The sequence below is a fragment of the Peribacillus sp. NPDC076916 genome (assembly GCF_050269675.1).
Taxonomy (GTDB): domain Bacteria; phylum Bacillota; class Bacilli; order Bacillales; family DSM-1321; genus Peribacillus; species Peribacillus aracenensis.
In genome coordinates, this window is the sequence record NZ_JBNNIU010000010.1 from 14,060 (window position 1) to 129,402 (window position 115,343).

The window sequence follows — 115,343 nt, forward strand, 5'->3', positions numbered from 1 at the left end:
CATGATCGCATCGTTTTTTCTTCATGCAACCATCATCATGCTGGTCATGATCGCATCGTTTTTTCTTCATGCAACCATCATCATGCTGGTCATGATCGCATCGTTTTTTCTTCATGCAACCATCATCATGCTGGTCATGATCGCATCGTTTTTTCTTCATGCAACCATCATCATGCTGGTCATGATTGCATCGTTTTTTCTTCATACAACAATCATCGTGATTAGACATAAAAATATCACTCCTTTTTTGCTATACTTTAAGTTACTTTTCAAGGTCGCCTTTTTTTGGACAAGTATCCCTGTATTCCTATTATATGAACAATTTCAAAAAATGAATGAGCACTCTCCCTATTAAAAATTAATGTAGAGTGAAATTCAGAAATTATACTTAAGGATGGTTTGCTCCGCATTCCGTCTTTTATTGAATATATATCCTAAGCGACTACCCCGTTGGGTAGGCGTTTTTTAATACTTTTTTTCGGGGTGCCTTTTTGCAGGAAATCATCTTCTTTTGTCGAATTTGTAGGGAAAAAAGGGTGTTGAAAGTGGATATCATATCATCATTATTAAAAAATAAGAACGTGTCTATTTTTTTATAATGACATTTAAAATTTGTTAGAAAAAATATAGCTAACGCCCGAAAAACGACCGATAAATGCCCGATTAATCATGATATATTACTCTTGTTCGTCTCATTGGACGGCTTTTTTTTATGAATATATCCTAGGCATACATTTTTGCGATAAATAAAAATTAATTGAAGGAATACATTTTCAATAACCCTCGGAATAAAACCATCGATCCCTTTTTATCGAGATGGTTTTTTTATTTATAGCTCTGTTAAGAGTACATTTACTCAACAAGTGCATAAGATAATTTTAAAAACTGAAGGATTGAGAAAAATGTATTATGTTCCTTATATCCATCCCTATGAATATCAAAATCTTTATTATGTTAATGTACCTATGTATAACCATTTAAGAAATCCTGATTATTGGCTTGTTAATAATGCTAATCAATTGGGTTTTTTACAAACATCAAACGGAAGAAATCATAATGAGGCAAAAGATTATGGACCAAAACCATTTGTAGTAAATATCAACGAGGCTTCGAAACAAAACACTACCTATCGTACTGCTATTTGGACAGGAAAACATTTGCAAGTTACACTGATGAGTCTTAAAGTTGGTGAAGATATTGGTTTAGAAATTCACCCTAATGTTGACCAATTTTTGCGTATTGAGCAAGGTCAAGGGGTTGTTCAAATGGGGAATAGACAGGATAATTTAAACTTTGTACGAAACGTCCATGATGATTTTGCAATAATGATACCTGCTGGCACATGGCATAATGTAACCAATACAGGTAACATTCCTCTAAAACTATATTCGATATATGCTCCTCCTAACCATCCATTTGGCACTGTTCATGTTACCAAAGCAGATGCATTGGCTTCGGAAGAAGGGCATCGGATATGGCAATAGATCAAACCTTTAAAAAATCCCCATCTCCATAACTTTGAGTATATTCTTCAGTGATATCATTAGTGTAATCGTTATGGATTAATAAAAGCCCTTTTTGAATCGAGTGGGGCTCCATTTTTTATAAAAAAAAGTAAATGAAGTAAATACACTTTTAATAATCCTTTTGTATTCATCACTGTCCCATTCTCCTCAATCATGGGGGAATTTAGGTTAATTAGAAAATGAATGGAGATAAGTATTATTGACTATCCCCAATAATACGCCATACAAAAATGCCCGTCTCTTATCGAGAGGGGCATTTTTGTATTATTCGATTGAATGTTATTTCATTAATGATATACGTTAACCCCTTTGGATGCCCAGTCACCATAATTCGTGATATGCATATTAACTTGTAAACTAAGGAGTCTTTCTCTGTCTTTATAATGCCAGTATACCGGCTGTATCAAAGACTGCTAAGTGTTTTAATATCATGTCAAAAATCCTTATTTCATCACTATTAGTAAAAAAAATCAGACCTTTTATTTTTTGATTATAATCTTTTCAAATGAACCTTTTTATTTCCTTTTACATACATTATCTAAGCAAACAGCCCAAAGTTTTTCGGTAAATCCAGGAGGTATTCGTATGAGAAAAAATTTCAAGCAATACGGTCAAACTCTCCATTTAGTTGGAGGGAACTTAGTATATATTTCTAATATGATTTATCCTATTTATTCAAATGGAACTATTTCTAATTATCAACAATACTGTTTGGATATAAAAAATGCAATAAGTGTTAGTCAAAGCAGTATACAATCTCTTGAGACAATTTCTCCTCCGTATATTTTAGAAGCGGAACATGGATTATTGATCAAAGCATTTAAAGATATATTAATTTGTCTAAACAGCTTAATACTAAGAATTAAAAGTGTAACACCCGCAGAAATAAAAGAAGCTGATATTATGAATGAAATTTCTATATTAAAAGTTATTCAACAGGAATTAACTGAAACTACACTGGGTTTGATTGAAAAGCTAAATTCACAAACAAGAAGGTGAGATGTTTTGAACCTAGGACCTGATGAAAATAATATATTGTATTCCTTACCTACTAATACTGCGGATAAGATTGATTTTTTTGGTGAAATGATTGTAAACATAGGGAATATCATCACTGTTATCGGGATTGCTGTAGAGGCCCAAGAAGAGGCCCAAGAATTTGAAGAGATTGAAGAAGTTGAAGAGGGAGAAGGAGCTACTAAGAATCCAAATACCGCCAATGCAGGATCAGAGCATAATGCAGGCTTTATATTAGCATTGATTGGAAGCCTATTGGTGACTATTGGAGACATGGTATCTACAGGGGCTACTGCACTCGCAATTGAACAAACAGCTTTATTAGAGAAAAAAGCAGAACAAGAAGCAAAGGAACAAAGTAGAAAAATTAAAAAAATGGAAAAACAAATAAATACATTAACTCAGGATATGAAATCTTTACATTTGATTACCGAATCTCTAAAAAGAGAAGTGATCTTCTTACAAAATTTTATTTATCCCCATTTTTATCAACAGTGAATTTTGCAGTTATTAATATTAAATTCAGTAGGTCGGAGGCAATTATATATGAATAACGATATTTCCTAGATTGAAGAGGCGAAAAACACCTTAATAGGAAGGGTGTTTACACTCGGAGGCACTGTTTTATTTCTTATTGGTTCATTTATTGCAGTGGTATTAGCCTTTCAAGCATTAATAAACTTATCCATAATTAAATAAATGTTTATGATGTATAACTTCACAATTAACTAGTTAGAATTGGCGTGTTGCTAATCTTTATGCAAACAAAAATCCCGGCTTTTAAATAAGAATATCTTTACATTTACATTCGTTTTGATCTTAGTCACTAACTTTTTTCTCAATAAGTGTAGTATGAATAAAAATCTGGATATGGAGCATATCCAGGGTATCCATATTCACCAATTCCACCATAAAAGGGCTCTGTAAGAATTGCTCCACCAGCAAGTCCCCCTACGAAAGGAAATCCATAGCTAATACCAATACCAACATAATCTCCAGTGGGACCAGCATATCCAATACTACCAACCGGACCAACATGCCCAATACTACCAACATGTCCAACACCACCAATGTGCCCAACACCACCAATGTGTCCAACCCCTCCAATGGGACCAATACCACCTACAGTAATCCTCCTTAAATCAACTATATTTACACCTCCATTTAATTCACACATTCCAAGTAATCTCTCCCCTATTTTTCAATTTGATTTAGAGTATGCAAAGGTAAGGAAGAAGTTTAGATTATTACTTAGGAATATCAACATTATTTATGTTTTATATTTCCTGTTACGAACCACATTTAACACATTTACAATAACCCCTCTCAATGTGAGAAGGGCTTTTAAAGTAGATTATCTTTACAAATCCATTCGTTCTTGTAATTAGTCGCTTACTTTTTTTCTCAATAAGGGTAATATAAATATGGGTCAGGATATGGTGCATAGCCTGGATATGCATATCCATCATATCCATATCCATCATATCCATAATACCCACCATAGCCGCCATAAAAAGGTCCTGAAAGCAAAGCTCCAGCAGCAAGACCACCTAAAAAAGGAAATCCAAACCCAAAAGGTCTCCCAAATCCAAAAGGTCTTCCAAACCCAAAAGGCCGTCTCCCGAACCCAAAAGGCCTTCCAAAACCTCCAAAGTGACCTCCAAAACCAATACGTCTTCTTAAATCATTTAAATTTATATCTTCATCTGTGTATATATAATCCATTTTTTGCGATTCCTCCTCTATTCTTTATTTGATTTAGAGTATGCAAAGAAAAGGAGGATGATTAGGTTCATACCTAGGAATATGTACTGGGAAACTTCTACTCTGTAAAAAGTCTCGTTCCTTTTGAATGTAAGTAAACCTTGATGTTATGTTCATTGTTTTTCCTCACAATAATAACGAATTGCTTTAATTTCTGCGTGATCTATTTCCTTAATCATATTACCCGGGAGTGAAGGAACCCCTAGGTCAATGTTGCTCTTATTGCCAGATTGAACAGTAGTGGAGTCGTCAGAGATGCGTATTAATGCACCTAAACATTTATTATCATCTTCTGCAACCTGAATATCTGTCGCATCCGTATCACCTTTGTTGAGAATAAATCCGGTTACATTAACGCCTCCATCCCAAAAAGTAAATCATAGTGATGAAGAATTATAATGTAATACTTGAAAATCGAACGATTTAAAATTTTTATAAAAAGAGGAACATATGGATAAAGGAGGAATTTGTGTGTGTCGTAATATAATGATTTTCTTTTCCCTGTATTTTATAACTTCCTTTTTCTCTAATTCACAATCGTAAAAACCCCTTTTTTATTACCGGCAGTCTTTTAGGGAGCAATAGCAACTTTAGTTATATTAATTAGTTATCCTATATATTTTTAACTATAAAAAGATAAAATAACTAAAATATTCCTTTTTTTATATGAAAAGGAATATTTTTTGCGTGTTTAATATATAATTAGTTTTTGTTAATAAAAACCATTGAAGCTATTCTAGTTGAAAAGATCATCAATGGTAATAGCTTTAGGTTCAGCAATTTTAGTTTCTGCTACGGGGGCATATGCAGCAGAAACTGAAGGTCTGGTAAATTCACAAGAAAAATCATTTACTCAAGAACCAGACATTCTAGCGAAGAATAAAGTTAAAGGAAGGTTAGATGTACATTCCCCACCCTTGATGAGCACCTATGCAGTCGCTAAATCATCTGCGAACAGGTTGCAGGGTTATATTTACGCACAAGCTAAAACCTATAATGGTGATGTTCTTTAATCAAATCAAAATCTGCAAGTGCTACCAATGCGGACTATATTGAGTTAAAACAATGAACGGAACATTCTACTTCTTGAATGATTTCGCTTTGGGACTCATATTTTTAAACTTAAAGGTTATAAAACTATTGCTGGTCAAACAAAGGCATATTGTTAATTGGTGATAGAAAAATAATGAAGAGATATAGCTCATTGCGTATCTCTTTTAATTAGGAGGAGATTGGTTTATGAAAAAATACTACATAGCAGCGTTATCTATTTTGCTATTGCTTGGAGTTTCTTACTGGTTTTTTTCTTCATCGCCACCTAAAGAAGTAAGCACTTCAGATATGGGGGAGGTTGAAGAAGAACGTGAAGTAATGAATGGGGCTGAGTATGGTTCGATTGGGTATGGGTTGGAAAATTTGAGTGGTAAAATTATTGATGAAGGAAGTACGCTTACTAGCACAGACAATGAAGTGTCAGTTATTGCCTCAGTAGACAACAATATTGATGAGGACAGAAGGTATGCTTTACTTATTTTTGAAGATTATAAACAAGTAAAGTTTAAAGTTGAAAATAAGGGGCAGGACGTAAATAAGTATTTCTTTGATATGAAACCTAACAGCTCCTTAAACTTTAAAGTTTCTGTTCCCATTCGTTCGGATTCCAGTGAATTGACTTTTGTAGTCGTGCAAAAGCCGGAGTATAAATTGAAGGAGCTCGATCTAGTTAGGGCAGGAATTTTAGAACAAGTTTTAAGTATGCGGTTTTCCATCAACCAAGCTGACAGCGGGAAAGACGTAAAAAAATTTAAGGAAGTAAAACCTGATGCGATTGTGAAAGATGGATTAAATGAAAATATATCCATCACAAATAGTCAGGAAAAGTTGCAATCAATTATGACCGAAAAAGAAGGCAAAAAGCTTAAGCTCTCTGCCGGAAATGAGACGAATGATCAAATCAGCTATGCAATCATAGCTTTAAAAGATTGGGAGCAAGTTCCGATAATAGATAACACAGAAGTCTTACATACCACTGTTCCTCCAGAAACTAGATATCTTTTTGATTTTAAACTACCCGAAGTCGAAAGAGAGAATAATTTCCAACTCATCGCCTTCCCGTTTCCTTATGAAGTAAATGCTGATAGTTATGAGAGTCAACAAACTTTTGGTTCCTTTAGAGTTGTTATTCAAGATAAAAAATAAGTGTGCATGCAATTCAGCTAAGACAGATATGAAAGAGGTTTATAATCTATTAAAATAAAGAAGATAAACTAATATGATGATATATTTACAAGGTGTTTTTATAAGTGCAATGATTGTGTATTGTTTATATCAAATTATAGAAAAAAAAACAAAAAGACAAAAAAACTAGGCATTCTTATTACTGGGTACTTTTCTTATTTATCTTATTATTATACTTTTTTAATGGTATAAATTAATGAATTATAAGAAAAAAGGAAAGTCTCCCTCAAGATAAGAAAATTACTAACCCTGACAAGAACTTAGATAGTTTTTGTCAGGTTTTTTTATTTGGTGGGCAAATTTAAGGTAAATAAATGAAATAGATATTTGCCCACCAAATTCAGCAAAAAATTTAATCGATTATTCGTGAATGCTCGGAGTATGGCTAAAAGAGGAACTGACAGCCCGCCCTTATTTTATATATTTTACCTATTGAAAAACATCTATTATTTGGGGTGCTTTTCTTTGCAGGGAATTTGTCCCTTTTGTCAAATTAGTTAAACAAAGGGGATGAAAAAATGAATGATGATTATGAGAAAATCGGTATTTTATTATCCAATATGACAAACGAATTAGTGTCGAGTAGAGTAAGGGTTAGAGCTATAGTAGAATTACTGGGTGAAAAAGGACTAATAACCCGCGAAGAGTACGAAGATAGGTTTAAAAAAGTTTTTGAACGAGATGCAATTTCATATAGAAATGATCTATTGAAAGAATTTAAATTTGATGAATAAAAGGAGAAGGCATCCATTAATTTGGGTGCTTTTTCGGTGTGAGAACGATGATCCATGATGAGAAAAAGAAACCGGGTAAGAAGCCAGTGAAGCTAAGAAGTAGAGATCTGGGATATAATGATTCAAATTGAACTTATTTGTTCAATAAAACCTACTTGAACGTAGTACACGTGACTCTCTCTACAAAACATAGTTTCCATGTTATCTCCCCATTTTATTAACCAAATATCTCGTAATAAATATTAGGTAATAATAATCAATAAAAATTTTATAGAACATGGGTATCGTAATTAATTAGGAATAATGAATTTCATTCATTGAACGAAGAAAGGTAAGAATCACCAACTCGGTAAGAAAATTTCAAGATTACTTGGTTGTCCATTTCGATTATTCTAAGTCTCTTCATATTCAGAAAAATATTGTGTTTCTACTAATATCGGATAACTTGCGTCTATATTAATTTCAATCAAAAAAACGCCCCACTGACATAAATTTAGAGCGTCTTCTCCATAGTTATAGATTCTAAATAGAAATTAACCGAAATACGCTTTTATATGTTCATACTTTACTCAACTGCTTTCTTGAGTGTAGACAATCCCTTTTTTTTCTCGCCAACCATAAAACATTTTCATCAAAGGTATAATTAAAACAAAGATGAACAGTAGCCTGAACATTTGGAACATCGAAACAAGCGAGACCTCTGCATTAACTGCATCAGCTAATAATACCATTTGATCTATGCCACCTGGGGCTGTGCTTAGGAAACTTGTAGCCAATGTTGTGTCCAATGCAAACGACATTAGGAAGCTTGAGCCAAATGCTAGGGCAATCAGTGCGAATGCGCTGAAAATGCCGCCTATAAGTACTCGTCCTGGCAGCTTAATCATAGATGGCTTGAGCATGAGGCCGATATGGGCGCCGATTAGTAACTGTGCCACGTCCATGACAATGCCTGGTACTTTTGGCATTGTCATGGGTGTTGTGAGTTGCAACGTAATTAACAAAATAATTGGTGTGATGAAAAATGCGACTGGTAAATGGATGCGTTCCGTTAAATGTGAGCATACCCATGCAAGTGCAATTAATAATACTAAACTAATCGTTAGCTTCGCGTCAGTTGGCTGCTTGCTCATTACTTGGCCAGCGACGATAAACGGTACGAATACAACGACTAGTAATAGACGAATTACTTGAAAATAAGAAATAACGCCGATTTCTTTAACTTTTTCTTCCTCGGCAAAGACGATGATTTGACCTAAACCGCCTGGGATAGCGCCTAGTATAGCAGTTTTCATCGGGATTTTTGCCCATTTGCCTGTTAAGTAGGCGATGCCGATTGAGCCGCCGATTAAAATGATGTTTAGCGTTATCATGTAAAATAAAATTGAGCTCATCATGCCTAATAAATCGATGTTAAATTGTACACCTATTACGGTACCGGCCATGACGACACCTAAATCACGCATTTGACCGGACCATTTGAGAGGCCCTTTATAAATAAATTGGGCTAACATGACAATAACAATTGGGCCGAGCATCCATGGAATAGGGATGTGCAGAAGGCTAAAAATATAACCGCCAATTAAAGATAAGACTAACACTTTTAACATTGCCTTCAACAGTAACACCCCTTCCTATAATAATATACTTAAGAACCACCAGCGTTCATCATCATGAATACTGGTGGTTTAGTTATTATGAATTTGCTAGTTCTTTTATTTGTGCTTCACGATCTACGTCATCGCGGCGACGGTCCCCCCAGTATGCAGAGCCGTTCTTCAAATATTCTTCATAAGTCCATTTCACTGGCTCCCAGTCTGGCTCGAAGATTAAGTAGCCGTTTGTAAAGATTTCAAGACGTAAGCCGCTTCCTGGGTCTTTTACGTAAATGTACATTGCTTGAGAAATTCCGTGTTTACCAGGACCCACGAATTGTACATCAGCTTCGCATAAAATGTCAGCAGCACGTAGTAAGTCTTGTGCGTTGTCTAACCAGTAAGCGATATGGTGCATTTCGTTTGGCTCTTTTGAACGTGATGTAGACAAGATTGCTACGTCATGTACTAAGTTTGTTACTGATAACCAGCTTGCTACTTGTACATCGTCTGGATTTACGAAATATTCTCGTAGCTTGAAGCCTAATGCCTCTTGTAAATATTTTACGATTTCTACGTTGTCGTGAGAAGTTTGTAAGTTTACATGGTCGATACGGCGTGGAGATACACCCTTTGCCCAAGATTTATAAGTTTGGTTTTTAAGCACTGATTTACGGGATTCATCAGCAGGTGTTTTTTCCATATCGTAATAAAGTTCGAAGTGGTGACCACTTGGTAATTCGAAGCGGATTGCTTCACCTTGCGCTACTTCTTCGCCTGCTGCTATCCTACGTACTTCTGTACCAGCATCTTTTAATAATTTTGCGAAAGTGGCTATGTCCTCGCGACGTTTTGTACGCCAGCCGATGTGATCGATGTAAGAAGTCTCACCAGCTGTAATTGATAATGTATGGTGTTCGAAGTCTCCCCAAGCTCGTAAGTAGTGTACGCCATCTACAACTTCTGTTTCTTCTAAGCCAATTGTGTCGCGGAAGAACCATAAAGATTTTTCAAGGTCTGCGGACACTAAAGCTACGTGTCCTAATTTTGCAATTTCCGGTGCGTAAAGAAATTTTTCCATTTATATTCACCTCATAGTTAGTTACTTATATATATAAGAGGACATGTGAAATATGAATCTTTATAAATCATATTTTCGAATGCTAATATTACCCTTGAATGTTTGTATTAACGCCGAATAAATGTCTACCGTAACCTAAAATGCCGTCTTCATATAAAGAAGTAATGTGTGTTGCGATTGCCATTAAGTCACGAGTGAATAGCTCTACTGGGTGACCTTTTAATAATGCGTGTCCACCTAAAGTAAGTAGTGATTTTACGCCGATTTGTGTACACATATCGATAATTTTTGCACGGATTGCTTTATATTTTGCACCTACGTATGGGCTACCTTTATCTGTTTCCATCATTTTGATGTATTCATTTAATAAACTTTTAGCAGAAAGCATTTCAAGCTTTAACTCCGAAAGCACGCGTTGGCTCGTAGGAGAATCTTTTTCGTTTATGCCAGAGAAGCGTACGCGACCTGCTGTATGCTTTTCGAATTCGTCAAGTACACGCTCTGCACCACCAATTGCCATCGCTGCGAATCCTACATAGAAGCCAGGGTAGAATGGTGTATTGTAGTATAAGTAGTCTTGATCGAAATCTTCATACGGTGGTTGGCTCTTTTCGCTAATTTTGCTAAAGCGTAAAATTGCATCAGGCTTAACGAAAACTTTATCGACGATTAATGTATTACTACCTGATCCACGAAGACCAAGCGAATCCCAAGTTTTCATAACTTCTAAGTCAGAAACTTTTAATAAAATACCTACACGCTCAGGCTTATCGCTGTCTTCGAATTTCATAATTGCGCCAACGCCAACCCAATCGCAGTAATTAATACCGCTTACAAAATTGTACTTACCCGAAACGATATAGCCGTTTTCAACTGGTTCTACTTTGCCGATTGGTGCAAATACGTCAGCTACGAAGCCACCTTGGTTAATGACTTCATCACGAATGTACTTTGGATAGTAGCAAACCCAAGAGTTGTGCACTGAGAAGAAGTATGTTAACCATGAAGCAGATAAGTTGTGGTAACCAACTGTGCTTACCATATCAACGAACGTGCGCCAATCAAGTTGTGGATAGCCAAACTCTTTCGGTAAAATTAAACGGTGAATTCCCTCCTCGCGGATAATATCCGTTAGGCGTGGAGAAATTGTCGAGTTTAGATCTGCTTCGATTGATTCTAACTCTGCAGCTTCACCGATACGCTTTGCTTTTTGCATAATTTCTTCATAAAGCACTTTACTTTCAACTTCTGTTACCATTTGATCATTCCTTTCAAAAATAGTTTATTGTACTGTAACTGCTTGATCTTTTTCCACTGATAAAAAACCGATGACAAGCTTGTTCACGATTTCTGGTTGGTCAGTTTGTGCTTGGTGACCGCAGTTTTTGATATATTCGAATTTAATGTTCGGTAATAATTTCTCAAGCTTATAGCCTGTCTCAACTGGTGCAACAGTATCTTGGTTACCCCAAATGAATAAGCCGGGAATTTTTAATTTTGGTAATGCATCTTTAATGCAGTAACGATCCCAAAGCTTTGGTTCTTCATTCATTCTTGCTAAGTAAGCATCGAATGCTTGATTTGATTCTTTTACGCCTGGGCGAGTTGCTGCGTGATGACGTAGTTGAATTAGTTCTTCAGGAATGACTGTGTCTTCACTTGAATTACGGTACATAAATTTACGTAACGATTTTTCTGTATAGTCATAACCAATCACTTCTAAGAATGAACGTAGCTTTCTTTCGGGTACTTCATGCATAGCTTGATAAATTGTATTACTGCCGATGTAAACAACTTTATTTACTTTTTCAGGGTGGTCAATTGCATATTTAGCTGCAACATAAGCACCTTGTGAGTTGCCGACAAGTGATACTTCATCTAGGCATAGTGCTTCAATAAAATCATGTACATGATCCACTAAGCTTTGATGACCATTTACTGGCCAAGCGTGAGGGCGTGCATCGGTGAAGCCCATTGATAGTTGGTCTACTGCGTATGCACGGAAGCCAGCTTTTGCTAATGCAGGTAACATAAAACGCCAACCCGCTGCGCCGCAAGCTCCAGGTCCTGCACCATGTAGTAAAATTACAGCTGGTCCTTCTGTTCCGGCCCAAGAATAATGTGTACGTACACCGTTTGCTAATATGTAACTATTATGAATTTCTTCAAAAATTGTCATCGTTTTTCCTCCTTGAACTGATTAGCTATTATTTTCTGTTTTGAGTATAACTGTTCAAAATTTTAAACGTCATAGCGATTTTTATTGAATTAATAGTCATAATCTTTAAAATTTATTGAAAAATAAATTTTGTTTTTGTAATATGGGGAATAGATAATCAAAGGGGATGTGATTTTAATGAGTGAAATTGCATTTGATTCTAGCGAAACGAAAAATATTTTAATGTCGGCAAATGCCTTCCACACATTAAAAAACAATTTAATTAACAACATTGGCTCTCATAAAACGAAAGGCTTTTTATTCCGATTTGGTAAAGAGTTTGGGATGGAATCAGCAAAAAATAATCTCCAAAATAAAAACTCGATGAATCCTGTCGGTAAAAGACATTCGCGCTTAGGTCACGTAAAAGATGTTATTTTCATGGGGGAAATTGTGCGCCATCCGGACGGCAAGATTGAATGTGTCGATACGTGGGGACAATGGGTAGAATCATTCGAGGCAGCATTACACCTTAAAAATTACGGTTTAGCAGATGAATGTGTTTGCCATATGTTATGCGGCTTTGCGAGTGGTGCATTGACATATGAGTTTGGCGAGTCAATTATTGCCGTTGAGTACAAGTGCGTCGCAAAAGGTGATCCGTGCTGCGAGTTTAAAGTGCGTTTGGAGCGCGATTGGCTCGAGGAGGAGGAGGAGCTTATTCACCTTTATCAAAACGATAACATTTTATCTGAACTTGAAATGACATATGATGCACTTTTGCACCATAAGCAAATGCTCGAAAAAGTTTCGATGTTTCATGGTCAGCTCACGCAAAAAGTAACAGATAAGCATTCAATGGATGAAATTGTTCAGGCTGCGTATGAGCTGTTAAACATCCCGATTTTGATTGAGGATATTCACGGCAATCCGTTTAGTCAGATTGGTTTAACGGAAGAGCAGCAACTAGTAATAAAAAAAGATAAGGCGAAATTATCGCATTTTGACGATAAGCACAACGTTTCGCATTACAAAGGCGATAAATATTGGAAGTTGACGGCACCTGTACTTATTAATAAAAAAAATTATGCCACTTGTTCACTTTTTTACTTTGATGAAAAGCGTATGGATGAAAACGACCACTTATTTTTAGAGCGTATTTCGACGGTCGTGGCGTTATGTATTTTATACGAGGAGACGCAGTTTGAAGAACAACAACGTATGCGTAGCTCGCTCTTAGAGCGCTTAATTCATAATCGAAAAATTAAAGATATCGAATCTTACTATAAATTTTTACCGTTTAAATTTCAGCCACCGTTTTCTACAGGTATTATTAGTGTGAAAAAGAAAAAGAAAAATAACGAAATTATTGACATTCATGACCAGCTAACACAGCTGTCAAAGTTGGCAAAAGAGTGGGATTTACCTTGTATTTTTGCAGTACTCGGGGAGGAAGTAGCGCTCCTTAACTCGCAATATAGCGATAAGCAAGGTTGGAAAAAGAAAATCACGAAAATTTTTCAAAAGATGGAGAAGCAAAATAACAGTTATAAATATTTGATCGGGCTTAGCGGAACGTTTAGCAACTTTAAAGATTTCGAACGTTCGCTACAAGAGGCGCGTGTCGCACAGCGCTTCCCAAACCAAAAGCTACTAACAGATTACGAAGATTTAGGAATGCTTGGCGATATCGTAATGAACATGAGTATTGAGAAACTGCATGAAATGGCGAAAAAGACGTTAAAAGACTTATACAATTTCGATGATCCACGTAAAAAAGAATTGTTGCACACGCTTTATGTCTATTTATTAAATAGTCAGCGCTTGAAAGAAACGATGGATGAGTTGACGTTATCAATCGGCGGTGTCCAATATCGTATAAAGCAAATTGAAGAGCAGCTACAAATTTCACTAAAAAACGCATCAACAGCAGCGTATACTTTATTAGTTATTCAGGCGCTAATATTGTCGGATAGCTTAAGTTTTGAGGAATTTGCAAGATAAAAAGCGGAGTATATTAACGAGATTTAAAGAATGAAATACTTAAATGTTTTATCAATCGTTTAAAGCGTACGTCGGAAAACAGTTGAATGATAAAAAGTAAAAACACATCATATTGACGACAAAAGGTATCGAGAGTTAACCTCTTGTTTGCCTTTTGTCATTCGATTTGGACATAAAGCACTCAAAATTGGTAGAGCGTAGCGACGAGGAAACTCAGGACACTTCTGCGGAAAGCGTACACCGAAATGGAAAGATACAGTTACTTAGTAAATACCATTATTAAACAAAAAAGCCTGTAAACAAACTCATTTTTTTGAGTTTGTCTACAGGCTGATACATAGGATAAACCCATGTTGAATTTTTATTTCTCTGCAGCAACTTCTAAGTTCATTTGCTCTTCTTCAGTAGCACGACGTGCATCTTCTTTTTCAGTTGCTGTAATTTTTAATTTACGTGTAGCTAATAACACTATTGCAGTTACAACGTATAAACTAACAATAACTAACACCCCTAAGTTGAAGCCAGAGCGAACGTCATCGCCTGCATGTGTAATTAAGTAACCAGTAATCCATGGACCGATTACTCCGGCCATACTTGAAATAGATAATGAAACACCTGTTACACTACCTACTAAATTTTTCGGTATAATCAACGTTTTAATCGCAGTATTTAACGGTAATAAGCATGTGTTTATTATTAAGCCCATCCCTAAGAAAATACATGCTAAAACCGGTGAAGCTACAATTGTTGTCATTGCGTAAGAAGCCGCACCAACCAGTAATACTGTAACTAATACACGGTCATAAGATTTGATAAGGCTTTTATTTTTCTTGAATAAGAAGTCTGTATATTTACCTACACAAATCGCGAATACTGTACCAGTAATACCCATTGCAGCGAATATTAAGCTCATACGTTGCGGCTCAAGACCAACGATTTGTGTTAAGTAGGTTGGTGCCCATGTAAGAACCCAAGTTGTAATCCACATTGATACGAAACCTACAACTAAAATTGATAATACATAAGGGTTGATGAATACTTTTAAAATATACTTGAACGGTACTTCCCTGTTAGAAGCTAAAGATTTAACGTCTTCGATCAGTGGTTGCTTTGGCTCGTCTCTCATAAAGAAGAATAAGATTGCCCATGCAAAGCTTGCTACCCCTAGCAATGCGAAGGTATGTTGCCAACCAAAATTTGTAATACCCATAACTAAAAGTGGTGCAGCTAAATACGTACCAACTGTTGTACCAGAAGTCATGATAGCTGCAGCGACACCGCGTTGTGAACTAGTGAACCATCGTGCAAGGTGCACTATGCACAGACCGAGCGTACCACCCTCGAAGAAACCTAAGACAACACGCAGTAAAATTAAGTGTGTTAACGTTTCTACAAAATAAGCGCTTACTAATGAAACTGTCCATCCAGTAGCAATTATCATTAATAAATATTTTGTGTTGAAGCGATACGTTAATGTACCTAAAATAATACTTCCGACAGCGTATGCAGCGAAGAAGCTACTTCCTACTAAACCAAACTGATCGTAAGATAAATCTAGTTCAAACATGATTGATTCTGCGGCTAATCCTAAAACTGATTTATCCGTATAGTTTAAAACAGATAGTAAGAATAGAAATCCTAATACAACCCAATGCATATAAAATGCCCCCTGTATTACCGTATTTTCCCCAACCACATTGTTTCGTAATTCAATTATTAGATTTTTCTAAAAACTCTTGAGGTAATTTCACGTTCCTATTTTTCTCTATGTCAAGTGTTAGCGCTTTCAAAAAATGTTAGGGTAATTTCACACCTCCATTTGTTTTGCAAGAAACGCATTCATTTTACTTTCTTTTAAAGAATAATATTATCTACTAGGAAAATTTGGAATGCGAATCTTCCATGAAAAGAATTCTATTTGAAAAAAAAGAGATTTACAAGAAAAAAAAGAATGATACTGATTTGTGTTTGAAAGAGAACAAACAAGAAAAACCTAAATTCCCATTCCAAAAGTGAAATTTTTAACATTAGGATATATTGATAAATCTGATTTTTTCTAAAAAAGCATTCACAAAAAATCCAAATTTGGTTTTATGTAATTTTTATTGTTTTTATCCGCAATTTCAATAAAAAACACAATGATAATTTTAAATAGACTCATTTATGATTAAATCATTCGGTTAAGAATGGAGGAAATGGGATGGATAATCGTTTATTTAGAGATTCAATGGGAAAGTTTGCTACAGGCGTTACAGTTCTTTTAACAGAAAACGAGGGAGAAACACATGGAATGACAGCAAACGGTTTCATGTCAGTATCATTGGATCCGAAGCTTGTCTTAATTTCTATTGGACATAAAGCAAAATTTTTAGAGAAAGTTTCACAATCTAAAAAATATACAGTAAATATTTTAGCGGAAGATCAAGAGCATTATTCACGTCATTTCGCTGGGAACCCTGGTGAAGCAGTAGAATTTGAAACGTTAGCTGAGCTACCAGTATTAAAAGGGGCTATCGCTCAAATCGCATGTGAGGTCGTATCAGAACATGTAGAAGGTGACCATACATTATTCATTGGTAAAGTAGTAGATTTCCGTCTTGAGGATAAAAATCCGTTATTGTTCTTCAGTGGTAAATATCGTCAATTGACTAAGGTAGAAACAGTTAAGTCATAAAAGGAGGATTGTCTATGAATATTCAAATAATGGCTGAAGCAGTGCTTGAAGCAGAACGTACGAAGCAGCCAATTGCACCATTAACTGAAACCTATAAAAATATTACAGTTGCTGATGCTTATGCAGTGCAATTAGCGCAAATTCGTCAAAAGATTGACACAGGGGCGACAGTAAAAGGGCTAAAAATTGGTTTAACAAGTAAAGCGATGCAAGAAATGTTGAATGTATTTACTCCAGATTACGGCTTTATTTTAGATACGATGGTATATGACGAGTCAGATGGTTTAATTGTTGGGTCCTTTATTCAACCAAAGGTAGAGTTTGAAATCGCATTTGTTTTCAATAAAGAGTTAAAAGGGCCAAAAGTGACGGTGCGGGATGTAATCGATGCAACGGCTTATGTTGTACCAGCAGTAGAAGTAATCGATAGCCGTATCGCGAATTGGAAAATAAAATTCGAGGATACAGTGGCGGACAATGGTTCTTCAGCAGGTGCAATTTTAGGTGAAAAGCGTACACTGCTTAAAGATATTGAAGACATTACAAATATTCCAATGATTGTGAAGAAAAATGGTGAATTTTTAGACGAAGCAACGAGCGCGGCCGTGTTAGGTAACCCACTCAATGCGGTTGTTTGGTTAGCAAATGAAGTGAGTGCATATGGTATTTCTATCGAGCCAGGCATGTTTGTTTTATCAGGAGCACTATCAAAAGCTGTTACCTTTGAAACAGGCGATGAATTCGAAGTTGACTTCGGTATACTCGGAAAGGTAAGCGTTAACATTTTGAAGGAAGTGGTGAAAAAATGACAAAGCTTAAAGTGGGGATTATTGGATCAGGAAATATAGGGACGGACTTAATGTATAAAATTGAGAGCAGCCCAGTATTAGAAATGAGTGTTATGGTAGGGATTGACCCGAAATCCGATGGTTTAAAACGTGCGAAAAATCGCGGTTATGAAATTATTTCAAACGGGATTGACGGCTTAATGGAGCGCCTTGATTTAGTTGATATCGTATATGACGCGACAAGTGCGTATGCACATAAGCATAATAGTGATCTATTAACAGCTGCTAATAAAAAAGTAATTGATTTAACACCAGCTGCAATTGGACCATTTACTGTTCCACTAGTAAATTTAAAAGAGCATATCGGAAAATCAAATGTGAATATGGTTACGTGCGGTGGTCAGGCAACGATTCCAATCATTCATGCAATAAATCGTATTGTGCCTGTAGAATATGCTGAGATTGTCGCAACAATTGCAAGTGTTTCTGCAGGTCCTGGTACACGCGCAAATATCGATGAATTCACAAGTACAACATCTAAAGCAATCGAAGTGGTTGGCGGTGCAAAAAAAGGGAAAGCCATTATCATTTTAAATCCTGCGGAGCCGCCAATTATTATGCGTGATGCAATCCATGCTTTAGTGGAAGAAAAAGGACACGAAGAAGCAATTAACAAGTCGATTCAGGATATGGTAGCAGAAGTACAAGCTTACGTACCAGGTTATACATTAAAAGTATCACCAATTTTTGAGGGTAAGAAAGTATCTGTATTTGTCGAAGTTAATGGTGCAGCAGACTATTTACCGACATACGCTGGTAACTTAGATATTATGACGGCAGCTGCAGTGCAAGTTGGCAATGAAATGGCGCGTCATTTAAAGCGCGAGAAGGAGGTCATCTAATGACATTAAATATTTTAGATGTATCGTTACGAGATGGAAGTCACTCTGTACGTCATATGTTTACAGAGGAACAAGTACGTGCAGCAGCACAAGGTTTAAATGCAGCGGGTGTTCGCTATTTTGAAGTATCACATGGAGATGGCTTAGGTGGCTCTTCATTACAATACGGCTTGTCAGCAACTGATGAATTAAAGCTTATTGAAGTTGCTGTATCAGAATGTACAAATTCAGAAGTGGCTGTGTTATTAATCCCTGGAATCGGTACAAAACAGGATTTAGAAAATGCAGCGAAATTAGGAGTGAAAATGGTTCGTGTAGCAACTCACGTAACAGAAGCCGATGTAGCTGCACAACATATTGAATTAGCTCGTAAACTTGGCTTGAAAACAGCTGGATTTTTAATGATGAGCCATATGGCGCCTGTTAAAAAAGTAATAGAGCAAGCAAAATTATTTGAAAGTTACGGAGCAGAAATCGTTTATGTAACAGATTCTGCTGGAGCAATGTTACCAAAAGATGTAACAGATCGAATTACAGCACTTAAACAAACTTTACTATGCGAAATTGGCTTCCATGCCCATAACAATTTATCGATGGCAATGGCAAATACAGTTGCAGCAGTAGAGGCTGGAGCGACTTATATTGATGGCAGTATGCGCGCGTTAGGTGCCGGAGCTGGTAATACACAAACAGAAGTAATGGTTGCTGTTTTAGAACGACTAGGTTATGAAACAGGTATCAATTTATATAAATTAATGGACACAGCAAATGATGTGATTGCACCAATAATGCAACAATCACAAGAAATAACTAGTAGTAGCTTAACTTTAGGTTATTCTGGCGTGTACTCAAGCTTCTTGTTACATGCACAAAAAGCTGCAAAACAATTTGGTGTCGATGAACGTGACCTTTTAATAAAAATCGGACAAATGAAGGCTGTTGGTGGACAAGAAGATTTAATTTATGAAGTAGCACAAAATTTAGCAAGATAAAAGAAAAAGGAGAGAATCGCAATGAAGGTAATCTATGTGAATTCCAATAACTTACAAGAGATAAAACAATCAGCTTCCAATGTAGCGATGGCACTTGGTTATTTTGATGGCGTGCATTTAGGGCATCAAAAAGTAATTCAATCAGCAAAAGAAAAAGCAAAAGCACAAAATTTATCATTAGCGGTTCTCTCTTTTTTTCCGCATCCAAAAAGTGTGTTATTTTCGGACATAGAAATCTCATATCTAGAGCCACTAGAACAAAAAGTTGAAAAACTAGAAGGGCTTGAAGTAGATATTTTTTATATCGTAGAATTTACAAAGGAATTAGCTAAAGTAGAAGCGAACGATTTCTTAGATGATTATATTATAGGTTTGAATGCTAAGGAAATTATTTGCGGTTTCGACTACACATATGGGGCAAAAGCAAGTGGTACTGTTAAAACACTGGCAGTTTATGCGGCTACACAGCAAGTAGGCTTAACTGTTGTCGAGGAGCTAAAGTGGAATAATCAAAAAATCAGTTCGACTTTGATTCGGAAGTATTTAACAGAACGAAAGCTTAGTGAATTACCGAGTCTATTGGGACGTTTTTATAGAACTAAGTATTGTCAAAAGAATGGTTTACTACCAAATTATTCGTTACCGAATGTAGGTAGTTATAAAGTATTGATTGAAGATCGACATTCCTTTATTGAGTGTATTGCGACTGTAAAGTGTAAAAAATATATTCAGATTCATCATGAAGTGTCCACACTACCGAATTTAATAACGATACAATGGATTGATCGATTCGAAACTATATCAAGCTGATTATTTAGCCTTTGATTTTACGTTGATAGTATGTCCATTTCCCCAATCATTATCTCGCAGATAAATTTGACAGAACCATTAATAAAATTGTTTCGTTAATAAATATAAAATAGATTGGATTTAAAAAATAGAAACGCTAAAAAAAAAGTATTAGTGGCAAATCGTGGAGAAATTGCTATTCGAGTATTGCGTACATTAACAGGATTAAATATTAAAACAGTAGCGATTTATTCACGTGAAGACAGTGGTTCATATCATCGATGTAAAGCAGATGAATCGTATTTAGTTGGTGCTGGTAAAAAGCCAATAGATACTTAGATATTGAGGGAATCATTGCAATTGCGGGGTGGATTACATCTGCTTCACAACTTTTCATGGTAACGGGTATTGATATTGTGCAAACGCAAATTCATATAGCAGATAGAAAAGTGAAGAAGTAGGGGATCCAAAACAACAAGGTTTTCCGTTATTCGATTTTGCCAATCAAACACGCGTGACAACAGAAGATCCATTAAATAATCTAGGAGTCTGTATAAACGTTTGAATAAACTACTTGCAAGGTGTGGAAATATCTTTTATTAAATCTGGACAATTTTTCATATCTTCAATCATTAACCATTCGAAATGGATCGTTTAAGAGTGCGCCATTCAATTGAATCTAAGATTAGCAAAAACTACTCTGAATATGACGACTTTCTTCTATTATATATACACTCCAAACACATCAGGTTTCCACAAATAAATCGTATGGCGTTCTTTTTCAAAAACTTTCTCCAAATATATTTCTGTAGTGGAGAGCTGCTCATGGCCCAGACTCTTCATAATCTGATAGACATCAACTCCATTCAAGTGAGAAATGATGGCGAAAGCATGCCTAAATGTATGAGGACCAATGGAAGAATAACGAAACTTCAAAATAGGCAATCCACTCTCTTTAATGGCTTTTGTGATGTATTGAGACAAATAAGAGGGAGAGTAGGCACGGCCGGTATTGGTCGTAAAGAGCGGGTCGTCTCCTTCTGCTGTCTCTATATCGTCTATTCCTCTAGCTGAACGGAACTCCGAATACTATTCATTCCGTTATCTTTCAATGGTATTTGCCTTCTATTATTTCCTTTATCTAGGACCTATTCAAAGCGAGTCCATACACGTTTAACGTAGCCTCAATTCTTTTGCATGTCCCAGTCTTTCAGAAACTGTCTTTAAGTTGACATTATGAGAATTTAAAAGAGTAGCACTGATATGCCTTAAACTGTGGAACCTACTCCGTGGAAGTGGACATACTTCATAAATAGTTCAATCAAAACATCTCCATAAACCGCTGGGCAACTTTCGATAGAGGGCGCTTTTTGTCCCAGATGAGAGTGGTCTTATTATACAGAGGACAATCCTCTATTTCGACAATTTTAACATCGTCTAACTGGTGAATGGGAAGCGTTGATTTTGGCAGAACAGTCGCTCCCATCCCGGCAGCTACAAAGGAAAATATAATGGCAGAGTCATGACATTCACAGACGATGTTCGTTTTGATCCCTTGTTTTATACAGGTATCATGGAAGGCGTTATATGTCCCGTACTTGTTTTCTCGGACGACCTGAACGAGCGGGATGTCTTCAAGATCTTTCATGCAAATGGATGTTTTGGAGGGATCCCACTCCCATTTACTCGGAACGAATAATACATAAGGCTCTATTTGTAAAGTTCTTGATCCATAATCTAAATGTAGGTCTGAAACGAAACGAACTACAGCTAGTTCTACTAGTCTCTCTTCTACAAACTTAACGACTTGATAGGGATGGCCGTCTAGTACGCGAAACGTAACGAGTGGATATTTACTGAGGAAAGTTTGAATTCTTCCCGGCAAATATGTCATGGCGCATGTCTTCGCAGTACCGATCGAAAGCTGTCCCCGTATGCCATCTCCCGTTTCTTTCACTTCGATTAAAGTGTCATCGATTTGATGGAGGATACTAACCGCACGTTGGTAAAGTAACAATCCGGCCTCCGTTAACTCTACGCTTCTACTGTTCCGGATAAACAAAGCGGTCCCTAGCTGTTCTTCGATTATCTTTAACTGATGGCTTAAGGGTGGTTGAGCCATATTCAATTTTTTTGCAGCACGTGTAATTTGACCTTCATTCGCTACTGTCACAAAGTAACGTAGTTGGCGTATATCCATCTATTGACCACCTATCCATATTTTAATCGTATTCCAAATCTATTAAATAGATATTTGTAGTATAGTATAACGGATGTTACTATAAACGTAAATAATTTTTTGAATAATCAAAATTAAAGATGTTTCCTAACAACAATGGCTCAAGATTATTTAAGCAAGAGACCATGCGCATGGTTGCAAATGCAAGAATTAAGAGTTAAGGAAACAAAGCCACATTCAATCCTAAGTGTAATGCGTACGATTGGTTGAAGCTTCAGAGATAAAAAGGAAAGGGAGTGCATTGGTGTTAGTATATTTGAATTTTGCAGCTGTGCTAGCGGTGACAGGATATGCGTTGTATTTATTTTTCCAAATCGTATACAGTCGGTATTTGTTTGTGAAGCTCGGCAAGAAACCCACTTTTGAATTGAACCTCAGAGAACGATTAAATAGCGTGTTAGTCAATGGGTTTGGTCAAAGGAAGTTGTTTAAAGACAAGAAAAGCGGTTTGATGCATTTTATGTTATTCTATGGTTTTTTCATCATCCAAATTGGGCTCATAGAAATCGTCATCAAGGGATTTATAATAGGGTTCGAATTTCCTTTCGCTACCGCGCACAAATATTTCAGTCTCATGCAGGAGTGGACAACCTTCCTCATGCTTTGTGGTGTGGCATATGCTTTTTACCGTCGTTATATTGAAAAACTAAAGCGCTTACAACTCAGGAGGGATGTCAAAGCGGCTGTTGTCATCATTGCTCTGACCACGCTGACTGTGTCCATCCTGCTGACGCTGGGGTTTGAAACCGTGATGCTCGGGCATGAACCGGATTTCGTCTATGCTCCATTCTCCGGAGTGGTTGCGGCAATGTTCTCCGGCATTGGCACGACGGCAGGAACTGTATTGTTTTACGTATTTTGGTGGGTGCACCTGCTGACAGTGTTGTCCTTCATGGTATTCGTCCCGCAGTCGAAGCAAGCTCATGAGCTATTCGCGTTGTTCAACTTGTTTTTCAAGAAAGTCGAGCCTGTCGGAAAATTAATGAAAATCGATTTCGAGGATGAAGAGGCTGAGGAATTCGGCGTTGGAAAAATCGAGAATTTTACCCAACAGCAGTTGATTGATCTGTATGCCTGCGCAGAATGCGGACGATGTACAAATATGTGTCCTGCTTCCGGTACAGGTAAGACCCTTTCACCAATGGAACTCATTTTAAAAATGCGAAACCACCTGACGGAAAAGGGGGCTTCTATCACATCGCGTACGCCTTGGGTGCCAGCCTTTGCTTTTAAGGATGCGAAAGCCAATCAATTGGCTCTACAAGCGAAAGTGGATGGGAATTCCGAGGTGGCGGCTACTGTAGAAATGCAAAATCTGATTGGGGATGTCATTACGGAAGAAGAATTGTGGGCCTGTACGACATGCCGCAACTGTGAAGATCAATGTCCGGTAATGAATGAGCATGTGGACAAAATTATCGATATGCGTCGTTATTTGGTCATGACGCAAGGAGAGATGCCCGCTGAAGCTTCACGCTACTTTCAAAATATTGAGAGGCAGGGAAACCCTTGGGGCACGAACCGTAATGAACGCATCAAATGGCGGGAAGGCATGGAGGATATCATCAAGACCGTTGATGAAACCGTTGAATTCGATGTTTTATTCTGGGTTGGTTCGATGGGCTCGTTCGACATCCGTAGCCAGAGGATTGCCCGATCCTTTGCCCGTCTGCTGCACAAGGCCGGGGTGAAATTTGCGATTCTCGGCAATGAAGAGATGAACTCCGGGGACACGTCGCGACGGATGGGGAACGAGTACTTATTCCAGGAATTATGCGCTCAAAACATTGAGACGTTCCAGAAGTACGGCGTGAGCAAAATTGTGACGACCGATCCCCATGCATTTAACACCTTCAAAAATGAGTACCCGGAATTTGGGCTGGAAGCGGAAGTCGTCCACCATACCCAACTTCTGGCCGATCTATTGAAGGATGGCAAGCTCAAGCCAAGTAAGAAGGTTGAAGAGAAAGTGGCCTATCATGACTCTTGTTACATCGGACGCTACAATGATATCTATGGTTCGCCAAGGGATATCCTGCGTGCGATCCCGGGAATTGAGTTGCTCGAGATGGAACGAAACCAGGAAAATGCGCTCTGTTGCGGTGCCGGCGGAGGAAGGATGTGGATGGAAGAGCGCGAAGGGACCCGGGTAAATATAGCACGGACGGAAATGGCGCTTCATACGAATCCGACTGTCATCGGCAGCAATTGCCCTTATTGTTTAACGATGCTTTCCGATGGCACAAAGGCTCAGGAAGTCGAGGAACAGGTGCAGACGCTGGATATTGCTGAAATAATTGAAAAGTCGGTGGAATTTTAAAAACATAATAAAGGAGATGAATTCATGAACGACGTACAAAAGCTCGATAGGTACACGACCGCAGACGCTTTGATGGAAGCGCTGCAGGAAGTCGGCATTTCCTACCTGTTTTGCAATCTAGGCAGCGATCATCCTTCGATGATTGAGGCCTTGGCAAAGGCCAAGGAGGAAGGGAAGGAGCTTCCCAAGGCCATCATTTGTCCGCACGAGAGTGTCGCTTTATCCGCGGCACAAGGGTATGCGATGCTGTCCGGCCAAGCACAGGGCGTGATCATTCATACGGATGTGGGGACTCAAAATCTGGGAGGTGCTGTTCATAATGCATTCCGAGCTCGCGTTCCGGTATTCATTTTCGCTGGAGAAACACCGTTCACCATGGACGGAGAGCTTCCGGGCAGCCGCAATTCCTATGTGAATTACCTGCAAAATGTATACGATCAGCGTGGAATCCTTAGGTCCTATGTCAAATGGGAATCAGATATCAGAACGGGAAAGAACGTTAAACAGCTCATTTATCGGGCGATGCAGATGTCCCAAAGCGATCCAGCTGGACCGGTTTATTTGACCGGAGCGAGAGAAGTTCTAGAGGAAAATGTGGAGAAACTACCGGATTCTTGGGGGGAATGGTCGCCGATTGAACAGTCCTCCTTACCCAAATGGGGTCTTGATGAAATTATAAGAGCTTTATTAGAAGCCCGAAATCCGTTGTTGATTACTTCTTATTTAGGCAGAAATACGGAAGCGGCTTCAGAATTGATTGAATTTTGCGAAAAATTAGCTATACCTGTGGTGGAGCAGATTCCTTCTTATGTAAATTTCCCGAGGGACCACCCTCTGCATCTGGGGTACGATCCTAACCCATTTATTCGCGAAGCAGATGTAATTATCGCCATTGATACGGATGTCCCTTGGGTTGCTACACAAGTTCAGCCAAAGGACGAATGCAAAGTCTACTTCATTGATTTAGATCCAATTAAGGAAGAGATCCCATTGTGGCACATTCCCTCGGTGAAGAATTATCGTGCGGATGCCTATGAATCCTTAATTCAATTAAATGACGATCTAGCCCAGAGGGATATTAACGAGGACCAAGTACAAGAACGTTATCTCCGCTTAGGCAAACACCACGACGAACAACGTGAAGCTTGGAAGCAGAAAGAACAGGTGGAAGGAAACATGATTTCACCAGAATGGCTAACGGCTTGCTTACGAAATGTGGTGGACGATGAGACCATCATATTAGATGAGACGATTACGAATACAATGACGGTATCCAAACATTTGCCGCGCTCAAAGACAGGCACCTATTTTGGCAGCGGAGGTACATCCTTAGGGTGGAACGGTGGCGCAGCTATTGGAATCAAGCTCGCTGATCCAACGAAAACGGTAGTGACTTTAACCGGTGACGGTACATACTTATTCAGCGTTCCGGCCTCGGTTCACTGGATGTCGCGCAGATATCAAGCGCCATTCCTAACCGTCATATACAACAATGAAGGCTGGAATGCAACGAAGCTGAATCTATTAAAGCGGCATCCAGACGGGATGGCCAAACAAACGGACCGTTACTGGGTGAATTTTGATCAATCGGCTGATCTGGCAAAAATTGCTGAAGCAGCAGGGGGTGCATACGCCAGGATGGTGACAGATCCAAGGGAGTTACCGGAAATATTACAGCAGGCCATGAATGAAGTAAAAAACGGAAAATCAGCTGTGGTGGATGTCCGCCTTGCCAAAATTTCAGATCAAAAAGATTATTAGTCTAAGTTTTTCTGTTGGAAGGGGGGTGAGCGGTTAAACGAGCGATTTCAAAGGGGTGTGAAATTATACTTAGGGGGAATGTAAAAAATGAAAAAAATAGTGATGCTATGTATGTCAGTTTTGCTTATTGTACTGGGAGGTTGTTCTCAAGCTTCACAATCAACGGGTTCGAAGGCAGATACGGCAGCCAATAATGAAAAACAGACCAAAATCGAGTATCCGACAAGGCCGATTGAAGTACTCGTACCATTTGCTGCGGGCGGCTCTACAGACATTGGTGCCCGAATCCTGGAAAAACACTTACCTAAATATTTGCCAGATGCCCAGCTAGTGATTGTGAATAAACCAGGCGGCAGCGGCTCGATTGCAATCACGGATTTGTTTAACTCCAAGCCTGATGGATACACCCTTGCAATGTCTACACACCGTGCTATTTCCATGCAGCCTTTATATGGGAATGTGAAATACTCGCATGACAGTTTTCAACCTATCGCAAAAGTATTCGGCAACCAGCAAATCATGATTGTGAAAGCAGATGCTCCTTGGAAAACGTTTGAAGAATGGCTTGATTATGTGAAGAAAAATCCTGGTAAGTTTTCATATGGAGCAGCTGGGGGAATTGGATCAGGGGCTCATATACCGGTGGCAGAACTGGAAAAGCAGGCAGGCTTTGAAGCAAAGGCGGTATCATTTGAAGGCACGCCTCCAGCAATCACAGGAGTTTTAGGTGGGCATGTTCAAGGGGCTATGGTACAGCCGAGCGATGCCAAGTCGCTAATTGAATCTGGCGAGCTCCGCGCATTATTTAATGTTGCAAGTGTACCTGTTCCTTATTTTCCAGATATTCCTCTGTTGAAAGATAAAGGCTTCGATGTTGCGATTGACAGCAATACCTCGCTTTTCGCACCGAAGGGAGTGCCGGAAGAAATCGTTACGATGCTAGAAGAGGCACTTAAGAAAACAATGGAAGACCCTGAAGTTATAAAAGAGTTCGAGAAGGCCTATTTACAGACAAATTATGGTGGTCCTGAGGTTGTCCAAAAAGAGGTAGATGAAGAGAATATAAGATTTGGCAAAATGTTAAAAGAACTCGGTTTAATTAAATAAAACCGTGTAATTGAAATATAATTGGGTATTCGTATTGACTCCTGAATGCCCACCATTTTCGTTTTGTTAGTGGAAGGGGATGAATTTTTATCATGAGTAAATACAGGTCAGGAATTTGGGCTGGTGCAGTCATTTTCCTACTAGCTCTTTTCTTGTTTGTACTGTCCTTGCGATATAGCTATTCCGGTGTTCTTGGACCTGGGCCGGGCTTCTTACCTACTTGGTTAAGCGGTATCCTGATGGCCCTCTCGGTTTGGTATATTTTTGAAAGTGTAAAAGGGAAAAATGTAAGCAGTGAGTCGTGGCCGACCGGCCGTTCTTTAGGACATATTCTGTTTATCATTATAGGTCTGATCCTTTTCGTTCTTCTCTTTTATTTATTCGGATTCCTACTAGCAGGTGTTACCTTTTTAGCTATTTTGTTCTACAGAGAGTATAGATGGTACACCACTTTATTGATGTCTGTCGGAATAACAGCACTTTTTTACTGGCTGTTTAATACGGTTTTAAAGGTGCACTTACCATTAGGTGGGATACTATTTTAGGAGGACAGATAAATGGATTCATTGTTTTTACTTTTACAAGGATTTGAAACGGCTTTGACTTGGTCGAATCTTCTCTACTGCTTTATTGGTGTAATGCTTGGGATGATCATCGGTGTACTCCCTGGTCTTGGTCCAGTGTCTGGAACTGCTTTGCTTATTCCGATTACTTTCGGGATGGAGCCAGTATCTGCTATTATCATGCTTTCCGGAATCTTTTACGGATCCATGTATGGAGGAACGATTACTTCTGTATTAGTGAACGTGCCGGGTGAGGCGGCATCTGTTATTACATGTATTGACGGGTACGAGATGACGAAGAAGGGACGTGCGGGAGCAGCCCTTGGAGTGTCTGCCATTGGTTCGTTTATCGGTGGGATTGTTGCTGTAACGGCGCTTACATTTGCAGGCCCTGCATTGTCTAAGGTTGCGTTGAAATTTGGTCCACCGGAGTTCTTTGCGATTATGCTGCTTGGTATGCTGATGATTGTCGCATTGATGGGAAAGTCTTTGGTCAGGGGATTAATTGCTGCCGTCCTCGGTTTATTGCTGGCCATGGTAGGACAAGACATGGTCACAGGAGAATTCCGTTTCACATTTGGCTCTATAGAGTTGATGGATGGAATTGATTTTTCGGTCATGGCCATGGGGCTGTTTGGCATTTCAGAGATTATGCTGAATGCAGAAAACCCAACAAAAGTGGGCAAATCAGAAAAGGTCAAAGGTCTTCTTCCTAGGCGTGAAGAGTGGAAACCAACACTTAAATCCATCGGAAGGGGAACTGGCATCGGGATGCTTCTGGGAGTTATCCCAGGTGCAAACTCGATTATCGCATCAACCTTTTCCTACATTTTAGAAAAAAAGATTGCAAAGGATCCATCTCGCTTTGGAAAGGGAGCGATCGAGGGGGTAGCCGGACCTGAAACGGCGAATAACGCTCACAGCGGTGCAGCCTTAATTCCTTTATTTTCTTTAGGACTGCCAAGCTCGCCGACCATGGCGGTTATTTTAGGAGCATTCATTATGCACGGATTAACGCCAGGACCAGCCCTGTTTACGAAAAATCCGGACTTTGTATGGGGTCTGATTGCCAGTATGTTTATTGGGAATGTTTTATTACTAATCATGAACATGCCTTTAGTTGGTATGTGGGCCAAAATTGCAATGATTCCATATAAATTATTGTTTCCGATTATCCTGATGGTCATTTTGGTTGGAACCTACAGTCTAAATGGCAGCCTTTGGGATGTTGGGATGATGCTGATTTTTGGGGTTATTGGTTATATCCTGAAAAAATTGGATATCCCGATGTCCGCGATGATTGTAACTTTTATATTGGGGTCACAATTGGAGACTTCCATGCTGCAATCCTTATCTATTTCAACTGAAGGTTTTCTTATCTTTTTTACGCAGCCAATTTCAGCCGTTATCATGGGCATTGCCCTGATTATATTTGCCATTAGCGTCTATAGCGGAGTAAAAAATAAGCGTGGGAATCTGGCAGACGATGTTGAAATGTAATATAGGAGCGAATGAAATGAAATGGAGATATCGAGGTGAATGTATATGAAGGTAAACATGTTAATAAACAATGAGGATGTAACAACAGAGCATTATACTGAAGTGCCGGATCCGGGCAGATTAAGCGAAGTAGTAGGCTATATCGCCAATGGGGATGCAAGCCATATCGATCGAGCCGTGGATTCTGCACATCGAGCCTTCCTCTCCTGGCGCAAAACTTCACTAGAGGAAAGAATTTCAATCCTATTGAAATCTGCTGCGGAAATAGAGAAAAAATCGTCCTCCATCGCCTATGTGACGACTAAAGAAAACGGTATTCTGCTTGGCAGAACAGTTGATGAAATCAAGTTAGGTTTGGTGGATATGAGAAATATGGCCGATTTGGTCCATTCTGCCTTTCAACAACGGGTAATAGAGGATGAAAGCGGTTGGGTCAGTGTAATGAAAAGGCCGATGGGTGTAATTGCTTGTATCGTCCCTTGGAATGCTCCAATCATTCTGACTTTACAAAAAATAACGCCGATTCTTCTCGCGGGCAATACCATTGTGGTTAAGCCGTCTCCGACTGCTTCGATGGGGGTAGTCACTTTATTATCAACCATGGCAAAATTTTTCCCCCCAGGCGTGATTAATGTTGTTCTTGGGGACAGTAATGTGGGAAATGCTTTAACTACTCACCCGCTCGTTCGTAAAATTTCGTTTACCGGTGGGGGGACTACTGCCGTGACAATCATGAAATCTGCTGCTGAAACACTCAAAGATGTTCACTTTGAATTGGGTGGTAACGATCCGGCCATTGTACTAGACGACGCCGATCTGAATGAAGTCGTTCCCAAAATCGTCGAAGGAGCATTTCGAAGAACGGGTCAATTCTGCTTTGCCATTAAGCGTGTCTACATCCCCTATGACATGTATGATGAGTTTTATGAAAAGGTTTGCGAATTGACGGATTCCTATAAAATAGGACACCAGTCGGATAAAGAGGCCACGATGGGTCCGATTAATAACCAACTTCAATATAGAAGGGTAAGTGAACTGATCGAAAGACTTGAGCATAGCGGGGCCAACTTAGTCAAGTTAGGAAAGCGACTTGAACCTGAAAACTGGGATAATGGATACTATCTGCAACCAGTTGTTGTACGGGACGTCGATCCTAACGCTGAGATTGTTACCTGCGAGCAATTTGGTCCAGTGCTCCCGCTGGTTCCATATCATACGGAAGAAGAGGTTATTCATTTGGCTAACAACTCAGAATTCGGTTTAGGTTCTTCCGTATGGTCTTCGAATTTTGAACGTGCATTAGGCGTTGCGAACCAAATAGAAGCGGGTATGACATTCATTAATGGTCATGGACAAACACCATTAGGTTCAAAATACATCCCGTTTGGTGGAATCAAGCAAAGTGGAATCGGAAGAGAAAAGTCTATCGAGGTTTTTGATGAATTTATTGAATATCACGGGATTAATCTCCATAAGAAAAAATCATGATTGTTGAAACAAAAGTAGATTTTTCCGTATTTTTACTTTGTGGGTGACTCAAACCGATGTGGGTCTAATGTTGGTATGAGTCACCTACAAGTTACTGGATAGTAAGGCATTGATTGCGTTTGAATCTTATCCAACTTACTACTCTTCCAATCGGCGTTGGTTCAGAGCTGCTATGACTTCCCTCCTCGGGGTTTTCAAATCTGGTTATGTGAAAACTTCTCCAAGTTGGGGGAGTCCTTTTTTATCTTAAAATACTTTTTCGCTCTATACCTCTACCTTGGCGGTGAATCCATTGAATTATTACATTATTATCCTAATGAATACGATCCTTATCACCACGATTACGGGGATCAAGCCTGTTGTTTCTTTATACGCCCACTCCTTAGGTCATTCCCCTCAGGAAATCAGCATGATTATTGCTAGTTCTGCAATATTTCCGGCCATTTTGGCTTTGCAGATTGGCAAATGGGTGGATCATATTGGAACGCGCCCAATTGTGATTATCGGGAATGTCATGTTTATGGTCGCCTTATTGTTAAGTGCAATATACCCTTCATTTCTCACCTTTTTGATCCAACTAGCCATGGTCGGTATTGCTGCTACCTGCCTGATGCTCTGTTTGCAGAAGAGAATTGGCAGCCTAGGAGGAGAAATCGATAGGGCGGTGGCCAACTACAGTCTGTTTGGCTCAATTGGAGCGATGATCGGACCCACTATAAGTTCCTATATGTATGATAACTACGGGTACCAGGTCTGCATTTTTTTTAATATTTCTCTCATTGCCATAGCATTGAGCAGCGAGATGGGCATGCGAAGTGCTGATGGAAAAGACCCTTTAAAAACGTATGGGGTCCAACAATCCAATTTGATAGTAAGAGAATCGATATGGACATTAATGCGAAACCGTGACATGCGGAATGGGATGCTTATTGGAGGATTGCTTTTTTCCAATCGGGAGCTATTTAGCGTGTACTTTCCTTTGCTTGCCCATAATATGGGCATTAGCCCAACGATGACGGGGGTTCTCCTCTCATTCAGCGGTCTCACCATGCTCATTATTCGATTTACCCAAACGTCTCTCGTTCGCTCTTTTGGTCGCATGAAAATCCTAACGTGGTCGCTTTTTGTTACCGCTATTATTTACCTCATAACCCCATTTTCCCCTTCGATTGTGGTGCTTTTTGTGTTGATTGGTATTTTAGGAGCTAGTCTTGGTCTTGCGCAGCCGCTGAGCACTTCCGCTGTACTGGAAGCAACTTTACCCGAACGTCGTGGAGAAGTACTAGGAGCCCAGATGACGATTAACCGCGTCTCACAATTTGCGATTCCATTAATCTTTGGAGGAATAGGTGGTCTGATTGGGGTATCCGCTATTTTTTGGGGTAGCGGGTCGGTTCTTATGGCCTTTGGCTATATGACGCGTCCCTTGCCTGCGCATGCCGATAAGACCCAGAATCACAGCTGAAATTTGTAGTTTGTTTATCTTCAAAAGAATTCCTACCACTTACATATTTAAATGGTATGGGAAGACTATTATATAGATATTAGTAATATGCTTAAGTTCATGTTAAATTTTAAATATAGAGAATATTTAAAAAAATATCCCGAAACAAAAAATGATATTTTACTTTCAGGAGGTTCTCATGAAAATTTTGGTGTTACTCAAGCAAACATTTGACACAGAAGAGACAATTGTACTCACTAAAGGGAAAGTAAGTGAAGACGGAGTCAAATTCGTAATTAATCCTTATGATGAGTACGCTGTGGAAGAGGCAGTTTCCATCAAGGAAAAACACGGTGGAGAATTAACAGTTGTTACTGTTGGTCCATCACGCGCAGAGGCCGCACTTAGGACTGCTTTGGCAGTGGGAGCTGATAAGGCGGTCATAGTGGAAGATGAGTCTGTTTTCGGTGATGAATATATGATTTCCAAAGTGTTGGCTTCTGTGGCGAAAAGAGATACTTATGATTTGATTATTGGTGGATATATGGCGGTCGATGACGGAGCAGCTCAGGTTGGACCGCGCTTGGCGGAAGAGTTGGGGATCCCGCATATCTCTACTATTACGAGACTGGAAATTGAAAGCGATAACATAAGAGTGGAAAAAGACATGGAAGGCGATATCGAAATCATCGAAGCGGCGATGCCTGTACTGGTCACCGCACAACAGGGCTTAAATGAACCTCGTTACCCTTCACTTCCGGGAATCATGAAGGCAAAGAAAAAAGCGATAGAACGGATTACTGCGGCTGACCTAGGTCTGAACATTGAGGAGATTCTTTCGAAAACGGAGGTATTGGATCAATTTCTGCCGCCGAAAAAAGTGGCCGGGAAAGTTCTTGAAGGGGAGCTGCCCCATCAGGTCTCGGAGCTGGTAGAACTGCTGCGGAATGAAGCGAAAGTGGTGTAATCAATTCATCGGATTTTAACATTTAAGGAGGGGAAGGCATCAATGAGTAAGGATGTGTTAGTTGTTGCTGAAAGACGCAATGGAAATTTAAGAAATGTATCATTTGAGGTGCTTGTCGCTGCCCAAAGAATGGCAGACGGTGGGAAAGTCATGGCGGTATTATTTGGGCAAGGGGACAATGGAGAGGCAGAGCAGTTAGCGCAATATGGGGCGGATCAGGTCTACTTGGTTGCTAACGAGGAATTGAATGTTTATTCGACGGATGCATTTACGCAAGCGTTTACAGAGGTATTTCATACTGTGAAACCGGATGCCGTACTGCTCGGTCATACCGCCATTGGTCGTGATTTGGCCCCTCGGGTAGCTGCACGCCTGGGACTTGGATTGATATCTGACTGTACTGATGTGGAAGTTCACGGAGATGAGGTCATCTTTGTTCGCCCGATTTACGCAGGAAAAGTGCTTCAAAAGAAAAAAATAACAAACGGAGTCACTTTTGCAACCATTCGTCCTAATAATATCGCCAAAGGCGAACCGGATGCGAGGCGTACTGCAGAAACGATCGATATTAAAGCAACCATTACCGATATTCGCACGGTCATTAAGGAAGTCGTCAGAAAGACAACAGGCACCATTGATTTGACAGAGGCTAAAATTATTGTTTCGGGTGGTCGGGGAGTGAAAAGCGAGGACGGATTCAACCCGATTAACGAATTAGCGAAAGTTCTAGGAGCAGCTGTCGGTGCATCTCGCGCGGCATGTGATGCAGGCTACTGTGATTACGCGATGCAAGTCGGTCAGACCGGGAAAGTGGTAACGCCCGATCTATATATCGCGTGCGGCATATCCGGTGCGGTTCAGCATTTGGCGGGGATGTCTAATTCTAAAATAATCGTGGCGATCAACAAGGATCCGGAAGCAGCGATTTTCAAAGTAGCTGATTATGTCATTGTAGGAGACTTATTTGAGGTCGTTCCATTATTGACCGAGGAGTTCAGAAAAGTTCCAGTATAAAGCAAAGGAGAGGGGAAACGAAAATGACTAATATTCTGTCGGGTCTTACGGTCATCGATGTGACGCAAAACGTTGCGGGCCCGTTTTGTTCACAAATGTTAGGAGATTTAGGAGCCACGGTCATCAAGATTGAACGTCCGGGTTATGGAGATGATACGAGGCACTGGCACCCGCCATTATGGGGAGGGGAATCATCCACCTTCCTGGCGTTAAATCGCAATAAGAAAAGCCTTTGCGTCGATCTCAATCATCCTGAGGGGCAGAAAATCGTCCATCAATTATGCGAGTCTGCAGACATCTTTATCCATAGCTTGAAGCCCGGAAGCGAAGAATCTCGCGGACTTGGCTATGAGCAGTTATCCGAAACCAATCCTGCACTAATCTACGCGGCGATTAGTGCGTTCGGAGATATGGGGAAAATGAAAAACAAGCCGGGTTACGACCCACTTATTCAGGCATACAGCGGCATCATGAGTTTGACAGGAAATGAGGGGGACGACCCAGCTCGCGTCGGCGTTTCCATTAATGATATGGCAACCGGCATGTGGTCTCTGATCGGGATTCTAAGCGCCCTTCATCAACGAAACCAAACCGGCAAGGGCTGCAAAGTGGCAAATAGTCTGTTAGAAACGGGAATTGCATGGGTCACATTACAGCTTTCTACGTACATGGCATCCGGAAATCTTCCGAAGAAGATGGGAACGGGAATGGCGACGACGGCACCCTATGAAGCTTTTAAAACCAAAGGGGACCAATGGGCGATTATCGCAGCTGGAAATAATCGTCTGTTTAAAAATTTATGTGCAGCGCTTCAAATGCCAGAGCTAGTCGAGGATCCCCGATTTGAATCTAATTCGGACAGGGTCCAAAACCGTAAAGAGCTTCATCGAATTATAGAAGAATGCACGTTAGGATATGAAGTGGACGACCTCGTCAGCTTAATGGCGGAATACAATGTACCAAGTAGTCCAATCAATACATTGGATCGGGTGCTCCGCGATGAACAAGTGAATGCGCTTGCAATGATTAAACCAGTTGAAGATTTTAGGGTTTCTGATTTCCGAATGGTCGATCTTCCATTCCGAATCAATGAAGAACGAGGCAATCTTCAATCTCTGCCTCCGCTGCTCGGGGAGCATACGAATGAAATTCTTAACTCATTAAATTACTCAAAAGAAATATTAGAGCAGCTCAAGAGCAAGAGCATTGTTGGTTAGGAGGTAAGACCATGAAATTACCCCAACACGTTGAATTGTATGAGGTAGGGCCAAGGGAAGGTTTTCAATCGGAAGCAAGCACGATTCCGACAGAGGATAAGATTGCCCTCATTAACGCATTGAGTCAGGCTGGACTCAGAAACATTGAGGTTACATCTTTTGTCAGTCCGAAGTGGGTACCGCAGATGGCAGATGCAGAAATGGTGCTGACAAAGATCAAGAGAGCGCCTGGGGTTGCTTATCGGGCGGCATATCTGAATTTGAAAGGGCTGGAGCGAGCGCTAGCCAATGACGTTACATTGGACGGAAGTCTGGTTTTATCTGCAAGTGATGCCTTTTCGAAGCGGAATATGAATAAATCGACGAGTGAAATGCTCGCGGCGCTTCCAGAATGGATTGAGGCCTATCAGGCAGCAGGCATTCGTGTGAAACAGATGGGATTTATGGCCTCCTTTGGCTGCAACTTTGAAGGCTACATCTATTTGGATCATTTGCTGGATGTCATGGGCAAGGTAATCGCTTTGGCAGAAGGCTATGGAGAACGGGTTCAGAAAGTAAAACTAGCTGATACGATGGGATGGGCCAACCCGGAACAGATTAAGCAAACGGTTCGTGCCATTCAGGATAAGTGGCCAGAACTTAATATACATTTGCATCTGCATGATACACGCGGGCTGGGTCTAGCAAATGTTTACGCAGCGCTTCAGGAAGGCCTGTGGGAATTCGATACGGCGGTTGCAGGACTCGGAGGATGTCCATTTGCTGCAGTGAAGGGGGCACCAGGGAACATTTCTACAGAGGATGTCGCGTTTCTGTGCGAACAAATGGGCATCGATACAGGACTTAACTTGGAATCCTTGGTTGTATGTACCAAGATGGCCGAAGAGATTGTAGGACGAGAGCTCCCTGGACATCTGTCCAAAGGCGGGGTTCTCTCTGGAATCAGACCGCGATCTTGGATGCAGGTACAAGGATAATAGATTAACAGAAAAAAATAATCATAGGATATGGAGGAATAAAAGATGATTTTGGAATCTACTGACCTACAGAATGATATTCGCGCCGGTGTGAGAGAGGTTTGTTCACGGTTCGATTTAGATTATTGGAAACAATCCCATGAGGAAGGTACCCATCCGACGGAATTCGTAAAAGCAATGAGTGACGCGGGGTGGTTAGGGGCACTTATTCCGGAAGTGTACGGAGGTTCGGGGTTAGGTTTTACTGAGGGAGCCATTATCTTAGAAGAAGTCAACCGATCTGGAGGAAACTCCAACCAAGTTCATGCCCAAATGTATACGATGGGTGCGCTTCTGAGGCATGGCAGTGAGGAACAAAAGCGCAAATACTTGCCGAAAATTGCAAACGGTTCTTTAAGACTGCAAACGTTCGCTGTTACGGAGCCAGACGCTGGTACGGATACGACTAAAATTAAAACTTTTGCTGTGAAGAAGGGAGACCGTTACATTATTAACGGACAAAAAATCTTCATCTCCCGCTTCAACAACACGGATTTGATGCTGCTCCTTGCCCGTACAACACCGCTTGACCAAGTTCAAAAGAAAACCCACGGCATCAGCTTGTTCCTGATTGACACGCGAGAAGTTGGAAATGGCATTGAAGCGACAAAAATATCGACAATGCTAGGAGGCGACACGAATCAATTGTTCTTCAACGACCTTGAAGTTCCTGAAGAATGCCTGATCGGCGAAGAAGGAAGAGGACTCTACTGCGTTATGGACGGCATGGTCGCAGAGAGGATTCTTGTATCCGGATCAGCGCTCGGCAATGGCAAGTGGTTTATTGACCAAGCAGTCAAGTATGCAAACGAGCGCGTTGTATTTGACCGCCCGATCGGCAAAAACCAAGGCATCCAATTCCCGATTGCGAAGGCATATATGGAACTTCGATCTGCGGAGGCGCTGATGTATGAAGCAGCTACCAAATTCGATAGCAATATGCCAGCTGGTGCAGAAGCAAATATGGCGAAATACCTATGCTCGGAAGCTGCTTATGATGCGGCTGAAGCTTGTATGCAAACGCACGGCGGCTATGCTGCAGCAAACGAGTATCACATTAACCGCAAGTGGATGCAAGCAAGAATGATGAAGATCGCTCCAATCTCTTCTAATCTAATTTTAAGCTATGTAGGCCAGCACGTGTTGAAAATGCCAAGGTCATATTAAGAAAGGTTCAAGAAAGGAGGGCGATTGGTGTGAGTATAGTGAAAGAATCCTATGAAATGTTGAAGGTTGAATTTAAAGGGGAAAATAACGAAATTTTGGTTATTACGCTAAATCGACCTGAAGTGATGAATGCGATGAATACCAAGATGCTCGAGGAAAGGCTATCGCTGTTTCGCGAGCAGGCCTACAACGAAGATTTAAGGTGCGTTGTTATCACCGGAGCAGGTGAGAAAGCGTTCAGCACCGGAGGAGATTTAAAGGAACGTAACGGAATGAGCGACGGCACCTGGAAACGGCAGCATCATATAATTGAAGATTTAGTACTGTTAACACGGGATTTCCCGGTACCTGTCATTACCGCCGTGGAAGGCTATGCTCTTGCCGGAGGCTGTGAATTGGCACTGTCGACTGATTTTATCATTGCTTCGGAAACCGCCGTTTTCGGCTTATCGGAAGCTTTGAGAGGTATTTTACCAGGTGGCGGAGGGCTGCAAAATCTGGCTCGAGCGATTGGGATACGCCGAGCTAAGGAGCTCATCTATACTGGGCGAAAAATTGATGCGGCTTTAGCATACGAATGGGGCATGGTCAACCGAGTCGCTTCCAAAGGAAAGGCGCTGGAAACCGCGCTGGAATTGGCAGCAATGATAGCAGACACCGCCCCGATGGCAGTAAGAGCAGCTAAAACCTCAATCAACCAAGGTTCAGAAACCGACTACCGTACAGCCTACGCGCTGGATATTGCAGCATACAACCTGTTGGTGTCATCAGAGGACAGGTTAGAGGGAGTGGCGGCTTTTAATGAAAAGCGTAAACCTAGATGGAAAAATCAATAACGACTTGATGACGAGGCTTGCTGCCTTTATTACGGGAACATACTATCATCAGCTTCCTCAAGAAATGGTGGAATTAGCCAAGCTGGCTATAATCGATACAATAGGGGTGTCTTTGGCCGGATGGAATGAACCCGCCGTAGAAATGGCCAAAAAGGTATATGCCTCCCAGAAGAATGGGCAGGGCGGTGTCTCCTCTCTTTGGGGGGAGTCGGTGAAGGTAGAGTGCGACAAAGCAGCAATCATTAATGGGACTGCCTCCCATGTGTTAGATTATGACGATGCCTCTGTTGGTGTCGTCATCCACCCAAGCGCTCCGATTCTGTCGGCTATTGCGCCGCTTGCCGAGAAGCTTAGCAGCTCGGGCAAGGAGGTCATTACGGCCTATGCCATAGGTACGGAAGTCATGATCCGCATTGGGCAAGTGATGGGGATACGGCATTACAATCTCGGCTGGCATGCAACCGATACGTTGGGCACAATGGGAGCGTCGGCTGCTTGCTCCTATCTACTGCATCTCAATGCGGAGCAATGCTCCCATGCAATTGCCATCGCTGCATCGATGACCGGAGGGTTACAGAAGAATTTCGGTTCCATGACCAAGTCGCTGCACGTAGGATTGTCGGCATCCCACGGCATTCAGGCGGCAGTGCTTGCTGAACAGGGTTTTACTGGGAATGGTAACATTTTTGGAAAACGCGGCTTTTTCATGGCGTTTAGCGGTGGGGTCGGTGAAGATGAGCTACAGAATGCGATGAACTCCATCCGATTCGGAGATCCTTACGATATGTTAGCGGGACTATCCGTCAAGAAGTTCCCTTGCTGTTTTGGCACACACCGCTTTATCCAAGGAGCGCTGGATATTAAAGAGGAACATCAGTTGAGCTTAGATGCTGTAGAAGAAATTGTGCTTCGAGCGCAGCCTAGGAGTCTCTTGCCCTTAGTTCATTCCCGTCCAGTGACAGGATTACAGGGAAAGTTTAGTGCCGAATATACCGTACTTGCGGCGATGGCCGATGGACATGTGAAGTTGAGCAGTTTTGAGGACGAGCAAGTACAGCGTACTGACATTCAGAAGCTGCTTCCTAAGATCAACGTGTTGGAAATGCAAGAATCGGAGAAAGACAAGCGATTTAATCGAAGATTGCCAGTAGAGATTCAAATCAAGACAAAAAATGGTCAATTGTATGAAAAAACTGTTCTTCACGCACCGGGTTCCAAAGAAAACCCACTGAGCGAAAAAGAGCATCGTGAGAAGTGGATCAGTTGTTTAAGCCATTATGCCCAATCCTCACTTGATCATGGCGGCATAGAGACAATCGCCCATGAACTGTATGATCAAGGTTTACGAATTGACGTATACACATGCTTCAGTGATTGGGTAAACGAGATACACAATCAATTGAATGATTATCAACCATAACAATCGATTTGATTACAATAGGGGAATAAATGGAAGGAGTATCATAATGAAAATTGCATTGTTCAACGAAAATCGCGTAGGTGTTGTCGATGGCAGCAATGTGATCGATATTACTGAATTAACTACTTGGAACAACGAGGAGCCGCAATCCTCCCTAGTCGAGCTGATGGGAGAATTCGAAGATTTGAAACCGAAAATTGAAGCGGGCCTAGGGTCTTGTCCTGTTTATCCTGTATCGGACGTGGCGTTATGTGCCCCTGTCCCAAATCCAAGCAAAATTGTAGCGGCTCCTATCAATTATATTCTGCACAAACAAGAGATGAACACCGCTTTAACGGTGGACAGACTTGGCTTTTTCCTCAAATCACCTTCTTCAATAATTGGGCCGGGTCAAACGGTACTGCTGCCGTTCAAAGACCGAAGAGTGGATCATGAAGCGGAAATTGCCTTCGTAATTGGTAAGGAGGCCAAGGATGTCAAGGCGGAGGATGCGTCTAAGTATATCTTCGGATATCTCGCATTAATGGACATTACGGTTCGCGGCAAGGAAGATCGGCCATGGCGCAAATCCTTCGATACCTTTACTCCAATAGGTCCATGGATTGTGACAGATGACGAAGTAGAGAACCCGAATCAACTGCAAATGAACCTGTGGGTCAACGATGAAATCAGACAATCGGCCAACACGAGGGATCTCATTTACGATTGCTATAAATTCTTTGAGGCGGCTTCCAGTGTGATGACGCTGCTTCCAGGAGATATTGTCACGACTGGAACACCGGAAGGAGTGGCTCCAATTACAAAAGGAGATACCGTACGCATTCACATCGAAAGAATTGGTGAATTTTCCGTACAGGTAGACAACAAACCGGGCGTTTAACCCTATTATTTGGATACTGACAGCTAGTCATTATAAAAAAGAAAAAGAAATTTAAAATGAAGGCATCATTTATTTTATAGATAAACAGTTAACAAGAATTGAATGGCGACTGGGAGAATTCGTATGGTTTATCCAGAAAAAGATAAATTAGAATACAGGATCAAGAAACTGAGAAATGAAATGATCCAGTCTGCTGCAGCAACTAGTTTTAAAAGTCATAGGACCATTTACTATAGTCAGAAATTAGATAAACTCATCATGATTTATCAAAAACTCAATTATAAAAAAGACACTAGAGAAATAGTGTTTAATAGAAATGAAATTGTTTGAATGTTATGACTATATACAGTTTTATTACCCTTACATTTTATATCTACTTTTTGTTTAATTTGAATCGATTTTATACGAGTTTAATACTATTTAAATGATGTTATTACGAAAGAGGGGAATTAATATGTCGGAACATAAAGCAAAACAACAATGGACACCGGAGTTACTGGATTTCCACCAGAAGCTGAATGATAAGAATATGGGACCATTATGGGCTTCCGTGTTCAGCTCATCACAGCCAAAGCCCCGAGCTGTTCCGTATTTATGGAAAAAGAAACTGATTCTCGACATGCTGGACAAGGCCAAGGAACTGCTACAGGTAGGTACAGGATCCATTGATCGACGAGCCGTGTACTTAATCAATCCGGGTATGAAGCATATGGAGCCTCACGGATGGGGAGGTGCAACGCAAACGCTGTATGCTGCTGTTCAAGCGCTTAATCCGGGGGAAATCGCTCCACCTCATAGGCATATGACTTCAGCACTGCGGTTTATTATGAAAGGTCATGGTGCATCCGGGATTGTGAACGGTGTGAAATATCACTTCGAACCGGGAGACTACGTCATCACACCGGAGTGGTGCTGGCACGATCATGTAAATGAAGGAAACGAAACGGTGCTATGGATGGACTGTTTAGATATCCCTTTCACTTCGGCACTGACAAGCTCTTTCTTCGAAATGTATCCGCAGGAACAGCAGCCGATCGAGTTTCCTGATGATTACGGCACAAAGCGTTATGCGGGAGGCATGGTACGGCCAATTTCCGATCGCAAACCTTCACCTGCACCGCTTGGACGATACACATGGGACTTGACGAAACAAGCACTTGATGGACAGAGTGAATTGAGGCCTGATCCATTCGACGGGTTCGCCGTGGAATATATCAATCCGTCCACAGGCAAAGACGCAAATGGAAGAGTCGGCTCCAGAATGCAGAAGCTTCCGGTTCATTATAAGGGAAAAGCGCATCGCCATATGCACAGCTCGGTGTACCATGTGTACAAAGGTAGTGGGTATACGGTGATGAACGGTATTCGTTTTGACTGGGAAGCAGGCGATTTCTTCGCACTGCCGGCCTGGACATGGCATGAGCACGTGAATACATCCGAGACAGAAGAGGCATTTTTGTTCTCTACGAATGATCTGCCGATTATGGAGGTCTTTGGCTTTGAAAGGGAAGAAGCTAATACAGAACACGGTGGTTATCAGGAGATTAAATCCGTTTTTGAACCTGAATTCTCTGATGATGTAATAGCAATAGAATAATAGAATCATAATCCAATTTAAAAGATGGGGTGATCATGGTGGGAGAAGTCAAAGAGGTTATCGTTGTAGGCGGTGGAATAGGCGGATTAGCTGCTGCTTACGGAATTGCTAAATTAGGAAAAAAAGTAACGCTGCTCGAGCAAGCTCCGAATTTTGGTGAGGTGGGCGCCGGATTGCAGGTGGGCCCGAACGGCTTGCGGGCACTTGATGCTTTAGGAGTCCTGGATGAAGTCTATAAGCTAGCGATATTTCCTCGCCGTCATGTGTTCATGGACGCGCTAAGCGGCAAGGAGCTATCGGCCGTACAATTTGGAGATTCATTCCGTGAGCGTTTCGGGTATCCGTACATCGTTATTCATCGTTCTGATCTGCATAGTGTTTTGCTGAAGACTTGTCAATCTTTAGATAATGTTTCATTCTTAACTAATCATAAATTGGAATCCGTTAAAGAATTCGCTAATTATGTTGAATTGCGTTGTGAAAACGGGGCGGTACTACAAACGGAAACATTGATTGGAGCGGATGGAATCCGTTCGATGACACGTAAACTAGTAAGCCTAGCAGATCCAGTTGTATCTCAATATGTAGCTTATCGCTCTACCGTTCCGATGTCGGAAATGACGATCAATATCGATTGGGACGAAAAACTAACGTGGATCGGGCCTGGCATACATTTGGTACAGTATCCAGTGCGTCATAAGAGTGTCATTAACCAGGTAGCGGTATTCAAAAGCTACAAATTTAATGAGAACACTGATGATTGGGGGACTGCGGAGGAACTCGATCAAATGTTTGGCGATAGCTGTACGACCATTAAAGAATCCCTAAAATTCGCAGAACGCGGTTTGGTGACAAAGCTGTTTGATATCGAACCGCTGGAAAAATGGTCAACCAATCGCGTTACGCTGCTGGGTGATAGTGCTCATGCGATGCTTCAATATCTCGCACAAGGGGCTTGTCAAGCTCTCGAAGATGCTGTTTGTTTAACGGAAAAAATGCGTGCTAACGGTTCAAATGTAGCGAAAGCGTTGGACGAATATCAACAGGAACGCATTCCAAGAACGGCAGAGGTACAGCGTGGAGCACGGACTTGGGGAGACATCAAGCATGCGGAGGATTCAGTTACAAGGCTTCTGCGAAATACGATCATGCTGAATCGTTCAGCAGATGATTACCAATATTTGGACTGGTTATACAAAGAGAGAACGCTTACCACTGTTTAAAACAATGGAGGTAGGTTCTAACTGAAGTATTTCAAAGGCTATATTCCTTTATACATCCTTGGATATAGCCTTTACTTATACTTTTTCTTAAAGAGAAGTCATTTGATTATATATAAATTAAAGGGCGTGGTCATACATGAAAGCTAATAAATTGAGGAGTCCCTTAGAGGGTATACGTATTCTCGATCTGTCAACCGTTATTGCGGCTCCTTACGGTGCTACACTTCTTGGTGATTTTGGTGCAGAAGTCATTAAAATTGAAATGCCCGATGTCGGTGACCCTCTGCGTAATCTAGGACCCTATTATAAAGGAGAAGGATTAAGATGGCCAGGCATGGCTCGTAACAAGAAATCGATTACGTTGGATTTGCACCAGGAAGAGGGCAAGGACATTCTGCGGAAGCTGGTTAGCAAATCTGATATGGTGATTGAAAACTTTCGAACCGGTACACTGGAAAAATGGGAAATTGGCTATGAGGATCTGAAAAAAATCAATCCTAATTTAGTCATGATCAGGGTAACAGGCTATGGACAGACAGGCCCTTATTCACACAAAGCAGGTTTTGGCACACCTGCTACAGCCTTCAGCGGGTTTACGTATTTGCACGGCTATCCCGATCGCCCACCAATCAGCCCTTCTTTTTCCTTAGCGGACTATGTGACGGGAATTTATGTCGCTTTTGCTGCGGTTACAGCCTTGTATCACAGGGATTGTCAAGAGCAAGGGTCAGGACAATACGTAGATGTCAGCTTATATGAATCGATGTTCAGGATGATGGAATTTTTGGTAACCGACTATGATCAGACTGGCACAATCAAAGAAAGATCACCTGGATTGAGCGGTCATTCAGCACCCGCAGGGAATTTTCTGACCAAGGACGGACAGTGGGTGATTTTAGTTACGAGCTCCGACAAGACCTTTGAGCGTCTGGCAAAAGCCATGAATCGGGAAGATATGCTGACGGATGAACGCTATTCAACAAACTCGGTTCGTTTGACGCGATTTGATGAAGTCAATGGGATCGTCTCCGATTGGGTGAAAACCAAAACGAAAGATGAACTGCAGTATCTCCTCGACGAATGCGGCGTGCCTATGAGTCAGATCAACAGCATCAAGGATATTTTTGAAGATCCCCAGTACCAGGCGAGAGAAAATATTGTTGAAGTTGAACATCCGCGATTGGGAAAGGTCAAAATTCCTGGTATTGTTCCCAAATTTTCTAAAACACCGGGCTCTATCAGGCAAATTGCTCCGGATTTAGGCGAACATAACGATGAAATTCTGACAAAACTCTTGGAGTTGGACGAAGGAACCATTGCTAGTTTAAAAGAGAAAAAAGTGATATAAAGGAGTGTTCGGGTTGGTGAGTAATGCAGAAGTTACGATTACCGAGGTTTGTCCGAGGGACGGGTTTCAAAGCGTCAGCGAATGGATTCCAACGGAAGAAAAAGTCAGAATTATCAACCAATTGATTGGTTGCGGCTATAAGCAGATTGAGGTTACCTCTTTTGTGCATCCCAAGGCGATTCCACAATTGAAAGATGCGGATGAAGTATTGAAACAAATCAAACGTTCGGAGCACGTGAAGCTGAGGGCACTTGTTCCGAATACACGTGGTTTGGAGAGAGCCATTGCAGCTGGCGTGGACAAGGCGAAGCTGATGCTGTCCGCTTCCGATTCCCATAGCATAAGCAATGCAAATTGCAAGACGGAAGAGGCTTTTCAGAAGTTTGAACCGCTGATCGACCTCGCAGGAAAAAGCGGCATGAAGGTATCGGGATCGATCTCTGTTGCGTTTGGATGTCCTTATGAAGGTGAAATTCCAGTTGAACGTCTTGTGATGATATGTGAACGGTATCGTTCCTTGGGAATTGAGGAAATTTCACTGGCGGATACAACGGGTATGGCAAATCCATTGAGAATTAAAAACAATGTCCGTGAATTAAAGCAGAGATTTCCGGACTTTACCTTTTCTCTTCATCTACATAATACAAGAGGTATGGCATTTGCCAATGCCGTGGCTGGATGGGAGGAAGGAATTGTTCATTTTGACAGTTCCGCAGGAGGATTGGGAGGTTGTCCTTATGCACCTGGTGCTAGTGGCAATATAGCTTCTGAGGATTTGATTCATGGATTTAGAGAAATGGGGATTTATACTGGTGTTTCCTTAAATAGCGTGTTGGAGGTGGCTAAGGATTTACAACAGAGTCTTCCACAATATGTAGACAGCTTTCTTCTGAAAGCAGGCAAATGTTCGGATTTATCCGTCAGCCCAAAGGGGCAGCAAAAAATTAAGTCTTAGTTAGGGAAGGATGGGGGAATTACGAGTGCACCAGCAAATGTTAAGTACTGACTATGGATCATTTCGCATTAACAGTCTACAGTCGTTGGGACAAAGTGGACTTGTGAATGTGATTGATTTGCCATATACGACGAGGATTTTGCTTGAATCGCTCATGCGAAATCAAAGCAGGATTGGACTTACAGAACAGGATTTAATTCAGTTGGTTTCAAGAACAGGATCCAATGAAACGGTTGAAATCCCGGTTGTACCCACTCGAGTCATTATGCAAGATGCATCGGGTGTTCCGGCCTTAGTCGACTTGGTGTCGCTTCGTCAACGATTGATGGAGGAAGGAATCGATCCACGTCACGTAAATCCTGTTATTCCCGTTGATTTGGTTATCGATCATTCGGTTCAAGTCGATTATTTTGGATCGGCATCGGCTTTTTCAAACAATCTTCACATGGAATATGAACGCAATCAGGAAAGGTACGAGTTTTTAAAATGGGCGCAGCAATCATTTACAGGCTTATCTGTCATCCCGCCGGCCAATGGCATCATCCATCAAGTCAATTTGGAATGCTTGACCAGAGTTGTACAGTTAACGAAACAGGATCATGAGAGTATTGCTCATCCCGAAATGGTAATCGGTACGGACTCCCATACCACGATGGTGAATGCGTTAGGAGTACTAGGGTGGGGGGTTGGAGGAATCGAAGCAGAAGCGGCCATGCTGGGTATCCCTATTAGTATGTCAGTGCCTGAAGTGGTAGGTGTCGAAATTACTGGGCAACTTAATGAGGGAGTTACAGCGACGGATGTTGCCTTAACGATGACCCAACTCCTTCGACAGCACAATGTCGTGGGTAAATTCGTAGAATTCTTTGGACCTAGCTTGAAGAGGCTTTCCCTCCCCGATCGGGCGACCATCTCCAATATGGCGCCAGAATATGGGGCAACTTGCGGCTTCTTTCCGGTTGATGAAGAGACGTTAAAATTTTTGCGCATGACGGGCAAATCGGATGAGGAAGTCGATCTTGTGGAGCGATATTGCAAAGAACAAGGACTGTTCCATATATCCGATTCCAGTGGGAATAGAAAAGGTTATTCCGACCTTTTAATGTTTGATTTACAGAAGGTAGAAGCGAGTGTTTCGGGTCCAAGACGTCCGCAAGACAGAATGCCGCTTCGTGCAGTGAGACAATCGTTCCCCAAATCACTTTCTCCTATCGAGGCTAACGGAATGAATACCCGCAGCACACCATTGAAAGATGGCTCCATCGTGATTGCAGCCATAACAAGCTGTACAAATACATCAAATCCCGTCAATATGTTGGGCGCAGCACTTCTGGCTAAGAAAGCCGTGGAGTATGGCTTAACCGTGCCTAAAACCGTCCAGACGAGTTTGGCACCTGGGTCGAAGGCAGTTACAGGGTATTTGCAAAAAGCAGGATTGCTGCCTTATTTGGAAAAGTTAGGTTTTTATCATGCCGGATACGGATGTGCAGTATGCGTAGGCAACAGCGGTAACCTGGATGAAGATGTTGAAAAAGCGATTCAGGATCATGATTTGACGGTTGCTGCCGTATTAAGTGGAAATCGTAATTTTGAAGGACGCATTCACGCCTTAGTCAAAGCGAACTATTTGGCCTCTCCTCCTTTAGTCATTGCCTTTGCTATCGCAGGCACCATGGATATTGATTTGGAGTGCGAACCGCTGGGCCGATCTGCATCGGGCAAAGAGGTCTATTTGAAGGATATTTGGCCGAGTTCCGAGGAAATTGCTAGCCTAGTGGATTCTACGATTTCATCCGATTTATTTCTAGAAGCCTATGAAGGTGTGTTTGAAGGCGACGAGAGATGGCAGAGTCTAGAATATGATGATCATCCGATTTTTAGATGGGATGATCGATCGACTTACTTTAAAGCGTCCCCCTTCTTCCAAGCGGAGATCGATGAACACCAACCAGGAGATATTCACAAAGCGAGAGTCTTGTTAAAGGTAGGTGATTCCATCACTACTGACCATATTTCGCCTGTCGGCCACATTCCGTATGAGAGTACCGCCGGACAATATCTCGTTGAGCAGGACGTCGGACTCGCCAATTTCAATTCTTACGGTTCCCGCCGAGGAAATCATGAGGTACTTGTCAGGGGAACCTTCGCCCATCCAAGGCTAAAGAATAAACTTATAGATAAGACAGGCGGTTTTACTCTCCATGTGCCGAGCGGGGAGGAAATGGATGTCTATTCCGCAGCCATGAGCTATCAACGGGAAAATACGCCACTGATTATCTTAGCCGGCAAAGAATATGGAACGGGGAGTGCAAGAGATTGGGCCGCTAAGGGGACCTACCTTCTCGGCGTTAAAGCGGTCATCGCGGAAAGTTTTGAACGAATTCACCGCAGTAACTTGGTCATGATGGGGATTGTGCCTCTTCAATTTATGCCTGGCGAAAACTATGAATCGATGAATCTGACTGGTCTAGAGAGCTATTCCATCATAGGGTTGGACGAGCCGCTCAGTCCGTTCCGAAATGTGAAGGTTGAAGCCATTAAACCGGATGGCTCAAGGACCTCGTTCCAGACAGTATTGCGTTTGGATACCCGCATGGAGATTGAGTTTTATTTAAAAAAGGGTGTTTTTCAAAGTATACTAGACCAATGGGGAGAGAGATAAGAAGTTTAGCACGGCATAAAATCCAAAATCAAACGCTGCGCTTAACCTTCAAAAAGGAAAAGAGTGTTAATCCTTATGTGATCAACACTCCCGTTAGTGCAGTAACACTCATGTTATTTTTTTAGATTTGATTTCATTAATAGTGAAATCTGTTGCTTGTTCGTATTTGAAATTTATTCCAGTTGATTAACGATTAACTTTTGTCTTTGCAATCGATGATTTTGACTTAACTTAGCTTTCGCTTCTATTTTGTTGATGATTTTTATTTTGCATCCTTGAACTCCTTTGTTCATACCAGCGAGAAACAATGCAGGCCATGGTTTGATTTTTGATGTCTTTCCAAGTTAAGTCTATATTCTTCTCATCTATAAAATTTAGTCTTCTATAAGCTAACTTTCATTGAGTTAGCTTTTCTCTGATACAGTTCCGTTTTTTGATATGGGAGCATTTTTGCCTAATATAACAGAAAAGACAACAATCACTGCTGTTACAAGAGTGAAAATTGTAATGGATTCATCTAGAAATACTGTTGCAAATAGAATCATCAAAAATGGTTGTAAATATTGAATCTGACTAACTCTTGCTATCCCGCCCAAAGCCATTCCGCTATACCAAGCAACATATGCTAAAAATTGACTAACCACTGCGAGATAAATAAAACTAATCCAAGCTTGTATTGGGGCATGAAGCATTTCAGTTGTCAGATTCAGCCCAACTGGAATAATGAAAAATGGAGCACCGATCATAATTGCCCATGCAATCACTTGCCAGCTACCTAATTCTTTCGCTAATTCTCCCCCTTCTGCGTAACTAAGTCCCAGAATGATCACTGCTGCCAGTAAAGCTAAATCGGCAAATTGCAATTGGCCGAATCCAAGATGAAGGGCATACATAATTACCGCTAAAGAGCTGATCATACTAGAAATCCAGAATTTGAGAGATGGGAATTCACCTGCCCTAAATATAGCAAATCCGGCTGTCGCTAACGGTAACAGAGCTAATTCCACAGCTCCATGAGAAACAGGTAAGGATTCCATTGCCCAAGAAGTGAGGAGAGGAAATCCTAAAACTGCACCAAAAGCAACAATCAGTAGGCGTTTGAATTGGTGAAGAGAGGGTAGCTTTTCCTTTCGAACAATTAGTACAACGGCTACTAAAATAGCGGCTACAACTGTTCTTCCTAAACCAACGATCGTAGTCCCAAAATATTCTACTGCAATACTTGTAGAAGGGAGTGTTAAGCTAAAACAAATGACCCCCACTAATCCCAAAAATAATCCGAATTTTTCTCTTGTTACTCCCCGCATCTTCTCTAGCCCCCCATTTATACTTTCTACCTATCTGTACCGTTTTTTTACTTATCTTATAAACAGTTTTGATATAATTAACATACTATGATTCCATTCAATAAAAATAAACCATTTTTTTACCTATCTGTCCTGGTACAGTTGGAGGGGGGCATTAAATGAATTCAAAATATATAAAGATAATCGAAGACATTAAGCTTCGATTAGAAGATGGTTCGCTAATTGCAGGCAGTAAACTGCCTTCTGTTCGTCAGTTATCTGAGTATTTTTCATGTAGCAAAAATACGGTCATTAAAGCATACGTAGAACTTGAAAAAGAGCATTTAATTTATTCTGTTCCTAAAAGCGGCTACTATGTTGTGAATGAATACCAAAAAGCGCCGGAAGAAAATGAGGTAATTGATTTTTTGTCTGCCGGTCCAGATAAAAATGTTATGCCTTATGTGGAATTTCAACATTGTATAAATCAAGCAATTGAACATTATAAAGAAGAGCTTTTTACATACTCTGATCAACAAGGTCTTTACTTACTACGAGTACAGTTGGTGAAATATCTGCAAAATTTACAGGTTTTCACTCAACCAGAAAGATTAGTCGTTGTATCTGGCTCCCAGCAAGCACTTAATTTATTGGTTTCTATGCCATTTCCAAATGGGAAAAACAATATTCTAATTGAACAGCCTACTTATTTCGGATTCATTGAGTCAATCAATCTGCATCAAACTACTACTTTTGGAATTGAATTATCAATGGAAGGGATTGATCTTGATCGTCTGGAATACATTTTTCGAAATAATGATATAAAATTTTTCTATATTATCCCGAGATTTCACAATCCACTAGGACATTGTTATACGAATAGCGAAAAGAAAAAAATCGTGGAGTTAGCTGAAAAATACGATGTATATATAGTGGAGGATGATATATTAGGAGACCTTGATCCAAATCCAAAATCAGATCCATTATTTTCTTTTGATCCTTCTGGGAGAGTGATCTATATTAAAAGCCTTTCGAAAATTTTTCTCCCTGGGTTAAGGATTGGTACTGTCGTTCTTCCTGAATTAATGATTAACAATTTCATACGATATAAATTCAGTTCGGATTTTAATAGTTCAGCTCTTTCTCAAGGTGCGCTGGAAATCTATTTAAAAAGCGGTATGTTTAATAGCCATCTCAAAAAAGTTAAAGAGCTATATAAGACTAAAATGCAAATCCTTCAAGAAGCATGTCAATTATTTCTGCCGGCCAATACTTCTTTTTCAAAACCGACTTCCGGATTCTATCTTTCCATCAGTTTGCCCGAAAATGTGAAAGCAAAACAGGTGGTCCATATGCTAAGCGAGCAGTATATATATGTTGATGATGCATCAAGGATGTTTTTAGCAGAATATAAAAAAGAAAATCTCGTTCGATTGTGCATCTCACAAGTGAACGAGAGTCAAATTAAACTAGGGGTAGAGCGATTGGCTCACTGTATTGCTTTAATTGACAGTAGAAAAAAACATGTTACTCCAAATAACTTCTTACTCATATAGTATGGGTAAGTTTTTATAGAGGTCAGCATCTGAGGATTATAAGGATTTCCAAGCATTTATCAAAACGGTTGAGTATGGAAATTGAGCAATGTTCTATTTGAATCATCATGATATGTTTTCTGTGAAGTTATCCTAATAATCCTGCAATAATATACTATATACCAATTGATTTTAAGATGAAATATAAGGGTTACTTGAAAGGGGTATTCCTTATGAATATTACATCATTTAATTTACTGTTGTATTGTTTTAAAAGCGTATATGGAATAACGGCGTTTGCATATATGTCACATTTAAAATGAAAAGGGGTAAATATTCCAGCATTTTAAATGATTCCACACTAACATTATCACGGCTATCTAAACTGAAAAACTTTAAGAAATATAATGACGGCAATCGTGTAATTCTATACGATTAAATTAGGATAAAAATAAAAGGGGGAATAAAGTTGTCTTTAAGCGTAGGGGATATTATTACATTTGAACGGACTTTCACTAAAGAGGATGTTGAATTGTTCACAAAAGTATCATGGGATGAGGGGAATCACCATATTACTCCCGATGAACAGGGAAGACTTGTTATTCAAGGGTTGTTGACTGCTTGTTTACCAACAAAAGTTGGTGGAGAAAACAATGTACTGGCTCGTACTATGAATTTTGAGTTCATTAAACCAGTTTTTACAGGAGATACAATAGTATGTGAAGTAACGATCGAAAAATTTGAAAAGAAAGATAATGGTAGAATATCTATTTTGGCAACTTTCCTATGCACAAATCAGAATGCGGAACATGTATTAAGAGGAAGCTTTGCGGGAGTAATATTATAAACTAATATATATAGAACTGCTTCTATAGCCTCTAACCCGCCGATAGCGGAAAGAAAAGATCATTCGTTACGAGGGTGCTTGTGGCTTTTAATGAGTTTTAGTAATTTTAAAGCATCCTGTCGAGGATGTTTTTTCATTGGAATAAATACACAATGATAAAGACTGTGATGTTAATCCTGTAGAATGATAACAAAGTCATATAAATAAAGCTGTTTAAAAATTAGCTTGTTTATATGGAGAGGTTCTGATATGATTGTTTGATAAATTTTTTAAGGGGTTTAGAGAGGGTGAGTCAATTGACTAAAAACCTTAGACAATTGAAAAATGTTTCGGTGTTCCAAACGCTTCTAACTTAGAAAAATAATTTAGAAGCGAGGAATAATTATATGAAAAATCAAAGATTCTTTAATATATCATTTCTTTTTTTATTTATAAGCAACTTTTTAGTTTTTATTGGGTTTGAAATGTTGCTGCCTATTTTGCCTGCCTATTTGTTAAGCATGAATGCATCTTCCATTCAGGTAGGTCTAGTCACATCATTATTTACGATAGGTGCTGTTTTAATCAGGCCTTTTGTAGGTTACTATTTAATTGATAACCAGAGGAAAAGTCTGGCCACTTGTGCAAGTGCAGCTTTAATGATCATTACAATACTATATCCGTATCTTAATATTATATGGCTTATTCTATTGTTACGGCTTTTCCATGGTGCTGCTTGGGGGGGATCAACCACAGCTAATAGCACAATAGTAGTGGATTTGATTCCTAAGACACGCTTAGGAGAAGGGATAGGTTATTTTTCTATATCCACAACGGTCGGGGCTATCGTTGCACCGAGTATAGGTATCCTTATCTATGACTCTTTTTCCTTCGATATTTTGATATGGTCATCAGCAGTACTGAGCTTATTGGCGGTAATTGCGCTTCAATTTGTATATTCACCTACTAATGTAAAGCGTAAGAAGAAACCATTTCGCTTTTTGGATATGATTTTTGAAAAAGACGTATGGTTCCCAGCATTACTTACCGTTATTACAACACTAGGTTTTGGGGCTATCATTACATTCTTGGTTCTTTTTGGTAAACAAAAGGGAGTAAATCATATTTTTCTATTCTTCCTTATCAATGCAACTGTATCAACTTTACTACGGCCGTTTACAGGAAAATGGTATGACAAAAAAGGACCTTGGTCTATTATCATTATCTCAGCTATGTTAGGATTTTTGTCACTTTTTATCCTGTCTTATACGACAAATGATATTCAACTTATCATTGCGGCGATTTTATTTGGGGCAGGTTATGGCACTGTTATGCCATGTTTACAAACGTGGACTGTTCAAAAAGTAAGAGAAGAAAAAAGGGGTGCAGCCAACGCAACCTTTTTTTCCAGCTTTGACGTTGGTGTTGGAATTAGCGCATTTGTATTAGGCATTTTAGCTGAATGGATTAGTTTAGAGATGATCTTCAGGTTTGTTAGTCTAAGTTTTATTGTTGTTGCAGTTTTAGTCTATAAGGATTATATAAATAAAAGTAAGGCATAAATAAATCGATCTAAAACAAATCCACCTCTATTTTAATAGAGGTGGATTTGTTTGCTGGAATTATAATTTCAATAAGGCTAACTGGGATGCATCTAGTTCCACTCGTAAGCATATAAGGGATGTATTAAAAAGGCAGCTAATGACCTAGTCAGCAGGACAAGTGTTAAAAATCAACGATTCTTTTTTGACCGATTCTACAGTAATTTTCTTGCCAGCAGAAGTGCTTTGATTTACGAATCTCAGCTTCAAAGCTCATATCAAATTTCCCAGGTGCGAAGTTTAAGTTATAATAGTTAAAAACATCCGTCTATATAAGATGGATGATGTAAGCTTCTTGATAAAACATAAAAAGGATTGGTGAATAAGAATGGCAATAGTTGATGTAACGGTTATTCCTGTTGGTACACAAACTCCAAGTGTCAGCAGTTATGTGGCAGATATTCAAAGAGTATTAAAGCAATATGAAGAAAAGGGAGAAATCCGTTTTCAACTGACTCCCATGAATACAATCATTGAAGGCGACCTGCCTAAGTTGTTTGAAGTGATCCAAGCGATGCACGAAGTACCTTTTGAAAAAGGTCTTGCTAGAGTTTGTACGAATATCCGAATCGATGACCGTCGTGATAAAGAACGCAAAATGGAAGACAAAGTAAAGCGAGTGAAGGGCATGCTTGAGGAATAGTGAAATGTATAAAATGGCATAAGGTCAAGAAAATAGTTCAATTATACAAACACCTCGATTTTCGTCGATATAGTGCCGTCGGAGATATATCTTGAATTTCGCAGATATATTGTGTTTTTTCGGAGAAATAGTTCTGTTCTTCTGAGATTCTTCCCTAGTTTTGTGTGATTTTCAATTAATGTAAATTTATTGGTGGCTTTGAAGCCTTGGTATTACTGATTTCTCAGTTCCCAAGGCTTTTTTTATTTGAAAGGGAGATTTCATACATTTGCATACTATATTTTGCATAGGTGATTAGGTCGTGATAAAAATAAGGTTCCAAAAAAGATATTAACAGTTGTCTAGATAATTTATAAACGTTCGCCATAAAGTTCTTTTTCTTCATTCGGATGAAAAAGAGTGAATCCTTTTGAACAAAAAACAAACCTTCTATCTATCTCGAATCCAGCCTTGTTCAAAATTTCAACAGTTCCGTTCGCACCAGTGCCAGCATACCCGCAACTACAACCGGATAGGTGTAGCTCATTTCCTTTTTTGTCTATAAGGATGAGATCACTATCGAGCAAAAGATTGTCTTTATTCATTTCTTTAACAATTTTTGCAATTTTAAAACGGTCAAAATGATCTTTAACTGCTTCGAATAACTCAATACTTTTATTGGTAATACCGCGGTCTTCACCATAATCTTTTATGACGAATACATCCCGATTGTATGGTTTCTTATATAGATTGTACTTTTGGTAAGTGACGTCATTAATTTTATAAATAAGTGGACTATTACTTTCCAGTTTTTGATTAAACATTATACCCCTCCTAAAAAGTTAGTTTATTAATTTTATTAGGAGAAAAAGAGATTAGTACCAAGAACGTGTTAAGAGGGCAAAAATTTTTCATTTTTGATTCTCGTTTAATTAATATGGATGGAGCTGGTAGGAGGAAGTGAAATGGTGAAGGCAAATTAAAAAGCACCAAAATAGGTGCTTCCTAGTTATATATCTTCTTAAAGTAATGAACAAACATAATGTTCATGATAATTTCGACTATAGCATTAATGCTTACATCGATAATATTAGTTTCCTCAAGTGAATGATAAGGGGCAAATAAGACAATATAAATAGAGCCAAGGATAGTTAAAAGTATGGTCCATAAGCTGTTACGTATAAATAGTGGAATCATTAAGCCAAAAAAGGGCAAGAAGAAATCTAATTCCTTCCTACTTCTCTTCTTATAAATACCGACTAAAAGATAGATTGCAATCACATTGATAATAATAAATAAAATTAGATCAGTAACATCATATACATTCCTAGATGAAGGGTTATAAACTCCAGGCAGTGAAAACACTGTAAAAGTAACCAGTACCCAAAAAGTTATACTGTATCCTTTCTTTTGTTTGCCAGTTATTGTTCCTTCCTGTAAAGCTATTACGAGTTTGTTAATATTCCAAATAAACATAGTTGTCTCCTTTTGTAGATTATCAGACTAATTATAGAGCAGGGTCTACGTAAAAACCATCATTATTAAAATCCCCTTTCCATATTCATTACATCCTTCGAAACATAAAAAAACCGGATAATTCAAATTTATACTATTGCTCTTTTTTATTAACTGGAGTGGAGTAGTTTTGTTCACTTTTAAGAAGCTTGTTATGCCCGATACTAACAGAAAGCAGTTTTATTAAATAAGAAAGTCATGATCCAAAGAATATGACAACCCATCATTGTCATACCCTTTAGAAAAAGATAAGGGTGTGACAATGCTGAGTAAGAAGAAAAACAACCAAATCGTTATTTATGTAGTAAAAGGCTCAACAATTAAAAGGTTTTTAATCCTAGATCTAATTATTGGATCAGGAATTTTTTATGTGGTCAAATTCATTTCTTCAAGCTTATTAATAGCGAGTGCGAGCAGTTTTATTGGAACAGAAGGAATTAAAAAGGCACCGAAGGTTCTAAAAAATGCAATTGGATTAATAAACTAAAGACTAATTCATTCCACAAAATGGAGTGTTGTTTAACAAGAAGTAAAAGGAGAATGATATTATAAACGCCCGATATGTATTCTCCTTTTTATTCATTTGTGGTAGGATTGTAGGCTTCGTATTGTAAGTCCTTATCTTGAGATAGTAAACTTACAATAACTTTTTCGATAGCTGGCTTTTGTTAATAACCTACATAATGCTGTCCTGGTGTCGACGTAATTGATTTACTACCCTGGCTCACTTTGATTCGGACTTTGGAAAAGCTGCTGAGACGGCTCTATAAATTCCAAAGAATGCGTGGGATTCTGCTGATAAGAAGCAGGTAAAGTGAAGCTCAAAATAAATCAATAACCTAATTAAGCTGTAACAAACGTATACATCTAAATGATTCATTTTCATCAGGGGGGAATTATGACAAATCCTCATAAAGTGAAACCCTATTTATTGACTCGTATTTTGCTGCCGGAAAATCAGGAGACACCGATTCAATTCATCAATAATGATAGTATGGAAAACCATTTATTTTATAGAAGGAACCACTTTTCTTATCCGCCTCTTTCTTATTCAAACTATTGGCTACCTATAAATGATTTAGTATCCGCTCTTTTATTCCTGTCCATGCAAGACATTCTTCAATACCCATCTAAAACGCTGGAAGTTGTCCTTGAATGCTCGGGAAACAAGCGTAATCTATTCGAGACTAAAATATTTGGAGAACAATGGGGAAAGGGAGCTATTAGCCAAGGTAGGTGGAAAGATGTACCATTAGGACTAGGGTAAAAGAAGTTGTCGTGGAGGGTTATGATTATGGAAATAGGACCCATCTAGATGAGGCTTACACCTACACCAGGAGTTTGCCTGTCGAGAAAGCACTGCATCCGGATACCATTATTGCATATGAGTATAATAATCGGCGAATTCCATTTAATAATGGTTATCCACTGAGGTTAATAGTTCCGTAGTGGTCTTTGAATTTAATTTAAGGAAAAGAATAATTAAAAGTAAACGTCGGCCAAAGAGTTGCTCGTTTCCTGTATAAATAAAATCCTTCATTGGATATCCGTGAAATAAAATGAGAAAAGTCGTTCTGGGATTTAGCCAAATAACGGTTTTGTGATTCAGAGAAAGACCCTTCCAAAAGAGTTATGGAGGGTTATTTGGCATGGCCAAAAAAGTACTGAAAAAGGAAATGCATCTTATTTAGGTTGGGATGGGTGGTTGCCATTTGGTGTTTTTTCTTTTAGTCAAGGGAAAGTCTTGGACCACAGTTGTTACTGTAGTTTTTTTAGTAACTGTAATGGATTTCTAATGCTTTGTTAAAGAGAGCTAACTTTCAAAATATTAATTGACGGTTATTCGTAGAAATATTATGATAATTCTATTAACGACTATTTAGCGACGTGTCATTCGTTTTTAAATAGTCATCAAAATTAATCACAAAGGGGATGCTTTATGAAAAAAGAAATGTCATTCGGTGTTGCAATAATACCGCTCTTCGTCATGATCGTAATGATGGCAATTACGGTGGTCTGGCTGGAACAGGGTCCGCATATTCCACTTATTGTAGGCACATCAGCTGCGGCTATTGTTGCTTGGAGTTCAGGTTATAAGTGGAACGAAATAGAAGAGTCTATGTACAAGGGAATACGTCTCGCCCTGCCAGCAGTCGTCATCATTATTCTAGTAGGGATGACAATCGGGGCTTGGATGGGCGGAGGAATTGTTGCCACCATGATATATTATGGTCTTAAAATCCTCACTCCTTCATTTTTTCTTGTTAGCATCTCCGTTATTTGTGCAGTGGTATCATTGGCAATCGGCAGTTCTTGGTCAACGATGGGGACAATCGGTGTTGCTGGGATGGGGATTGGTCTAAGTATGGGAATACCAGCACCAATGATTGCGGGGGCTATTATTTCAGGCTCATATTTTGGTGACAAAATGTCACCGCTTTCAGATACGACCAATCTTGCATCCGGCCTTACAGGGACAGATTTATTCGTACATATTCGCCATATGCTTTACACGACGATTCCAGGATTTATCATTGCCTTGGTTATATACGCCATTCTTGGGAAGGATTTTGGTAAAGGAGATATGAATACTGAGAATATTGAACAAACGATGCGTGTATTGCAGGATAGCTTTGTCATTTCTCCGTTTCTATTGATCATTCCGTTAATCGTCATTATTTTAGTTGCTAAAAAAGTTCCAGCCATTCCGGCGTTGATTATAGGGGTGCTGCTCGGCTTCTTATCACAAATTTTCATTCAAGGAGGCAACATGGCTGATGCAATAGCAGCATTGCAAAGCGGCTTCGTGATTGATACGGGCAATAATATGGTCGACAAGCTGTTTAACGGCGGCGGATTGGATTCAATGATGTACACCGTGTCCATGACGATTGTTGCAATGACATTTGGTGGAATCCTTGAAAACACAGGCATGCTTCAAGCAATCGTAAAGCAAATATTAAGATTCGCAAAAACATCGAGAAGCGTCGTTGCGTCAACAGTTTTATCATGTTTTGCGACGAATGTAACATGCTCAGAACAATATATTTCCATCGTCATTCCTTCACGTATGTATGTAAAAGCTTACCGAGATAAAGGACTTCACTCGAAGAACCTTTCCCGTGCACTTGAGGATGGAGGAACATTGACTTCAGTATTTGTTCCTTGGAATACTTGCGGAGTATTTATCCTTGCAACACTTGGTGTGCATGCATTCGATTATGCACCATATGCGATTCTGAATTTTATCATCCCAGTTATTTCTATCATTTATGCGATGACTGGCTTTACCATTACGAAATTGACAGAAGCCGAAATTCAGAATATCAAGAAAGAAGAGGAAGCAACTTTACATATATGAAAAACTTGCCAAATTTAAATATGACCTGCAATAAAGCAAGAGACCTTAGCGAAGAAAGGTTCCTTCCAAAAGAACCTTTCTTTACATTTAAATCTAGTATACTGGCAAATTAAGTTCATAAACAGCTCTGGGCCGTCCCTTCGAATAGGTCATTTCTTCGCCGACGATGGTGACATGCCCATGATCGGATAGCTTTTTTAAAATTCTTTCTGTAGTACGGCGGGTCACCTGTAAATAATCCTCTAGTTCAGCAGCCGTGAATTGGACGGATTGGCGGGAATGACTGAACTGGATGATTTTAGATATGTTTGCAGGACTCAATTTTGTCTGTTTGGCAACCTGAAGTAGTTCGGGATGATCGTTTTTCAAGCGTTGCTGTTTTGTTTGCTGTGGAAACGGTCCAAGCAAATCTTTGTCTTCCGTGAGAATGTATCCGCATTTGTACTCACTATGTTTTTCAGCAAATCCGAGGGCAATCTTTGCATGACGATCGGCATCCATAATGGTTGAACCATATCCGAAACCAACTTTACTCTTCTTCTTGAATTTGTCAAAAAAATAATTCAGGCCGTTTTTCTTTATTAACGATTCGATTTCACCACGAGTGCTGTACAGGATGAAGTGGAAGTCTTCAAGAAGCTGGACCGAGGCTTGTATTTCATGTGCTAAACCATCTACCAGTTCATGAGCGTTCACTTCATCCGATATGACATAGCAAACGGCAATCTGTGAAGATCTGCTTTTAATTAGTTCTGTATTGGCTTTAATATCCTGCAGCGCATTAAAGATGGAGCTTCGAGGATCAACCATGCGCATGGCAGGTACCCCAATAAGTTGCAGTTGATCAAATACAGAATGGATGCTTGTTAATGCAAGATCAATGAAACCCTTCTTCCAAAGTTCATGATGGTAAGAAGTGATCAGTGAAATATCAAATGAGTCATTCAGCATCTCCTGATAATCCATGATATAACTCGGGTCCATCTCGATTTCGAGGTCAGTTAATACGTTTTTTACGATCAAGGCGTTACTAACATCGATGGAAATTCGATGTGGAGAGATTTTTTTATGATAAAGCACGGATAGTATGGAAGAAGCGACCGACATTTCATCTTGTTCTAAATAAAAAGAAGGAATCGGAAGGTGCTCATGATATTTTTTTGAAAAGTAGTATGGCAACGCCCCGGAGAACAATACAGCATCACACGGCTTGAGTTTCTTAACAAGGATACCTGCCTCAGTAGGTTTCTCATATACATAGGCGTCGAAATCAATTCCAGCAATTTCGGATGTGATGGATTCAATTCTTTCGATAAATTCAGTGGAACCAATGACAGCAATTCTTGTATTCATTGTTAACCTCCAAGTGAAACAGCTAATGTATTAAATAACGGATTATTAACGACAACTATATCAAACTCGTACAATCTTGTGAATCGAAAGGGAGTAATAGAAATGAAAATTACAGCGATCCACCTATATGCAATCCATCTGCCTCTTAAAGAGCCCTTTGTGGTTAGTTACCATACTTACGAATTTATGCCATCGATCATTGTCAAAATTGAGACGGATGAAGGATTTGTTGGGTACGGGGAAGGTGTGGCAGACGAACATGTGACTGGTGAGATTCTGGAAGGGACCTACCAGGTGTTGAAAAATACGTTGGGACCCATACTGTTAGGCAAGAATCCATTTGAAATCGAAAGGCTTCATGATTTGATGGACAAAGCGATTTATGGAGCTCCTACAGCTAAGGCGGCCATTGACATTGCTTGCTTTGATATCATGGGAAAGAAGCTGGGGCAGCCAGTCTACCAGCTAATCGGGGGACGTTATCATGATGAGTTTCCAATTACCCATGTCTTAAGTATAGCTCCTCCTGAAAAAATGGCCGAAGAAGCGGCAGTTATGGTCGAGCAGGGCTATCAGTCATTTAAAATGAAGGTTGGCACCAATGTCAGTGAAGATGTGGCACGCATACAAGCTGTCCGCGACCGTGTAGGTGATAGTATCGCTATACGTGCAGATGTTAATCAAGGATGGCGGAACAGTGCGGTAACTCTTGTAGCGATTGATCAATTGCTTGAATGCCAGCTTGATTGGCTTGAACAACCGGTAGCTGCCGATGACATCGATGGGATGGTTGAAATAAAATCGAAGTCTACGATTCCGCTGATGATTGATGAGGGATTGAAGGGTACACGGGAAATGCGCGAAATTATCCAGAAACGAGCAGCTGATAAATTGAATATTAAACTGATGAAATGCGGTGGTATATATCCGGCAATAAAGCTAGCCCACCAAGCAGAGCTTGCTGGGTTAGAATGTCAGATTGGCTCAATGGTAGAATCATCCATTGGTTCTGCAGCTGGCTTCCATGTTGCATTTTCAAAAAAGGTGATCACAAGCGTGGAACTCACTGGTCCATTGAAATTCTCCAAGGATGTAGGGAATCTTTATTATGATGTCCCATATATTAGGTTGAATGAAAAACCAGGATTAGGTGTAGAGATAAATGAAGAAACGCTAGTTGAATTAACAGTTTTTCAGGATGTCATCCAATAAAAGGGGGAGCAACTTTGGAATTGATTTATGAGGGTACCATCAGTAAGGATAAAAATCATAAACGCTATGAGGTCAGAAAATTAGTGTTGGAGGATTTAACCGATATTTTACAAGTTCAAGAACAGGTCGTTCACCATTTGACCGATAAAGGTGTACTTCAACCGCTTACTAAGGAAGAGTTTCAATATATTCTAGAAGGAAATGGGCTCATGATTGGAGCGTTCGTTGGTGAGGAACTCATTGCATTCCGGGCGTTGCTGGCTCCGCCTATTGATGAGGAACATCTAGGGGGAGATTTTGGAATGATGGAATACGAGCTGTCGGAAGTGATTTATCAGGAAATTTCAAACGTACTGCCTGCATACAGGGGAAACAAACTGCAACAAACACTTGCAACGTTGATCATGAAGGAGTTGAACAAGCAGGAGTCGCCTTACCGATATGTATGCTGTACAGTTGCGCCTTTTAACATTCCCAGTTTAAAAGATAAATTTGCCCAAGGAATGGAAATTGTGGCGTTAAAAGAGAAATATGGCGGGCAATTGCGTTATATATTTGTCAAGGAATTGTCTGAAGTGGACGCATCTCCATGGCAGGAAATCCAGATCATTGAGATGAATGATATAGCATCCCAGCAAGGAATTATCGCAAATGGTTGGCGTGGATTTAAAATGGAAGAACAGGAAGGAAAACAGTTAGTCTTTTATGGTAGTAGGCATACGATTTAAATTTTAAAGATGTTTATCCTTGCAGTACTGGCATGATCGTAAGTGGTTTTGCCATGCCGGAAATGCTGATGGAGATAGATGTTGAAATTATGATTGCTGAAAGAAGCAATGAAAATTAATAGGTTAACGCTTTCAGCAAACCCATGAAACGTAAAGGTTTGCGTTTTATGCCTGTAATGGATGTACCCCCTAGGGGGAAGGCCCATATGCTGAAAGTATGTAATTTAATTGTTATGAAAATTTTAGGATTATCATGCTTTAATAAAATTTATTGGGCATACGATATTAATAATTCTATTATCTGGAGGTACAGAAGAGAGGGGATTTAATCCCCTCTTTTTGTAATTGGTATATTAATAGGAAGAAATACGTCATTGTTAGCAGAAAAAGATGTATATGCGGTTAAAAAGCTTGTTACAAAGTAATCAAAGTAGAAATTTCCCATACTGGAAAAAATAACTTCATTGTTTAATTATTGTTATTGAATTATAATTTGTTAGAAACATATGAAATGTTATGAATAGGAGAAAAGTATGAAAAAACTGTGGACCATTTTAGTTTCATTTACTTTGTTAATTAGCTTATTCCCGCAATTAGCATGGGCAGCACCAAAGAAAAATTTTGAGCAAGAACTCACAAAGTATTTAAAAGAGGTAAGCCTTGTCAGGGGTTTTGAAGTGACGAAGGATGATATTGAAACGTCTCTTTCTTTTTACGATGAGAGTATTGAAAACTTTGAATCCATTGATGATCTTAAAGATGCCTTGGGCGAAGTTATTAAAGCAGATTTAAGTAATTTAGATGCCATTTATGAAGATTATAATTTAACTAATGAGAGTCTAAATAAACTATTGCATGAAAATGGCGAAGAACTAGACGATTATATCTTTATCTGGGATCTCGATGAAGCTGTTTATTTCTATGCAGAAGAGGGCGATTTTGAACGAGATCCAAACTTTGACAAAGAATTTGTCAATTATTTAGCAAAGGTTAGCAAGGTAAGAGGCTTCGAAGTAACAAAAGAAGATATCGAAGCGGCATTGGAACTCTATGATTTTAGCACGGAAGAATTCGAATCTGTCGAAGAGCTTAGCGAATTCTTAGGTGACGTCATAAAGGCAGACCTAAGCAACTTAGATTATTTTAATAAGAATTATGGATTGGATAAACAAGCGTTGCTTCAATTGTTGGAAGAAAATGGTGAAAATATTAACGATTATATTTACATAGATGATCTTGAAGAAACTGTTTGGAACCTTACTGGTGGGGGGATAGATGGTGAAGTTGCCGAAGATCTCCTTCCTATTTTCGAGGAAGAACTCGGTTTAACGGAAGAGGAACTACAACGGCTTGAAGACCACTTAATGTCTCTGGAAGAGCATCTTTCCAATCCGGAAACAGTCAAGCAACTTGAAAAATTGGGCAACCGCATGATGGCTTTCGAGGAATTTGATGTAGCAACCGAGCTTACAGCTGAACAGATAGCTGAAATGGCATCAATCTATGAAGAATTACTTTCCATCTTTAAGCTTAAGGTATCCTATTCCCTTGTGAAAAGTGGCTCGGAATCACCTGTATCCCTTTTGGATTTAATGAAACTGGAAGAACTGAAAGGTGCTAACCTGAAAATATCGATATACTCTATTGACGGAAAGTTCTTGGCTGATCTTTTAATAACAGGTGATATGGTAGACTCTGACACTATTACTAATGCAGGCGGACAAATAAAGGAATCTGCTAAAGAGGTACAAAAGACCATTGAAAAGGCACCAGTTGCTAAACCAGTAAAACAAAAAATCAGCACTAATGCTAAATCGGAACATCAAACTGTAAAAGGTGCTAAACTACCAAATACCGCTTCAGATTATATCCCTAATGCCCTTTTAGGACTATGCATTGTCTTGTTCGGGAGCTTGATGTATCGAAAAATCAGGAAAGCTTAATATGAAACAATTAAAGAAAAGGCGGTTGCTTCTGCTTTCTTGTACAATTGCCATCATTTTATTAGGGGTTTGGTTTTCCACATCCAATATGTATAAGTTTGCAAAAGGTTACTTTCTTTACAAGACTCATACTCCAAGTAGCCAAGTGAATGAAACTGTACAGAAACCACCCAGCAGTGAGCCAATAAGTAAAAAAACAACAAAGAAAGAGCTATATCCTGTCCGCCCTGAAACGGGTGAAGAAATCGGGGAACTGTATATACCCAAACTAAAAGCCAAACTCCCTATTTTTCATGGCACAAACGAGGATGAATTGGAAAAAGGCGTTGGTCACTTTGCAGGAAGTGTACTACCAGGTGAAAATGACAATTCCGTTCTTTCCGGCCATAGAGATACGGTATTCCGTAAACTCGGGCAAGTTGGCGAAGGAGATTTGTTGATTGTAAGAACATCGGCAGGAGAGTTCACATACAAAGTCAACAAAGTTCGAATTGTGGATGAGGATGACCGAACCGTAATCGTACCAAAGCCACGGGCAACGCTAACCGTCAGTACCTGTTATCCCTTTGATTATATCGGGGCGGCACCTGAACGCTATATACTTGTCGCTTATTTGTCTTCAAAAAAAGTAAGTTAATAAGCAACTTTTTATGTTCTAAAAAAAGAGTTCCGATAAGGTAAACCTTATCGGGACTCTTTTAATTTCCAATTCTTCATATGAGACGAGTTTGTAGCCAATTTATTATATTGTTAAGCTATCTTTATTGCTCAAAGTACCAGATGAAACGGATTTTAATATTTTATGATGGTAAATATAAGAGCCGGCTATCAATATATATCCGATGATGAAAAGCAGCCATCCACTGGCAGGGTCGCCCACTGATATGCTTGAATACATAGCACCCGTCAAATCAAATACAAAACCGGCATAAGCCCATTCCTTAATTCTCGGAAAACCTGGAATGAGTATTGCCACGACACCTAATAATTTGGCTATACCAATAAAGGGCAGGAGGTAGGTAGGATAGCCTAAATGATTAAATAAAGCGACTGCATCGGGAACAGACATTATATCCGGAATAGAACCCAAAACCATTAGTGCCACTAAAAGTCCTGTGAAAATCCAATATATAATTTTTATTTTTTTCATTTATACTCATTCCCTCCCTTAAGTTGACAGTTTAATCATATTCCAATTTCCTTTTTTTAATACATCCTATATTATTGAACCTCAATGTCGTAACGCGATTCTTTAATAAGCATCACGCCACAACTGTAGGCAAACCCGAAGAAAAACGAGTTTGCCTGCAGTGTTTTCTAAAATAATATTCAGTTGATTTCAGAAATCCGCTCCATTTCCAATGCCAATAGCAGTGGTGGTACTTCTTATTCGTCTGTTGAAGAATGGAAGAAATTATATCCCTTCTTATGTTTTAGACGGATATAGAGAAGGGATGAACTGTGTATTGAGCCAAACGATTTAAAACAAATTGTTTTATCTTAGAACCTAACTCATTTAATACAATGATCTTTTCTGGATGTAGGGACGAAAAAAACAAGAGAGGCCTTACTCTAGGTAGAGAAAGACCTCTCCCGTTACCTTAGGAAAGATATTCAGACATCTATCATCAATACTCTGATATAAATTAGCTTGTAGAAACATTTAAAAAATGTTCGATCACAATTGAAACAGCTCCTAATGCAGGTGCATTTCTTCCTAATGAAGAGGGCAATAGTTCACACGTACTTTCCAAATGAGAATATACCCTAGAAGAAACCTCATTCTTGATGGTATTTAACACAATCGGGTGAGATTCGATAATGCTATTTCTCAGAATAATAGCCTGTGCGTCAAATGTATTGAGAATATTAGTCAAGCCAATACTGACGTAGAAGCCAAAGTTCTGGAGTGCATTTAAGACGGCTACATCATTTTTATTTGCGCGCTCAACAATTTCTTTTCGTAACATGTTCTTTTCGCCTAAAGAAAAAGAATCCAGTAATGCTTTTTCTGAAGCATATAATTCCCAACAGCCTCGGTTCCCACATCTGCATTTGGGACCGTTAAAATCTATCGTCATATGACCCATTTCTCCTGAAAAGCCATTTACTCCTTTATATAATTCATTATTAATAATAATCCCGACTCCAATTCCTACGTTAATACTGATGTAAATGATGTTTTCATAGTTTTTAGTAACCCCAAATACTTTTTCACCGCATGCGCCTGCATTAGCCTCATTTTCAACAAAAACAGGTACATTGAACTCGCTTTGAATTAAGAGTTGCAAATCTTCAATATACCATTCCAAGTTGGGCATAAAAATAATTTTTTGATTGCCATCCACAAAACCTGGTACACAAATACCTATTCCCACCAAACCGTAAGGAGAATCGGGCATATGAATTATAAAATCATGAATAAGTGCAATCAGAATTTCCTTCACTTCACCAGCTGAAGGACTAGACAAGTCAGAAGCCTTCTCAAGGATAATGTTGCCTTCTAAATCGGTTAGAATTCCATTAAGGTAATCAACACCTATATCGATGCCTACTGAATAGCCTGCATTTTTATTAAAAACTAGCATCACAGGTCTTCTGCCACCTCTAGATTGTCCTGCTCCAATTTCAAAAATAAAATCTTTTTCAAGTAATGTATTTACTTGGGAAGAAACAGTAGATTTATTTAACCCCGTGATCTCAGAAAGGGTTGCTCTAGAGATTGGTGAGTTTTTTAAAATTTCATTTAATATCAACTTTTGATTCATTTTCTTTACTAAAGCTTGATCTGCTATCGGAATGATAATCGCTCCTTTGTTTTACCATTGAACTAAGTGTTGTTTTATCTTTTATAAAATCCAATCTAGAAATAGTATATTTCATATTATAACTGAATTTTATAAAAAAAAATATTGAAGTAATTATTTATTTTGTATATCATGATATAAAGTTAGTTTATTGCCACAACAAACTTTCTTACGCGGTATTTTTAATAATATTAATTAGGGAAGTTTTTCACTATTAAAGGGGGAAGTAGCACATGATTCAAACTGATACTAATAAAATTACTTATTTTGAAAGCGTAAACAAAGTTTCTTATGAGGGGAAAAATTCTAAAAATCCTTTTGCTTTTAAATACTACAACCCAGAAGAAATAGTAGGCGGTAAAACAATGAAGGAACAACTACGTTTCTCTGTTGCTTACTGGCATACATTTACAGCTGATGGGACAGATCCTTTTGGTGCAGCTACGATGCAAAGATCATGGAATAAATATGATGGAATGGACTTAGCAAAAGCTAGAGTAGAGGCAGCTTTTCAACTTTTTGAAAAATTAGACGTTCCTTTCTTTGCGTTTCATGACCGAGACATCGCTCCTGAAGGAAACACATTAAAAGAAACAAATAAAAATCTTGATGTAATCGTTAGCATGATTCAAGAGTATATGAAAACAAGTAACGTAAAGTTATTGTGGAACACAGCTAATATGTTTACAAATTCTCGCTTCGTTCACGGTGCAGCTACTTCTTGTAATGCAGATGTATTTGCTTATGCAGCAGCTCAAGTAAAGAAAGGGCTCGAAACGGCAAAGGAATTAGGAGCAGAAAACTATGTGTTCTGGGGCGGTCGTGAAGGTTATGAAACACTGCTCAATACAAATTTAAAGTTAGAGTTAGATAACTTGGCTAGATTTATGCATATGGCTGTGGATTATGCTAAGGAAATTGGATATACAGGTCTATTCTTAATTGAGCCAAAACCAAAGGAACCAACAACGCATCAGTATGATACCGATGCAGCTACGACCATTTCGTTCCTAAGACAATACGGGTTAGATAAACATTTTAAACTAAACCTTGAAGCTAACCATGCTACTCTAGCTGGGCATACGTTTGAACATGAATTACGCGTAGCCAGAGTTCAGGGCTTCTTAGGATCAGTGGATGCAAACCAAGGTGATCCTCTTTTAGGATGGGATACCGATGAGTTCCCAACAGATTTATATTCTACAACTTTAGCAATGTATGAGATCCTGCAAAATGGAGGATTAGGTAGTGGAGGATTAAATTTTGATGCTAAAGTACGCAGAGGTTCCTTTGAACAAGAAGATTTAGTTTATGCTCATGTGGCAGGGATGGATGCGTTCGCTAGAGGTTTAAAAGTGGCTCATAAATTATTAGAAGATCGTGTTCTTGAAAACATCATTGATGAACGCTACAGCAGTTTCAAAGAAGGAATTGGTCTTGAGATTGTTGAAGGAAGAGCCAACTTCCATACACTAGAGCAGTATGCATTACAAAATACAAACATTACGAATAAGTCAGGAAGACAGGAACGATTAAAAGCCATCTTAAATCAATATATTTTAGAAGTTTAATGGATAAAAGAGAGTGGAAATAATTTCTGCTCTCTTTTATAAAAGTGGAGGAATCAAGATGAAATATATAATCGGAATTGATCTAGGAACGAGCGCTGTCAAAACTGTTTTAGTTAATACAAATGGTGAGATCTGTGCAGAAGCTTCTAAAAATTACCCTCTTCTGCATGAAAAAACAGGATATAGTGAACAAAATCCTGAGGAGTGGATTCAGCAGACTGCTCGTGCTTTAAATGAGTTAATCTCCAAATCCGATGTAAGACCAGAAGATATAGAAGGAATTAGTTATTCTGGACAAATGCACGGTCTAGTACTGTTGGATAAGAATCATAATCTTTTACGTCATTCAATTTTATGGAACGATACAAGGACGACAGCACAATGTAATCAGCTATATGAAATGATTGGAGAAAAGCGACTTTTAGAAATAACAAAAAATCAAGCTTTGGAAGGGTTTACACTACCTAAGCTGCTATGGGTTAAAGAGCATGAGCCAGAGATATTTGATCAAACAGCTGTATTTATGTTGCCTAAAGACTATTTACGCTTCAAAATGACTGGCTTTATTCATAGTGAATATTCAGATGCTGCCGGTACATTATTGTTGGACGTGAGTGAGAAGAAATGGAGCGAAGAGATTTGCCGATTAGTGGGAATTGATATCAGCATTTGCCCATCGCTAGTGGAATCTAGTGAATGCGTGGGAACAATTAATGAAGAATTCTCTCAAAAATCTGGGCTAGCATTATCGACTAAGGTATTTGCGGGTGGAGCTGATAATGCTTGTGGAGCTATTGGAGCTGGCATTCTATCATCGGGAGAAACGTTATGCAGCATCGGAACATCTGGTGTCGTACTTTCTTATGAGGAGCGAAATGATCGAGACTTTGGTGGGAAAGTGCATTATTTCAATCATGGAAAAGAAAATGCTTTTTATACGATGGGAGTTACATTATCTGCTGGCTACAGTTTAAGTTGGTTTAGAGATAATTTTGCTGAAAATGAGTCATTTGAAGAATTACTGGCTGATATAAACAATGTTCCAATTGGCTCAAATGGGCTTTTATTTACTCCATACTTAGTTGGGGAACGAACGCCACATGCAGATGCTACTATACGTGGAAGCTTTATAGGGATGGATGCTTCCCATAAAAGGAGTGATTTTACAAGGGCAGTTATTGAAGGAATAACCTTCTCATTAAATGAATCGATTGAAATTTTTCGGGAAACTGGAAAAGAAATTACGTCTATTGTATCAATTGGCGGGGGAGCAAAAAATGATAGTTGGCTTCAGATTCAAGCAGACGTTTTTAACACAAAAATTATAAAGCTATCTACTGAGCAAGGACCGGCGCTAGGGGCAGCCATGTTAGCCGCTAATGGTTGTGGGTGGTACAACTCATTAGAAGAATGCGCAGATTCATTCATTGCTACTTCAAAAACATATCATCCTAAATTAGAAAATGTTCCAGTGTATAAACAACTTTATGCTCTATATAAAGAGGTATATTCCCAAACAAAAGACTTAAGTAAAAAGCTGAATCAATTTAGCAGAAAATAATAGGTTGCATTCGAGTCATGCATCCCTTTCTTCGAAAAGGAGATTAACATGAAAATAGAAGAGGGAATATTCGGTGAAATAAATGGAGAAGTGGTAAAGTCTTATTCAATCATGAACAATCAAAACATAAAAGTAACCTGTATTGATTTTGGATGTACGATTACTAGAATCGATGTACCAGACAAAGAAGGAAATATAGAAAATATCGTGTTAGGGTTTGATTCTGTAGAAGATTATTTACATTATTCTCCTTATTTTGGTGCAGTAATCGGTCGAGTGGCAGGGAGAGTTAATCCACCAAGCGTTGATATAGAAGGGGTTACCTACCGGCTTCCTGAGAATGAAGGGGGAACTCATTTACATGGTGGACCTGATGGATTCCATAACGTGGTCTTGAAGTCTTCTACTAGTGAGAGTGTAGATGAGGCTAGTGTGACATTTACTTATATGAGTCCTGATGGAGAAGCTGGTTATCCTGGAAATCTTGAGGTAAGTGTCGTTTATACTCTCACTAATAATAATGAGCTTATAATCACCTATCATGGTATTTCAGATAAAAATACGTTGTTAAATTTAACCAATCATACTTACTTTAATCTGAGTGGCAATTTAAAAGAAGATATCTTACAGCATGAATTAACTATGAAAAGTGATAAGTTTTTAGAGCTTGATCCGTCCTTACTCCCTACAGGCAATTTAATAGACGCTGAACATACACCTTTTGATTTTAGAAAAGGAAAGCGAATTATTGAAGGAGCAAATTCCACACATCAACAAAATGAAATAGTAGGAAATGGGTATGACCATCCATTCTTATTAAGCGAAAATCATCAAAAAGAAATTTGTTTGGTTAATCCTTCTAACGGACGGAAAATGATAGTGGAGACAGATGAGCCATATGTTGTTTTATATACGGGAAATATGCTAGAAGATACTTTTCGAATTAGAGGAATTCCTTGTCAAAAACATCTTGGCTTATGCCTTGAGACTCAACATCCGCCTAATGCCATTCATAATCAGCAATTACCTTCTATTTTATTAGAAAAAGATAAAGAGTATCATTCTAAAACTCGTTTTACTTTTACCGTCGATTAAAAACCTTTGGTTTTCATTGGTTTAATGTTTTTTAGTTAAATGAAATTCTACAATGGAAGGGAGGATAAAAGCAGTTAGCAGAATGGGTGATGGAAGAGAGGTCTTTCTTTTATTAATTTTGAAAGCGCAACCAAAAGTGTGCGCTGTTATAATAAATGGACTTTCACATAGCCCGTCATTCTTAGCTGTTTTTAGTAAAACATGAAGCAAAAACGAAACTCATTATATATCTTTTCTATTACCTTAGTTGCCGCAATTGGAGGGTTACTATTTGGATATGATACAGCTGTAATATCTGGAGCTGAAAAATCATTAAAGGTTTATTTTATCGATAGCTTAGGGTTAGGCTCTTTGGCACATGGCGTCACCGTATCAAGTGCTTTAATAGGATGTATTATCGGGGGATTAATATCCGGCTATTTTGGATCAAGACTAGGACGTAAAAAATCACTTATACTTGCAGCGATTCTTTTTATAGTATCAGCATTAGGTGCTGCTTATCCTGAATTTTTATTTTTTACAAAAGGTGAACCAACACTTTCTTTATTACTAGCTTTTAACTTTTATCGAATCATCGGGGGAATTGGTGTTGGATTAGCGTCAGCTATTTGTCCAATCTATATAGGAGAAATTGCTCCGGCAGATATTCGCGGCAGATTGGTATCCTTTAATCAGTTTATGATTATTTTTGGTATGTTAGTCGTTTACTTTGTAAATTGGGGTATTGCAAATGGCGAAACGTTAGAATGGATAAATGATGTAGGATGGAGATACATGTTTGCTTCAGGAGCTATACCAGCCTTACTCTTTGCTGTACTTTTGTTTTTAGTTCCTGAAACACCTCGCTATTTGGCAATACAGAATCAAGATCAAAAAGCTTTAGCAATACTTACAAAAATTAATGGATCTTCAGAAGCGAAAGCGATTCTGAGTGATATTAAACAAACGATTGCTATCAATATTACTTCGGAAAAATTATTCACTTATGGAAAATTAGTTATTATTGTAGGTGTACTGCTTTCTGTATTTCAACAATTTGTAGGTATAAATGTAGCTTTATACTACGCTCCGCGTATCTTTGAAAGCATGGGAGCAGCTAAAGATTCTTCTATGCTGCAAACCATTATTATGGGATTAGTAAATGTTATCTTTACAGTCATCGCGATTTTAACAGTTGATCGATTGGGAAGAAAGCCTTTATTAATAGTGGGTTCCATAGGAATGGCAATTGGAATGTTTGGTGTAGCAAGCATGGCTTTTTCTAATATTATTGGAATATGGACGCTTGTATTTATCATTATTTATACAGCTTCATTTATGATGTCGTGGGGTCCAATCTGCTGGGTGCTAATTTCAGAGATTTTCCCTAATAAAATTCGAGGTCGGGCTGTAGCCATTGCTGTAGCTGCACAATGGGCGGCTAACTATTTTATTTCTTCTACGTATCCTATGATGATGGAATATAGTGGCGGACTAACATACGGTTTTTATGGTTCAATGAGCGTACTATCTGCATTATTTGTATGGAAAATGGTTCCTGAAACCAAAGGAAAGACTCTTGAACAGCTGGAGAATATATGGAGAAGAAATGTCAAAAAATCAGAAGATAGTCAAATTATTTGAATAGTAAAATACACTTAAACTGGAGATAGGTATAATATAAAAGGATTCTTATTGTTGGGATAGTAAGTATTGTTATTTCAGGTGTTTTTATCGGAACATGGACAGGTGGACAACAACAAAGAGCAAAGTTTCATTCAGAAACAACAAAAAATCGAAGCTTTAGACCGAAAATAGCTTTAATCTCAGGTCTCATAGTTGTAATCTGTTTGGGTATTTCTTGAATAATAATACTTTGCTCTTCAACTAATGGGTCTCTTACTTTAAAAAGGAAGGTTGCTGCTGAGGCAGCCTTTTTCTTATGGTACAACGGGGTAGTTTTGTAGTGTTAAAGAACCTGCACTATTTATTTCAACTTCACAATAAGTCTTAATGAACAAGCAGGAGTGTTAGTTCTTTTACTGGCTGACCTTTTATTAATAGAATCCATTATATCAGTAGGAGGGTAGGGCGTACGGGGGCGTGAGAATTGATTCCGTGAACTAAACTGTCTGCCCCCTACTTGTATATGTTTGAGGCTGGGTAGGAAACTTCGACAGACGTGGCGCGATTCTTTATTATAATTCGATTGACTATAGGCAAACTCGAAGAATAGCGAGTTTGCCTGCAGTTTTTTCTAAAAAAATATTCAGATGATTTCAGAAATCGCACCAAAGATTATACAGCCGAAATCATGGGTGCAGCAAGAATTCACGAGTAAACATGCTAAATTCACGAGTAAATGGCCAAAACTCACGAGTAAAAGGAGCGAAATCACGAGTAAACGACGCGAAATCATGGGTGCAACACGAATTCACGAGTAAATAGTCCAAACTGACGAGTAAAACAGCAAAACTCACGAGTAAATGGTACGAAATCACGAGTAAACGACGCGAAATCATGGGTGCAACACGAATTCACGAGTAAATAGTCCAAACTCACAAGTAAAACAGCAAAACTTACGAGTAAAAGGAGCGAATTCACGAGTAAACATGCTAAATTCACGAGTAAATGGCCAAAACTCACGAGTAAAAGGAGCGAAATCACGAGTGAACGGCGCGAAATCATGGGTGCAGCACGAGCAAAATATCCAAAGGCGGGATATACTGGATCATTCTTCCCTGTTGCAGCACTTGTAGGTATGTTTTTTTATCTTATAAAAATGTTTATTGTCTTAAAAGAATTGATAAAAATGACGCATATGCCGACACAGGAAATCGTGAGGAGTGAATACATTAGCTTTAGGTCATTCAATATAATAATTCCCGCAATTACTATGAGTGAATCGATAATAAAAATAATAATTCCAGGGTTCGTTGCTGTGGTTTTAGAGATTAATAGTGCTAGTAAATCCACTCCACCGGGGCTAATATGCTGTCTCAGCATAAAACCCACACCAATCCCAATCGTCATTCCGCCTATAATGGCACTCGTTATGATCGGTAGATGAACTAAACCGTTTAGTGGTGTTAGCCAATCAATAATGGTTGAAGTAAAAGCTAACCCAAGGATGGCATTGAAGAAATAAGACTTATCGTATAGAAGAGATAGAAGGTATATGGGAATGTTGATCATGATCATGGTATGTCCAACTTGGATTCCCCAAACATATTTGATTAACAGACTTATTCCAAATATCCCGCCATTTATTAGATGAATGGGAACAATGAACAGGTTAAGACCTACTCCAATGCAAAAACTTGAAAAAAGCAGAGTAACAAACTTTTTCATAAAAACATTCCCCTTGTCCAAATCATTATCTTAAAATATATGAGAGCAATGTAAATATATACTTAGCTGTTTTTGAAATTACGATTGCTATTTGTGTATGGTTGGCTTTCCTCCCCAAATGAAATTTTAGATGCATGTGAGTATGCAGCAGGATCAAAATGAATGCCTTACCTTGAGCACATGAAGTAATTTGGCCAAAAAAAAAAGACACTCATAATAAGTGTCTCTTTTTTTCTTGCTTAATGGGGCAAGTCAGTTTTAAAGAATTTTTATTCTTTGTGTTTAAGCCTTGTTTATTCAAGCTCTTTTTTTCGATAGGCGATTTGTAATGGTATCTTCTTGCGGTGAAGTTTGCCGTATATAAAAGGCCAGTATGAATGCAATTATGGTCAAACCTGTTGCAATCATGAATGCATCATCCACTCCCATTACGCTACCTTGTTTAATGGCCATGGCCATTTGTGATGTATTATCTGGTGATATGTTCCTATGAGATAAGATTTCCTGAACATGCTTCGTTCCCTGGTTTGTCATGATGGAAACAAAAAATGCCATGCCAACAGCACCTGCTACCATTCTCAATGTATTGACCATTGCTGTTCCATATTTATTTAGGCTAAGTGCCAATTCATTTAATCCAGCTGTGAAGATAGGCATCATCAGTATCGACATTCCGAACATTCTTATAGTATATACCCACACCACATAAGAATAGGACGTATCTGTTTCAAGCCGCGTTAAAAGATAGGTTGTAATGATAGTGATGGCAAGTCCGCTCACCGCAAGCCATCTCGCACCAAATCGATCAAACAGCTTACCTGTGATAGGAGACATGATCCCCATTAAAATCCCGCCAGGCAATAGCATGAGACCGGATTCCATCGGGGTAAATCCACGGATATTCTGCATATAGATTGGCATGATGATCATTCCAGAGAACATACCCATAGTTGCGATGATGTTGATAATTGTCGTTAAAGTGAACATCCGATACCGAAAAATTCTAAATTCCAAAATAGGATGAGATACAGTAAATTGCCTCCAGACAAATAAAACTAAACTGATTCCTCCAACAAGGAACATCGTCAGTACTTCGGGATTGCCCCAGCCCTTGGTACCGCCAGTAGCAAATCCATATAGAACTCCGCCGAATCCGATAGTGGATAGAATTACACCAATTTTATCGAGTTTAGGCCGACTCGTTTTCCCTACTTTTTTGATGATGAAAATGGCAAAGATGAAGTCAAGCAGTGCAAATGGGAAAATGACAAAAAACAGAACCCGCCAAGAGTAGTTTTGTATAATCCATCCTGATAACGTCGGTCCTACAGCAGGGGCAAAATTCATCGCGATACCAAATATACCCATTGCGAAACCGCGTCTGTTAGGTGGAAATATAGTGAAAATCACATTTGTGATCAAAGGGAATAAAATCCCCGCCCCGGCGGCTTGAACCACACGTCCGATCAATAAGACGGAGAAGCTGGGGGCAATTCCACATAGGAAAGTTCCTAAAGCGAAGAGTCCCATCGAAGCAAGATATAGTTGTCTTGTATTGAAACGTTCCATTAAGAAAGCAGTGATAGGGATGACGATCCCATTGACCAATAGGAAGATTGTAGTAAGCCAGTTAGCTGTTGCAGCTGAGATTTCAAAGTGATTCATTAATTGAGGCAATGCGATATTAATTAAAGTCTGATTTAAGAAAGCGACTAGAGCCCCAGCCAGCATCACCGCAAACATGGGACCCGTACGAATTTTAGTGATGGCTGTTTTGTTGTGATTCATTATTACGGTACGTCCTTTCCGCTAAGGTAGTACGTATTGTACTGCCTGCTATTTTTAAAAATTATAGAAATTAAAGCGAATTCATTAAGAAACCAGCTATATTTTCCAATGATATACAACACCTTAAGGAGATTAACCTCAATTCACGGATTTTGGAGGCGTTATTCATTATTAACAACTTACTTGACAATTACCAGGATATATTCTTATTTTTAGGAAATCCCCCAGTTTAACATCCATTCTATAGGTATACCATACTTCAAACAATAATCACCAATATAATACTTACTACGTATCAGAAAAGTTGTTCCACTTAAGTTAAATACTTTAACATTCTATCATTCGTATTCACTAAAAAATAGTAAATTGATAAAAAGGTGTGATGGACAATAAAAAAAACTTTGTGAAACCTATAACGTAAGTTGCTTTACCATACGAAAAGGAATTGGTGAAGGTGAAGGAAGGGACACTGACACGGATACCGCGCAGGGGTGCCTTTGGCATCTAAGGAGTTCCATAATGAATTGTTATCCATAAGCGGATTTTCGGAGTTTAGTCGATGAATCAACTTATAAAATCCATACAGAAATAGTCAGTAACGATAACAGTATAGAAGTGATTGGTGCTACAAAAACTATGCTGAATTTAAATTAGTGCTAATTTATTTAGAATATTAAAGATCGCTTCCGATGCAAACGACCGGCATGCAACTCTCAACGTTCATGTGCGAAACCAACAAAGTCAATCTGACTGTTCATCGGGCAAAATAGGTCATGCCAAATTATTGGCATGACCTATTCTGGTGTATTACTCCTTTAACTCCCATCTTCCATTCTTTCTTCTTTGATCATTGCATATAAAATATCCTTACAATTAAAACATAAGATTTTCTTGTTATCTAATAGAATACCGTTCAGAAATCCAGCAGTACAATATACATTACGTGCACAGCGAACACAAGTGCCAACTAGTTCGTCCATCGATACATCCCCTTATTCAGGAATCGGATATAGTTTGGTTTTTTATTTTGAATAAAGGTAAAGGCCAAAATCTTGCATAACGGAAGTGTGCCCCATTTGCCGCAACATGGTAGCGATATTGCCACGATGATATGATCCGTGAGTGACAACGTGTAATACCGATTCGGAAATGGAAGTTTCAAGAAAACCAGCATATGGGTTATCCACGATAATTACCTTTTCCATATCCGCTGTACTCAGTAGTGCTTTGTTTCTGTTGTATAAGTCCAGAAATATTATTTTCATTTCCTCAATACTTTTCTTTTCAACCTCTTCTCTTAATTGATTGGAAGATGCCATTGCTTCATCCATACTTTTACCTGCGATAATGTCAAACCACGCATAATCCGTGAGATAAATATGAGACAACACTTTTGATATGGACGAAAAACCACTCTGAATTTCCTTATGATAAATGTGCTGTGGAAGCTCATTTAACCGGTCGATGATGACCCCATTTGCCCACGAGTGATAGTTATACATTTCTAATACTGGCTCGGGATGATTCATTAAAAAACCCCCATATACACTAGTTTTTTCTTCTTGAACAATTTATGCAGTAAAAACAAAAAAATTCAGGTGAATTCAATAAAAGATATTTATTAATATGCTGTTCCTCCTAACGTGCGTGGCGCTCATCGCGAATTTACAATGTATAAAGTTAATGCGAACTACTTATCATCGTGAGTATTTTTTCTTGCAGGAAAAAAGCTCCTTATATCGAACTGATAGTAAAGGAGATGGTATTTTTATGAATCTGAGGATCAAATATAGGCTTTATATCCATGTAGACGGAAAACTTATTCCAGAACAGTATGACCGATACGAGATACTAAACGTCAGGGAAGGTATAGATCCAAATGATACTAAGGATTACCAAGAGCTTATTAGTAAACTGAGTAAGTCGATTAATCGACCCCTAAGTGAATTTGAAATAAAAAACTATGAAACAATGTAAGTGCAGTTACGTATTCTAAAATTTTCTCCTTCGTTAAAATGTAAATCAAAATATAGAAGTGAAAATATTTAAAGTGATGAGCCTCCCACCTTGGATCTGAGCACCGCCTGATGAACCTCTGGAAATATGTAATAGATACAGCATCCCCAAATAACGTCGGTGGTATTGGGTTGCTGCGGTAGAGGTCAAGGAGGCACAGACATGATTGAAGTGCATGATAAATAACGCCAATTAAGCGCGCCATTTCTTGGAGCGCTTAATTGGCGTTTACTCATTAAAATTAGATATTGGTCGAATCGCTTCATCTAAATGGGCTGGCATTTATATGTCTGAGATCTTAAAAATAAACAAAAATCAACCTTGACTTTGTAATATTTATTTCATATTATATTTTATAATGAAATGTTTATTTTAATAATTAGAAAATCCACTATGGGTACAACAGGAAGTGAGTGAGAAGTTTGGAATGATGGTTGGTGGAAGCAATTTCAAAGTGGATACTTAATCATCTTTTATCTTCTTATGTCGGGCTGGACCTGGTTGCTTAATCAAGGTTTAAAAAATATCCACATTTAATAGATGTTTTGATTAAATTAAAAAAATCGCTTCTATTATTTATAAATACTTCGCATGAAAAAAATCTATATTAAGGGGAAATTCATTATGATACTACACGATAAGGGTTTATTATCAGAAAAAACGAAAAAATCAGCTGATTTATTTGAAAAAGCTTGTGACGTTATTCCGGGCGGTGTCACAGCACATATTAAATATTTTCCTCCACATCCAATAATGATGGAAAAAGGAAAAGGCAGTAAGTTATATGATGTAGATGGCAATGAATATATCGATTATTTATTATGTTATGGGGCTCTTATATTAGGGCATGGTCATCAACAAGTATTCGATGCCGTGACAAAACAAATGTTAGAGTCTGGAACGACCATATTCGGTACGCCTCACAAGATGGAAACAACAATGGCACAAAAATTAGTGGAGTTATATCCTGGTATTGAAATGGTTCGTTATACGAATTCGGGCTTGGAAGCGACACTTCTTGCAATTCGTACGGCGGTTGCTTATACCGGAAAACCGAAATTGGCGAAGTTTGAAGGACATTATCATGGAGGATATGATCAAGTATTAGTGAGTGTTAACCCTGATATGGATCAGGCAGGTAACGCAACAGCCCCTAAAGCGGTAGGAGAATCAAGAGGAATACCAGATTACTATATTGAAAATACCGTCATTCTTCCATTCAATGATTTAGAATCTACCGAGAAGATTTTACGTGCCCATGCACATGAATTAGCAGGTGTTATTTTAGAGCCAATTCAAGGAGGGTTCATATCTGCTGAACAAGAATTCATGGAAGGACTTCGTAGAATAACAGAAGAACTTAATATAGTGCTTATATTCGATGAAGTAAAAACAGGTTTCAGGATATCGATTGGGGGGGCTCAAAAAGTATATGGCATTAAACCGGATATCACTACCTTAGGAAAAGTTCTGGGTGGCGGATTCCCAGTAGGGGCCATTGGAGGTAAAAAAGAAATAATGATGATTACCTCTGCTAGAGGCGGACGAGATATTTTAACAGCTGGAGCAGATAATGCAGATAAACAAAATCCGTTATATCATAGTGGAACATACAATGGTCATCCGACCATATTGGCTGCAGGTTTAGCAACTATTGACTTATTGGAACAAGAAGGAACAATGGAAGGTTTGTTTGCTAAGACGCAATCTTTACGTAAGGAACTTGAGAATGTGTATAAAAAACATGGCTTAAACATGCAAACAGTCGGTATGGGCAGTATCTTTAACATTATCTTAGCCGAAGGCCCGATTAAAAATTATCGTGATATGAGCAGGGCAAATACGAAATTAAGAAAAGAGATTGACCATGAGTTATTAAAATTAGGTATTTATACAAAGCCGCTTAATCGTTATTCGATGTCTGTTGTACACACGGAGGAAGATATTCTTCGAACTGTGGAAGCGCATGACGAAGCCATTGGACGAATCCTGAAATAATTCAGCTTAACTGAGTGTCAGATGAGAAAGCAAAAGGTCCGATCAAAGCGATTTTAATTGATCAGGCCTTTTTAATTCCAGCATGGCACTTGCAATTACCTTGACAAAAAAGGATGAAAAAACCTATTGTTAAATTATAATCCTTCACAAAAAGGAAATAGATACTCCTACAATGCATAAATAAAATTAAAGGGGCGCTCTTTTTAATGTCAAACGTCTATCAAAACATCGCTGGACAAATAGGGGAAATGAGCAAGTCCCACGTGAAAATAGCTACATATATTTTAGAGAATCAAACGACCGTTCCTTTTTTTACAGTTGGGAAATTAGCAAAAATGGCAGGGGTCAGTGATGCCACCGTTGTGCGGTTTGCAACCTCGCTTGGCTATTCAGGCTATCCAGAGATGCAGCAGTATATGCAGAATTCCGTTAAGCAGCAGCTGACAACGACAGAGCGATTGAAGATGTCCCAAAAGGTATACAATAAAGAGTCTTCAGGGGTATACGAAGTTTTCCAAGATGACATCGCAAACATAAAATCCACAATGGAGAAATTGGATGAAGATGCATTCCATGAAGCAGTGAAATGCTTATTACAAGCGAGAAGGGTTTATGTTATCGCAAACCGCAGTGCCACATCATTAGGCGTGTTTTTGGAATATTATCTTCAAATTGTTCTCAATAATGTGGAACTTCTGCAGTCATTGGAGAATTCATCGGAAAAGTTATATAATTTAAGTGAAAAAGATGTAGTGATTGGTGTCAGTTTTGCACGATATACGAAAAGTACAATTCAAATGTTTTCTTTTGCAAAGGAAAAAAATGCCACAACAATAGCCATTACTGATAATCTACTCTCACCGCTTATTCCTCATGCGGACATTCCGTTGACAGCATCCAGTCAGATGCCTAGCTTCATTGACTCTTTCGTTGCACCATTAAGCTTGATTAATGCTTTGATCATGTTTGTCGGAAAAGAGAAGCAGGAAGATATACACGAGCGATTAGAAGTTTTGGAAGACATCTGGAGTCATTTTGATGTTTTTCAAAGAAAGAAAATGGAATAAAGAGAAGCCTTACTTTCCCAATGTGGAAGAGTAAGGCTTTTTAATTTACCACATAATGATATTCCGCCATAGCTTATTTCAATGGAGGCAAATTACTGGTTAGTTTACTTTTCTCCTCTGCGCTAATGATTTTCTTTTTTCCGGAAAAATGAGTCAACACAATGATTACCCCGGTTAGTAATAATGTTGAATATAGTTGGCTTCTTGTAGAATCGATAAAAGCCATGGAAATTAAAATGATGGAAATCCCTACGATGGTCGCATATGTTAAATATGGGAACAACCACATCTTCACTTTCAGGGCATCAGGATTCTCTCTTTCCAATCTATTTCTCATCCTCAACTGAGAAATGGAAATAACCAAATAAACTAGTAATATAATAGCTCCTGATGAGTTAACCAGAAACAGAAAAACTAATTCAGGCGAAACATAACTCATCACTACAGCAATATAAGAAAATATGGTAGCTGCAAAAACAGCTCTGGCAGGTACTCCATTATTATTCAACTTACTAAAATATTGTGGGGCATCCCCTTTTTTTGCTAAAGAGAAAAGCATTCGGGATGTTGTATATAATCCAGCATTTAGACATGATAAAACAGCAGTTAGTACGATGAAATTCATGAGGTGAGCTGCAAAAGGAATGCCTAGGTTTTCTAAAACGGCAACAAATGGACTTTGTAATACATTAGCAGAATTCCAAGGAAGTAATGTCACAACTACCGCTATTGATCCTACATAAAAGATCAAGACACGCCAAATTGTACTATTAATGGCTTTAGAGACGGACTTAACAGGATCCTTTGATTCAGCTGCTGCAATGGTCGCTACTTCTGTACCGGCAAAAGAGAAAAATACAGTGATGACTCCCACGAAGACGGAACTTACACCATTAGGGAAAAATCCCCCGTTTTGTACAAGGTTAGATATTCCAACCGTCGATTCTCCTGAAAATCCGAATATATAAGATACGCCTAAAATTAAAAAGGCGATGATGCTCGCTACTTTAATCATGGCAAACCAATATTCAAATTCTCCAAAGGATTTCACTGAATAGATATTTGTTAAAGTCAAAGCGATTGTCAAGGCCAAAGCTAGAAACCATAAAGGAATACCTGGGTACCACATATTGATGATGGCTGCACCTGCAATGGCTTCAATGGCAATAACGACAACCCATTGAAACCAATAAAGCCACCCAACCGTAGTACCTGCCCAAGGGCCAATTGCGTCCCGGGCATATTCTGAAAACGAACCACTTGATGGATTGGAAGTGGCCATTTCACCAAGGCTCTTCATAATCAAGAACACTAAAACACCGGCAATTACATAAGAGACCAAGATGCCAGGCCCGACCTTATGTATGGCCGCTCCACTACCTACAAAAAGACCTGCACCAATGACGCCTCCGATTGCAATCATTGACATGTGACGAGAACTGAGTGATTGTTCTAAATCATTCTGTGGTTTTTTCATGTAAGACCTCCCTGAAAAATGTTGTGTAAAAGCGTACAATTACCCTAACCGAAACTGGATTGATTATAGTTTACACAATTTTTAGATTTTTTGAAATAAAAAATTCAAAATTATATTCTAAAAGAAATAATTATTGCTTAATTAAATGAAATAAAATATTATTAAAATAAACACAGGTTTCAAAAGAATCTGATAATTTCCATTTGCAGAAAAGGATGTGCTTTTGTTGATTAAGGTTGCTGCAGTTCAATTACAAGCTATCCCTGGTGAAAGGGATAAAAATATTAAAAATTGTATAGAAATGGTTGAAGAGTCGGCTAAACAGGGAGCTGAATTAATCGTATTACCTGAACTTTGGGTGAGTGGTTACTATTTATCGAAGGAACAATTCGAATCGTTGCAAGAGGTTTCGACTGGAGAGACTGTTTCATTATTTCAAAAGCTCGCTAAAGAGTTAAAAGTAATACTCATCGTCCCATTTGTTGAGGGGGGAAATGGAAACCTTTACATATCCTTGGCTGTAATTGAGTCAACAGGGGAAGTCATTGCCACTTATCGAAAATCATTTTTATGGGGAAGAGAGAAGGAGATATTTACTCCTGGTGAGAAAGTCTATAATGCAATAGAAACATCGAAAGGGAAAATAGGTGTTCTTATTTGTGCAGATATTGAATTTCCTGAACCAAGCCGAATTCTAGCTCTTCAAGGTGCAGAACTTATTATTGTTCCTTCAATATGGAGTTACGGAGCTGAAACAAGATGGGATATTCAACTTCCGGCACGTGCACTCGATAATACGGTTTATATTCTTGGCGTAAACACGGTTAATGAGGGAAGTTGCGGAAAGAGTAAACTTGTTGCTCCGACCGGTGAGGTCCTATGTGAAGCTTCAAGATCAGAGCAGAGTATTCTAATTCATGATGTGGATTTTTCAATTATATCAGAGGTACGAAATGAAGTTCCTTATCTGGATGATTTAGACAAGAAATTGTGGCCAAATGTTTCGTTATTTGCATTGGAAAAATAGATTTTTTCAAAATTCATTAAACGAATTATGTGGGTCTATAACTAGAATCTTATAAAAGTTTTTAAAATCCATTTTTCATTATTAAATGATTAATGGATTTGTACTTTTTAGAAAAATAATAATTCTCTGAAAAATAAGCCGCTAATTATTCTTGTGATACAGTATTTGCACCGAGATCAACACATTGACCTTTTGAACGGATGGTTGGCATCTCTGAAATAGTAGATATATGCTAACACAGATAAATAAGCTCATACATTAACTTGTTGCCGAATAACAATGAATATAAATGTTTTTGATTGGCGATAATTATATTATTGTACTACCCCCTAAGTGGTACTCCTCCATTGTTAAAAGCCCCTCTCTTGATCGAGGGGCTTTTTTTATGTTGGGGTTTGTTAAATGAATTTATAGGAGTTTTTTGGACTGTATTTAGATAGAATTGGATTTTTTATACTTCTGTCCAACCAAAAATATCAGCGGTGAACCTATAATGCTTGGAAGAAACCAAAAAATTAATGGGTTCCATTCATTCAAGATAGTTATATTGGGTACATTCACTACAAGAATTGCAGTACAAATAGCGATATAGGAACCGAGCATCCCACTAATATGAGATGCAATCCAGTTTTTCCATTTCTTCTTAGCAGCAAGATAGCCTATAAACGCGAAAGAATATGAAAATATCCCAATGAAAAATAAATATGCGCTGCTTTCCCAATTCAATATTGCCATTGTCAGGGAGGTGACAAAGAGTACAACATATGCACTGTGATAAATTTCACCGCAAATTGTATGCATACCTCTTTTTTTCTTTGAAGACATAGCACCTATTCCACTAATAAGACATATTGCTCCAGCGAAAATATGAATGAATAGGATGATCTTAAAGATAAGCATCTTTCCCTTCGTTAAATAATCATTATCATAACGTAACAGATTAAATATTTATTTTATTATAAGACAAATATTTACCAAAAAAATGAATGTTAATTTGCAAAAAAACAAAATCAATTTAGTTAGGGAAGATGAGTTTCCATACTATGGAACATCCTTTGCAAAAATTCTTCAGGTGCTGTATGCTCTGCGGAAAACCGTCAGTCAATCTGTTTTTATTGAGTTGAAAGTGCAGTGCCCCTCAAAAAGGCAGTATGCGTAGTCCTTTTTAAGGATAAAGGAGGATTTTACGTTTCATTTGAAGAATGTTTTGACCAATGGGGGTGGAATAATTGCGACAACATATTGAACAGGACTTATCTAAAGATGACATTTTTAGAATGATTGTTAAGCACCTTGATGTATTTCCGTTGACTAGTCTAGAGGCTATTAGAGAAGTGATCAGAAGTTCATTAAAACAAAGAGGCTTGATAGGGGGGATGAATAAACAAACAGGAACCGCTAATGTAACATATAACCGGAAAATATCAGACCAGGATATCCAGTTATTAAATGATTGTATTTGTGACCTATTATATAGCCGCGTTATCCAACCTGGTATTGACGATGATAACCTGGATTTACCATGGATTCATGTTTCTGATAAAGAGAAACTTAAAACAATGGTGAACTCCCTTTCTTAACTTTTTACATATAAAAGCCCTTCTCTAATCGAGAGGGGCAATTTTTATTTGAATTTATTAATCCATAAAAGCAATTTTATAAAAACCATTATTTCTCTATATCCTTCATACTCAATTAATTGTATGTTTCACCTGTAAGGTGGGTTTCAAACATATCGATGATTTCAAGGAAACGTTCAGCTTCACGGAAAACGTGATCTGCCAATAAAGGATGGATAATGCTCTTGATTTTGCATTCTTCGATTAAATCTCTGGCGGTTTTCTTAAAGTCCCGAAGTGATACGACGGAAACACGGTTCTGATCTAGAAATTGATCCAAAAGAGGAGCGGTTTGAGATTGCGGTTTCATGGACTCTAAGTCTACAGCTTGAAAGACTAATTGATCGAAATCATTGCTAAAATTACGCGCCATATCCACCAGCTTTCTTTCCGACGGATCAAGGAGATGTCCGATGAATTTTGCATGATCCGCCATGATCCTTAAAAAAAATACATTTTCTTTGATGATGGCGTCTGCAAGTGGTTTCAATTTACCCTCATTTAATTCTTTTAATCGTTTTCTGAAATAATTGGCTTCCCTGCTTGTATGGTCGACTAAAAGTGGGAAATTGTTTGCACCAGGCAATTTACAGGTGAGTATCAGCCCCAATACCTTCCTTTTGAATAAAAATATTCCTGTAGCAGCTTGTTGCACTTCCGAGTTAAATATCCTGATCTGTTCAGGATCAGCTTGATTTGTTAATGTATGGGATTGTTGTTCTATCCGTTCAAATAAATGATAAAACTGATTAGCCTCCTCAATTAGCTGCGTATCTTCACATCTAAAACCTAGTCTTAAAAATAGCGAGTGTTCCTTCATAATTCTTGACCAAAAACGAATCTCATCCAAAGAGCGTGCAACAAACATTCCCGATTTATCCCTCATAGTTTCCTGTATGTCCTCATTCATAACTAAAGCCCCCTTTTAAAACAAAACCATCATTAAATCTTATTAACAAAGGGACATTAGTATGCTGCTCAATTTGAATATAAATAAAATTACTAATACCCCTTTAGCACCTCAAACCATTGGTACTTGATGGCGTTTTTTTGAGTTCTTATTGGAATCTCTTGAAGGGGAGTACCATTCCCTCCATGTTCTTGAAGAAAAACAAGCGGGTATATGTGATTTTTGCATTTTAGCGAAAAGGGGAAATGGATATTGAACATAGGATGGCACCAAAAGCATGTAACAATGGAGATTCAAAGGGGGAATCGTATACCATGGACTTTCTAAAAAAACTCGGCAACCATTCTGTATAAAAAACCCTTAGACTTTATCTAAGGGTTCTCGCATTTTAATCCAGCAATTACATTAGGCTACAATGGATTAGTCATTTGTCACTAAGTTCATTTATTTTTTTCGTAAGCTCATTAAACTTCTGATCAAGTTCTGTGTAGGCTTTATCGTTTGGAGTCATAAAGCTAAGCTTTCCTAAAACTTCCTGTCTTTCTGTTTCAAGTGTTAATCGTAGTTCTTCCAGATCATCTCTTTTTGAGGGTGATTCATATAATTGCTTTTGTATGTGATTATTTGAAATGATAAGTTTGCTGCTTGTGATTTTTTCGAGAAAATATCGATCATGCGAAACGACGATTAGCGTTCCAGTATACTGGGCTAAGGTATCTTCAAGTTGTTCCCGTGAAGCTAAGTCCAGGTGATTTGTCGGTTCATCCAAAATAAGCACATCTTTTTCTTCCAGGATATATTCCATTAACTTACATTTTACTCGCTCACCCATACTCATGTTCTTAATGGGTTCTGTCCATTGAGATGCCGTGAAGCCTAAATGCTTCATTAAAGTTTGAACGTTCCCTCTCGACTCGAAAGTTTCTTTATGAAATAGCTGGGAGGGTGTTAGTTCAAGTGGTAAATCAAACACCTCTTGCGTCAAATAGCCCATTTTTGCAGATGGCGAAATCCAAACATTGCCCGCAAAATTTTCTCGTCCAAGAATTATTTTTAATAATGTCGTCTTTCCGCTGCCATTGGGACCTATTATGGAAACCTTCTCACCATGCTGTATCGTGAAATGAACGTTTTTAAATAGTGTGCGCTCGTTAAATGACTTAGTTAAATTCTTGACTTCCAAAAAACGTTTTCCCGACTTGTTTTTTGCTTTAATTGAAAAGCGTACAGTATATTCGGATTCAACAGGTTCAGCTTTTACTTTTTCAAGCTCTTTTTCAAGACGCTTTTGTTTTGATTTTACCTGTGCATCCATTCGTTTTGCTTTTACGCGATAGTATTCCTTAACTCCTTCTTTTTTCGTCGATTGGGAATGGGCTTTTTTCGACCAAGAAGTGATTTCATTCATTTGTCCCTCAATCCGTTCAACCATTTTTTGCTGTTTTTCATATTCACGTTGTTGTGTAAGTCTTTTCTGTTTGCGAACTTCCATATAACTAGAATAATTCCCTCTGTGTTCAATTAGCTTTTTATCTTCAATCGACCAAATTTTCGTTGCAACAGCATCCAAAAAATAACGATCGTGCGAAACAAAAATGATGGTACCTCTATAATTTTTTATTTGTCCCTTAAGGAATTCTATACTGTCTTCATCAAGGTGGTTTGTCGGTTCATCTAATAGTAAAAGGTCTGCATCTTTAGAAAGTCCTTTTGCAAGTCGGGCTTTTAGTTTTTCTCCCCCGCTCAATTGTTGGAATTCATGGCCTGGTACATGCATTTTATCAAGTAATTTAACTTCGGAAGGGGTCTTATCTTCGGAAGGATGCGATACGACTTCTTGTTCAACCATAAAAACTTTCAAGTCTTGCTGCAGCCATTGGATTTGGCCGCGTACAGGCTCTAAAGTATTGTTAATTAATTGAAGCAACGTAGACTTACCGGCACCATTTTTTCCAATGATACCGATGATTTCCCCTTGTTGTACACTTGCATTTATATTTTCAAAAATGTTTACGTCCATTACTTCATAGCTAATATTGGTTAATTTTAATAATTCTTTCATATAATTCATCCCTCTCCTTAATGGGAGGATAAAAAAAATCCTCCCAATTCATATGGAAGGATTAGCCGTACCTGTGCATTGTCAAATAAGAGCTATTTTGAGTATAGCTCTGTAATTTATAGAAAATGGGCAGACTAATCCTATTTCGTTTGATTTGAAATATGCGATTTCAAATTTAAAAAAATAAGATTAGTTAATCATCGGCCACCCATCATCCCTTCTGATATTAATAAAATCATTATAGCATAAATTCATCTTTGAAAACAAAAGGAAACAGCATAATTTTTTCCTTTCATTCCCAAAGATTTATTATTGTTTTAACTCCATCAAATATCTTATTATAAGGTGGGCAATAGGACTGCATTTTTCCTAAATGATGTGTCTTAGTTAAATTCAATTAACATTTACCGCCATAGGGTTGTTTCCGTAAGGAGGACATTAATATGGAATATATAAAGGGAATCGATGTTTCACATTGGCAAGGTGCCATCAGTTGGGGGGAAGTTGCAAAGGCAGGCGTGAAGTTCGTGTTCATTAAAGCAACAGAGGGAACGAGTTATTCTAAGTTATCTTATTTCAAAGAAAACGCACCACAAGCATTGGCAGCGGGATTGAAAGTCGGGGCCTATCACTATGCAAAGTTTGCAACTGTTGCAGAAGCAAAGGCCGAGGCAGCTTATTTTTTAGATTCAATCAGATCTTTTGCTTTAAATTACCCTATTGTACTGGATCTTGAGGAAAATAAAAAAAAGGCAAAGAAAAAAACGCTGACCGATGCAGCAATAGCTTTCTTAGAAGCTATTGAAGAAGCTGGATACACGGCTATGCTGTATACCGGTAAATATTTTCTTGAAAATAGTTTAGATGAAACAAGGTTGACGAATTACGCTTTGTGGATTGCCAGATACAACAGCATGTTGGGACGTAGCGCAGATATTTGGCAGCATTCTGATTCGGGTAAAATAAGCGGCATCAGTACAAAGGTGGACTTGAATATAGCCTATAGGGATTTTACAAATACAATAAATACTATTAGGACACACAACACCCGTGCATGGGAAGCCGAAACACCCACAACTTATACAGTAACAAAAGACGACACACTTAGCTTCATTGCAAAAAAACATAATACAACGGTAAAATCTCTTGTTAGTCTTAACGGAATAAAAGACCCCGACAAAATTTATATCGGTCAAAAATTAAGGTTGAAATAAGTAAAGGCTCTTCTCATGACGAGAGGAGCTTATTTTTAAATATATTCCTTATATTTCTTTAAGTTCGTCAATTGCTACTTCTGATCTTTCCTCTAATGGTCCTCTCAAATGTACCGTAGCCGTTCTTCCATCTTCATTTAAATTATCGATCCATATTGAAGTGCCATTATATCTCACCTCAATGTCGGATGAAGAAGAAAGTATCTGTTTTACACGATTAACATCCACATATATCCCTCCCTGCTGATTAGTCTACCTATTATTTGGGGAGAGGCTTAATTTTATTCGTTTATTCAGGGATTAATGTTGTAACTAAATCATTTAAGTACGATGATGTTTAACGCTTTTTAATTATGTTTGTTATGAAAGGTGAGAATTCTTAATCTTAAAAATAAGTATATCTGCCGGAATGGATAGGATTGTAAAAAGAATCTTGAGGTGATGAATTTGAAAAAACCAGAAAGGAATCCCAGTTTATCTCAATGGGCTAAGACTAAGCAAAAAAGAATATATTATAAAGCTAACGGCTGCCTTGCTTTCAATAGGGGATTCGCTACCAACTCAAATGAAGTTAATGTGATGGAAGGGCTGAATAAGGAAGTAAATAAGATGGGACAATATTGGAGGAGAAGATATTGTTTGGTTTGAAGTCCATACGCATTCATATACATGCTTTTAGGGGGGTATCATGGAATTATCGTTATTATTGGAATATGGCTGGGTGTTAATTATTCTAATTTTTTTAGAAGGCTTATTATCTGCCGATAATGCATTGGTTTTAGCCATCATGTCAAAGCATTTACCAAAAGAACAGCAAAAAAAAGCGATTAATATTGGGTTGCTTTTGGCTTTTATATTTAGGATTGGTGCAATCTTTATTATTTCGTACCTTTTCCATGTCTGGCAAGTTCAAGCAATTGGGGCTGCATATTTGATTTTCATCTCATTAAAGCATTTACTAAAAAAGGACCACGGGGAGAATGAGGGAAAAGGGAAGAGCTACCGTATGACCGTTGCGCAAATTGCATTGGCTGATATTGCTTTTGCTATCGATTCCATTTTAGCTGCAGTCGCCCTTGTCATTGCCTTACCAGATACACCAATGGGTGATATAGGAGGTATGGATGGGGCAAAATTCATTGTTATTTTAGTAGGGGCGATTGCAGGTTTAATTGTCATCCGGTTTGCAGCAGGATACTTTGTTAAGATACTGACGGAGCGACCTAGCCTCGAAACAGCAGCCATGTTAATCGTTGGTTGGGTAGGGGTTAAGTTATTAATGCATACCCTTGCGCATCCAGCCGTGCACATTATCCCGCACGATTTTGTTGAAGGACCGATTTGGAATATCATCTTTTGGTCAGTCATGCTTCTTATTGCTCTAGGCGGATGGTTTTTATCTGGAAAAACAGTGAAAAATGATAAGCAAAACGACTGATTTTATCCGAATAAAAACGAGTTGAAATACCTTAGTGTTCATTTTTTGTAAACTTTATGTTTGCCAAATAGGATTTTAAGACCGAATTCCAATTTCGGTCTTTTTGCATTCCAGGCACTTGTTTTCCGCGGCGGTCCGGGAGCCTCCTAGGCTCCTTTGCGCCTGCGGGTCCACTCTGGACTCGCTTTTCTAAGCAGGAGTCAGGCACATCTGTTCCGATCAATTTTGAATTAACTTTAAGAACCCTTTTTCCTACAAACTGAGGAGACCACAATAAGTGATCTCTTTTATTATTGTTTTACAAATCCTGTTTGTAAATCATGTATGAAACAAATATCCTTGATTTATTTATCCACTGCTAAAAACTGTGTACTGTGCACCAATGATGAGGATGTTAGAAGATTTATGGGCAATATCCAAAAAGACCAGATGCAGCACCGCTGAATTGTAAGAAAGGATATAGCATCGTTTTTATATCCAACCCGATGACCAGTTTTGATCGGCTAGTATCTACTTTCCTTAGTTTACTTCTTTTTATGGCACCGCCGAACTCACTTATATTTATAATATATTTTTTAATGAATCAATTATAAAGGTCTAAATCTTTACAGTATTTCCGCACTAATCGTGATGCTCTTGATTGGCTAATGGATAATTGATGAGCGACCCGACCCTTCCTTGTATTCCTGAATATTGTATATGAGGTGACAATAAGATTTTTTTCAAGTTCTTCTAACGCTTTATCCAATGAATAAACTTGGAGCATTCGTTCTTTTAGCTGGTCCAACTTTGTTTATAATGTCCCGATTTACGGATAGCGTTGAGATTTTGTTACAGAACTTCTTTCGTATGAGTTTCTACACCGACTCTGTTGCCAATTCTGGCTTTCCGGAAGCTTGGACGATATTTTACTGGGCCTGGTGGTTTGCTTGTGCTCCTTATATGGGCATATTTGTAGCAAAGATCTCGAAAGGAAGAACGATAAGACAAGTCATTTTTGCTGAATGTATTGGAGGAACAGTAGGGTGTTGGGCGGCGTTTTCCATCATGGGTAATACAGGTCTTTACTTTGAACTTAATAAACTTGTTCCTGTCATTGACATTTTAGAGAAAAAAGGTGGGGAAGCAGCCATTGCTGCCATTTACCAGGGGCTTCCCGGCGGCAGTATAGCCTTGTTTACGATTATGATTATCACCCTTATTTTTCTTTCTGCTACACTGGACTCTTCATCATTCACATTAGCAAGCGCTGCATCAAAAAAGTTGTCATTAGATCAAGAACCAGCCGGATGGCACAAAATATTTTGGGCGTTGGTCATAGAGCTCGTAGCGTTTTCCATGATGTTCGGTGGAGGACTGCATGCTCTTCAATCAGTAGTAGTCATTACTTCCGTTCCACTCATCTTAATAATGGCGATGGCATCGATATCGCTCATTAAATGGATAAAAGAGGATCAGGCAAGAAGCAGCAGTATAGAAAAAACGATCAATGAAGAACCTACAAAACTAACATCTTAAAAGTATCATTCAAACTGGGAGGATATTGTATAAGGGAATAAACGCCAACAGGCATCAGCTAAAAAAACAGCTGGTGCCTGTTTGGCGTTCGATGAAACCGTACAATCGATTTGTTTAAAAAACCTTAAATAATGAATGAGAATATCAGAGATAGGGCGGTGTACCATGTACAAGGCATAATGGGCTCTGTGCGAATCCGTTCACTCATGCCTGGTGGTATTGCAAGTGCATCACTAAGTGTAATGGATATAGCTAATAGGATCTTTATTGAAAGCGGCATATGAAATTGAACAATGGTCCGAAGGTTGGGACATACTTCTGATTGTACCGGGGAAAACGTTACAACGTAATTGATTTGTAGACAAAAAATATCACTGAATTATTTATCGCAAGGTCGATGATAAATGGCAGTTGATCCAGCGGAGCTTATTGACAGTAGAGGACGTTCAAATACCTATCTGTCCATTAAAGAAATGATGCACCATATGAATAAAAACAAAAATGCCTCCTCATATTAAAAGAGAGGGGATGTGTCACATGATAAAAAGTATATCAACTTTTCAAGCGACAATGGTGCTGATTCTATCCACTGGATTAATGAACCATGTTATCGTTTTGCCTTCATTGCTTGGGGCATCCGGAAGAGATTCATGGATCAGTAATTTAATCACCGGGATGCTTTTTCTAATATGGCTTCCCATGGTTTATAGGATCATAAATAAAACAAAGCAACAGCATATCATTGGCTGGCTTCATACTCACAGTCACCCGCTCGCCGCCTGGTCCATAAAAATCCTTCTTTTCTTCTATATTTTAATAAACTTGTTTGTCACTTTATTTAGCACATTTTCCTGGGTAAACAGTACTTATATGATTCAAACGCCAGAATATATATTATTTATACCTTTCATCATCCTATGTTTTATTGCTGCCGAGGCTGGAATCAAAACAATAGCGATTGCCGGGGGATTGGTTTTGCCCCTTGTTGTAGCGCTTGGGTTTACGATAATGACGGCGAATATACAGTTTAAGGATTACTCCTTGCTTTTTCCTATTTTTGAAAATGGGATTACACCTGTTTGGGACGGGGTCGTAATACTAGGTGGAGGTTTTACAGAGATATTTCTACTCGTTTTGATTCAACAGTTTATAAAGACAGAAATAAAGTTCAGGAGTTTACTTTTTTTAAGTTTATTTCTTTTGTTTATCAGTATGGGACCCATAATAGGCTCCATTACAGAGTTTGGTCCGGTACAAGCTGCAAAAATCAGCAATCCCGCATACGCTCAATGGCGGTTACTAACCATGGGTAAGTATTTGAACCGGCTGGATTTTTTATCAATATACCAATGGCTTTCAGGTGCATTTATCCGTGTATCGTTATCGATATTCCTAATGGGGGAACTGTTTCAATTTAAATCAAAGAAAATAAAAAATATTGTATTGCTTGCTATAACAGTCTCCTTAATCATTGCGCTTTGTATACCAATCGACATTCCAGCATACAGGGATTTTACGGAACGCTATTATTTTAAATTGAGTGTGATTAGCATTTTGGTCATAACTTTTTTCATTAACATGGTCATTTTTCTAAAAGAAAGGGTGAAAAAGAATGAAGCCTCTATTGAACAAGGCAAATAAGGGGAGTTCTTCGGAGATCCAACTGAAGACTGAATATTTCATTGAATTACTCGGAATGAGCTCGGATGTAAAATTCAAAAAGCATACCATTACATCTGAAAGGAAAACAGATCCGCCCCTTATTTGCACTTTGATTTATTCAGAGGTGTTGGTCGATGTCAAAAAATTGTGGGAATCAGTAGCACGGCTTGATAGTGCATTCATAAATTCTAAACTGAAGGAAGAAGAGGTTATAGAGGATCCGCAAGAAGAACTTAAAGTCAGTAGGGTTTTCCCTTCCTCCACTTTAAAAGAAAATGTGGAGGAAAACGTATTTTCCGGGATGGTCCTGATGCTATTTGAAGAATTGGATTTATTATTGATGTTTTCCCTACCAAGCATCCCGAATCGAAGTCCCGAGGAAACAAGTAGTGAAACTTCCATCCGTGGTCCACGTGATGGATTTATCGAAGATATCTCTGTTAATTTAGGGTTGATCAGAAAAAGATATAAAACTGCATCACTCGAAAATCAAGCATTTACCATTGGGAATAGGAGCAAGACAAAAATCAATTTATTATATGTGAAGGATGTTGTAAATCCAGAAACCATTGAAAAAGTAAAAAGGAAAATCTCCTCAATAAACACAGATATCTTGTTGGGAACTGCTGAACTTGAAGAATTTTTATCAGGCAGTAAGTTCAACCTAATCCCGTTTTTTGATTATACAGGGAGGCCGGATTATGCTGTAGCCAGTTTAAACAATGGGCGCTTTGTCATTTTAGTGGATGGGTCACCAACTGCCTTAATTGGGCCAGGTAATATTACACTCTTGTTAAAAGCCGCGGAAGATCGTCATACTCCTTCTTACTATACAAATTTCGAATATTTCTTTCGCATTATCGGACTGCTAGTATCAATATTTCTGCCAGGTTTTTATATAGCACTAGTATCATTTCAATTAGACCAGCTCCCCTTCTCATTTTTGGCGACGATAACCGTATCTAGATTTGGATTGCCTATATCACCTCAACAAGAGGCTTTCTTGATTTTGGGTTTATTTGAGCTGTTTCGAGAGGCAGGGGTCACACTCCCAAAACCAATCGGTCAATCACTGGCTGTTGTGGGTGGATTAATCATTGGTGATGCGGCAATTAGAGGCGGGATTACATCCCCGACGATGTTGGTGGTTGCAGGTACTACTGCGGTAGCCACCTATACATTAATCAATCAATCATTAGGTGGAATAGTAAGCATGGCCAGGTTTTATGTATTATTTCTCTCTTCTATTTTAGGTTTATTCGGATTTTTTCTCGGTGTTTTCTCTATTGTCCTTTATTTATCAAGGCTGCAGGTTTATGGTTTACCCTACTTAGCGCCTATTTCACCAATATCCTTGAAAGATCTAGGGGGCGGTGTCTTTGTTAAACCATATCTCTTTAAAAAGAAACGAGCCGAGACGCTGAATACCAGGGACAATACAAAAGGAAATCGCTAATGAAAGTGATCCTTAGAATTATACTATTTGTATTGAGCATCGCTCTTTTAAGTGGCTGCTGGGATACAAAGGATATTCAAGATATTCAATATATAAGTGCAATGGGAATAGATTATCAAAATGGTCAGTATGTCATTTATGTGCAGGTGACGTCTTTTGCCGGTGTTGCTAAACAAGAAGGCTTGGAACCAAAACCAACAACTGTTTGGGTCGCCAAAGGGCGAGGGGAAACAATGAACGAGGCCATGAATGACATTTATAAAAAGGCAAACCAATATATATATTGGGCCCATGTTAAATTGATCATTTTTTCTGAAAACTTACTAAAACATGGATTGGTCAACGTAAACGATCCCATTTTAAGATTTCAGCAAATTAGGGAAACAACTTGGTTATATGGAACCGATGATTCCTTAGAAAAGATCCTTTTTGGCAATAGTCTATTCGGCTCATCGGTACAAACAAGCATTTTCAATCCGGATGATATTTATAAATTAAGGTCCTTTGTCGAACCCATCCGGATCCAAAGATTTTATACGCAAAATTATGAAACAGGAATGACAATAAAACTACCGAAGATTTCGTTGAAAAATGAGGTGTGGAAAGCAAAAGGAAAATCCCAGAACACCGTAAAACTATCAGGGTCCTACCTTATTAAAAATAATAAACTGATGGGGGAGATAGCAAATAAACATCTAGCGGGATTGAGGTGGTTGACAAAATCAACAGTAAGGTCCCCAATTAGAATAAAAATCAACAACAACAAGAATATTCAATTATCGCTAATGAGGCCCAAATTCAATATAAAGCCAATCTATGTAAATGATGAAGTCGAATTTGATATTTCAATTGAAGTAGAAGGTGCCGTAATGGATATGGAAGAAAACATCTCCTTTCCCCACCTTAAAGAAAAAATACAACGGGCATTGGAGAAAGAAATTAGGGATACTTACAAATATGCTCTTAAAAAAAATATAGACATTTATAATTTAGAAGAAGTTATCTACAGAAAGGATTTGAAAAAGTGGAAAGAAGTTTCCAAAGAGGGTTTTAGCCTTAATGAAGAATCCATTCGTAATATTCAGGTGGATGCTACGATTAAAATAACAGGCGATTATAAATATGAGTACATGAATTGATACCTTCAGTAGTGAATCGTAGGCTGCCATGACAGAATCTTTCTTCAATGATTATGATATGGCAGCTACTGTATATGGTATAACCAACAACTAACTATGTAAGGATTTATTTTGACTTACATAACGATTAAAGGAAACTCGATTTTACTTTAATATACCTAAGCGAAATCCATAGACTACGACTTGTGTACGGTTCTTGGCTTTAAACTTTGTCATTAAACTGCTTATATAATCCCTTATAGTATGCTCGCTTAATTGCAATAATTCGGCCATCTTTTTATTGTTATGCCCCTCCGCCAGCAAATTTAAAATCATGGATTCCCGTTCCGTTAATTGTAGATCTGTATCAATGGATACCTCATCATCCTTTCTTGATAAATATAAGCCTAACCGTTTTCCGACCTGTTCAAGTAAAGTTAATTCATCTTTTGAATAATCGAATTCTTCACCTAATTGATCAAAGGTCAGCCAGCCGAAGACTTGCTGGTCATGAACAATCGGCACAAATATGACAGATGAAAGATTAAACAACGTTATATGTTCCTTTTTAATATAATGATCGGGATTCTTTAAAAAAACAGGCTTTTTTGAATTGAAAACAAAGGATTGCTTCAAGCTGAGTTGCCCTCTCATGCTTTGAACCTTGGGGAGCTCCTCTCCAATGGTGCCATAAAATTGATTGGACCAAGGAATATAAGCATAAAAAACACATCTTTTATAGTGAAAGAACTCTTCACATTTTTTTAGGATATGAGCAAAGTCCTTAATTCCTGATGAATTAATTAGAAGCTCATCTAACTGGTCTAATAGTTTCAGCCTTTTCAGTTCAGCATTTTCTTCCTGGGTTTTTGAAAGTTGCGTTGGCTCGACATCCATCCATTTGTTATAGCTATGGATGAGATGAGAGAAAATGGATAATAAGAAAAGTAGAATGGGAATGGTTTGGACCTGTTTCAGGTTGGCCATTAAGGTAACGATGGACTTTTCAAAAATTAATCGGAACATGCTGAAATGTTTCACATTTAAAATGGGTAGATGTGATTGAAGCCAAGTTTCCAGATGCTTATCGTATGTTTCATTTATGTCTTCGATTTTTGGAGCGGATAAAAATAGTAGGAATGATTCAAGTAATGTTTGTATCACCTTACGTTCATTTTCTAATATAAGGGGCTCAAGATTCAAATAAATATTGATATTTTCTTCAATTTGTTTGTTATGGCTTTTTATGAATAATATGAATTGCTGAAACGATATTTCTTCATAAGCATGTGAGGGCTGGATCATACGGGTCTCTTCTCCTTAAACAAAATACCCCTATATAAGGGGGATACTTACCCTATTATTATACAGCATATTATAGGATAGTATTTCAAATTACGAGGAGTAAAATAAAGGCATAGACAGACAATGAAGCTTTTTTTAGCGGCATTCCATTTAAAGGGATGGACAATTGCTTAAGTCAGCTTTCATTACTTGTATAGGAATACTAGCCTAGTGAGAACCTCTAAGGATGAGGATTTCAGTATCAGAAAAATAGGAAAAGGAGATCTGGTGCAATCATGAGACTTGAAAACAAAGTGGCAATCATTACTGGCGGGGGTACAGGAATCGGAAAAGAAACAGCTTTGCTATTTGCCAGGGAGGGAGCAAAAATCGTCATCACTGACATAAACCAGGAATCCGGTGATCAAGCAGTGAAAGACATTCAGGCGATCGGCGGAGAGGCCCTATTCATTCGTCATGATGTCAGCAATGAAGAAGATTGGAAAAAGGTTGCAAAGGAAACGATCGATACTTTTGATAAGGTGGATGTTCTGTTCAACAATGCGGGTATTTATATCATTAAACCGGTTGCGGAGATTGAACTGGAGGAGTGGAATCGTCTCATGTCGATTAATGTGACCGGAGTATTCTTGGGAATGAAGCATATTATGCCACTGATGGCGCAACAAAATAAAGGTTCAGTCATAAACGCTTCTTCCATAGCAGGCTTGATTGGCGCCCCTGGTCATGTATTATATGGTGCAAGCAAGGGAGCGGTCCGGACAATGACTAAAGATGCTGCTATCGAGTATGCTTCAAAAGGGGTCCGTGTAAACTCGATTCATCCAGGATATATCGATACCGGGATGGCGGACTATGCATCTGAACAAACGGGCAGTTCAAAAGATGAATTGGGTAAAGAATTCCCGTTGGGACATCTGGGCAGCGTCAACAATGTGGCGAATACAGTGCTTTTCATTGCCTCGGATGAATCTTCCTATACTACGGGTACTGAATTTGTAATAGATGGCGGAGCTACTGCTCGCTAAAATCCCTTTCTAACGGATAGTAGAAACTAAAAACTAAGGAGTGTTTAAATATGAGATTGGAAAATAAAGTGGCGATCGTAACTGGCGGAGCAAGCGGGATTGGAGCAAGTACGGCTCAATTATTTGCAGAAGAAGGAGCAAAGGTGGTCATTGCCGATTTTGCTGATCATGGACAAGCTGTGTCAGAAGAGTTAAATGGAAAAGGGTATGATACTCTTTTTGTTAAAACTGACGTGACAAATGAGAATGACGTAAAGAATATGATCGAAGAGACGGTTAATAAATATGGGAAACTGGATATCATGTTCGCAAACGCAGGGATTGCAAGAGACGGAAACATCCATGAGTTAAGCTATGAACAATGGCAAAAAACAATTGATATTAATTTATCCGGTGTCTTCCTATCCGATAAATATGCGATAGAGCAAATGCGAAAACAATCTACAGGCGGCGCCATTGTCAATACAGGTTCCATCCATAGCCATGCAGGGAAACCGGGGGTAACAGCCTATTCTGCTGCGAAAGGCGGGGTCAAACTATTGACACAAACGTTAGGTTCGACTTATGCCAAAGATGGCATTCGTGTCAATGCAGTTTGCCCAGGATATATCGATACACCACTTATTGCAAAAGCACAAGGTGAGATCAGACAAGGTTTGATCGACTTACATCCAATCGGCCGTTTAGGCAGAGCGGAAGAAGTGGCGAAAGCTGTTCTCTTCCTTGCAAGTGACGATGCATCATTTGTTACAGGCACAAGCCTTATTGTAGACGGCGGTTATACGGCCGTATAATAAGGGCAAGTTCAATGATTATTCGCTAGTTCTCTCAAACAGTCAAGTTCGTTTGATGCGTAATTGCATGATAGAGCTTCTTCCGTATGATGTGGTGTTCTGTTACCCAAATCATGCTGGAGGGCTCTTTTTTTTGTATATAATGAAAAATCCCCGGAATGCTAAAAACATTTCCTTGGAAGATGAAACGATAGAATGTCTATCGAGGATACATTTAAACTCTTTTTGAGTGTGCGGCGATAAATAAGGCCAAACGGATAATTCGATTACGATCTAGATCGCTTAATAGCTCTCTATAACTTTTATATACGTCCGGGTATCTCCCAGTAGGTATATACACCATTTCCTTCCTCTTTATATAAATTATATTAAGTTCAATAATAAAAGTGGAAGTAAATCCAATTACTAGTATTTTTATGATAAAGTTATAAAGTTGTAAAGTTGATATTTTATTACATAATTTCATTAGGTAGGAACAAAATCTGTTGATAAAGGAAGGGTTAAATGGCGAAAAGAATATTAGGTAGTATGTTGCTTTTATTACTAGGCATGGTTAGTTTCTCTTTTTTATCTGGCTTAAAAGTTGAAGCGGCAGATCGAGTGCATACTGTATCCTCTCAAGAAACGGTAGAATCGATTGCAGCGATCTATGATATATCGACAGAGCAATTAATGAATATGAATGGTTTACCGGATGATAAGTTATATATTGGCCAGAAGTTAACCATTCAGACTGCTTATACTCCTTCGAACTATCAGTGGTCAGAGAGAGGGAAACAAATTGGGAATTATGCGAAATCTTTTACAGGATTTAAAAAAACGGCTGGAGAAGAGACACCAATCAAAGGTTTTGATTCTAGCGGATTGATTCATTGGGTACTCTCCCGACAAATGGTGCCTATCGACCGTTTGTCAGTTGAAGGCTATTATAAACAAGGAATGGATACAAATACGCCTAAGGCTGGAGATATTATATTTTTTCTGGAAAAGGGAAGTTCAAAAGCCGTGACCGCTGGGATCTATCTGGGGGGAAATCAGTTCATTAATTCTGGATACGGAGCAGAGACAGTTCAGGTGAGATCTACCACAGAAAAATATTTTGCACAATACCAAGTCGAGTATAAAACGTATACACCAAAAGGAGAGCATGTCGTTCAAAATAATGAAACACTTAAAAGTATCTCGGATCATTACGGTGTATCGGTGGATACAATCAAAAAGCGTAACGCATTACCAACTGATAGCTTGATGGAGGGACAGTATCTTCAAATATACAGCAATCCCTTGTATCCATTTTATACAAATCAAGAGGCTTCCTATGATAAAGCTTATGATGTCATAAAGTATGCCTATACTCTACGTGGATTTACCTATGTTTTTGGAGAATATGATCCGATGATTGGAATGGATTGCAGCGGTTTTATCTATTGGGCCATGAAGGAGCAGGGCATTTCCCTTAAACGTGGTTCGGCAGAGGACTACTATTCCACGCTGCCGAAACTCAGCGATCCAAAGGCAGGGGACTTAGTATTTTTCAGAGATACAGACTTAAGTCAAGAGATATCCCACGTCGGTATTTATCTAGGGGATGGTCGCTTTATTCATACAACAAGGAATACTGGAGTTCATATATCTGATCTTACTTCAAGTTATTTTACTCAGAAGTTCGAAAGTTTTGGGCAAGCCCAAGTCAATATGGACTAAGATAGCCACGAGAGAGTTAGACTATTTGAATTTTCTAGTCATATTATTCATTTAAGGTTAACCTTAAACACAAATCCCGTATACTTTATTGAATACGGGATTTGTGTTTGATCTTCTCCTTTAGTTGAAGAAGGAGGCACCATTAACGAAGTTTATGGTGAGAGCGTTTTTAAAAGTTTTCACATTATGACAGGTTAATTGAAGTAATAATTATCTAGATGAGTTTTGGTTTATGTGTACTCTCATCATACTGAGGGGCTCCGTTTTTTTAAATCCGATAAATAATGCTCTACAGGATGCTAACGGGGCAGAATAGCCCAATAAAAATAATAAATCCAATTGCACCCTTCCATTTTATTAACATTTTTACAAAAATAAAAAGTCCCATAAGGTTTTTTTAAATTAACTGAAAATTCAATGTATTATCTATAAATACTAATTTATAATTGTTATACAATTGTAAAATTATACAGTTTTATTTTTGGTATAATGGTAATTATTAGAAATTTATTATGGTGTATGAATATTTACCAATAGGGAGCCTCCACCATACAAGGCTATTGAATCTTTAGCTTGGTAATTGTTCGTCCTTTGAACAGATCTACTTTTTTGGCTAGTTCTGGAGAGCTTTTGGAGACAAAGAGTGTTGTCAATTCCTGTGAACTACCCCTTAAATAAATGTCGAATGTAGTTATGATACCCTCAAAAGAATCAACTATTAGAAGTAATGTTTGTGGGTAAAGGTATTAAAAGGGAGGCGAATTGTTTTTGACTATAATAGATATTGACCAATTGCTTTTAGCTACTGAAGAACTTGCTGAAGAGTCAATTCCATTTCATCTCGATGCATTTGATATTGATCAATTATTAGATAAAACGGATAACTGGTAAAGAAAAGCATACCCGAATGAAGTGAACCCAAAAAAATGATCCCGGCAATATCGTCGGTGGCATTCTATATTATCGCCGGTTATGTACTGGATAAAATGAAAGTTCGTCGGGAAATTCATGCAGAAACGGTAACGGGAGTTATCATCTTCCAACCATTAAACCTATATTTCCGCAGTCTTTTTAGTCTGCTGCTGAAGTATTTACCGGAAGCAATAGGAGGTTCGGCAGTGGGTGTGGTCAATTTAGGGATGCAAGTGGCTGGCTTCATCGCTCCTTTGACGTTTGGTTTTGTCATAGACGCTTTCGATGGTTTATTAAATGGAGCAGTTTGGTTATTGGTTTCATCATTCGGAGTCGTTTGTTTTATCGCTTTTATGGCCTCGAAATTGGGAAAGGAAAATTTCATGACTGAAAATCCCCAAACGATTCCTGCTGTGTAATAGATTAAATATAAATGCAGGTCAATAGTGGAGTTCACATAAAATGAAATACTTCATTTTATTACTAATTATAAAAGTTTGTTAGTTAAAACAACGCGTATATAGAGAGTGGAATAAGTCTTCTTGTAAGCCTGACGTTACTGAATTTCAGTTAACAGGGCTTTTTATTTTTTTATAGACTCTAGCAATAATGTGCTGCAATTAATCTAAATGGTGGAGTGTTAAGACCTATATCCGGAAAAAGGGAAATGCATGTACCAGTATCGTGCAGAAAGCACTGAAAAAAAATATTCAGTCGAACCTATCCGTATTGATGGGTTTACAGGAAAAAGGTTTACTTTTTTTGTGATTCGGATGATTTGCCTCGTTTGATGGGAGGGTAAAATGGATGAATACGATGATTTAAAGAAGTTGGCCAATTAAACGATAAGGATTCCTGGATGTGTCGATACTATTTAATTTATCTCCACTTGTATTCCATATTTCGATGATAACTGAAATAATCACCAGCTATAATATCTGTAGATCGGTCATTTAAATATGTCAGGAGATAAAAAAATGAATGTTTACAAATTTACACTGTTGATTCTTTTAACTACATTTTTAATGGGGTCTTCTTTTGCGGTGGTTAAAATGGGTCTTCCTTATTCATCGCCATTATTATTAGCAGCATTACGCTTCACACTTGCCGGATCCATAATGGCGATGATCGTAATCTTGTTAAAAAGACCGCATCCAAACTCTAGAGGGGATTGGATAAAAATGCTCATTATCGGCACTTTTCAAACAGCCGGAGTCATGGGGTGCATTTTCCTGAGTTTACGCACGATTTCAGCAAGTGAATCCTCCATACTTACATTCACGAACCCGCTACTTGTTGTTGTTTTCGGTACCATCTTTTCACAAACACGCTATAAACTATATCAATGGATTGGAGTTTCATTAGGAATAGTTGGAGTAATTATAACGATGGGAGCTCAACTTGAATTTAAGGTTGGTATTCTTTTCGGCATTCTTTCTGCTGTTTTCTGGGCCATTTCCACCTTATTGGCGAAAAAATGGGGAGCGATTTCCGATACATGGGTATTATCTGCTTATCAGATGCTTTTTGGCGGTTTACTGCTTTTTCTTGGCAGCTTAATTCTTGAAAAACCATTTTTCATAATGAATGGTCATTCGTTGTTCATTTTATTATGGTTAAGTATCATGTCATCGATCGTGCAATTCGCTGTTTGGTATTACCTTTTACAAAAGAGTGATCCAGGAAAAACAAGTGCCTTTTTATTTTTGGCACCTTTTTTCGGAGTATTATCAGGGTGGGCACTATTAGGTGAACCGATATACACTTCACTCCTAATTGGCGGACTGTTTATTATCATTGGCATCTATCTTGTAAATAGCAATTTCCAAAAGGAAAATAAATTTGTTAAAAGGGCTTTATAGTAATCGCATGGATCGTCCTAAGCTGCTAAGGACAGAAAATCCCTCGTGAAAAAGAAAAGAGCATCTTTACTTTTTCACGAGGGATGATTAAATTATACCTCTATGCAAAAAACTTCCTTAAATCCTTCTTTCCCTTTAGCCGTTACTTTTACTGCGCGAATAGATGGAACACGGACTATCCAGCCTAAATCAAAAAAATGTGTAAGGAGTCCTTTACCTAAAGCACCGCCAAGATGATGGTGACGTTCACTCCAGTCTAAACATGAGTGGGAAAAAGAACGGCGTTTTTTTCTTAAATCAAGTAAATCTATGCCGAACTCAGAAAAAAAACGATCTCCTTTGGGTGTGACTGTAAACTCTCTCTCTTCTTTTTTCAAATATCCGGCTTTCAACATCGATTCAGTTAATTGGACTCCTAGTTTTCCTGCCAAATGATCATAACAAGTCCTGGCTTCCTTAAGCAATTTGACTTGGCTTGATTGTTTCAGCGACCGAACTTCAGGAGGTGGGGAAATGGCCAGAAATGATTCTAAAATGCGCGCAATTTCTCCATTTGCTAGCTGATAGTAACGATGTCTTCCGTGCTTTTCAACTTTAACAAGATTTCCTTCCACTAATTTAGAAAGGTGAAAGCTGGCGGTTTGTGGTGTTATTACAGCCATCAATGCTAATTCACCTGCCGTATGGAAACGCCCGTCCAGTAAACTTGCAAGAATTGTTGCACGTGACTTTTCCCCAAGAAGGGAGGCTATCTCCACCATATTTGGATGTATACTCAAAATAGTTACCAACCTTTCTACCGATGTTTTAGTTTGAATAAACTGAACGCAAAAGTAAATGGCATTAAAAATATGTAAACTTATTTTTCTATTATACAGTACCGCTGCCCTGCTGTATGTTCACGATTCCCGCTTTAAATATTTTTGAAAACGGCTGATAAAAGGATCCATATCGCCAGCGCAGGAAAAATTATAGATTTTAAAAGAATTGACCTTGAAGCATAAAATCCGTGGGCACTCCCGTTTGAATTTCACTTCAACGAAAAGCTTGGACGGGTAATTATATAGATTCAATTGTTTCCAGAATACTGGAAGGTTTTTTATTGATGTTAAAGGGGCATCCGTTAAATTGGGTGCTTTTTTTGGGGGGAGATTGTGAAATCAGGAGAGGTTATTAAGAAGACTTTCTATCCTTTGGATAAGCGGTTTTTAATGAAGTATATTCTTTGTGAACTAGGCATACATTTTTACATGTTCACTAACAGGAAACGTTCCTTAATAGTCTTGGAATAAATATCGGTGAATAGTCCCTTTTGTCGAATTTTATTAGTCAAATAGGAGGGAATGGAGAGTATGAAAATATCAGACATTGGATTTAAAGGCCAAGTTTTTGGATTTATAAAGTTCACACCTTTTGTGAAAAGTTTCTTATCTGGAGATTTATATATGAATAATTTCAAAAAGTATATTGATATGGAAAGTGCTTCAGGAGAAAAAGGTGTAGGGGACAAATTTGAAGCAGCACATGTTTTTACGGAATTAACAATGAATTTCTTTACTCAAGATGCCCATGAATTAATCATGTCGGGGCGAACTAAAAAATTGAATTTCAGAAAAAATATAAATGAAAAAAGACCATTATACTGTATGTTTGCAATTGTCGGCGAAATGTTAAAAGTGGTTAAGGAGGATGAAAAGTATTACTATACCAAATTTGATTTACCTAAAGAACAAATCAATAAAATGATCAGGGAGTTCGGAGATAGCTTGATTTTTGTTACCCCATCTCAATTTATTGACAGAATTACTAGAACACTCAATGAAAAAGGATATGCTTACAGAGGGGGCTTGGTAAAATATGATGATTATAACATCAATTCCTCAGCTAGGATGAGCTCTTATAAAAATCAAGGGACTGATATTTATTTTTGGAAAGATAAATATTTTGAAAATCAATATGAATATCGCATAGTCCTCACAGATCAAGAAGTTGACGAAGCTTTAATCGTGAACGTAGGTGATATTTCAGACATTAGCACTATATTTAATGCAAATGAATTTTTCAGTGATAAGTTTGAAATAAGATTACGAAAGAAAGGAAATCTAAGCATCCATTAAATTGGGTGCTTTTTATTTGGCAAGAGGGATAAAGAAAATATAGAACTTTTTAAATAGAAGAGTTAAATAAACCGGAAATTCCAGGATTATCGCATATACAAAGGGGTTAATACTTCATTTATATTCACTAGTATTGGTCTTGTCTGTTAGGTTTATATCAGTTTCAGAGAGGTTTTTGTTGAATGTTGGACTCTATAGAATGGCGCTCTCTTAAAAGATCCATAAATGGTTTAAAGTCAAAACGCGGAAAACATACGTTAAGCAAATTTCGGCAACGTAAATGCAATGGTGATTAGTGGTTATTTGCCACTGTCAGAACACCAGCGAATTAGGCTAATCCCCTCCAATCTGATAAAGACGGTACTTTGGATTTAGAACAAACCCTGCTTGCCTATATGGAGAACGACCGTCAAGCTACACAAACAGCCAAAATTTTGCATATCCATGTTAATACTTTATATCAAAGGCTAAAAAGGATCGAAGACAAGCTTCAAATTTCCTTTTCGAATCCAGAAGACATTTTAAAAGTTCAACTTGCATGTTATTTAAGAAATTCAATCGTCTCACTAACTTGACTACCGCAATATTATTATTAACTGTTTGATAAGCATGCAGGGTAAGAGAGCTTTCGCTTTTGTAACAAACGAGGTAAAGTGTTCACTTGAATTCTGGTTGGCAACAGCTTGCAGGTCCTGCAAACTCAATAATAGTAAATAGATCTCCTTTTTCTGTCTCTGCCATGAATGTAAAGAAGGTAGCCAACAGGACTTTTGAAGAGCCAGAGATACCTAATTAACATAGGAAAAATGACTATTCTTTATATCTGCTTCAAATCCAATAAAAAATTAAAAAGGTTTCGGGAATTTTCCGAAACCTTTTTGTCTACAAATTGGGGCTCTATAAGATAGAGCCTATATTTTATTACCTTTCACAAGCATAGTTGTCTTTATCGCGGTCCATACTTGGTACATAAGCAGGATGTCCAGCTGGAACACCGTTTGGATATGTACCTCGTAAATCGGTACAGTTTGCAAAATCTTCCCTTTCTCCTGACGATGTAGAAGCAGTTGATTGATTTGAATTTTCTTTTGCAGTAGAGGTAGAAGTATCTTTACTTGCAAGTTGAGTATTTAAACTATCAACTTCTTTTTGCAAACTTGTATTTTTAGTTGTTAGATCACTAATCTGTTTATTTAATGAATCTTTTTCTGATGAGAATGCCTTTTTTTCTTCTTCCAATGTTTTTAAATTATTTTCATATTCGGTAATATTAGAAGCTGTTTCTTTAATTTCTGACTCAAGATCCGTAATTTGTTTTTCAAGCTTCGTATTTTCTAATTTTAAAGTTTTATTCTCAGCTGTTAACTTTGTATTTTGTTCTATTTCATCATCAAGTTTAGCTTGAACTCCTGTATCCAAAAACGATATTCCAACAATAAAAAATATTATTCCACCAATGAGCGAAGGATAAAAAATCTTTTTAGATAATGCTCTTTCTTTGTTTTTCATCTTTTTGATAAAATGGTAGATCAGGTAAAAAAAGGAATATAAAATAGCGAGAAACCCTAATAGTGCGATGGCTGGCATAACTAACACTCCCTTAAATATAATCATTGCTAACCACTAAGATTTATATTTTTAAACTAAAAAAACAAGCACTTATTTTTTGAAACTTCCTTCCTAGTAGTATATTTCTATAATTCTACAAAAAAATTCAATTTCCTTTTTAAATGTTTAGATAGGCGTTACATATCACCATATATTTTTATGATTCATCTTGTGATAGCAATTAATTGTAGGGGGGATTTAAGAATCATTTTAATTACTTAAATCACCAATTACGGACGTAGCATATTGCAAATTAGAAGCGGATCAATGAAAAAAGATGGTTCTATATGTATGTCCTTTTTGATCAATAGCTTATTTTATTTATGTAACAAAAAGAAAGATGTTTAAGAAAGCTTTTAAAATGGTAAATAGTGAAGAAACAGTATTTTGGGGCTAAAATATGAGTGATTTATTATTTGAGGGGGATTTTACTTTATGACCTTAACTAAAGAGAATCTCCCTATATTGGTAGCAATTATTGCAGCATCGTTAGCATATTTATATACAAAAAGAAATAATAAGCTTAATAATTTTTATGCTCAGGTGAAGGAGAGCTTAGAGGGCATATTAGTGTCAATGTATTTTGACTTAAGAATTATTTTCCAAATTGAGGATGAGTTTTAAAAAACTATGAAGTACAAAAATGGTTTAATATGCATGGTCGTATTGAGATGTCTCTTTTCAAATTGGGTGACCGTGATCTGATAAATTCTTATTTAGTTTTAGAAAAGGAATATAGGAAACTCAGAAACAGACACAGATAGATTAAAAAGCGTTCTATATTAACTTGGAGCGCTTTTACAGAAGTTAGATAAACACTATTGGAATTCTTTCCAATCTTTATATAATGACTATAACTAGTTTAATACAGTTTTAAATAGGCCTTTTCCTGTTAAAATAGCTTTGGGGAGACACTTACTGAACTATAGTGAACTAATATTTTACCTAAGTACTTTTACCATATTTTTCGGAATTTACTTTAGAGTATTAAAAGAATTTGGTGTATCTGAAAAAAATATATTTTGGATACCTATTGATTTTATAACGATGGCTACACAATTGGCGGCGTTTTCCATTATGTTAATTGTATTTACTGATTTATTTCTACCTTGCAACTCTAAATGAATTGAGGTATTCGAAAAAGTTGGAAATTTCATATTATCTCCAGTAAGAAAGTTAATTAAGATATTAAAAAGATAAAAAATGTGAATTTTTGCTTTTATTCAGTGGCATTAGAGTCTGTCCCTTAGAAACAAAAAGTTAAGTGTTCTCTGTTATATACTGAGATTCAATTGGATGGACATGGAAACGCTTAACGTATGGTGTTTTGTGAGGATGGAAGGAAATGTACACCCCCTTCCGCCATGAGGATAGCCTATCCTTAGCAATTATTACAGGCATTTAACTTCCATTTAAGTAGCCTTACCAAGTGACAGAAACATATCTACACACATGGAAGAAAGAGAAGACTAGAAAATCTTCTCTATTTTCATTTAACCCTTTTCACGATAATTGGTTCTTCTCTCTCCTAGCTGTCTTGCAACCTTTTTAGCCTTCTTCTGCTCAGGGTTTGAATATAGGGCAGCCGTTGTTGTACAAGTATGACCAAGTTGAGATCAGTAAATGGATGTCTCCTAACTGCTCCATTAAGTTTGTCCAATACGTATGTCTCAGTTTGTGCAGGGACATCGATTTATTGGAACTAAATGCCTTTGTGTATCTTTACTAGAGCCTCGATTGCACGGTTGGAAAGAGGGGTGGCACTATCATTGTTTGATCCCCTGTAACGTTCCGTGCGCACAGCTAGGTATTCTTTTATGTCCTGTATAGACGGAGGAGAGACTGCCACAACATCCTTTTTTCCACCCTTACGTAAAACGTGTATTTGTTTTTCTTCGAAATCCAAGTCACGTAGCCTTAAGTTGGATAACTCGTTCACCCGGATACCGCTTCCTAAGAAGAGGGATAAGATTGCAAAATCACGTTCCTTGTCCATTTTAAAATAAATGAGTTTCCTGTACTTTTCAGGTAGCTCCTTTTCATAGTCATGCTTCACGAATTCAAGAAACCGAGCATCCTCATCATAGTGGAAAATCTTTGTCGATATTCTGAATGCACGCGATCCCAATGTTTCTTTCACTTTATTCACTTCAATTTTCAACATGACATTTCGATAGAAGTAAGGTTCGCCATCTTCATTTTCGGTCTGGGTCGTTAAATACTTGAAAAGGGAACGTAATGCTGAAATTTTCTGATTGACAGATACCTTTTCCGCTTTTTTCAATGAAATCGGACAAATCGAAAGAGGAATTCAAAAAGTTTCTTAGAGACAAGTCGGATGGAAATGAATAGAACTAAACAATTCTTTAAAAAAGGGGTGCAACCATTGCACCCCTTTTTTTTGTAGATACCATGCTGATGTCCCTTCCCAAGGGGGCTATTCGATTGATGGCATCCTGGAATCTTTCTTAAGATTTGTGAGTTAATATCTCATAAAGAATAAAAAGAGGGTTTCTCCTCTTTTTTTTCAATATAGAAATATTACATAATACGTGTGATAAAAAATTGCACTAGTAAAAGGTTTACACGATTTCAATTAAAAGGATATATTCGACTTGAAATAACGAAGAACCTTTTATAGAAATGTAAAATAAAAAAAAAAGTGGAGGAACTTTCTTGATTGATTTGACAAGGAAATAATTAAATGGAGCAATATGTTGTAATATATAGCATAAAGAGCTAAATAAATGCTGTGTTCTTGTTGAGATCACATGAAGGCTTAAGTAACTAGGAGGGGTTTGGTGAACGAAAAGGACTGCATGATGCTTCAATACATATTGGAAGAACAGAATATTACCAAAGCAGCAGAACGCCTTTATATAACACAGCCTGCGCTGACCTATCGGCTTCGACAAATAGAGAAAGAATTCGGAGTGCCCGTTATAATGAAAAGCGGAAAAGGTATAAAGCTTACTCAAGAAGGTGAGTACTTGGTTTCTTACTCACAAAAAGTACTCTTAGATTTGAGAAAAACAAAAGATTATGTCGTTAACATGAAAAATGAAGTAGAAGGCCATCTAAGAATAGGAGTTTCCAGCTATTACGGACTATATAAACTTCCTCCCATTTTAAAATGTTTTATTAGTACCTACCCGAAAGTGCAGATTAACGTTGACACTGGGTGGAGTAGTGAGATTTATGAATTGCTACTCCATGAGGATATACACGTGGGGATTGTTAAAGGAGATTATCAATGGTATGACCAGAAATATCTGATTAATGAAGAGAGCATATGCATTATCTCTCAAGAGGAAATAACTTTGGACAGTTTGCCAAAGATACCGAGAATCAACTTCAAGATTTCCAAACAAGCAGGAAGTTATCGTTACTCATCGTTGAGTCAAACCATTGATTATTGGTGGTATGAGAGATTTAATGAGTCACCTCTGATAACCATGCAAGTTGACAGCTATGAAACCTGTAAAGAGATGGTGAAAAATGGGTTGGGATACGCAATTATTCCTAGTAGCTTTTTGAACCCTAGTGATGAACTGTATAGGATAGATATGATTCGAAAAAATGGCCAAGCAATTAAAAGGAATACATGGATGTTATATAAAGAAACGTCATTGCAATTCACGATCGTGGAGAGGTTTGTTAATTACATAAAAAGCCTGAAATAAATAAAGTAAAGGGGGATTCCGGTTATAGGGGTACCCCTTACTATTTGGATTAATGATAAAAATTTTTTATTAAAATATATTAAATTAATTAATTTCACTTATTGATATATGTTATATAAAATAAATTCAGAAGATACAAAAAAATATTTTAATCTAAAAGGAGAATTTCAAAATGATTAGTGAAAAGCTAAATCAAAAAGAACGAATAGAACAGGCTATTGAGGAACGTGATGCAGAGCTGGGCGAAATAGCTTTGAAGATACATGCTAACCCAGAGTTGAGTTTTCAGGAACAAAAGGCTGTTGAATGGTTAACAGCTCCTCTTATTCAAGCAGGCTTTCAGGTTGAAAAAGGTATTGTTAACCTTGAAACCGCTTTCCGTGCTACATGGGAGGGAACCCAGGGTGGCCCTACCATTGCTCTATTGGCGGAGTATGACGCTCTCCCTGAAATCGGACATGCTTGTGGACACAATCTTATCGGAACGGCAGCAGTTGGTGCTGCACTTGCTCTAAAAGATTCCTGTCCTGATCTGCCAGGACGGATTGTCGTACTTGGTACTCCAGCGGAAGAGGATGGTGGTGGGAAGATCATCATGTGTCAAAAGGGAATCTTTGATGACATAGATGCTGTTATGCTTTGCCATCCGCATAAGAAGACGATGGTACTTCGTGGAGGATTAGCCTGCGTTGATACAACCTTCCAATTTTTCGGAAAAGAGTCCCATGCTTCCTCGGCGCCAGAAAAAGGGATTAGTGCACTCGATGCGTTAATTAACTCCTTCGTAGCGATTAATACTCTACGGCAGTTTTTCAAAGAAGATGTAAAAATTCACGGAATTATCAGCCAAGGTGGGGGTGTTCCAAATGTTGTTCCAGGATACTGTGAAGCAAAATTTATATTACGCGCTTCAACAGTGAAAGAACTTGATGTAGTACGAGATAAGGTGTTTACGGCTGTGAGGCATTCGGCGGAGGCAGTAGGGGCACGAGTTGAAGTGAGCGAGGGTCTTATTTATGCAGAACGAAACAACAACAAAGAAATGGCAATGTTGTTTCAAAGAAATCTAGAGTTAATGGGAATCGAAGTCAGTGATCCTCCAAAGAAAGGCGGTATTGGATCTTCTGATATAGGTAACGTAGGACAGGTGACCGCAACAATACATCCTTATATTGAAATTGGAGATGTTTCCGCACATACGGCTGAGTTTTGTCAAGCTGCTGGTTCGGAGAAAGGGTTAAAGGCTCTAAATCATGCAGCGAAAGCTTTGGCCATGACAGCGTTTGATTTATGTGTTGATTCCGATGCATTGCAAAGAGTTCGTGAAGAGTTCGAAAACTGGAAGAAAAAACGAAACGTGGAGGTATGATGATGCATGATGTTCAAGAAAGGCCCGACATGCAGCAAGATAGGAAGCGAGCTTTCCGCCTGAAACAAGTACTTAAAATGCCCCATACTTTTGTCATACTGGTCATGCTAATTTTCTTTGCCGCTGCTTTAACATACTTAATTCCTGCAGGCGAATTGGACCGAATAGAGGATAAAACCACCGGGAAAGAACTCGTGGTAGAAGGGTCTTATCATCAAGTTGAAAAGAATCCTGTTGGAATTTTTGACATTCCGTTGGCAATCGTTCATGGGTTAATAGATGCTAGTGACGTTATATTCTCTATATTAATTGTTGGAGGAGCATTTCAGGTTATTATGGCCACCGGAACCGTTGAAGCTGCAACTGCAAGAGTGGCGAGGCGGTTCTCAAAAAATGAAAAATGGGTTATCCCAATTTTTCTTTCCCTTTTTTCCATTGGTGGATTTACGATGGGGATGGCTACAGAGGGCATAGTATTTGTCCCAATAGGCATAGCCATTGCAAGATCTCTTGGATATGACGCCATAACTGGAACCGCAATGGTCGCACTAGGGGCTTCTTGTGGATTTACAGCGGGTCTGCTAAATCCCTTCAATGTAGGAATTGCACAAGCGATTGCTGGAGTTCCTCTGTTTTCTGGGTTGTGGCTAAGGGCTATTTTACTGGTCGTTTTCCTAGTTATTACAAGCATATACCTCATTCGTTATGCGACCAGGGTGAAAGAAGACCCCTCCAAGAGCGTTGTTTATGACTTGGAAAAAAATGCCGCAGAAAAGAAGGTCGATTTTTCGCATTTACCTTCCATGGAGATTAAACACTACCTTACAATCTTGACAATGATACTTAGTTTTTCTCTTTTAATCTGGGGTGTTTCTAATAAAAACTGGGGAATAGAAGAAATATCTGCACTTTTTTTGACGATGGGCGTTGCATCAGGGCTTTGCGGAGGATTTGGTCCCAGCAAAATCTCAAACGAATTAGTAAAGGGAGCTACTGCAATTACATTTGGAGCGCTCATTATTGGCGTAGCAAGAGCTATCGTTGTTGTATTGGAACAGGGAGATATTATCGACACTATTGTAAGTAGCTTAGCAATGATAGTGGGGGAGTTACCTAGTTCTATGCAAGTTCTAGGAATGTATGCCTTCCAGACCCTTATGAATGTGATGATAACATCGGGATCAGGGATAGCAGCTACAACAATGCCAATCATGGCACCTCTTTCTGATCTGCTTGGCATATCAAGACAAACTGCTATT

The 115,343-nt window shown here is 38.5% G+C and carries 102 protein-coding genes and 3 pseudogenes (1 of these 105 cut by a window edge); 75 read left to right on the plus strand and 30 right to left on the minus strand.

Going from position 1 to position 115,343, the window contains the following annotated elements; translation table 11 throughout:
* The 4 genes from ACQKFG_RS21830 to ACQKFG_RS21845 all read left to right on the plus strand — a co-directional run.
* Positions 1–355: hypothetical protein (locus ACQKFG_RS21830; RefSeq protein ID WP_427562771.1), on the plus strand; the 355-nt coding region annotated here is incomplete at its 5' end.
* A gap of 547 nt (positions 356–902) precedes the next feature.
* On the plus strand, positions 903–1,484 hold the full coding sequence (locus ACQKFG_RS21835) for a cupin domain-containing protein (RefSeq protein WP_427562774.1): 582 nt from the start codon (positions 903–905) through the stop codon (positions 1,482–1,484).
* Positions 1,485–2,111: 627 nt separating this feature from the next.
* Positions 2,112–2,525, plus strand: coding sequence for a hypothetical protein (locus tag ACQKFG_RS21840; RefSeq protein ID WP_342615396.1), 414 nt, complete (start codon positions 2,112–2,114; stop codon positions 2,523–2,525).
* Positions 2,526–2,531: 6 nt separating this feature from the next.
* Complete coding sequence (locus ACQKFG_RS21845) at positions 2,532–3,041, plus strand: hypothetical protein (RefSeq protein WP_192204163.1); 510 nt, start codon at positions 2,532–2,534, stop codon at positions 3,039–3,041.
* 340 nt (positions 3,042–3,381) lie between these two features.
* Here the strand turns inward: ACQKFG_RS21845 and ACQKFG_RS21850 are convergent, their stop codons facing one another.
* Together ACQKFG_RS21850 and ACQKFG_RS21855 are read right to left on the minus strand one after the other, a co-directional pair.
* Positions 3,382–3,720, minus strand: coding sequence for a hypothetical protein (locus tag ACQKFG_RS21850; RefSeq protein WP_427562778.1), 339 nt, complete (start codon positions 3,718–3,720; stop codon positions 3,382–3,384).
* A gap of 227 nt (positions 3,721–3,947) precedes the next feature.
* A complete protein-coding gene (locus tag ACQKFG_RS21855; RefSeq protein ID WP_427562781.1) occupies positions 3,948–4,268 on the minus strand; it encodes a hypothetical protein in 321 nt (106 codons plus the stop codon).
* Positions 4,269–5,047: 779 nt separating this feature from the next.
* Here ACQKFG_RS21855 and ACQKFG_RS21860 point away from each other — a divergent pair.
* The 3 genes from ACQKFG_RS21860 to ACQKFG_RS21870 all read left to right on the plus strand — a co-directional run bounded on the left by ACQKFG_RS21860 (position 5,048) and on the right by ACQKFG_RS21870 (position 7,279).
* A complete protein-coding gene (locus tag ACQKFG_RS21860) occupies positions 5,048–5,320 on the plus strand; it encodes a hypothetical protein (protein WP_427562784.1) in 273 nt (90 codons plus the stop codon).
* 226 nt (positions 5,321–5,546) lie between these two features.
* Positions 5,547–6,506, plus strand: coding sequence for a hypothetical protein (locus ACQKFG_RS21865; RefSeq protein ID WP_427562787.1), 960 nt, complete (start codon positions 5,547–5,549; stop codon positions 6,504–6,506).
* Between the two features lie 557 nt (positions 6,507–7,063).
* The gene (locus tag ACQKFG_RS21870; RefSeq protein WP_369618983.1) at positions 7,064–7,279 is read left to right on the plus strand and encodes a hypothetical protein; all 216 of its coding nucleotides are present in this window, start codon (positions 7,064–7,066) and stop codon (positions 7,277–7,279) included.
* A 569-nt stretch (positions 7,280–7,848) separates the two neighbouring features.
* Here the strand turns inward: ACQKFG_RS21870 and ACQKFG_RS21875 are convergent.
* From ACQKFG_RS21875 to ACQKFG_RS21890, 4 genes are all read right to left on the minus strand, one after another.
* Positions 7,849–8,889 (minus strand): AbrB family transcriptional regulator, encoded by a 1,041-nt coding sequence (locus tag ACQKFG_RS21875; protein ID WP_427563065.1) that lies wholly within the window; start codon positions 8,887–8,889, stop codon positions 7,849–7,851.
* 85 nt (positions 8,890–8,974) lie between these two features.
* Positions 8,975–9,955 carry a VOC family protein gene (locus ACQKFG_RS21880; RefSeq protein ID WP_427562791.1) on the minus strand — a complete coding sequence of 327 codons (981 nt, stop codon included), beginning with the start codon at positions 9,953–9,955 and terminating at the stop codon, positions 8,975–8,977.
* Between the two features lie 88 nt (positions 9,956–10,043).
* Positions 10,044–11,213, minus strand: a complete 1,170-nt coding sequence (locus ACQKFG_RS21885) for an acyl-CoA dehydrogenase family protein (RefSeq protein WP_353871739.1) — start codon at positions 11,211–11,213, stop codon at positions 10,044–10,046.
* A gap of 24 nt (positions 11,214–11,237) precedes the next feature.
* Positions 11,238–12,134, minus strand: a complete 897-nt coding sequence (locus ACQKFG_RS21890) for an alpha/beta fold hydrolase (protein WP_353871740.1) — start codon at positions 12,132–12,134, stop codon at positions 11,238–11,240.
* A gap of 177 nt (positions 12,135–12,311) precedes the next feature.
* Between ACQKFG_RS21890 and ACQKFG_RS21895 the strand changes: the two genes are divergently transcribed.
* Complete coding sequence (locus tag ACQKFG_RS21895) at positions 12,312–14,117, plus strand: V4R domain-containing protein (protein ID WP_427562795.1); 1,806 nt, start codon at positions 12,312–12,314, stop codon at positions 14,115–14,117.
* A gap of 361 nt (positions 14,118–14,478) precedes the next feature.
* Here ACQKFG_RS21895 and ACQKFG_RS21900 read toward each other — a convergent pair whose 3' ends face one another.
* Positions 14,479–15,774, minus strand: a complete 1,296-nt coding sequence (locus ACQKFG_RS21900) for an MFS transporter (RefSeq protein WP_427562798.1) — start codon at positions 15,772–15,774, stop codon at positions 14,479–14,481.
* Positions 15,775–16,317: 543 nt separating this feature from the next.
* On the opposite strand from ACQKFG_RS21900, the gene ACQKFG_RS21905 reads away from it, so the two are divergent.
* The 6 genes and pseudogenes from ACQKFG_RS21905 to ACQKFG_RS21930 form a co-directional block, all read left to right on the plus strand.
* Positions 16,318–16,791 (plus strand): flavin reductase family protein, encoded by a 474-nt coding sequence (locus ACQKFG_RS21905; RefSeq protein WP_427562801.1) that lies wholly within the window; start codon positions 16,318–16,320, stop codon positions 16,789–16,791.
* Positions 16,792–16,805: 14 nt separating this feature from the next.
* Positions 16,806–17,600 carry a 2-keto-4-pentenoate hydratase gene (locus tag ACQKFG_RS21910; protein WP_427562804.1) on the plus strand — a complete coding sequence of 265 codons (795 nt, stop codon included), beginning with the start codon at positions 16,806–16,808 and terminating at the stop codon, positions 17,598–17,600.
* The gene (locus ACQKFG_RS21915; RefSeq protein ID WP_427562807.1) at positions 17,597–18,481 is read left to right on the plus strand and encodes an acetaldehyde dehydrogenase (acetylating); all 885 of its coding nucleotides are present in this window, start codon (positions 17,597–17,599) and stop codon (positions 18,479–18,481) included. Before ACQKFG_RS21910 ends, ACQKFG_RS21915 begins: the two co-directional genes overlap by 4 nt.
* Positions 18,481–19,473, plus strand: coding sequence for a 4-hydroxy-2-oxovalerate aldolase (gene dmpG, locus ACQKFG_RS21920; protein ID WP_427562810.1), 993 nt, complete (start codon positions 18,481–18,483; stop codon positions 19,471–19,473). Before ACQKFG_RS21915 ends, dmpG begins: the two co-directional genes overlap by 1 nt.
* A 21-nt stretch (positions 19,474–19,494) precedes the next feature.
* Positions 19,495–20,283: an adenylyltransferase/cytidyltransferase family protein gene (locus ACQKFG_RS21925; protein WP_427562813.1), complete on the plus strand. Its 789-nt coding sequence runs from the start codon at positions 19,495–19,497 to the stop codon at positions 20,281–20,283.
* A gap of 114 nt (positions 20,284–20,397) precedes the next feature.
* Positions 20,398–20,595, plus strand: a pseudogene (locus ACQKFG_RS21930) (biotin carboxylase N-terminal domain-containing protein); the annotation flags it as partial.
* Between the two features lie 390 nt (positions 20,596–20,985).
* Here the strand turns inward: ACQKFG_RS21930 and ACQKFG_RS21935 are convergent.
* The 3 genes from ACQKFG_RS21935 to ACQKFG_RS21945 all read right to left on the minus strand — a co-directional run bounded on the left by ACQKFG_RS21935 (position 20,986) and on the right by ACQKFG_RS21945 (position 22,462).
* The gene (locus tag ACQKFG_RS21935) at positions 20,986–21,324 is read right to left on the minus strand and encodes a tyrosine-type recombinase/integrase (protein ID WP_427563068.1); all 339 of its coding nucleotides are present in this window, start codon (positions 21,322–21,324) and stop codon (positions 20,986–20,988) included.
* Between the two features lie 111 nt (positions 21,325–21,435).
* Positions 21,436–21,576 carry a tyrosine-type recombinase/integrase gene (locus ACQKFG_RS21940; protein WP_353872802.1) on the minus strand — a complete coding sequence of 47 codons (141 nt, stop codon included), beginning with the start codon at positions 21,574–21,576 and terminating at the stop codon, positions 21,436–21,438.
* Between the two features lie 7 nt (positions 21,577–21,583).
* Positions 21,584–22,462 (minus strand): LysR family transcriptional regulator, encoded by an 879-nt coding sequence (locus tag ACQKFG_RS21945; RefSeq protein WP_427562816.1) that lies wholly within the window; start codon positions 22,460–22,462, stop codon positions 21,584–21,586.
* Between the two features lie 283 nt (positions 22,463–22,745).
* On the opposite strand from ACQKFG_RS21945, the gene ACQKFG_RS21950 reads away from it, so the two are divergent.
* The 21 genes from ACQKFG_RS21950 (at position 22,746) to acnA (ending at position 48,986) form a co-directional block, all read left to right on the plus strand.
* On the plus strand, positions 22,746–24,821 hold the full coding sequence (locus tag ACQKFG_RS21950; protein ID WP_427562818.1) for a (Fe-S)-binding protein: 2,076 nt from the start codon (positions 22,746–22,748) through the stop codon (positions 24,819–24,821).
* Between the two features lie 24 nt (positions 24,822–24,845).
* Positions 24,846–26,582, plus strand: coding sequence for a thiamine pyrophosphate-requiring protein (locus ACQKFG_RS21955; RefSeq protein WP_427562821.1), 1,737 nt, complete (start codon positions 24,846–24,848; stop codon positions 26,580–26,582).
* Positions 26,583–26,669: 87 nt separating this feature from the next.
* A complete protein-coding gene (locus ACQKFG_RS21960) occupies positions 26,670–27,689 on the plus strand; it encodes a tripartite tricarboxylate transporter substrate binding protein (protein ID WP_427562823.1) in 1,020 nt (339 codons plus the stop codon).
* A 92-nt stretch (positions 27,690–27,781) separates the two neighbouring features.
* Positions 27,782–28,234, plus strand: a complete 453-nt coding sequence (locus tag ACQKFG_RS21965) for a tripartite tricarboxylate transporter TctB family protein (RefSeq protein ID WP_427562826.1) — start codon at positions 27,782–27,784, stop codon at positions 28,232–28,234.
* A gap of 12 nt (positions 28,235–28,246) precedes the next feature.
* Positions 28,247–29,752 carry a tripartite tricarboxylate transporter permease gene (locus ACQKFG_RS21970; RefSeq protein WP_427562829.1) on the plus strand — a complete coding sequence of 502 codons (1,506 nt, stop codon included), beginning with the start codon at positions 28,247–28,249 and terminating at the stop codon, positions 29,750–29,752.
* A gap of 45 nt (positions 29,753–29,797) precedes the next feature.
* The gene (locus ACQKFG_RS21975) at positions 29,798–31,240 is read left to right on the plus strand and encodes an aldehyde dehydrogenase family protein (protein ID WP_427562832.1); all 1,443 of its coding nucleotides are present in this window, start codon (positions 29,798–29,800) and stop codon (positions 31,238–31,240) included.
* 292 nt (positions 31,241–31,532) lie between these two features.
* The gene (locus ACQKFG_RS21980) at positions 31,533–32,705 is read left to right on the plus strand and encodes an MFS transporter (protein WP_427562835.1); all 1,173 of its coding nucleotides are present in this window, start codon (positions 31,533–31,535) and stop codon (positions 32,703–32,705) included.
* Between the two features lie 178 nt (positions 32,706–32,883).
* Entirely contained in the window at positions 32,884–33,651 is a 768-nt protein-coding gene (locus ACQKFG_RS21985) for an electron transfer flavoprotein subunit beta/FixA family protein (protein ID WP_427562838.1), read from the plus strand.
* A gap of 42 nt (positions 33,652–33,693) precedes the next feature.
* On the plus strand, positions 33,694–34,665 hold the full coding sequence (locus ACQKFG_RS21990; RefSeq protein ID WP_427562841.1) for an electron transfer flavoprotein subunit alpha/FixB family protein: 972 nt from the start codon (positions 33,694–33,696) through the stop codon (positions 34,663–34,665).
* A 23-nt stretch (positions 34,666–34,688) separates the two neighbouring features.
* Positions 34,689–35,882 (plus strand): CaiB/BaiF CoA transferase family protein, encoded by a 1,194-nt coding sequence (locus ACQKFG_RS21995; RefSeq protein WP_427562844.1) that lies wholly within the window; start codon positions 34,689–34,691, stop codon positions 35,880–35,882.
* An 11-nt stretch (positions 35,883–35,893) separates the two neighbouring features.
* Positions 35,894–36,859, plus strand: coding sequence for a hydroxymethylglutaryl-CoA lyase (locus tag ACQKFG_RS22000; protein WP_427562847.1), 966 nt, complete (start codon positions 35,894–35,896; stop codon positions 36,857–36,859).
* A gap of 45 nt (positions 36,860–36,904) precedes the next feature.
* On the plus strand, positions 36,905–38,065 hold the full coding sequence (locus ACQKFG_RS22005; protein ID WP_427562850.1) for an acyl-CoA dehydrogenase family protein: 1,161 nt from the start codon (positions 36,905–36,907) through the stop codon (positions 38,063–38,065).
* Between the two features lie 29 nt (positions 38,066–38,094).
* Complete coding sequence (locus ACQKFG_RS22010) at positions 38,095–38,901, plus strand: enoyl-CoA hydratase/isomerase family protein (protein WP_427562853.1); 807 nt, start codon at positions 38,095–38,097, stop codon at positions 38,899–38,901.
* Positions 38,867–40,321, plus strand: a complete 1,455-nt coding sequence (locus ACQKFG_RS22015; protein WP_427562856.1) for an MmgE/PrpD family protein — start codon at positions 38,867–38,869, stop codon at positions 40,319–40,321. Before ACQKFG_RS22010 ends, ACQKFG_RS22015 begins: the two co-directional genes overlap by 35 nt.
* Positions 40,322–40,367: 46 nt before the next feature.
* Complete coding sequence (locus ACQKFG_RS22020) at positions 40,368–41,201, plus strand: fumarylacetoacetate hydrolase family protein (RefSeq protein WP_427562858.1); 834 nt, start codon at positions 40,368–40,370, stop codon at positions 41,199–41,201.
* Positions 41,202–41,324: 123 nt separating this feature from the next.
* Positions 41,325–41,531: a Spo0E family sporulation regulatory protein-aspartic acid phosphatase gene (locus tag ACQKFG_RS22025; protein ID WP_427562861.1), complete on the plus strand. Its 207-nt coding sequence runs from the start codon at positions 41,325–41,327 to the stop codon at positions 41,529–41,531.
* 124 nt (positions 41,532–41,655) lie between these two features.
* Positions 41,656–42,798 (plus strand): cupin domain-containing protein, encoded by a 1,143-nt coding sequence (locus ACQKFG_RS22030; protein WP_427562864.1) that lies wholly within the window; start codon positions 41,656–41,658, stop codon positions 42,796–42,798.
* Between the two features lie 38 nt (positions 42,799–42,836).
* Complete coding sequence (locus ACQKFG_RS22035; protein ID WP_427562867.1) at positions 42,837–44,021, plus strand: FAD-dependent monooxygenase; 1,185 nt, start codon at positions 42,837–42,839, stop codon at positions 44,019–44,021.
* 136 nt (positions 44,022–44,157) lie between these two features.
* On the plus strand, positions 44,158–45,369 hold the full coding sequence (locus ACQKFG_RS22040) for a CaiB/BaiF CoA transferase family protein (RefSeq protein ID WP_427562870.1): 1,212 nt from the start codon (positions 44,158–44,160) through the stop codon (positions 45,367–45,369).
* A gap of 16 nt (positions 45,370–45,385) precedes the next feature.
* On the plus strand, positions 45,386–46,324 hold the full coding sequence (locus ACQKFG_RS22045) for a hydroxymethylglutaryl-CoA lyase (RefSeq protein ID WP_427562873.1): 939 nt from the start codon (positions 45,386–45,388) through the stop codon (positions 46,322–46,324).
* A gap of 25 nt (positions 46,325–46,349) precedes the next feature.
* Complete coding sequence (gene acnA, locus ACQKFG_RS22050) at positions 46,350–48,986, plus strand: aconitate hydratase AcnA (RefSeq protein ID WP_427562876.1); 2,637 nt, start codon at positions 46,350–46,352, stop codon at positions 48,984–48,986.
* 173 nt (positions 48,987–49,159) lie between these two features.
* On the opposite strand, the pseudogene ACQKFG_RS22055 reads toward acnA, so the two are convergent.
* A pseudogene (locus ACQKFG_RS22055) lies at positions 49,160–49,288 on the minus strand (FMN-binding negative transcriptional regulator); the annotation flags it as partial.
* A 102-nt stretch (positions 49,289–49,390) separates the two neighbouring features.
* Positions 49,391–50,293, minus strand: a complete 903-nt coding sequence (locus ACQKFG_RS22060; protein WP_427562879.1) for a DMT family transporter — start codon at positions 50,291–50,293, stop codon at positions 49,391–49,393.
* Between the two features lie 158 nt (positions 50,294–50,451).
* Between ACQKFG_RS22060 and ACQKFG_RS22065 the strand changes: the two genes are divergently transcribed.
* The 4 genes from ACQKFG_RS22065 to ACQKFG_RS22080 all read left to right on the plus strand — a co-directional run bounded on the left by ACQKFG_RS22065 (position 50,452) and on the right by ACQKFG_RS22080 (position 54,877).
* Entirely contained in the window at positions 50,452–51,828 is a 1,377-nt protein-coding gene (locus ACQKFG_RS22065) for a PLP-dependent aminotransferase family protein (RefSeq protein WP_427562882.1), read from the plus strand.
* A 448-nt stretch (positions 51,829–52,276) separates the two neighbouring features.
* The gene (locus tag ACQKFG_RS22070; RefSeq protein WP_427562885.1) at positions 52,277–52,654 is read left to right on the plus strand and encodes an FAS1-like dehydratase domain-containing protein; all 378 of its coding nucleotides are present in this window, start codon (positions 52,277–52,279) and stop codon (positions 52,652–52,654) included.
* Positions 52,655–53,040: 386 nt separating this feature from the next.
* Positions 53,041–54,195, plus strand: coding sequence for an MFS transporter (locus ACQKFG_RS22075; protein WP_427562888.1), 1,155 nt, complete (start codon positions 53,041–53,043; stop codon positions 54,193–54,195).
* 367 nt (positions 54,196–54,562) lie between these two features.
* Positions 54,563–54,877, plus strand: coding sequence for an MTH1187 family thiamine-binding protein (locus ACQKFG_RS22080; protein WP_192204175.1), 315 nt, complete (start codon positions 54,563–54,565; stop codon positions 54,875–54,877).
* A 350-nt stretch (positions 54,878–55,227) separates the two neighbouring features.
* Here the strand turns inward: ACQKFG_RS22080 and ACQKFG_RS22085 are convergent, their stop codons facing one another.
* Positions 55,228–55,680 carry a hypothetical protein gene (locus tag ACQKFG_RS22085; protein WP_349729998.1) on the minus strand — a complete coding sequence of 151 codons (453 nt, stop codon included), beginning with the start codon at positions 55,678–55,680 and terminating at the stop codon, positions 55,228–55,230.
* Between the two features lie 181 nt (positions 55,681–55,861).
* On the minus strand, positions 55,862–56,332 hold the full coding sequence (locus ACQKFG_RS22090; protein ID WP_349729997.1) for a hypothetical protein: 471 nt from the start codon (positions 56,330–56,332) through the stop codon (positions 55,862–55,864).
* A 301-nt stretch (positions 56,333–56,633) separates the two neighbouring features.
* Between ACQKFG_RS22090 and ACQKFG_RS22095 the strand changes: the two genes are divergently transcribed.
* The 3 genes and pseudogenes from ACQKFG_RS22095 to nhaC all read left to right on the plus strand — a co-directional run bounded on the left by ACQKFG_RS22095 (position 56,634) and on the right by nhaC (position 59,732).
* Positions 56,634–56,858: a hypothetical protein gene (locus tag ACQKFG_RS22095; RefSeq protein ID WP_427562894.1), complete on the plus strand. Its 225-nt coding sequence runs from the start codon at positions 56,634–56,636 to the stop codon at positions 56,856–56,858.
* Positions 56,859–57,365: 507 nt separating this feature from the next.
* Positions 57,366–57,820 (plus strand): annotated as a pseudogene (locus ACQKFG_RS22100) (molybdopterin-dependent oxidoreductase).
* 490 nt (positions 57,821–58,310) lie between these two features.
* Positions 58,311–59,732: a Na+/H+ antiporter NhaC gene (gene nhaC, locus ACQKFG_RS22105; RefSeq protein WP_427562897.1), complete on the plus strand. Its 1,422-nt coding sequence runs from the start codon at positions 58,311–58,313 to the stop codon at positions 59,730–59,732.
* Positions 59,733–59,825: 93 nt separating this feature from the next.
* Here nhaC and ACQKFG_RS22110 read toward each other — a convergent pair whose 3' ends face one another.
* Positions 59,826–61,085 carry a transcriptional regulator gene (locus tag ACQKFG_RS22110; protein ID WP_427562900.1) on the minus strand — a complete coding sequence of 420 codons (1,260 nt, stop codon included), beginning with the start codon at positions 61,083–61,085 and terminating at the stop codon, positions 59,826–59,828.
* Positions 61,086–61,187: 102 nt separating this feature from the next.
* Here ACQKFG_RS22110 and ACQKFG_RS22115 point away from each other — a divergent pair, with 102 nt between their 5' ends.
* The 4 genes from ACQKFG_RS22115 (at position 61,188) to ACQKFG_RS22130 (ending at position 65,605) form a co-directional block, all read left to right on the plus strand.
* Entirely contained in the window at positions 61,188–62,297 is a 1,110-nt protein-coding gene (locus tag ACQKFG_RS22115; RefSeq protein WP_342615408.1) for a mandelate racemase/muconate lactonizing enzyme family protein, read from the plus strand.
* Between the two features lie 14 nt (positions 62,298–62,311).
* The gene (locus ACQKFG_RS22120) at positions 62,312–63,025 is read left to right on the plus strand and encodes a GNAT family N-acetyltransferase (protein WP_427562904.1); all 714 of its coding nucleotides are present in this window, start codon (positions 62,312–62,314) and stop codon (positions 63,023–63,025) included.
* Positions 63,026–63,558: 533 nt separating this feature from the next.
* Positions 63,559–64,968: a processed acidic surface protein gene (locus ACQKFG_RS22125; RefSeq protein WP_427562907.1), complete on the plus strand. Its 1,410-nt coding sequence runs from the start codon at positions 63,559–63,561 to the stop codon at positions 64,966–64,968.
* A gap of 1 nt (position 64,969) precedes the next feature.
* Complete coding sequence (locus tag ACQKFG_RS22130; RefSeq protein ID WP_349729979.1) at positions 64,970–65,605, plus strand: class D sortase; 636 nt, start codon at positions 64,970–64,972, stop codon at positions 65,603–65,605.
* A 105-nt stretch (positions 65,606–65,710) separates the two neighbouring features.
* Here ACQKFG_RS22130 and ACQKFG_RS22135 read toward each other — a convergent pair whose 3' ends face one another.
* Together ACQKFG_RS22135 and xylR are read right to left on the minus strand one after the other, a co-directional pair.
* A complete protein-coding gene (locus ACQKFG_RS22135; protein ID WP_192204184.1) occupies positions 65,711–66,118 on the minus strand; it encodes a DoxX family protein in 408 nt (135 codons plus the stop codon).
* A gap of 496 nt (positions 66,119–66,614) precedes the next feature.
* On the minus strand, positions 66,615–67,769 hold the full coding sequence (gene xylR, locus ACQKFG_RS22140; RefSeq protein ID WP_427563071.1) for a transcriptional repressor XylR: 1,155 nt from the start codon (positions 67,767–67,769) through the stop codon (positions 66,615–66,617).
* Positions 67,770–68,008: 239 nt separating this feature from the next.
* On the opposite strand from xylR, the gene xylA reads away from it, so the two are divergent.
* The 6 genes from xylA to ACQKFG_RS22170 all read left to right on the plus strand — a co-directional run bounded on the left by xylA (position 68,009) and on the right by ACQKFG_RS22170 (position 74,425).
* Complete coding sequence (xylA, locus tag ACQKFG_RS22145; RefSeq protein WP_427562910.1) at positions 68,009–69,346, plus strand: xylose isomerase; 1,338 nt, start codon at positions 68,009–68,011, stop codon at positions 69,344–69,346.
* 58 nt (positions 69,347–69,404) lie between these two features.
* Complete coding sequence (xylB, locus tag ACQKFG_RS22150) at positions 69,405–70,907, plus strand: xylulokinase (protein WP_427562913.1); 1,503 nt, start codon at positions 69,405–69,407, stop codon at positions 70,905–70,907.
* A 48-nt stretch (positions 70,908–70,955) separates the two neighbouring features.
* A complete protein-coding gene (locus tag ACQKFG_RS22155) occupies positions 70,956–72,002 on the plus strand; it encodes an aldose epimerase family protein (protein WP_427562916.1) in 1,047 nt (348 codons plus the stop codon).
* Between the two features lie 201 nt (positions 72,003–72,203).
* On the plus strand, positions 72,204–73,625 hold the full coding sequence (xylE, locus tag ACQKFG_RS22160) for a D-xylose transporter XylE (protein ID WP_427562919.1): 1,422 nt from the start codon (positions 72,204–72,206) through the stop codon (positions 73,623–73,625).
* A 59-nt stretch (positions 73,626–73,684) separates the two neighbouring features.
* The gene (locus tag ACQKFG_RS22165) at positions 73,685–73,846 is read left to right on the plus strand and encodes a DUF5316 family protein (RefSeq protein ID WP_427563074.1); all 162 of its coding nucleotides are present in this window, start codon (positions 73,685–73,687) and stop codon (positions 73,844–73,846) included.
* A gap of 408 nt (positions 73,847–74,254) precedes the next feature.
* Positions 74,255–74,425, plus strand: coding sequence for a hypothetical protein (locus ACQKFG_RS22170; protein ID WP_427562922.1), 171 nt, complete (start codon positions 74,255–74,257; stop codon positions 74,423–74,425).
* A gap of 325 nt (positions 74,426–74,750) precedes the next feature.
* Here the strand turns inward: ACQKFG_RS22170 and ACQKFG_RS22175 are convergent, their stop codons facing one another.
* From ACQKFG_RS22175 to ACQKFG_RS22190, 4 genes are all read right to left on the minus strand, one after another.
* The gene (locus ACQKFG_RS22175) at positions 74,751–75,332 is read right to left on the minus strand and encodes a YitT family protein (protein ID WP_427562925.1); all 582 of its coding nucleotides are present in this window, start codon (positions 75,330–75,332) and stop codon (positions 74,751–74,753) included.
* Positions 75,333–75,629: 297 nt separating this feature from the next.
* Positions 75,630–77,120: a DHA2 family efflux MFS transporter permease subunit gene (locus tag ACQKFG_RS22180; RefSeq protein WP_427562928.1), complete on the minus strand. Its 1,491-nt coding sequence runs from the start codon at positions 77,118–77,120 to the stop codon at positions 75,630–75,632.
* 815 nt (positions 77,121–77,935) lie between these two features.
* Positions 77,936–78,100, minus strand: a complete 165-nt coding sequence (locus tag ACQKFG_RS22185) for a hypothetical protein (RefSeq protein ID WP_427562931.1) — start codon at positions 78,098–78,100, stop codon at positions 77,936–77,938.
* Between the two features lie 42 nt (positions 78,101–78,142).
* Complete coding sequence (locus ACQKFG_RS22190) at positions 78,143–78,649, minus strand: DinB family protein (protein WP_427562934.1); 507 nt, start codon at positions 78,647–78,649, stop codon at positions 78,143–78,145.
* A gap of 241 nt (positions 78,650–78,890) precedes the next feature.
* Here ACQKFG_RS22190 and ACQKFG_RS22195 point away from each other — a divergent pair, with 241 nt between their 5' ends.
* The 3 genes from ACQKFG_RS22195 (at position 78,891) to ACQKFG_RS22205 (ending at position 82,201) form a co-directional block, all read left to right on the plus strand.
* On the plus strand, positions 78,891–79,097 hold the full coding sequence (locus tag ACQKFG_RS22195) for a hypothetical protein (RefSeq protein ID WP_076368693.1): 207 nt from the start codon (positions 78,891–78,893) through the stop codon (positions 79,095–79,097).
* Positions 79,098–79,760: 663 nt separating this feature from the next.
* Entirely contained in the window at positions 79,761–81,134 is a 1,374-nt protein-coding gene (locus ACQKFG_RS22200) for an aspartate aminotransferase family protein (protein WP_427562938.1), read from the plus strand.
* Between the two features lie 206 nt (positions 81,135–81,340).
* Positions 81,341–82,201 carry a MurR/RpiR family transcriptional regulator gene (locus ACQKFG_RS22205; RefSeq protein ID WP_192204195.1) on the plus strand — a complete coding sequence of 287 codons (861 nt, stop codon included), beginning with the start codon at positions 81,341–81,343 and terminating at the stop codon, positions 82,199–82,201.
* Between the two features lie 73 nt (positions 82,202–82,274).
* Here the strand turns inward: ACQKFG_RS22205 and ACQKFG_RS22210 are convergent, their stop codons facing one another.
* Positions 82,275–83,678 (minus strand): amino acid permease, encoded by a 1,404-nt coding sequence (locus ACQKFG_RS22210; RefSeq protein ID WP_427562942.1) that lies wholly within the window; start codon positions 83,676–83,678, stop codon positions 82,275–82,277.
* Positions 83,679–83,895: 217 nt separating this feature from the next.
* Between ACQKFG_RS22210 and ACQKFG_RS22215 the strand changes: the two genes are divergently transcribed.
* A complete protein-coding gene (locus ACQKFG_RS22215) occupies positions 83,896–84,705 on the plus strand; it encodes a nitrilase-related carbon-nitrogen hydrolase (RefSeq protein ID WP_427562945.1) in 810 nt (269 codons plus the stop codon).
* A 432-nt stretch (positions 84,706–85,137) separates the two neighbouring features.
* On the opposite strand, the gene ACQKFG_RS22220 is transcribed toward ACQKFG_RS22215, so the two are convergent.
* Positions 85,138–85,605 (minus strand): DUF2306 domain-containing protein, encoded by a 468-nt coding sequence (locus tag ACQKFG_RS22220; RefSeq protein WP_349729962.1) that lies wholly within the window; start codon positions 85,603–85,605, stop codon positions 85,138–85,140.
* Between the two features lie 329 nt (positions 85,606–85,934).
* On the opposite strand from ACQKFG_RS22220, the gene ACQKFG_RS22225 reads away from it, so the two are divergent.
* The gene (locus ACQKFG_RS22225) at positions 85,935–86,285 is read left to right on the plus strand and encodes a hypothetical protein (protein ID WP_192204204.1); all 351 of its coding nucleotides are present in this window, start codon (positions 85,935–85,937) and stop codon (positions 86,283–86,285) included.
* A gap of 115 nt (positions 86,286–86,400) precedes the next feature.
* On the opposite strand, the gene ACQKFG_RS22230 is transcribed toward ACQKFG_RS22225, so the two are convergent.
* Both ACQKFG_RS22230 and abc-f read right to left on the minus strand, forming a co-directional pair.
* On the minus strand, positions 86,401–87,234 hold the full coding sequence (locus ACQKFG_RS22230; protein WP_228467361.1) for a DUF2935 domain-containing protein: 834 nt from the start codon (positions 87,232–87,234) through the stop codon (positions 86,401–86,403).
* Between the two features lie 424 nt (positions 87,235–87,658).
* On the minus strand, positions 87,659–89,296 hold the full coding sequence (gene abc-f, locus ACQKFG_RS22235; protein ID WP_427562949.1) for a ribosomal protection-like ABC-F family protein: 1,638 nt from the start codon (positions 89,294–89,296) through the stop codon (positions 87,659–87,661).
* Between the two features lie 443 nt (positions 89,297–89,739).
* Between abc-f and ACQKFG_RS22240 the strand changes: the two genes are divergently transcribed.
* Complete coding sequence (locus tag ACQKFG_RS22240) at positions 89,740–90,510, plus strand: GH25 family lysozyme (protein WP_427562952.1); 771 nt, start codon at positions 89,740–89,742, stop codon at positions 90,508–90,510.
* 48 nt (positions 90,511–90,558) lie between these two features.
* Here the strand turns inward: ACQKFG_RS22240 and ACQKFG_RS22245 are convergent, their stop codons facing one another.
* On the minus strand, positions 90,559–90,738 hold the full coding sequence (locus ACQKFG_RS22245; RefSeq protein ID WP_427562956.1) for a small, acid-soluble spore protein, H family: 180 nt from the start codon (positions 90,736–90,738) through the stop codon (positions 90,559–90,561).
* A gap of 460 nt (positions 90,739–91,198) precedes the next feature.
* On the opposite strand from ACQKFG_RS22245, the gene ACQKFG_RS22250 reads away from it, so the two are divergent.
* From ACQKFG_RS22250 to ACQKFG_RS22270, 5 genes are all read left to right on the plus strand, one after another.
* A complete protein-coding gene (locus tag ACQKFG_RS22250) occupies positions 91,199–91,948 on the plus strand; it encodes a TerC family protein (RefSeq protein WP_342615428.1) in 750 nt (249 codons plus the stop codon).
* 747 nt (positions 91,949–92,695) lie between these two features.
* Entirely contained in the window at positions 92,696–93,466 is a 771-nt protein-coding gene (locus ACQKFG_RS22255; RefSeq protein ID WP_427562960.1) for a BCCT family transporter, read from the plus strand.
* A gap of 537 nt (positions 93,467–94,003) precedes the next feature.
* Positions 94,004–95,107 (plus strand): endospore germination permease, encoded by a 1,104-nt coding sequence (locus ACQKFG_RS22260; protein WP_427562963.1) that lies wholly within the window; start codon positions 94,004–94,006, stop codon positions 95,105–95,107.
* A complete protein-coding gene (locus ACQKFG_RS22265) occupies positions 95,079–96,584 on the plus strand; it encodes a spore germination protein (protein ID WP_427562966.1) in 1,506 nt (501 codons plus the stop codon). The genes ACQKFG_RS22260 and ACQKFG_RS22265 overlap by 29 nt, the downstream gene beginning before the upstream one ends.
* Complete coding sequence (locus ACQKFG_RS22270; protein WP_427562968.1) at positions 96,584–97,723, plus strand: Ger(x)C family spore germination protein; 1,140 nt, start codon at positions 96,584–96,586, stop codon at positions 97,721–97,723. Before ACQKFG_RS22265 ends, ACQKFG_RS22270 begins: the two co-directional genes overlap by 1 nt.
* 144 nt (positions 97,724–97,867) lie before the next feature.
* Here the strand turns inward: ACQKFG_RS22270 and ACQKFG_RS22275 are convergent, their stop codons facing one another.
* Complete coding sequence (locus tag ACQKFG_RS22275) at positions 97,868–99,007, minus strand: LuxR C-terminal-related transcriptional regulator (RefSeq protein WP_427562971.1); 1,140 nt, start codon at positions 99,005–99,007, stop codon at positions 97,868–97,870.
* A 275-nt stretch (positions 99,008–99,282) separates the two neighbouring features.
* Between ACQKFG_RS22275 and ACQKFG_RS22280 the strand changes: the two genes are divergently transcribed.
* The 6 genes from ACQKFG_RS22280 (at position 99,283) to ACQKFG_RS22305 (ending at position 105,307) form a co-directional block, all read left to right on the plus strand.
* A complete protein-coding gene (locus ACQKFG_RS22280) occupies positions 99,283–100,035 on the plus strand; it encodes an SDR family NAD(P)-dependent oxidoreductase (RefSeq protein ID WP_427562973.1) in 753 nt (250 codons plus the stop codon).
* Positions 100,036–100,085: 50 nt separating this feature from the next.
* Positions 100,086–100,829 carry a glucose 1-dehydrogenase gene (locus tag ACQKFG_RS22285; RefSeq protein ID WP_349729951.1) on the plus strand — a complete coding sequence of 248 codons (744 nt, stop codon included), beginning with the start codon at positions 100,086–100,088 and terminating at the stop codon, positions 100,827–100,829.
* A 504-nt stretch (positions 100,830–101,333) separates the two neighbouring features.
* Positions 101,334–102,533, plus strand: coding sequence for an NlpC/P60 family protein (locus tag ACQKFG_RS22290; RefSeq protein ID WP_427562977.1), 1,200 nt, complete (start codon positions 101,334–101,336; stop codon positions 102,531–102,533).
* A gap of 768 nt (positions 102,534–103,301) precedes the next feature.
* Positions 103,302–103,424, plus strand: a complete 123-nt coding sequence (locus ACQKFG_RS22295; protein ID WP_260320863.1) for a hypothetical protein — start codon at positions 103,302–103,304, stop codon at positions 103,422–103,424.
* Between the two features lie 35 nt (positions 103,425–103,459).
* Entirely contained in the window at positions 103,460–103,864 is a 405-nt protein-coding gene (locus tag ACQKFG_RS22300) for a hypothetical protein (protein WP_427562980.1), read from the plus strand.
* 558 nt (positions 103,865–104,422) lie between these two features.
* A complete protein-coding gene (locus ACQKFG_RS22305; protein WP_427562983.1) occupies positions 104,423–105,307 on the plus strand; it encodes a DMT family transporter in 885 nt (294 codons plus the stop codon).
* A 92-nt stretch (positions 105,308–105,399) separates the two neighbouring features.
* Here ACQKFG_RS22305 and ACQKFG_RS22310 read toward each other — a convergent pair whose 3' ends face one another.
* Positions 105,400–106,086 (minus strand): ArsR/SmtB family transcription factor, encoded by a 687-nt coding sequence (locus tag ACQKFG_RS22310; protein WP_427562986.1) that lies wholly within the window; start codon positions 106,084–106,086, stop codon positions 105,400–105,402.
* Positions 106,087–106,659: 573 nt separating this feature from the next.
* On the opposite strand from ACQKFG_RS22310, the gene ACQKFG_RS22315 reads away from it, so the two are divergent.
* Positions 106,660–107,424, plus strand: a complete 765-nt coding sequence (locus tag ACQKFG_RS22315; protein WP_427562989.1) for a hypothetical protein — start codon at positions 106,660–106,662, stop codon at positions 107,422–107,424.
* A 365-nt stretch (positions 107,425–107,789) separates the two neighbouring features.
* Positions 107,790–107,999 carry a PucR family transcriptional regulator gene (locus tag ACQKFG_RS22320; RefSeq protein ID WP_427562992.1) on the plus strand — a complete coding sequence of 70 codons (210 nt, stop codon included), beginning with the start codon at positions 107,790–107,792 and terminating at the stop codon, positions 107,997–107,999.
* A gap of 346 nt (positions 108,000–108,345) precedes the next feature.
* Here ACQKFG_RS22320 and ACQKFG_RS22325 read toward each other — a convergent pair whose 3' ends face one another.
* On the minus strand, positions 108,346–109,011 hold the full coding sequence (locus ACQKFG_RS22325) for an excalibur calcium-binding domain-containing protein (protein WP_427562995.1): 666 nt from the start codon (positions 109,009–109,011) through the stop codon (positions 108,346–108,348).
* Between the two features lie 456 nt (positions 109,012–109,467).
* Here ACQKFG_RS22325 and ACQKFG_RS22330 point away from each other — a divergent pair, with 456 nt between their 5' ends.
* Entirely contained in the window at positions 109,468–109,656 is a 189-nt protein-coding gene (locus ACQKFG_RS22330; RefSeq protein WP_427562998.1) for a hypothetical protein, read from the plus strand.
* Between the two features lie 1,078 nt (positions 109,657–110,734).
* Here ACQKFG_RS22330 and ACQKFG_RS22335 read toward each other — a convergent pair.
* A complete protein-coding gene (locus ACQKFG_RS22335) occupies positions 110,735–111,316 on the minus strand; it encodes a tyrosine-type recombinase/integrase (protein WP_427563001.1) in 582 nt (193 codons plus the stop codon).
* 517 nt (positions 111,317–111,833) lie between these two features.
* On the opposite strand from ACQKFG_RS22335, the gene ACQKFG_RS22340 reads away from it, so the two are divergent.
* From ACQKFG_RS22340 to ACQKFG_RS22350, 3 genes are all read left to right on the plus strand, one after another.
* Complete coding sequence (locus ACQKFG_RS22340) at positions 111,834–112,715, plus strand: LysR family transcriptional regulator (protein ID WP_192204261.1); 882 nt, start codon at positions 111,834–111,836, stop codon at positions 112,713–112,715.
* Between the two features lie 172 nt (positions 112,716–112,887).
* Complete coding sequence (locus ACQKFG_RS22345; RefSeq protein ID WP_427563004.1) at positions 112,888–114,084, plus strand: M20 family metallopeptidase; 1,197 nt, start codon at positions 112,888–112,890, stop codon at positions 114,082–114,084.
* A gap of 2 nt (positions 114,085–114,086) precedes the next feature.
* A protein-coding gene (locus ACQKFG_RS22350; protein ID WP_427563007.1) for a YfcC family protein crosses the window boundary here: on the plus strand, positions 114,087–115,343 show its 5' portion. It continues 186 nt past the right edge of the window; the window shows 1,257 of its 1,443 coding nt (coding positions 1–1,257); it begins with the start codon at positions 114,087–114,089; its stop codon lies off the right edge, out of view.

Bases quoted from the DNA above. Each gene is read 5' to 3' on its own strand.
- ACQKFG_RS21835 (WP_427562774.1), top strand. From the start codon at position 903: ATGTATTATGTTCCTTATATCCATCCCTATGAATATCAAAATCTTTAT.
- ACQKFG_RS21840 (WP_342615396.1), top strand. From the start codon at position 2,112: ATGAGAAAAAATTTCAAGCAATACGGTCAAACTCTCCATTTAGTTGGA.
- ACQKFG_RS21850 (WP_427562778.1), bottom strand. From the start codon at position 3,720: ATGTGTGAATTAAATGGAGGTGTAAATATAGTTGATTTAAGGAGGATT.
- ACQKFG_RS21855 (WP_427562781.1), bottom strand. From the start codon at position 4,268: ATGGATTATATATACACAGATGAAGATATAAATTTAAATGATTTAAGA.
- ACQKFG_RS21865 (WP_427562787.1), top strand. From the start codon at position 5,547: ATGAAAAAATACTACATAGCAGCGTTATCTATTTTGCTATTGCTTGGA.
- ACQKFG_RS21870 (WP_369618983.1), top strand. From the start codon at position 7,064: ATGAATGATGATTATGAGAAAATCGGTATTTTATTATCCAATATGACA.
- ACQKFG_RS21875 (WP_427563065.1), bottom strand. From the start codon at position 8,889: ATGTTAAAAGTGTTAGTCTTATCTTTAATTGGCGGTTATATTTTTAGC.
- ACQKFG_RS21880 (WP_427562791.1), bottom strand. From the start codon at position 9,955: ATGGAAAAATTTCTTTACGCACCGGAAATTGCAAAATTAGGACACGTA.
- ACQKFG_RS21885 (WP_353871739.1), bottom strand. From the start codon at position 11,213: ATGGTAACAGAAGTTGAAAGTAAAGTGCTTTATGAAGAAATTATGCAA.
- ACQKFG_RS21890 (WP_353871740.1), bottom strand. From the start codon at position 12,134: ATGACAATTTTTGAAGAAATTCATAATAGTTACATATTAGCAAACGGT.
- ACQKFG_RS21895 (WP_427562795.1), top strand. From the start codon at position 12,312: ATGAGTGAAATTGCATTTGATTCTAGCGAAACGAAAAATATTTTAATG.
- ACQKFG_RS21900 (WP_427562798.1), bottom strand. From the start codon at position 15,774: ATGCATTGGGTTGTATTAGGATTTCTATTCTTACTATCTGTTTTAAAC.
- ACQKFG_RS21905 (WP_427562801.1), top strand. From the start codon at position 16,318: ATGGATAATCGTTTATTTAGAGATTCAATGGGAAAGTTTGCTACAGGC.
- ACQKFG_RS21910 (WP_427562804.1), top strand. From the start codon at position 16,806: ATGAATATTCAAATAATGGCTGAAGCAGTGCTTGAAGCAGAACGTACG.
- ACQKFG_RS21915 (WP_427562807.1), top strand. From the start codon at position 17,597: ATGACAAAGCTTAAAGTGGGGATTATTGGATCAGGAAATATAGGGACG.
- dmpG (WP_427562810.1), top strand. From the start codon at position 18,481: ATGACATTAAATATTTTAGATGTATCGTTACGAGATGGAAGTCACTCT.
- ACQKFG_RS21925 (WP_427562813.1), top strand. From the start codon at position 19,495: ATGAAGGTAATCTATGTGAATTCCAATAACTTACAAGAGATAAAACAA.
- ACQKFG_RS21945 (WP_427562816.1), bottom strand. From the start codon at position 22,462: ATGGATATACGCCAACTACGTTACTTTGTGACAGTAGCGAATGAAGGT.
- ACQKFG_RS21955 (WP_427562821.1), top strand. From the start codon at position 24,846: ATGAACGACGTACAAAAGCTCGATAGGTACACGACCGCAGACGCTTTG.
- ACQKFG_RS21960 (WP_427562823.1), top strand. From the start codon at position 26,670: ATGAAAAAAATAGTGATGCTATGTATGTCAGTTTTGCTTATTGTACTG.
- ACQKFG_RS21965 (WP_427562826.1), top strand. From the start codon at position 27,782: ATGAGTAAATACAGGTCAGGAATTTGGGCTGGTGCAGTCATTTTCCTA.
- ACQKFG_RS21970 (WP_427562829.1), top strand. From the start codon at position 28,247: ATGGATTCATTGTTTTTACTTTTACAAGGATTTGAAACGGCTTTGACT.
- ACQKFG_RS21975 (WP_427562832.1), top strand. From the start codon at position 29,798: ATGAAGGTAAACATGTTAATAAACAATGAGGATGTAACAACAGAGCAT.
- ACQKFG_RS21985 (WP_427562838.1), top strand. From the start codon at position 32,884: ATGAAAATTTTGGTGTTACTCAAGCAAACATTTGACACAGAAGAGACA.
- ACQKFG_RS21990 (WP_427562841.1), top strand. From the start codon at position 33,694: ATGAGTAAGGATGTGTTAGTTGTTGCTGAAAGACGCAATGGAAATTTA.
- ACQKFG_RS21995 (WP_427562844.1), top strand. From the start codon at position 34,689: ATGACTAATATTCTGTCGGGTCTTACGGTCATCGATGTGACGCAAAAC.
- ACQKFG_RS22000 (WP_427562847.1), top strand. From the start codon at position 35,894: ATGAAATTACCCCAACACGTTGAATTGTATGAGGTAGGGCCAAGGGAA.
- ACQKFG_RS22005 (WP_427562850.1), top strand. From the start codon at position 36,905: ATGATTTTGGAATCTACTGACCTACAGAATGATATTCGCGCCGGTGTG.
- ACQKFG_RS22015 (WP_427562856.1), top strand. From the start codon at position 38,867: ATGAAAAGCGTAAACCTAGATGGAAAAATCAATAACGACTTGATGACG.
- ACQKFG_RS22020 (WP_427562858.1), top strand. From the start codon at position 40,368: ATGAAAATTGCATTGTTCAACGAAAATCGCGTAGGTGTTGTCGATGGC.
- ACQKFG_RS22025 (WP_427562861.1), top strand. From the start codon at position 41,325: ATGGTTTATCCAGAAAAAGATAAATTAGAATACAGGATCAAGAAACTG.
- ACQKFG_RS22030 (WP_427562864.1), top strand. From the start codon at position 41,656: ATGTCGGAACATAAAGCAAAACAACAATGGACACCGGAGTTACTGGAT.
- ACQKFG_RS22040 (WP_427562870.1), top strand. From the start codon at position 44,158: ATGAAAGCTAATAAATTGAGGAGTCCCTTAGAGGGTATACGTATTCTC.
- ACQKFG_RS22060 (WP_427562879.1), bottom strand. From the start codon at position 50,293: ATGCGGGGAGTAACAAGAGAAAAATTCGGATTATTTTTGGGATTAGTG.
- ACQKFG_RS22065 (WP_427562882.1), top strand. From the start codon at position 50,452: ATGAATTCAAAATATATAAAGATAATCGAAGACATTAAGCTTCGATTA.
- ACQKFG_RS22075 (WP_427562888.1), top strand. From the start codon at position 53,041: ATGAAAAATCAAAGATTCTTTAATATATCATTTCTTTTTTTATTTATA.
- ACQKFG_RS22080 (WP_192204175.1), top strand. From the start codon at position 54,563: ATGGCAATAGTTGATGTAACGGTTATTCCTGTTGGTACACAAACTCCA.
- ACQKFG_RS22085 (WP_349729998.1), bottom strand. From the start codon at position 55,680: ATGTTTAATCAAAAACTGGAAAGTAATAGTCCACTTATTTATAAAATT.
- ACQKFG_RS22090 (WP_349729997.1), bottom strand. From the start codon at position 56,332: ATGTTTATTTGGAATATTAACAAACTCGTAATAGCTTTACAGGAAGGA.
- ACQKFG_RS22095 (WP_427562894.1), top strand. From the start codon at position 56,634: ATGCTGAGTAAGAAGAAAAACAACCAAATCGTTATTTATGTAGTAAAA.
- nhaC (WP_427562897.1), top strand. From the start codon at position 58,311: ATGAAAAAAGAAATGTCATTCGGTGTTGCAATAATACCGCTCTTCGTC.
- ACQKFG_RS22110 (WP_427562900.1), bottom strand. From the start codon at position 61,085: ATGAATACAAGAATTGCTGTCATTGGTTCCACTGAATTTATCGAAAGA.
- ACQKFG_RS22115 (WP_342615408.1), top strand. From the start codon at position 61,188: ATGAAAATTACAGCGATCCACCTATATGCAATCCATCTGCCTCTTAAA.
- ACQKFG_RS22125 (WP_427562907.1), top strand. From the start codon at position 63,559: ATGAAAAAACTGTGGACCATTTTAGTTTCATTTACTTTGTTAATTAGC.
- ACQKFG_RS22130 (WP_349729979.1), top strand. From the start codon at position 64,970: ATGAAACAATTAAAGAAAAGGCGGTTGCTTCTGCTTTCTTGTACAATT.
- ACQKFG_RS22135 (WP_192204184.1), bottom strand. From the start codon at position 66,118: ATGAAAAAAATAAAAATTATATATTGGATTTTCACAGGACTTTTAGTG.
- xylA (WP_427562910.1), top strand. From the start codon at position 68,009: ATGATTCAAACTGATACTAATAAAATTACTTATTTTGAAAGCGTAAAC.
- xylB (WP_427562913.1), top strand. From the start codon at position 69,405: ATGAAATATATAATCGGAATTGATCTAGGAACGAGCGCTGTCAAAACT.
- ACQKFG_RS22155 (WP_427562916.1), top strand. From the start codon at position 70,956: ATGAAAATAGAAGAGGGAATATTCGGTGAAATAAATGGAGAAGTGGTA.
- xylE (WP_427562919.1), top strand. From the start codon at position 72,204: ATGAAGCAAAAACGAAACTCATTATATATCTTTTCTATTACCTTAGTT.
- ACQKFG_RS22170 (WP_427562922.1), top strand. From the start codon at position 74,255: ATGATTTCAGAAATCGCACCAAAGATTATACAGCCGAAATCATGGGTG.
- ACQKFG_RS22175 (WP_427562925.1), bottom strand. From the start codon at position 75,332: ATGAAAAAGTTTGTTACTCTGCTTTTTTCAAGTTTTTGCATTGGAGTA.
- ACQKFG_RS22180 (WP_427562928.1), bottom strand. From the start codon at position 77,120: ATGAATCACAACAAAACAGCCATCACTAAAATTCGTACGGGTCCCATG.
- ACQKFG_RS22185 (WP_427562931.1), bottom strand. From the start codon at position 78,100: ATGGACGAACTAGTTGGCACTTGTGTTCGCTGTGCACGTAATGTATAT.
- ACQKFG_RS22190 (WP_427562934.1), bottom strand. From the start codon at position 78,649: ATGAATCATCCCGAGCCAGTATTAGAAATGTATAACTATCACTCGTGG.
- ACQKFG_RS22195 (WP_076368693.1), top strand. From the start codon at position 78,891: ATGAATCTGAGGATCAAATATAGGCTTTATATCCATGTAGACGGAAAA.
- ACQKFG_RS22200 (WP_427562938.1), top strand. From the start codon at position 79,761: ATGATACTACACGATAAGGGTTTATTATCAGAAAAAACGAAAAAATCA.
- ACQKFG_RS22205 (WP_192204195.1), top strand. From the start codon at position 81,341: ATGTCAAACGTCTATCAAAACATCGCTGGACAAATAGGGGAAATGAGC.
- ACQKFG_RS22210 (WP_427562942.1), bottom strand. From the start codon at position 83,678: ATGAAAAAACCACAGAATGATTTAGAACAATCACTCAGTTCTCGTCAC.
- ACQKFG_RS22220 (WP_349729962.1), bottom strand. From the start codon at position 85,605: ATGCTTATCTTTAAGATCATCCTATTCATTCATATTTTCGCTGGAGCA.
- ACQKFG_RS22230 (WP_228467361.1), bottom strand. From the start codon at position 87,234: ATGAATGAGGACATACAGGAAACTATGAGGGATAAATCGGGAATGTTT.
- abc-f (WP_427562949.1), bottom strand. From the start codon at position 89,296: ATGAAAGAATTATTAAAATTAACCAATATTAGCTATGAAGTAATGGAC.
- ACQKFG_RS22240 (WP_427562952.1), top strand. From the start codon at position 89,740: ATGGAATATATAAAGGGAATCGATGTTTCACATTGGCAAGGTGCCATC.
- ACQKFG_RS22250 (WP_342615428.1), top strand. From the start codon at position 91,199: ATGGAATTATCGTTATTATTGGAATATGGCTGGGTGTTAATTATTCTA.
- ACQKFG_RS22255 (WP_427562960.1), top strand. From the start codon at position 92,696: ATGAATAAACTTGGAGCATTCGTTCTTTTAGCTGGTCCAACTTTGTTT.
- ACQKFG_RS22260 (WP_427562963.1), top strand. From the start codon at position 94,004: ATGATAAAAAGTATATCAACTTTTCAAGCGACAATGGTGCTGATTCTA.
- ACQKFG_RS22265 (WP_427562966.1), top strand. From the start codon at position 95,079: ATGAAGCCTCTATTGAACAAGGCAAATAAGGGGAGTTCTTCGGAGATC.
- ACQKFG_RS22270 (WP_427562968.1), top strand. From the start codon at position 96,584: ATGAAAGTGATCCTTAGAATTATACTATTTGTATTGAGCATCGCTCTT.
- ACQKFG_RS22275 (WP_427562971.1), bottom strand. From the start codon at position 99,007: ATGATCCAGCCCTCACATGCTTATGAAGAAATATCGTTTCAGCAATTC.
- ACQKFG_RS22280 (WP_427562973.1), top strand. From the start codon at position 99,283: ATGAGACTTGAAAACAAAGTGGCAATCATTACTGGCGGGGGTACAGGA.
- ACQKFG_RS22285 (WP_349729951.1), top strand. From the start codon at position 100,086: ATGAGATTGGAAAATAAAGTGGCGATCGTAACTGGCGGAGCAAGCGGG.
- ACQKFG_RS22290 (WP_427562977.1), top strand. From the start codon at position 101,334: ATGGCGAAAAGAATATTAGGTAGTATGTTGCTTTTATTACTAGGCATG.
- ACQKFG_RS22300 (WP_427562980.1), top strand. From the start codon at position 103,460: ATGATCCCGGCAATATCGTCGGTGGCATTCTATATTATCGCCGGTTAT.
- ACQKFG_RS22305 (WP_427562983.1), top strand. From the start codon at position 104,423: ATGAATGTTTACAAATTTACACTGTTGATTCTTTTAACTACATTTTTA.
- ACQKFG_RS22315 (WP_427562989.1), top strand. From the start codon at position 106,660: ATGAAAATATCAGACATTGGATTTAAAGGCCAAGTTTTTGGATTTATA.
- ACQKFG_RS22325 (WP_427562995.1), bottom strand. From the start codon at position 109,011: ATGCCAGCCATCGCACTATTAGGGTTTCTCGCTATTTTATATTCCTTT.
- ACQKFG_RS22330 (WP_427562998.1), top strand. From the start codon at position 109,468: ATGACCTTAACTAAAGAGAATCTCCCTATATTGGTAGCAATTATTGCA.
- ACQKFG_RS22345 (WP_427563004.1), top strand. From the start codon at position 112,888: ATGATTAGTGAAAAGCTAAATCAAAAAGAACGAATAGAACAGGCTATT.